This is a genomic window from Kitasatospora sp. NPDC024654, from assembly GCF_055559155.1.
In genome coordinates, this window is record NZ_JBVHLF010000010.1 from 1 (window position 1) to 115343 (window position 115343).

The 115343-nt window shown below is 72.6% G+C and carries 86 protein-coding genes, 3 pseudogenes and 1 riboswitch (1 of these 90 running past the window's edge); of the genes and pseudogenes, 46 read left to right on the plus strand and 43 right to left on the minus strand.

Annotated elements, in window-relative coordinates; translation table 11 throughout:
* Window positions 1-130 precede the first annotated feature (130 nt).
* Entirely contained in the window at window positions 131-4540 is a 4410-nt protein-coding gene (locus ACZ38L_RS08715) for a ricin-type beta-trefoil lectin domain protein (protein ID WP_465690618.1), read from the minus strand.
* Between the two features lie 549 nt (window positions 4541-5089).
* Here ACZ38L_RS08715 and ACZ38L_RS08720 point away from each other — a divergent pair.
* From ACZ38L_RS08720 to ACZ38L_RS08730, 3 genes are all read left to right on the plus strand, one after another.
* Window positions 5090-12349 carry a polymorphic toxin-type HINT domain-containing protein gene (locus ACZ38L_RS08720; RefSeq protein ID WP_465690620.1) on the plus strand — a complete coding sequence of 2420 codons (7260 nt, stop codon included), beginning with the start codon at window positions 5090-5092 and terminating at the stop codon, window positions 12347-12349.
* 8 nt (window positions 12350-12357) lie between these two features.
* The gene (locus ACZ38L_RS08725) at window positions 12358-12825 is read left to right on the plus strand and encodes a hypothetical protein (protein ID WP_465690622.1); all 468 of its coding nucleotides are present in this window, start codon (window positions 12358-12360) and stop codon (window positions 12823-12825) included.
* Window positions 12826-13220: 395 nt separating this feature from the next.
* Window positions 13221-13862, plus strand: coding sequence for a hypothetical protein (locus ACZ38L_RS08730; RefSeq protein ID WP_465690624.1), 642 nt, complete (start codon window positions 13221-13223; stop codon window positions 13860-13862).
* Window positions 13863-13966: 104 nt separating this feature from the next.
* On the opposite strand, the pseudogene ACZ38L_RS08735 reads toward ACZ38L_RS08730, so the two are convergent.
* Window positions 13967-14077 (minus strand): annotated as a pseudogene (locus tag ACZ38L_RS08735) (SGNH/GDSL hydrolase family protein); the annotation flags it as partial.
* Window positions 14078-14160: 83 nt separating this feature from the next.
* Here ACZ38L_RS08735 and ACZ38L_RS08740 point away from each other — a divergent pair.
* The 4 genes from ACZ38L_RS08740 to ACZ38L_RS08755 all read left to right on the plus strand — a co-directional run bounded on the left by ACZ38L_RS08740 (window position 14161) and on the right by ACZ38L_RS08755 (window position 17457).
* Entirely contained in the window at window positions 14161-14262 is a 102-nt protein-coding gene (locus tag ACZ38L_RS08740) for a zinc-binding dehydrogenase (RefSeq protein WP_465690867.1), read from the plus strand.
* 49 nt (window positions 14263-14311) lie between these two features.
* Entirely contained in the window at window positions 14312-14773 is a 462-nt protein-coding gene (locus tag ACZ38L_RS08745; RefSeq protein WP_465690626.1) for a hypothetical protein, read from the plus strand.
* A 174-nt stretch (window positions 14774-14947) separates the two neighbouring features.
* Window positions 14948-16162, plus strand: coding sequence for an NHL repeat-containing protein (locus ACZ38L_RS08750; RefSeq protein WP_465690628.1), 1215 nt, complete (start codon window positions 14948-14950; stop codon window positions 16160-16162).
* Entirely contained in the window at window positions 16159-17457 is a 1299-nt protein-coding gene (locus ACZ38L_RS08755; RefSeq protein ID WP_465690630.1) for a Dyp-type peroxidase, read from the plus strand. The genes ACZ38L_RS08750 and ACZ38L_RS08755 overlap by 4 nt, the downstream gene beginning before the upstream one ends.
* 115 nt (window positions 17458-17572) lie before the next feature.
* Here the strand turns inward: ACZ38L_RS08755 and ACZ38L_RS08760 are convergent, their stop codons facing one another.
* Genes ACZ38L_RS08760 through ACZ38L_RS08770 form a run of 3 tightly spaced genes read right to left on the minus strand, consistent with a single transcriptional unit; the run spans window position 17573 to window position 20341 of the window.
* Window positions 17573-18784, minus strand: a complete 1212-nt coding sequence (locus ACZ38L_RS08760; protein ID WP_465690632.1) for a cytochrome P450 — start codon at window positions 18782-18784, stop codon at window positions 17573-17575.
* A gap of 13 nt (window positions 18785-18797) precedes the next feature.
* Window positions 18798-20096, minus strand: coding sequence for an NAD(P)/FAD-dependent oxidoreductase (locus ACZ38L_RS08765; protein WP_465690634.1), 1299 nt, complete (start codon window positions 20094-20096; stop codon window positions 18798-18800).
* Complete coding sequence (locus tag ACZ38L_RS08770; protein WP_465690636.1) at window positions 20093-20341, minus strand: ferredoxin; 249 nt, start codon at window positions 20339-20341, stop codon at window positions 20093-20095. The genes ACZ38L_RS08765 and ACZ38L_RS08770 overlap by 4 nt, the downstream gene beginning before the upstream one ends.
* A gap of 109 nt (window positions 20342-20450) precedes the next feature.
* Here ACZ38L_RS08770 and ACZ38L_RS08775 point away from each other — a divergent pair, with 109 nt between their 5' ends.
* A complete protein-coding gene (locus ACZ38L_RS08775; RefSeq protein ID WP_465690638.1) occupies window positions 20451-21146 on the plus strand; it encodes a TetR/AcrR family transcriptional regulator in 696 nt (231 codons plus the stop codon).
* A gap of 114 nt (window positions 21147-21260) precedes the next feature.
* Here the strand turns inward: ACZ38L_RS08775 and ACZ38L_RS08780 are convergent, their stop codons facing one another.
* Together ACZ38L_RS08780 and ACZ38L_RS08785 are read right to left on the minus strand one after the other, a co-directional pair.
* On the minus strand, window positions 21261-22310 hold the full coding sequence (locus ACZ38L_RS08780) for a glycosyltransferase family 2 protein (protein WP_465690640.1): 1050 nt from the start codon (window positions 22308-22310) through the stop codon (window positions 21261-21263).
* Between the two features lie 113 nt (window positions 22311-22423).
* Window positions 22424-23722: a hypothetical protein gene (locus tag ACZ38L_RS08785; RefSeq protein WP_465690642.1), complete on the minus strand. Its 1299-nt coding sequence runs from the start codon at window positions 23720-23722 to the stop codon at window positions 22424-22426.
* A gap of 238 nt (window positions 23723-23960) precedes the next feature.
* On the opposite strand from ACZ38L_RS08785, the gene ACZ38L_RS08790 reads away from it, so the two are divergent.
* The 3 genes from ACZ38L_RS08790 (at window position 23961) to ACZ38L_RS08800 (ending at window position 30247) form a co-directional block, all read left to right on the plus strand.
* Window positions 23961-24326 (plus strand): CU044_2847 family protein, encoded by a 366-nt coding sequence (locus ACZ38L_RS08790; RefSeq protein ID WP_465690644.1) that lies wholly within the window; start codon window positions 23961-23963, stop codon window positions 24324-24326.
* Window positions 24323-28795 carry an nSTAND1 domain-containing NTPase gene (locus tag ACZ38L_RS08795; RefSeq protein ID WP_465690646.1) on the plus strand — a complete coding sequence of 1491 codons (4473 nt, stop codon included), beginning with the start codon at window positions 24323-24325 and terminating at the stop codon, window positions 28793-28795. The genes ACZ38L_RS08790 and ACZ38L_RS08795 overlap by 4 nt, the downstream gene beginning before the upstream one ends.
* A 273-nt stretch (window positions 28796-29068) precedes the next feature.
* A complete protein-coding gene (locus ACZ38L_RS08800; RefSeq protein WP_465690648.1) occupies window positions 29069-30247 on the plus strand; it encodes a methyltransferase domain-containing protein in 1179 nt (392 codons plus the stop codon).
* A gap of 116 nt (window positions 30248-30363) precedes the next feature.
* Here the strand turns inward: ACZ38L_RS08800 and ACZ38L_RS08805 are convergent, their stop codons facing one another.
* Window positions 30364-30576, minus strand: coding sequence for a DUF397 domain-containing protein (locus ACZ38L_RS08805; protein ID WP_465690650.1), 213 nt, complete (start codon window positions 30574-30576; stop codon window positions 30364-30366).
* Entirely contained in the window at window positions 30563-31444 is an 882-nt protein-coding gene (locus ACZ38L_RS08810) for a helix-turn-helix domain-containing protein (RefSeq protein ID WP_465690652.1), read from the minus strand. Before ACZ38L_RS08810 ends, ACZ38L_RS08805 begins: the two co-directional genes overlap by 14 nt.
* A gap of 283 nt (window positions 31445-31727) precedes the next feature.
* Here ACZ38L_RS08810 and ACZ38L_RS08815 point away from each other — a divergent pair, with 283 nt between their 5' ends.
* Both ACZ38L_RS08815 and ACZ38L_RS08820 read left to right on the plus strand, forming a co-directional pair.
* Window positions 31728-32198: an ATP-binding protein gene (locus ACZ38L_RS08815; protein WP_465690654.1), complete on the plus strand. Its 471-nt coding sequence runs from the start codon at window positions 31728-31730 to the stop codon at window positions 32196-32198.
* Window positions 32195-32560, plus strand: a complete 366-nt coding sequence (locus ACZ38L_RS08820) for a hypothetical protein (protein ID WP_465690656.1) — start codon at window positions 32195-32197, stop codon at window positions 32558-32560. Before ACZ38L_RS08815 ends, ACZ38L_RS08820 begins: the two co-directional genes overlap by 4 nt.
* Window positions 32561-32699: 139 nt before the next feature.
* Here the strand turns inward: ACZ38L_RS08820 and fumC are convergent, their stop codons facing one another.
* Complete coding sequence (fumC, locus tag ACZ38L_RS08825) at window positions 32700-34181, minus strand: class II fumarate hydratase (RefSeq protein ID WP_465690658.1); 1482 nt, start codon at window positions 34179-34181, stop codon at window positions 32700-32702.
* Window positions 34178-35851 carry an NAD-dependent malic enzyme gene (locus tag ACZ38L_RS08830; protein WP_465690660.1) on the minus strand — a complete coding sequence of 558 codons (1674 nt, stop codon included), beginning with the start codon at window positions 35849-35851 and terminating at the stop codon, window positions 34178-34180. Before ACZ38L_RS08830 ends, fumC begins: the two co-directional genes overlap by 4 nt.
* A gap of 398 nt (window positions 35852-36249) precedes the next feature.
* Between ACZ38L_RS08830 and ACZ38L_RS08835 the strand changes: the two are divergent.
* Window positions 36250-36456 (plus strand): annotated as a pseudogene (locus ACZ38L_RS08835) (hydroxymethylbilane synthase); the annotation flags it as partial.
* A gap of 1255 nt (window positions 36457-37711) precedes the next feature.
* On the opposite strand, the gene ACZ38L_RS08840 reads toward ACZ38L_RS08835, so the two are convergent.
* On the minus strand, window positions 37712-38173 hold the full coding sequence (locus ACZ38L_RS08840; RefSeq protein ID WP_465690662.1) for a MarR family winged helix-turn-helix transcriptional regulator: 462 nt from the start codon (window positions 38171-38173) through the stop codon (window positions 37712-37714).
* Between the two features lie 79 nt (window positions 38174-38252).
* Between ACZ38L_RS08840 and ACZ38L_RS08845 the strand changes: the two genes are divergently transcribed.
* Window positions 38253-38624 carry a VOC family protein gene (locus ACZ38L_RS08845; RefSeq protein ID WP_465690664.1) on the plus strand — a complete coding sequence of 124 codons (372 nt, stop codon included), beginning with the start codon at window positions 38253-38255 and terminating at the stop codon, window positions 38622-38624.
* Here the strand turns inward: ACZ38L_RS08845 and ACZ38L_RS08850 are convergent.
* The 8 genes from ACZ38L_RS08850 to ACZ38L_RS08885 all read right to left on the minus strand — a co-directional run bounded on the left by ACZ38L_RS08850 (window position 38605) and on the right by ACZ38L_RS08885 (window position 46566).
* Entirely contained in the window at window positions 38605-38727 is a 123-nt protein-coding gene (locus ACZ38L_RS08850; RefSeq protein WP_465690666.1) for a hypothetical protein, read from the minus strand. The genes ACZ38L_RS08845 and ACZ38L_RS08850 overlap by 20 nt on opposite strands.
* Before the next feature lie 94 nt (window positions 38728-38821).
* Window positions 38822-40054 (minus strand): styrene monooxygenase/indole monooxygenase family protein, encoded by a 1233-nt coding sequence (locus tag ACZ38L_RS08855; protein WP_465690668.1) that lies wholly within the window; start codon window positions 40052-40054, stop codon window positions 38822-38824.
* Between the two features lie 71 nt (window positions 40055-40125).
* A complete protein-coding gene (locus tag ACZ38L_RS08860; protein ID WP_396562512.1) occupies window positions 40126-40752 on the minus strand; it encodes a GTP-binding protein in 627 nt (208 codons plus the stop codon).
* Window positions 40733-41212 carry a DUF742 domain-containing protein gene (locus ACZ38L_RS08865; RefSeq protein ID WP_465690670.1) on the minus strand — a complete coding sequence of 160 codons (480 nt, stop codon included), beginning with the start codon at window positions 41210-41212 and terminating at the stop codon, window positions 40733-40735. The genes ACZ38L_RS08860 and ACZ38L_RS08865 overlap by 20 nt, the downstream gene beginning before the upstream one ends.
* A gap of 20 nt (window positions 41213-41232) precedes the next feature.
* Window positions 41233-41727: a roadblock/LC7 domain-containing protein gene (locus ACZ38L_RS08870; protein WP_465690672.1), complete on the minus strand. Its 495-nt coding sequence runs from the start codon at window positions 41725-41727 to the stop codon at window positions 41233-41235.
* Window positions 41724-43745 carry a sensor histidine kinase gene (locus ACZ38L_RS08875; RefSeq protein ID WP_465690674.1) on the minus strand — a complete coding sequence of 674 codons (2022 nt, stop codon included), beginning with the start codon at window positions 43743-43745 and terminating at the stop codon, window positions 41724-41726. The genes ACZ38L_RS08870 and ACZ38L_RS08875 overlap by 4 nt, the downstream gene beginning before the upstream one ends.
* A gap of 609 nt (window positions 43746-44354) precedes the next feature.
* Entirely contained in the window at window positions 44355-46121 is a 1767-nt protein-coding gene (locus ACZ38L_RS08880; RefSeq protein ID WP_465690676.1) for a peptide-N4-asparagine amidase, read from the minus strand.
* A gap of 187 nt (window positions 46122-46308) precedes the next feature.
* Window positions 46309-46566, minus strand: coding sequence for a hypothetical protein (locus ACZ38L_RS08885; protein ID WP_465690678.1), 258 nt, complete (start codon window positions 46564-46566; stop codon window positions 46309-46311).
* Window positions 46567-46775: 209 nt separating this feature from the next.
* Here ACZ38L_RS08885 and ACZ38L_RS08890 point away from each other — a divergent pair, with 209 nt between their 5' ends.
* The 4 genes from ACZ38L_RS08890 to ACZ38L_RS08905 all read left to right on the plus strand — a co-directional run bounded on the left by ACZ38L_RS08890 (window position 46776) and on the right by ACZ38L_RS08905 (window position 52513).
* Window positions 46776-47234, plus strand: a complete 459-nt coding sequence (locus ACZ38L_RS08890; protein ID WP_465690680.1) for a gamma-glutamylcyclotransferase family protein — start codon at window positions 46776-46778, stop codon at window positions 47232-47234.
* Window positions 47235-47385: 151 nt separating this feature from the next.
* Complete coding sequence (locus ACZ38L_RS08895; RefSeq protein ID WP_465690682.1) at window positions 47386-48456, plus strand: PP2C family protein-serine/threonine phosphatase; 1071 nt, start codon at window positions 47386-47388, stop codon at window positions 48454-48456.
* Between the two features lie 123 nt (window positions 48457-48579).
* Window positions 48580-51204, plus strand: coding sequence for a SpoIIE family protein phosphatase (locus tag ACZ38L_RS08900; protein ID WP_465690684.1), 2625 nt, complete (start codon window positions 48580-48582; stop codon window positions 51202-51204).
* A 127-nt stretch (window positions 51205-51331) separates the two neighbouring features.
* Window positions 51332-52513, plus strand: coding sequence for a M48 family metalloprotease (locus tag ACZ38L_RS08905; protein WP_465690686.1), 1182 nt, complete (start codon window positions 51332-51334; stop codon window positions 52511-52513).
* Window positions 52514-52531: 18 nt separating this feature from the next.
* Here the strand turns inward: ACZ38L_RS08905 and ACZ38L_RS08910 are convergent, their stop codons facing one another.
* A complete protein-coding gene (locus ACZ38L_RS08910; RefSeq protein ID WP_465690688.1) occupies window positions 52532-53569 on the minus strand; it encodes a glycosyltransferase family 2 protein in 1038 nt (345 codons plus the stop codon).
* A gap of 218 nt (window positions 53570-53787) precedes the next feature.
* On the opposite strand from ACZ38L_RS08910, the gene ACZ38L_RS08915 reads away from it, so the two are divergent.
* From ACZ38L_RS08915 to ACZ38L_RS08925, 3 genes are all read left to right on the plus strand, one after another.
* Window positions 53788-54207: a cupin domain-containing protein gene (locus tag ACZ38L_RS08915; protein ID WP_465690690.1), complete on the plus strand. Its 420-nt coding sequence runs from the start codon at window positions 53788-53790 to the stop codon at window positions 54205-54207.
* A 136-nt stretch (window positions 54208-54343) separates the two neighbouring features.
* A complete protein-coding gene (locus tag ACZ38L_RS08920; protein ID WP_465690693.1) occupies window positions 54344-55150 on the plus strand; it encodes a nucleotidyltransferase domain-containing protein in 807 nt (268 codons plus the stop codon).
* A gap of 326 nt (window positions 55151-55476) precedes the next feature.
* Window positions 55477-55950: an SSI family serine proteinase inhibitor gene (locus ACZ38L_RS08925; protein WP_465690695.1), complete on the plus strand. Its 474-nt coding sequence runs from the start codon at window positions 55477-55479 to the stop codon at window positions 55948-55950.
* 92 nt (window positions 55951-56042) lie between these two features.
* Here the strand turns inward: ACZ38L_RS08925 and ACZ38L_RS08930 are convergent, their stop codons facing one another.
* Together ACZ38L_RS08930 and ACZ38L_RS08935 are read right to left on the minus strand one after the other, a co-directional pair.
* Complete coding sequence (locus ACZ38L_RS08930; protein ID WP_465690697.1) at window positions 56043-56867, minus strand: serine hydrolase domain-containing protein; 825 nt, start codon at window positions 56865-56867, stop codon at window positions 56043-56045.
* Between the two features lie 38 nt (window positions 56868-56905).
* On the minus strand, window positions 56906-57475 hold the full coding sequence (locus ACZ38L_RS08935; RefSeq protein ID WP_465690699.1) for a CGNR zinc finger domain-containing protein: 570 nt from the start codon (window positions 57473-57475) through the stop codon (window positions 56906-56908).
* Window positions 57476-57644: 169 nt separating this feature from the next.
* Here ACZ38L_RS08935 and ACZ38L_RS08940 point away from each other — a divergent pair, with 169 nt between their 5' ends.
* The 3 genes from ACZ38L_RS08940 to ACZ38L_RS08950 all read left to right on the plus strand — a co-directional run bounded on the left by ACZ38L_RS08940 (window position 57645) and on the right by ACZ38L_RS08950 (window position 59580).
* Window positions 57645-58091 (plus strand): VOC family protein, encoded by a 447-nt coding sequence (locus ACZ38L_RS08940; RefSeq protein WP_465690701.1) that lies wholly within the window; start codon window positions 57645-57647, stop codon window positions 58089-58091.
* Between the two features lie 20 nt (window positions 58092-58111).
* Window positions 58112-59008, plus strand: coding sequence for a pyridoxamine 5'-phosphate oxidase family protein (locus tag ACZ38L_RS08945; protein WP_465690703.1), 897 nt, complete (start codon window positions 58112-58114; stop codon window positions 59006-59008).
* A gap of 140 nt (window positions 59009-59148) precedes the next feature.
* The gene (locus ACZ38L_RS08950; protein WP_465690705.1) at window positions 59149-59580 is read left to right on the plus strand and encodes a hypothetical protein; all 432 of its coding nucleotides are present in this window, start codon (window positions 59149-59151) and stop codon (window positions 59578-59580) included.
* Window positions 59581-59860: 280 nt separating this feature from the next.
* Here ACZ38L_RS08950 and ACZ38L_RS08955 read toward each other — a convergent pair whose 3' ends face one another.
* From ACZ38L_RS08955 to ACZ38L_RS08970, 4 genes are all read right to left on the minus strand, one after another.
* Window positions 59861-60769 carry a hypothetical protein gene (locus ACZ38L_RS08955; RefSeq protein WP_465690707.1) on the minus strand — a complete coding sequence of 303 codons (909 nt, stop codon included), beginning with the start codon at window positions 60767-60769 and terminating at the stop codon, window positions 59861-59863.
* 161 nt (window positions 60770-60930) lie between these two features.
* Window positions 60931-62235 (minus strand): iron uptake transporter deferrochelatase/peroxidase subunit, encoded by a 1305-nt coding sequence (gene efeB / locus ACZ38L_RS08960; RefSeq protein ID WP_465690709.1) that lies wholly within the window; start codon window positions 62233-62235, stop codon window positions 60931-60933.
* Window positions 62232-63446: an EfeM/EfeO family lipoprotein gene (locus tag ACZ38L_RS08965; protein WP_465690711.1), complete on the minus strand. Its 1215-nt coding sequence runs from the start codon at window positions 63444-63446 to the stop codon at window positions 62232-62234. Before ACZ38L_RS08965 ends, efeB begins: the two co-directional genes overlap by 4 nt.
* An 82-nt stretch (window positions 63447-63528) precedes the next feature.
* The gene (locus ACZ38L_RS08970; RefSeq protein ID WP_465690712.1) at window positions 63529-64365 is read right to left on the minus strand and encodes an alkaline phosphatase family protein; all 837 of its coding nucleotides are present in this window, start codon (window positions 64363-64365) and stop codon (window positions 63529-63531) included.
* Window positions 64366-64748: 383 nt separating this feature from the next.
* Between ACZ38L_RS08970 and ACZ38L_RS08975 the strand changes: the two genes are divergently transcribed.
* The 3 genes from ACZ38L_RS08975 (at window position 64749) to ACZ38L_RS08985 (ending at window position 68070) form a co-directional block, all read left to right on the plus strand.
* The gene (locus tag ACZ38L_RS08975; RefSeq protein ID WP_465690713.1) at window positions 64749-66242 is read left to right on the plus strand and encodes a carboxyl transferase domain-containing protein; all 1494 of its coding nucleotides are present in this window, start codon (window positions 64749-64751) and stop codon (window positions 66240-66242) included.
* Between the two features lie 166 nt (window positions 66243-66408).
* A complete protein-coding gene (locus ACZ38L_RS08980; protein WP_465690714.1) occupies window positions 66409-67125 on the plus strand; it encodes an RDD family protein in 717 nt (238 codons plus the stop codon).
* Between the two features lie 3 nt (window positions 67126-67128).
* Window positions 67129-68070 (plus strand): 1-phosphofructokinase family hexose kinase, encoded by a 942-nt coding sequence (locus ACZ38L_RS08985; RefSeq protein ID WP_465690716.1) that lies wholly within the window; start codon window positions 67129-67131, stop codon window positions 68068-68070.
* Window positions 68071-68195: 125 nt separating this feature from the next.
* Here the strand turns inward: ACZ38L_RS08985 and ACZ38L_RS08990 are convergent, their stop codons facing one another.
* Window positions 68196-69842: an NRAMP family divalent metal transporter gene (locus ACZ38L_RS08990; RefSeq protein ID WP_465690718.1), complete on the minus strand. Its 1647-nt coding sequence runs from the start codon at window positions 69840-69842 to the stop codon at window positions 68196-68198.
* A 318-nt stretch (window positions 69843-70160) separates the two neighbouring features.
* A riboswitch (M-box (ykoK) riboswitch) is annotated at window positions 70161-70338 on the minus strand.
* A gap of 151 nt (window positions 70339-70489) precedes the next feature.
* Here ACZ38L_RS08990 and ACZ38L_RS08995 point away from each other — a divergent pair.
* The 6 genes from ACZ38L_RS08995 to ACZ38L_RS09020 all read left to right on the plus strand — a co-directional run bounded on the left by ACZ38L_RS08995 (window position 70490) and on the right by ACZ38L_RS09020 (window position 77067).
* Window positions 70490-70921: a DNA-binding protein gene (locus ACZ38L_RS08995; RefSeq protein WP_465690720.1), complete on the plus strand. Its 432-nt coding sequence runs from the start codon at window positions 70490-70492 to the stop codon at window positions 70919-70921.
* Between the two features lie 123 nt (window positions 70922-71044).
* Window positions 71045-71485, plus strand: a complete 441-nt coding sequence (locus ACZ38L_RS09000; protein WP_465690722.1) for a hypothetical protein — start codon at window positions 71045-71047, stop codon at window positions 71483-71485.
* Window positions 71482-73347 carry a GMC family oxidoreductase gene (locus ACZ38L_RS09005; protein WP_465690724.1) on the plus strand — a complete coding sequence of 622 codons (1866 nt, stop codon included), beginning with the start codon at window positions 71482-71484 and terminating at the stop codon, window positions 73345-73347. The genes ACZ38L_RS09000 and ACZ38L_RS09005 overlap by 4 nt, the downstream gene beginning before the upstream one ends.
* On the plus strand, window positions 73344-74237 hold the full coding sequence (locus ACZ38L_RS09010; RefSeq protein ID WP_465690726.1) for a hypothetical protein: 894 nt from the start codon (window positions 73344-73346) through the stop codon (window positions 74235-74237). The genes ACZ38L_RS09005 and ACZ38L_RS09010 overlap by 4 nt, the downstream gene beginning before the upstream one ends.
* Before the next feature lie 65 nt (window positions 74238-74302).
* The gene (paaK, locus tag ACZ38L_RS09015; RefSeq protein WP_465690869.1) at window positions 74303-75562 is read left to right on the plus strand and encodes a phenylacetate--CoA ligase PaaK; all 1260 of its coding nucleotides are present in this window, start codon (window positions 74303-74305) and stop codon (window positions 75560-75562) included.
* 44 nt (window positions 75563-75606) lie between these two features.
* Window positions 75607-77067 carry a hypothetical protein gene (locus tag ACZ38L_RS09020; RefSeq protein ID WP_465690728.1) on the plus strand — a complete coding sequence of 487 codons (1461 nt, stop codon included), beginning with the start codon at window positions 75607-75609 and terminating at the stop codon, window positions 77065-77067.
* Between the two features lie 3 nt (window positions 77068-77070).
* On the opposite strand, the gene ACZ38L_RS09025 is transcribed toward ACZ38L_RS09020, so the two are convergent.
* From ACZ38L_RS09025 to lnt, 3 genes and pseudogenes are all read right to left on the minus strand, one after another.
* Window positions 77071-79245 carry an AMP-binding protein gene (locus ACZ38L_RS09025; RefSeq protein ID WP_465690730.1) on the minus strand — a complete coding sequence of 725 codons (2175 nt, stop codon included), beginning with the start codon at window positions 79243-79245 and terminating at the stop codon, window positions 77071-77073.
* A gap of 621 nt (window positions 79246-79866) precedes the next feature.
* Window positions 79867-81861 (minus strand): annotated as a pseudogene (locus tag ACZ38L_RS09030) (APC family permease); the annotation flags it as partial.
* Between the two features lie 455 nt (window positions 81862-82316).
* Window positions 82317-85127 (minus strand): apolipoprotein N-acyltransferase, encoded by a 2811-nt coding sequence (gene lnt / locus ACZ38L_RS09035; RefSeq protein ID WP_465690732.1) that lies wholly within the window; start codon window positions 85125-85127, stop codon window positions 82317-82319.
* Window positions 85128-85264: 137 nt separating this feature from the next.
* On the opposite strand from lnt, the gene ACZ38L_RS09040 reads away from it, so the two are divergent.
* Window positions 85265-86506 (plus strand): MFS transporter, encoded by a 1242-nt coding sequence (locus ACZ38L_RS09040; protein ID WP_465690734.1) that lies wholly within the window; start codon window positions 85265-85267, stop codon window positions 86504-86506.
* 10 nt (window positions 86507-86516) lie between these two features.
* Here ACZ38L_RS09040 and ACZ38L_RS09045 read toward each other — a convergent pair whose 3' ends face one another.
* Window positions 86517-87905 (minus strand): S53 family peptidase, encoded by a 1389-nt coding sequence (locus ACZ38L_RS09045; RefSeq protein ID WP_465690736.1) that lies wholly within the window; start codon window positions 87903-87905, stop codon window positions 86517-86519.
* Between the two features lie 416 nt (window positions 87906-88321).
* Between ACZ38L_RS09045 and ACZ38L_RS09050 the strand changes: the two genes are divergently transcribed.
* Together ACZ38L_RS09050 and ACZ38L_RS09055 are read left to right on the plus strand one after the other, a co-directional pair.
* A complete protein-coding gene (locus ACZ38L_RS09050) occupies window positions 88322-89974 on the plus strand; it encodes an APC family permease (protein WP_465690738.1) in 1653 nt (550 codons plus the stop codon).
* 129 nt (window positions 89975-90103) lie between these two features.
* Entirely contained in the window at window positions 90104-90544 is a 441-nt protein-coding gene (locus ACZ38L_RS09055; protein WP_465690740.1) for an HIT family protein, read from the plus strand.
* Window positions 90545-90568: 24 nt separating this feature from the next.
* On the opposite strand, the gene ACZ38L_RS09060 is transcribed toward ACZ38L_RS09055, so the two are convergent.
* From ACZ38L_RS09060 to ACZ38L_RS09070, 3 genes are all read right to left on the minus strand, one after another.
* Window positions 90569-91345 (minus strand): TIGR03943 family putative permease subunit, encoded by a 777-nt coding sequence (locus ACZ38L_RS09060; RefSeq protein WP_465690742.1) that lies wholly within the window; start codon window positions 91343-91345, stop codon window positions 90569-90571.
* Window positions 91342-92439: a permease gene (locus tag ACZ38L_RS09065; protein ID WP_465690744.1), complete on the minus strand. Its 1098-nt coding sequence runs from the start codon at window positions 92437-92439 to the stop codon at window positions 91342-91344. Before ACZ38L_RS09065 ends, ACZ38L_RS09060 begins: the two co-directional genes overlap by 4 nt.
* 99 nt (window positions 92440-92538) lie before the next feature.
* Window positions 92539-93495 (minus strand): GlxA family transcriptional regulator, encoded by a 957-nt coding sequence (locus ACZ38L_RS09070; RefSeq protein ID WP_465690746.1) that lies wholly within the window; start codon window positions 93493-93495, stop codon window positions 92539-92541.
* Window positions 93496-93622: 127 nt separating this feature from the next.
* Between ACZ38L_RS09070 and ACZ38L_RS09075 the strand changes: the two genes are divergently transcribed.
* The 5 genes from ACZ38L_RS09075 (at window position 93623) to ACZ38L_RS09095 (ending at window position 99464) form a co-directional block, all read left to right on the plus strand.
* Entirely contained in the window at window positions 93623-93922 is a 300-nt protein-coding gene (locus ACZ38L_RS09075) for a putative quinol monooxygenase (RefSeq protein ID WP_465690748.1), read from the plus strand.
* A 179-nt stretch (window positions 93923-94101) separates the two neighbouring features.
* Complete coding sequence (locus ACZ38L_RS09080; protein ID WP_465690750.1) at window positions 94102-94518, plus strand: DUF3592 domain-containing protein; 417 nt, start codon at window positions 94102-94104, stop codon at window positions 94516-94518.
* 286 nt (window positions 94519-94804) lie between these two features.
* Window positions 94805-96103, plus strand: coding sequence for a helix-turn-helix domain-containing protein (locus tag ACZ38L_RS09085; RefSeq protein WP_465690752.1), 1299 nt, complete (start codon window positions 94805-94807; stop codon window positions 96101-96103).
* Window positions 96104-96223: 120 nt separating this feature from the next.
* On the plus strand, window positions 96224-97231 hold the full coding sequence (locus tag ACZ38L_RS09090; protein WP_465690754.1) for a CHAP domain-containing protein: 1008 nt from the start codon (window positions 96224-96226) through the stop codon (window positions 97229-97231).
* Between the two features lie 274 nt (window positions 97232-97505).
* On the plus strand, window positions 97506-99464 hold the full coding sequence (locus ACZ38L_RS09095) for an AfsR/SARP family transcriptional regulator (RefSeq protein ID WP_465690757.1): 1959 nt from the start codon (window positions 97506-97508) through the stop codon (window positions 99462-99464).
* A 258-nt stretch (window positions 99465-99722) separates the two neighbouring features.
* Here the strand turns inward: ACZ38L_RS09095 and kdpB are convergent, their stop codons facing one another.
* Window positions 99723-101882, minus strand: a complete 2160-nt coding sequence (kdpB, locus tag ACZ38L_RS09100) for a potassium-transporting ATPase subunit KdpB (RefSeq protein WP_465690759.1) — start codon at window positions 101880-101882, stop codon at window positions 99723-99725.
* A gap of 888 nt (window positions 101883-102770) precedes the next feature.
* Here kdpB and ACZ38L_RS09105 point away from each other — a divergent pair.
* The 3 genes from ACZ38L_RS09105 (at window position 102771) to ACZ38L_RS09115 (ending at window position 106398) form a co-directional block, all read left to right on the plus strand.
* Window positions 102771-104882 carry a transglycosylase domain-containing protein gene (locus ACZ38L_RS09105; RefSeq protein WP_465690761.1) on the plus strand — a complete coding sequence of 704 codons (2112 nt, stop codon included), beginning with the start codon at window positions 102771-102773 and terminating at the stop codon, window positions 104880-104882.
* A 147-nt stretch (window positions 104883-105029) separates the two neighbouring features.
* Entirely contained in the window at window positions 105030-105668 is a 639-nt protein-coding gene (locus ACZ38L_RS09110; RefSeq protein WP_465690764.1) for a TNT domain-containing protein, read from the plus strand.
* A gap of 61 nt (window positions 105669-105729) precedes the next feature.
* Window positions 105730-106398 (plus strand): (2Fe-2S)-binding protein, encoded by a 669-nt coding sequence (locus ACZ38L_RS09115; RefSeq protein WP_465690766.1) that lies wholly within the window; start codon window positions 105730-105732, stop codon window positions 106396-106398.
* A gap of 148 nt (window positions 106399-106546) precedes the next feature.
* Here ACZ38L_RS09115 and ACZ38L_RS09120 read toward each other — a convergent pair whose 3' ends face one another.
* The 7 genes from ACZ38L_RS09120 to ACZ38L_RS09150 all read right to left on the minus strand — a co-directional run bounded on the left by ACZ38L_RS09120 (window position 106547) and on the right by ACZ38L_RS09150 (window position 114837).
* Window positions 106547-107809: an MBL fold metallo-hydrolase gene (locus tag ACZ38L_RS09120; RefSeq protein ID WP_465690768.1), complete on the minus strand. Its 1263-nt coding sequence runs from the start codon at window positions 107807-107809 to the stop codon at window positions 106547-106549.
* A gap of 3 nt (window positions 107810-107812) precedes the next feature.
* A complete protein-coding gene (locus ACZ38L_RS09125) occupies window positions 107813-108622 on the minus strand; it encodes an HAD family hydrolase (RefSeq protein ID WP_465690770.1) in 810 nt (269 codons plus the stop codon).
* Window positions 108615-109541: a carbohydrate ABC transporter permease gene (locus ACZ38L_RS09130; protein ID WP_465690772.1), complete on the minus strand. Its 927-nt coding sequence runs from the start codon at window positions 109539-109541 to the stop codon at window positions 108615-108617. Before ACZ38L_RS09130 ends, ACZ38L_RS09125 begins: the two co-directional genes overlap by 8 nt.
* A complete protein-coding gene (locus tag ACZ38L_RS09135) occupies window positions 109538-110845 on the minus strand; it encodes an extracellular solute-binding protein (protein ID WP_465690774.1) in 1308 nt (435 codons plus the stop codon). Before ACZ38L_RS09135 ends, ACZ38L_RS09130 begins: the two co-directional genes overlap by 4 nt.
* Window positions 110846-110988: 143 nt before the next feature.
* On the minus strand, window positions 110989-111963 hold the full coding sequence (locus tag ACZ38L_RS09140; RefSeq protein WP_465690776.1) for a carbohydrate ABC transporter permease: 975 nt from the start codon (window positions 111961-111963) through the stop codon (window positions 110989-110991).
* Between the two features lie 241 nt (window positions 111964-112204).
* Entirely contained in the window at window positions 112205-112987 is a 783-nt protein-coding gene (locus tag ACZ38L_RS09145; protein ID WP_465690778.1) for a serine hydrolase, read from the minus strand.
* A gap of 269 nt (window positions 112988-113256) precedes the next feature.
* Complete coding sequence (locus ACZ38L_RS09150) at window positions 113257-114837, minus strand: MFS transporter (RefSeq protein WP_465690780.1); 1581 nt, start codon at window positions 114835-114837, stop codon at window positions 113257-113259.
* A 180-nt stretch (window positions 114838-115017) separates the two neighbouring features.
* Between ACZ38L_RS09150 and ACZ38L_RS09155 the strand changes: the two genes are divergently transcribed.
* On the plus strand, window positions 115018-115343 hold the 5' portion of the coding sequence (locus tag ACZ38L_RS09155) for a hypothetical protein (RefSeq protein WP_465690782.1). 466 nt of this gene lie beyond the right edge of the window; only the first 326 of its 792 coding nucleotides appear in the window; its start codon is at window positions 115018-115020; the stop codon falls past the right edge of the window.

The following is a 115343-nucleotide window of genomic DNA, read 5'->3' on the forward strand; positions in this document are numbered from 1 at the left end:
CTCTCCCCCCCCCCCCCCCCCCCCCCCCCCCCCCCCCCCCACCCGAACGCCCCCCCCCCCCCCCCCCCCCCCCCCCCCCCCCCCCCCCCCCCCCCCCCGGGCCCCGAACTGTGCTGTTCCAGCCGCCGCGTCAGCTCAGCGGCACGACCGCCCAGCGCTGGGCGTTGGACTGGTTGCAGTCCCACAGCTGCAGCTGGGTGCCGTTGGTGGTGCTGGCCTGCGGGTCGTCCAGGCAGCGGCCGGAGGCCGGGTTGTAGAGCGAGCCGTCGGCCCGCGGCAGCCACTGCTGGTTGCCGCCGCCGTTGCAGGTGGACAGGTCGACCTTGGTGCCGTCGGCGGTGCCGTTGTTGAAAGCGTCCAGGCACTTGCCGACGATCTGCACGGTCCCGTTGTCCTGGACAGTCCAGTTCTGCGCACCGGCGCCGCCGTTGCAGTCCCATATCTGGACCACGTTGCCGTCGGTGGTGTAGCCGTGGTAGTTGTCCACGCACTTGTCGCCGGCGACCTGTCCGAGGGTGATCGAGCTGCCGTTGTCGTTGCCCGGTCCGGCGCTGCCGCCGGGGGTGGTGGCGAACGGGGACACCGAGACGTCGGCGACGGCCCCCTTCCACGGGTTGCTGCCAGCGCCGTTGTTCTTGTAGCGGCCGATCACCAGCGAGCCGGAGGCGGGGATGGTGCTCTTGTGGGTGCCGGTCGCGGCCAGGGCGCCGTTCACGTAGAGGGCCATCTCGCCGGTGGTCGCGTCGTAGCTGACGGTCAGCCTGGTCCAGGCGCCGATCTGCACCCGGTCTGCGGCGTTCATGGTCTGGGTGGTGGTGTCGTAGGGCCAGGTGCCGGCCGCGTCACCGGTGGCCATGCCGAAGCGCCAGTTGGTGCCGTTGCCGTCGGTGGCGGGCCAGAGCATGAAGTTGCTGGTCTGGGCGCCGTCCTGGCTGAGCACCACACCGTCGGTACTCTGGTCCTCACGTGCCCAGGTGGAGACGGTGAACGACTTGGTGGTGTCCACCGACAGGCCCGGGGCGTCCACCTCGCCGTTGTTGGCGCTGTTGGCACTGGCGTTGAAGGTCGCCGCGTTGGACGCCACCGACCCGAGGGTGGTGGGCCCGAAGGAGACGTCGCCGGTCACGGTGCCGGGGTGGGCGCCGGTGACGTCCGGGGTGTGCCCGGTGTCGGTGCTGCTGGTCGGGCCTGCGAGCAGGTAACGGCCCAACGGGGCGCGCGGGTCACCGATCGTGTTGGAGACGCCGAAGCCGGTCACCACGCCCGGGTGGTTGGTCGGGTCGCCGACCACACCGGGCCAGATCACGATCCGACCCGCCGAGTTCTGCGCGTACAGGTCCGGCACGCCGTCGCCGGTGAGGTCACCCACCGAACCGACCACCGGGTAGTCGACCGGGTCGACCGAGGTGCCGATCTGCACGCCCTTGGTCGGATCGGCCAACGCCGAGAAGTCGTCGGCGCAGTTGTTGGCTGGGTTCTTGGTGATCGGATAGGCCAGGATCCGACCGGTGCTGCGCTCACGCGCCCACAGCGTGGTCTGCACCGCGGTGACGGTGGTACCGGTGGTGCTACTCGTGCACGTCGTGGTGCCGTTGGCCGCGCCGGGGCCGATCAGGTCATAGTTCGTCCAGTCCAGGTTGGAGAGCTGGTCGGCGGTACGGGCCAGCAGCCGGACGGTGTTGGTGCCCGGGGCGAAGAGCCACAGCTGCTTGTTGATCACCACCAGCAGCGAGGTCTTGGTCAGCGGGGTGCTGGTCTCGTTGTCGGGCGAACCGACCGCGAGGATCTGGGTGGCGTTTGACCAGGACCAGTTGTTGCCGGCGCCCAGGGCCGCCGGGCAGCCGCCGGGCTGGGTCGGGTCGACCGGCGCGCCGGTGGTGTCGGTGCAGGTCACCTGGCCCGGGTTCGGGGTGCCGTTGAGGTAGAACGAGGTGCGGACGTTGAAGTTGCCCGAACCGTCGTTCTGGTACAGGTACATCTGCGGGTCGCCCGGCGCGTGGACGATCAGGTCGTCGACCGGCAGCTGGCCGCGCAGCGAGCTGTGGTGGGTGATCTGCACGCCGTTCCAGGTGCCGTGCGGGGCGGCCGCCGCCGAGCCGGCCAGCCAGCCGGCGTTCACCGGGTCGCTGGTGTTCTGGACCAGGCGCAGGTTGCCGTTGCCGTCGGGCAGCAGGATGTCGGGCCGCCCGTCGCCCGTGACGTCACCGTAGACCGGCTTGGACTGCGGGTTCCACGGCGCGTAGAAGTTGTACACGGCCGGCTGGCTGTAGTTGCCGGCGTTGTCCTGGGCCTGGACGTAGAGCGTGTTGGTGCCCCACTTGCCCGGGGTGTAGCTGTACGTGGCCGAGCCGGTGGTGGTCGGCAGCACGGTGCCGTCGGCGGTGGTGCCGTCGTTGCAGTGCCAGCCGGTCACCGGGGTGGAGCTGGTGCTGACCTTGAAGCAGGCCACGCCGGAGGCGTCGCCGCCGCCGGGCGGCGTCGGGTCGCTGCCGGCGATGGTGAAGGTGCCCGAGTCGTTGGCGAACTTCGTCGGGTTCGGGTTCGGGGTGCCGGACGGCGGGAAGTCCGAGGAGCTGACGCTCACCGTCGGCGGGGTCTTGTCGACCCGGAAATAGCACCAGCCGGTGGCCGGCGAGGTCAGCTGGCCGTCGTTGGCCCAGGCGTTCCAGCCGTAGGTGTCACCGTCGAGCAGCTGGCTGGAGTTGATCCCGACGCTGGCCGAGCCGTAGGCGGAGGCCGCCGTCGAGTACTGCTGGTTGAAGCTCTTGTTGTCCCAGACGTGGAAGTAGTCGGTCAGGTTGAAGCCGGCCGGTGACCACTGGCTGACGGAGAGGTTCACGTTCTGGTTGGAGCCGATCCAGCCCGGGTTGGTCCACGGGGTGGCGCCGCCGGTGGTGCAGTCGAAGGCACCCTGGTCGCCCTTGCCGTCCCAGTTGGCGAAGCCCGCCTGCGGGCCGACCCGCGGCCACCAGACGTTCGGCTGGACGTCGTAGTTGGTGGTGATGGTCACCGCGCTGGAGATGTGGTGGCGGTAGTAGGTGTTGTTCTCGTCGTCGGGCGTGATGCCGACGGTCCAGGTGGACCACTTGCCCGCGGCGGCCTGCTGCATCATCGAGGTCACGTCGAAGCTGATCGGCCCGGTGCCGGTGATCGGGACGGAGCCACCGATCTTCTGGCAGCCACCGAAGGTGCCGCCGCCGTTGCAGGGCTGGTTGTTCCAGTTGGTGCCGCTGTTGATCATGGGGGTCGAGTACAGCCCCAACGGCGTCTGCGTGCCCGGGCTGGAGGCGCCGTCCACGTTGGCCTGGAAGGTCGAGTTGTAGATCGTCGGTGGGGAGGGCGCGCCGCTCTGCTGAGTGTAGATCGCCGGGTTGATGGCGACCTGGAAGTAGGCGCGTTCACGGCCGGCGGCGGGGCAGTCGGGGTAGGCGCAGTAGCCGACGCCCAGGTCCTGCTGGGCGGTGGAGTAGTACGTGCTGTTCGGCAGGTACTCCTGGACCTGGGTGGCCGCGTTGGAGGTGCTGGCGGCGCTGATGGTGGGGTCCAGGTACCAGGGTCCGGTGCCCTTGCCGAAGGTTGCCGGATCCGGGCTGAGGTCGAAACCGCCGTCGCTCTCGCCGACCCGCATGGGCGCCTGGACGGCCCGGTCGCCCGGCCCGGTCGCGCTCGACAGCTGCGGCTGGGGCTGCGCGGCTGGGTGCTGGGTGGCGAACGGAGAGCTGGGCGTGGCTGCCGTGGCACCGTTGGCGAGCGGCACCGCCGGCGGTGCGGCAGCGTTGCTGGAGTCCCACTGCTGCGGCGTCGGGGCCTGGAGCAGAACCTTGCCGCTGGCGTCCCTGAAGCTGATGTCGCCGGCCGCGTCCTTGGTGAACGTCAGTCCGCTGGCGGCGACCGGGAAGTGCAGGTGGGCCAGGGCGGGGTTGGCCGCGGCCTCGGCGGTCCTGACCACGATGACGTCGCGCCAGCCGCCGTTGCTCAGGGCACTGACCTGGAAGTCCACGTCCGGCAGCACGTCGGCGTAGGTCGCGGTGGAGCCGTTGAGGGTCGGCGCGGGCAGCTTGAACGGCGCGGTGACGGCGAGCTTCTTGCCGTCCGTGGTGGTGATCGTGGCCACGGGGCCGGTGCCGCCGCCGGACAGGCTCAGGCCGTCGGTGGTGACCGCCGGGCTGATCGAGCCGTCCGCGTTGCGGTGCAGCGTCGTGTCGAGGGTGGACCAGGTGTCACCACGCTTGGTGCGCACCGGCTCGGCACTGTCCGTGGTGGTCAGCGTCCCGTTCGGATTGACCGACGTCTGCGAGGTCTCGCTGGTCATCGTGTCGACCACGACCGGCTTGCCGGTCTTCACCGCCTTGGCGCGCGCGGCCACCAGCGCCTGCTGCTGCGGCGTCAGCGGCGGCAGCTTCGCCGGGGCCGCGGCCGCGGGAGCCGTCGGGATGCCGGCAGGGGTGCTGGCCGTCGGGGAGGGCGTGGGAGTCGGGGCGGCCGCCTGGGCGACCGGGGCACCGAACACGGCGAGGGTGAGGGCGCTGGTGGTCGTCAAGGTGAGCAGGCGGGGTATTCGCCGGCGCCGCGGACCTGACAGCGGCGAGACAGCCGTCAGTGGTCTCCGATTGGGCATGAGTCCTACGCAATCTCTACGAGTGTACCCCCGACCCTCCGCAGGTGGGGACGTGCGATCGAAACCCTGGTTCCTGCCGGCTGAGCAGTCAAACCAGCAGTCAACTTCCCGGCAATACTTGACAAACTGGACACCCTGGAATCAGGGTCCTTCGCAACCCCGGGAGGGCATGGCCGCGCGTCAGGCCGGGGTTGTCTCGATCGTGACACTTCGACAGATGATGACAATTCGTCTCTTCTCCTCAGATTCCAGCGAGTTTCCCATGTCGATTTGGTAACGATCCGAGGGAAGCCCACGCATGGCGCCCTTTTCGATACGATCTGGTCCTCTCACGTCTCCTTAAGCTTCTTAAAAGTGGCTAATTAGGAACTTTTTGATGCAGTTTCACTGGTACAGGAGACGAACGTGAGTCCGTGGCGAGCACGAACGCCAGTTGGGCGATGGTTGTGGGGGCGGCACCGAACCTTGGGTTTGGCAACGCTCCTGGCGGTGTTGGCGACGCTGCTGGGCGTGCCGGACGTCGAGGCGATGGCGGCGCACCGCCCGCACGGGAAGGTGTGGACGCCGAAGACGGCGCTGGGCGCGGAGCAGAAGCCCGTCAAGGGTAAGAACCTGGTGCCGGTGAAGCCGAAGGCGCCGCAGTTCCCGGTGCCCGGGAACTGGAACCCCGCCGGGTCGGCCCCGCCGGCCGCGGCCCCGGGCGCCTCGACGGTGACCCTGGGCGACGCGCCGTCGCAGGCCGGGCGGCTGCCGGTGAAGGTGGCGGCGGGCAAGGACGACGCCGGACGGGCCGTCAAGGTACAGGTCACCACCACTGACCAGGGCAGGACCGCGGGGACCAGCGGGCCGGTGGTCGCACTGACCGACAGCGGCAGCACCCCCGGGGCGACGGACCAGAGCGTGAAGGTCGCGCTCGACCTGAAGACCCTGCAGGGCGACGCGTCGGCAGTGACCGCCGACCGGACCCGGCTGGTGGCGCTGCCGGCCTGTGCGCTGAGCACGCCGCAGCTCTCCGAGTGCCAGAAGCAGACCCCGGTGGCGTCGAGCATCGACCCGAAGACCGGGGTGCTCACCGCCGAGGTGTCGCTGCCGGCGGCCCCTTCGGCCGTGAAGAGCGCGCTGCCCGATGCCGCGGGCGGTACGGGCGGGGTGAGCCAGGCGGACTTCGTCCGCTCCTCCGCCGTCCAGGCCTCGGCCGGTGCCGCCGCGCCGATGGTGCTGGCGGCCACCTCGTCGCCGGGCGGGGCCACCGGTACCTACACGGCCTCCCCGCTGTCGCCGTCGATGGCGTGGGCCGCGGGCTCCAACGTGGGCAGCTTCAGCTACTCCTACCCGATCCAGCTCCCCGCCGCGATCGGCGGCGCCGTGCCGCAGGTGGCGCTCTCCTACGACTCGTCGTCGATCGACGGCAAGACGTCCGCGCAGAACGCGCAGGCGTCCTGGGTCGGTGAGGGCTGGGACTACCAGCCGGGCTTCATCGAGCGCGGCTACAAGAGCTGTTCGGCCGACGGGCTCGGCGCCTCCGGCGACGTCTGCTGGGGCGGCCAGAACGCGCAGCTGAGCCTGCCGGGCCACTCCGGCACCCTGGTGCGGGACGACGCCACCGGCGCCTGGCACATCCAGGGTGACGACGGCTCGAAGGTCGAGCAGCTGACCGGTGCGGCCAACGAGGCGCACAACGGCGAGTACTGGCGCGTGACGACCTCGGACGGCACCCAGTACTACTTCGGTCAGAACCACCTGCCGGGCGGCAACCACGGCGACCCGGCGACCAACTCGGTGGAGTACGAGCCGGTCTACTCGCCCAACAGCGGCGACGACTGCTACAACTCCTCCACCGGCAACGGTTCGTGGTGCCAGGAGGGCTGGCGGTGGAACCTCGACTTCGTCGTGGACCCGCACCAGAACCTGACCACGTACAGCTACCAGCAGGACCTGAACTACTACAGTCGTGGCGGCGGCCAGAACCCGAGCAGCGGCACCCTGACCGGCTACGTCCGGTCCAGCGAACTCACCCAGATCGCCTACGGCCAGCGGCTGCCGGACCAGCTCGCCGCGAACGGCACGGCCAAGCCGGCCGCCAAGGTGCTGTTCACCACCACCGAGCGCTGCACTGCCTCGGGCAGCGTCACCTGCACCACGGCGCAGCGCACCACGGCGAACCAGGCCAACTGGCCCGACTCGCCGCTGGACCAGGCCTGCCCCGCCACCGGCAGCTGCCCGAACACCTACCCGACCTACTGGTCGCCACTGATGCTGTCGACGATCAGCACCCAGGTGCTGAACGGCAGTTCCTACACCACGGTCGACTCGTGGGCGCTGAACCACACCTTCCCGGATCCGGGTGACGGCACCAAGCCGTCGTTGTGGCTCTCCTCGATCCAGCGCACCGGGACCGATGGGCAGCCGGCGGTGACGCTGCCGGCGGTCTCGTTCACGGCCCGGGAGCTGCCGAACCGGGTCGACGGCCTGGTGCCCGCGGAGCCGGCGTTCAACCGCCCGCGGATCCAGCAGATCACCACCGAGACCGGTGGCCAGATCATGGTGAACTACTCCACCCCGGAGTGTTCGCGGGTCAACAACCACATGCCGTCCTCGGAGGACGGCAACACCATGGCCTGCATGCCGGTGCACTGGTACCTGCCGGGCTCGTCGTCGCCGGACCCGGTGAACGACTGGTTCAACAAGTACCTGGTCACCTCGGTGTCGGAGCAGGACGCGGTGACCGGCCCGTCGCTGGTCAAGACAACGAACTACAGCTACGGCGGCGGCGCCGCCTGGCACCGCGACGACTCGGAGTTCACCGACCCGAAGACCCGCACCTGGAACGACTTCCGCGGCTACCAGACGGTCACCACGACCACCGGCAGCGGTAACCCGGGTGAGGCGCCGCAGACCCAGCAGGTCTCCACCTTCATGCGCGGCATGAACGGCGACTACCTGGCCAACGGCAGCACCCGCAACGTCACCGTGTCGTTCACCCCGTACCCGGGGGCCACCCCGGTGACCGAGACCGACGACGAGTGGCAGTCCGGGAACGTGCTGGGCAGCCAGAGCTTCGACAAGGCAGGCGGCAACGTCGTCTCGGCGACGGCCACGGTGAACAGCAGTCCGGTCACCACCGCCACGCACAAGCAGACCGCCTCGGGCATGCCCGACCTGGTCGCGCGGTACGGCGACACCACCGAGACCGGGTACAGCTACGGCCAACTGGCCAACGGCTCCTGGCGCACCACCAGCACGGTGACCACCACCGACCCCTCGCACGCCAACCGGGTGAGCTCGGTGGACGACAAGGGCGACGGGACGACCGGAGCTCCAGAGACCTGCTCCACCACGAGCTACGCGACCAGCAGCAACCCGATGATCCTGAACGCGGTCTCGGAGCAGCTGACGGTGGCCGGCTCGTGCGGCACCGCGGCCAACGCGTCCAACGTCCTGCAGGACACCCGGACGCTCTTCGACGGCCAGCCCTTCGGCCAGGCCGGCTCCACCGTCGACCCGACCGGCACGCAGACCGTGGACCACTACGACGGCACAGGCCAGCCGGTCTACACCACGCTGACCACCGCCGGGTTCGACGCCTACGGCCGCACCGTCTCCTCCGCGGGTCCGGACGGCGCCACCACGACGACCGCGTTCACGCCGGCCACCGGCGCGATCCCGACGTCGATCAAGCTCACCGGTCCGATGGGTGCCTCCTGGGCGACCACCCAGACCTTCGACCCGGGACGCAGCGTGCCGCTGGTGTCCACCGACGCCAACGGACGCACCAGCAGCCAGCAGTACGACGGCCTCGGCCGACTGACGGCGGTCTGGCAGGCGGACCGGGCGACCAACCTGTCGCCGAACGACAAGTTCTCCTACGCGGTCAACGGTGTCACCGGCCCCTCGGTCGTGACCTCGCAGACGATCAACGAGGACGGCAGCTACCAGACCAAGAACGAGCTGTACGACGGTCTTGGCCGGTTGCGGCAGACGCAGGTCACCCCCGCGACCGGTGGTGCGGGGCGTCTGATCACCGACACCGTGTACGACTCGCACGGATGGGCGATCAAAACCTCCCAGCCGTACTTCGACAACACCACCTCGCCGAACGGGACGATCTTCGCCCCGCAGGACTCGCAGGTCCCGGCGCAGACCTGGGTCACCTTCGACGGCATGGGCCGCCCGGTGACCAGCGCGTTCATGTCGTACGGGCAGCAGCAGTGGGTGTCCACCACCGCGTACCCGGGCGTGGACCGCACCGACGTGACGCCGCCCCAGGGCACCGCGCCGACCAGCACGTTCACCGACGCGCGCGGCAACATCACGGCGCTGTGGCAGTACCACGGCTCAACGCCGACCGGTAACGCGGCCGACGCCGACGTGACCACGTACACCTACACCCCGGGCGGTGAGAACGCCACCCGCACCGACAGCCAGGGCAACACCTGGTCCTACGGCTACGACGTACGCGGTCGCCAGACCTCGGTGACCGACCCGGACACCGGCACCATCCACACGGCGTACGACGGCAACTCGCGGATCGCCTCGACGACGGACGCCAAGGGCAACACGCTCGCGTACACCTACGACATCCTGGGTCGTAAGACCGGGATGTACCAGGGCAGCGTGGCACCGGCCAACCAGCTGGCGGGCTGGACCTACGACACGCTGGCCAAGGGCCAGTTGACCTCCTCGACCCGTTACGTGGGCGGGGCGTCGGGTCAGGCGTACACCCAGGCGGTGACCGGCTACGACACCATGTACCGGCCGACCGGCACCAGCACGACCGTCCCCTCCAACGAGGGCGCGCTGGCGGGGACCTACACCACCAGCAACTTCTACACCCCGGTGCTCGGTTCGCTGGACCACACCGACCTACCGGCGGTGGGCGGTCTGCCCGCCGAGGAGGTGGACTACCTCTACAGCAACACCGGTCTCTTGATCGGTTCGGCGGGCAACAACTCGCTGGTCACCGACGTCCAGTACGACGCACTGGGCCGTCCGACCCGCACGACCGTGGGCGACTACGGCACGCAGGTCGTCTCCACCCAGCAGTACGACTGGGCCACCGGTCACGTGGTCAAGTCCTTCCTGGACCGCCAGACCGGCACCACCTCGCTCGACCAGACCAGCTACACCTACAACCCGTCCGGCCAGGTCACCTCGGCCACCGACCTGCAGAACGCCTCGGCGAGCGACACCCAGTGCTTCACCTACGACTACCTGGGTCGACTCACCAACGCCTGGACCGACACCGCCGGCACCACCACCAAGGCGGCCCCGTCCGTCCCCGGCATCGGCGGCTGCAACAACGCCAACGGCCCGGCCATGACCGGTTCGCCTGCCAAGCCGTCCGTCGGCGGACCGGCACCGTACTGGCAGTCGTACAGCTACGACGCCACCGGTGACCGCACGGGTCTGGTGCAGCACGACGTCACCGGCAACACCGCCAACGACGTCACCACCACCCAGACCTTCGGCGCGCCGAAGTCCGTGAACACCCCCTCCACCGCACCGAACACGGGCGGCGGCACCGGTGGCCCGCACGCCCTGCTGAGCACGGCGACCACCTCGGCCTCCGGGACGGTCAACTCGACGTACCAGTACGACGCGTCGGGCAACACCACCTCGATCACCGACACCACCGGCACCACCACGCTCACCTGGAACGGCGAGGACAAGCTCGCCTCGATCCAGAAGACCGGCCAGACCGGCACGTCCTACCTGTACGACGCGGACGGCAACCAGCTGATCCGCCGCGACCCGGGCAAGACGACCCTGGAACTGGGCGCCGACGAGCTCACCCTCGACACCGCCTCCGGCTCGATGTCCGACGTCCGGTACTACAGCGCCCCAGGCGGTCTGACGATCACCCGGGTGACCGCCGCAACCGGTGGCGGCCAGCTGGTCTACCAGGCGGCCGACCCGCACGGCACCAACGGCGTGCAGATCGGCACCGACGCAGCCCAGACGGTCATCCGCCGTCCCACCGACCCCTTCGGCAACCCGCGCGGCACCCAGCCCGCGCCGGGCAGCTGGTCCGGCGACAAGGGCTTCGTCGGCGGCACCCTCGACCCCGCCACGGGGCTCACCAACCTGGGAGCACGTGAGTACGACTCGGTCCACGGACGCTTCCTCAACCCCGACCCGCTGCTGACCCCGTCGGACCCACAGCAGTGGAACGGCTACGCCTACAGCGACAACAGCCCCGTCGACAGCAGCGACCCGACCGGGCTGTCGCCGTGGTGGGGCGGCTCCTGCAGCATCTTCTCGGCACCCGGTCAGTGCGGTGGCGCACCGTCGCCGTGCACCGGTGACCCCTGCAGCACCGCCGCGATCGCGGCCTACACCGCAGCCACCACCGGCACCAACGGCACCGGTGGTGGCGGTAACGGCAGCACCAGCACCCCCGGCGGCAACGGCGGCCATGGCAGCACCGGCGGCAGCGGCGGCGGTCACAGCGGCGGCGGCAAGCCGAAGAAGTGCGGCGGCTTCTGGGGCAAGGTCGGCTGCGGCATCAGCAGCATCGGCCACAAAGCCGTCAAGGCGGTGGAGGACCACCCGGTGATCGCGGCCATGGTCGCGACCGCCGTGACAGTGGGCGCCGTCGCCTGCGTCGTGGCAACCGCGGGCAGCTGTGCGGCAGTCCTGGTCGCAGCCGGTGAGGGCGCCCTGGCGGCCTCCGACGCCGGCGTCGGCGCGGCGATCGTCGGAGGCGCGATAGGCGCGACAACCGAAGCCGCGACGGCGATCGGAGCAACGGCACTGGCCACCATGGGCGCGGGCGCCGCGGCGGCCGCGACCGAGGAATCGGCCGGCGCGGAATCGGCAGCAGCCGCACGCACCACCGAGCCGACCGCCAAGGACGCCACCGAACCCGCCAAGGGCGCCAAGCCCAGCGAGAGCGAGAGCCCGTCAGGCTGCAAGAACAGCTTCCTGCCGGGCACCCTGGTCCTGCTCGCGGACGGCTCCACCAAGGCGATCGACCAGCTCACCACGGGTGACACGGTCCTGGCCACCGATCCGCAGACCGGCACCACCAAGGCCGAGCAGATCACGGCGACCATCGTCACGCCGGATGACCAGCAGTTCACCGACCTGAAGCTGACCACCACGGCCAACGGCTCGACCGACTCCGCCAAGACGGTCTCGATCACCTCCACCCAGCACCACCCGTACTGGGACGTCACCACCAACCGCTGGACCGACGCCGCCGACCTCAAGCCCGGCGACCAGGTCCGCCAGGCCGACGGCTCGACGGCCACGGTGGTCGAGGTGCGGAGTTACACCACCGCACCGACGCAGACGTACAACCTGAGCATCGACCAGCTCCACACGTACTATGTGCTCGCAGGAACTACGCCGGTCTTGGTTCACAATTGCGACGGAGGGACTAAGCTCAAGGATGGCGAGCAATATGTTTACCGTGCAGTGAAGGGTGACGAGCTGAAGCAGATCTTGACTACACGGCGCTTCCAAAATGCACCGGGAATCGAATCAAAGTACTTCTCGTCGACCCCGGAAGGCGCTGCCCTCTATGCCAAGTCTGCCTATGCGACATTCCCTCAAGAAGGGCCTTACACGCTAGTGCGTGGCATAATTAGGTCCGATCAGATTCCGGCGGAGAGTAGGATCGAGCACCTGGCTGACGGCGGCGGCGGAATCGACGCATTCGCCCTCTGGGAGGATTCCATGAGTACTATCGGTCGAGTCCGCATTCTGCCCTCCATGCCGATCCCGTAGGTGACTCGATGAAGATCTATGTAACGTCACGCCAGCAGTCAACCCTAGACCTCTGGTCGCGACTCCTGCCTGCGTCGATGGCCATTGAGTTCGTCAATGAGGCTGACCGGTCAGTTCAGGCTGATGTGCTCGTGATGTCGGGCATTTGGGCATTCGACCGCTATGGTGGCAGCCCGAGCAGGGAGGCGGCTCAGGTGTTGTCGAATACCAGGGGTGATGGTCTGCCGGAGTGGATTGTTGTCCCGCCGTTTCGTCCGGTCATCGAGCGGAGTGGTGAATTCGTTATCAGGAGGGACTTTGAGCGTGTCAGTCCGGCGTACTATGCGACTCTCGAAGCCCTTCGGGCAGTAAGGAGAGATTTTGGGGAATCAGCTAGCGTTGCACTCGACCTTCCGATGCTCGGGATGGACGATCCGCGCGATGAATCAACCCCAGCCTCCGTGGCCCGTGCGATAGAGGATTTTTTGAGTGAATGAATCAGAAGCCCCACCGGAATGTCACTCCGGTGGGGCTTCTGGCAGTCTTGACGGCAGTAGTTGACGGCAACGTCAGCGGATGGTGCTGCACAAAGCGGTGGGTCGTCGCCGTCGTCGGACTCGGTTGCCGCTTCGGAGGGCTTGCCGAGTGCGCGGCCGAGGAGGTCGATGGCCTGGCGCTGCCCGGACTAAGTTCCACTGAATCCCGAAGGCCCCACCGGATTTTGCTTCCGGTGGGGCTGCTGGTTTCCGACGGCAGCAGCCGGCCAACAGCGTCGACGAACAGGTCCTACACAGCTGGCTGCCGAATCAACACCTATGATCAGTGGCCGACAGTCAACTGGGCCGGCACGAGCCCGCGGCAGCCCTTCCGGTCCTGACCTCAAGGAACCCCCATGACCCGCCCCCTCACCCTCCTCTACGCCCTCACCCTCGCCGCTCTCGTCGTCTCCACCCTCCTCACCCCCAACGCCTTCGGGCTCGGTGACGGCGCCTGGCTACTGCTCCTCCTCGCCGAGTTCGTCGGCGGGCTGCTCCTGCTCAGCGTGGTCCTCGCCGTGCTCCCGCGCCGGTTCCAGCAGTCGGTTGCCGGTGCCCTCCCCACCTCAGCAATGCTGCGGCGGCGGGTGGACCGAGTCCTGGTCGCGCTGCGGGTGATACCGGCGCGCTCGGCCGAGGCCGACATCGCCGCCCTCGGCGAAGGCGTCAAGCTGTTCGCCCGGGCCGTTCGCACCGACGGGACGCGGCCGCTGCTCGGGGTGTTGTTCCTGGAGGCCCCAGCAGGTGGACAGGCCGCGCTACGCTGGCGCCAGCACGGACAGTCCGCGATTGAGGAGATCCCCGCGCCCCACACGATCTCCGTCCGCGAGAACGTCCCCGTCACTGCCGTCGCCCGGCAACTCAAGGCGACCAGCACCGTGCGGATCGGAGCCTTCGCCACTCTCCAGCTGACCCCGATGGACCTGGCCGTCGTGACCCACGTGGCCGCCGCCTCCCGCTCCTCCCCACGCGACACCGCCCGCTCGGCTGCCAACTGATCTACCCCGCTCGCCACATACGCCCGTCCGCCGCCCCGAGGTTCCCGAGGAGATCGGCGACCTCTGCGAGAGCAACTTCCAGAACGTCACCCGGCCTTCGCAGATCAACCTTCGTAGGGCAGCGGTTCGGGGCGCTTGGGCGGCCGACCGTCGCCGGACGAGCGGCCGGTCAGCCGACGTCCCAGCCAGGGCAACAAGTGGATCCGCAGCCAGCGCGGTCACCGCGCAGCTTCGCACCCCGGCCCACCGGCGCCGCGGGCGGCAGCGGAGCCTTGGTCACCCGGATTCCGATCTCCCGATCAGCGCCGAGTACCCGCTCGCCGAGGCCGCCGAGGCGCACCGGCGGATCGAGAGCCGGACGACCACGGGCAAGCTGGTGCTGCGGGTGACCGGGAACTGACAGGCCGGCGGCCCGGAACCGGACGGCGGCGCCCGGCGATCTCCCCACCATGACCGAGATCGCCGGCACCGCCGTCCTGTTCGTCCTCCCGATCATCACCCCGCCGGTGCTCGCGGTCTGCCTGGTACTCCTGTTCCGCCGCGCCCGGGCCCGCGCCCTGCTCAACCCCGGCCCCCTGCTCCTGCTCGCCCTCGCCGGGGCCTCGGTCGCCCTCGGCGCGTTCGCCATCGGCACCTGGTGCGGTGACTCGCTGACGGGGACGGAGCAGCACTGCGCGTTCTCGGGTTCCGCCCCGGCCGACCGCGTCGTGCACCGCGCCTTCCCGGTCAGCGCCCGCTGCATCGGCGACGGCGGCGCGGGCGAACTCGTCCCGGCCTGGGTCAACCCCGCTGTCATCACGGGCACTTCGATCGCCGCCCTGGCCACGGCGGCCGCCGCCGCACTGGCCACGGGCCCACGGCGATCCTCCGCCGCCCGAGCCCGCCGCCGTGCCAGCCCCGAGGAACCCTGAGCATCCCCTGGGCGAGCGCTGTGAATTGCGTACCAGGGGGACAGGGGTGGTGCTTTCGCTCCCAGGAGTTAGGTATACCTTGCCTAAGCACGGTTTCGCTCAGGCGAGCCTTGCCTACTTTTGTGCACTCTCCGCCCGTGTCCCCCCGCACCGGCGGCTGGAAAGGATCACCAGATGCGGCGTACCAGACCTACCGACTCGTCCGGACCGGGCAGGGCCCTGCAGGCTCTGGGCGTCGGGCTGCTTGCCGTCGCGCTCGCCGGTTGCTCCTCCTCGGGATCCGCCAGCTCCGCCTCGTCGGCTGCCTCGGCCCCCGCCCCCGCTCCCTCCGACAGCGCGCAGTCCTCCACCGACCAGCCGCAGTCGGGCTTCCTCGCGGGCCTGCACACCACCAGCACGGTCGCCTCGACCATCCCGGAGAACCTCGACGTCAACCCGTACGCGGTGACCGTGGCGACGACCACCGCCGGGAAGATCACCAAGGGCAACGTGCTGGTGGACAACTTCAACAGCAAGGCCAACTTCCAGGGCACCGGCACCACCATCGTCCAGATCGACCCGCAGGGGCAGTTGACCACCTTCGCCCAGATCCCCGCGAACCAGCCGGGCTGCCCCGGCGGCATCGGGCTGACCACCGCGATGACCGAGCTCGCCTCCGGTTACGTGATCGTGGGCAGTGCCCCCAGCACCGACGGGACCACCGCGACCCAGGGCGCCGGCTGCCTGCTGGTGCTCAACCCGCAGGGCCAGGTGGCCTCCACCATCCAGGGCGGGGACCTCGACGGCCCCTGGGACCTGACCGCCACGGACCAGGGCAGCACCGCGACCCTCTACGTCACCAACACCCTGCACGGCATCCAGGCGGTCGGCCAGCCCGTCCAGCAGGCCGGCACCGTGGTGCGCGTCCAGCTGAACGAGCCCGCCGACGCGGCACCCACCGTCACCTCCGAGACCGTCATCGGCAGCGGCTTCCCCGAGCAGGCCGACGCCAACACCTTCGTGGACGGCCCGACCGGGGTGGCGCTCGGCGCGGACGGCACCCTCTACGTCGCCGACCGCCTGGGCAACCGGATCGCGGCCATCCCGCAGGCCGCCACCCGGAGCGACAGCGCGGGCACCGGCACCACGCTGACCTCCGGCGGCCGGCTCGACGGTCCGCTGTCGATGGCCCTCGCGCCCAACGGCGACCTGCTGGTCGCCAACGGACTCAACGGCCAGCTGGTCGAGGTCACCACGACGGGCAAGCAGGTCGCCAACACCTGGCTCGACCAGGACCCCGCGCAGACCCCGGCCGGCAGCGGCGACCTGTTCGGCATCGCCGTCACCGCCGACCACAGCGGCGTGTACTTCGCGATGGACGACAACAACGCGCTGGGAGTCATCAAGTGACGGAGGATCAGACAGCTGGGTCGGCCGGCGGGCTCGGCCGGCGCGGCTTCCTGACCGCCCTCGGCGTCGGCGCGGGCGCCGGCGTCGCGCTGGGCGCGGGCGTCGCGGCGGCCGTGGACGGCGGCTCGTCCGCCGGCACCCAGGACGAGGACGGCACCCTGCCGTTCTGGGGCACCCACCAGCAGGGCGTGATCAACGCCCCGCAGGAGCAGACCTACTTCGCCGTCTTCGACCTCACCACGACGAAGCGCTCCGACGTCGCCGACCTGCTGCGCACCTGGACGGAGCAGGCCGCCGCCCTCACCGCCGGCGATCCCGCGGTCGGCACCGCGCAGAGCCCCACCGCACCGCCGGTGGACACCGGCGAGGCGGTGGACCTCGGCCCGTCCCGGCTCACCCTCACCTTCGGGTTCGGTGCCACCCTGTTCAGCAAGGACGGCACCGACCGCTACGGTCTCGCCGCCCACCGCCCGGCCGCCCTGGTGGACCTGCCGGTGTTCCACGGCGACCAGCTGAATCCCGACACAACCGGCGGCGACCTCACCGTCCAGGCGTGCGCCTCGGACCCGCAGGTCGCCTTCCACGCGGTGCGCCAACTCGCCCGCGCGGCAACGGGAGTGGCGCAGATACGGTGGGTCCAGGCCGGCTTCAACCAGGCCGCCAGGACCAAGGGCACGGTACGCAACCTGATGGGTTTCAAGGACGGCACGGCCAACCCGCCCACCAACTCGGCCAGCCAGATGAACCAGTACGTCTGGGCGGGCAGCGAGGGCCCGTCCTGGATGGTCGGCGGCAGCTACCTGGTCGCCCGGTTGATCCGGATCAGCCTGGAGCACTGGGACACCATGCCCCTGCAGACCCAGGAGGCGGTGATCGGCCGGCACAAGGCGTCCGGCGCCCCGCTGGGCGGCACCCGTGAGAACGACCCGATGGACTTCACCGCCAGGAACGGCGACGGGACGCCCACCATCCCGCTCGACTCGCACATCCGGCTGTCCGCGGCCGCGCTGAACGGCGGCTCACAGATCCTGCGCCGCTCGTACAGCTACAACAACGGCGTGAGCCCGTTCGTCGAGCGTTGGCCCCCGTGGAAGCAGGCCCTGGAGTACGACGCGGGCCTGCTGTTCTGCGCCTACCAGAACGACCCGCGCAGCGGCTTCGTCAGGATCTTCAACCAGCTGGCCCTCTCGGACGCGCTCAACCAGTTCACCACCCACACCGGCAGCATCCTGGTCGCGATCCCGCCGGCGGCCTCCGGGCCGGGCCACTGGATCGGCGAGCAGCTCTTCGCCTGACGTCCGGCGACGAGCGACGAGCACCGGGGGCCGAGGCGGCTGCGACATCACCCGCCTCGGCCCCCGTCGTGGTGCTGGCCCCGCAGCCGTGTCCCGGCCGCCGTCCGCTGCCCGCTCAGGACATGACGGCCGCTCGGTCGAGTCGGTCGAAGGCGACCGGCAGGGCTTCCGGGCCGCGCGGGATGGCGTTGGCGCGGTACGGCGGCGGGTCGGCGAGCAGGCGGGGCGCGTGCAGGCGGCGGGCCAGCGCGGTCAGGGCGATCTGCGCCTCGGCGCGGGCCGGGGTGGCACCGACGCAGTAGTGCAGGCCGCCGTCGAAGCCGAGGTGGGCGTTGTCGGCACGGTCGGGGACGAACCGGTCGGGGTCGGCGAAGCGGGCCGCGTCGCGATTGCCGGCGGCGAGCATCAGCCGGACCCGGGAGCCCTTGGGGATGGTGGTGCCCGCGAGGTCGATGTCGGCCAGCGTGCTGCGTCCGGACATCTGCACCGGCAGGTCGTGCCGCAGCACCTCCTCGACCAGTTGGGTGGCCAGGTCGGGGTCGGCGCGCAGCCGGGCGAGGACGTCGGGGTTGCGCAGCAGCGCGAGGGTGCCGTTGGCGATCAGGTTGACGGTGGTCTCGTGGCCGGCGATCAGCAGCAGGCCGAGCGTCGCGCGCAGGTCCAGCAGTCCCATCGCGTCGTCACCGGTCATCAGGCCGGAGAGCAGGTCGGCGCCGGGCTCGGCGCGGCGCTGCTGGATCAGGCCCTCCAGGCACTGGACCAACTCGACCCGGGCCTGCTGGAGTTCGAGCAGCTCCTGCTCGGTCTGGGTGTCGATCGGATCCAGGCCGCGGGTCAACCTGCGGGCCAGGCTGCCGAAGACGGCCTCGTCCTCGCGGGGCACGCCGAGCAGTTCGCAGATCACCGTGACCGGCAGCGGGTAGGCGAGGTCGGCGACCACGTCGAGCTGTCCGGGCCGGTCGGTGGCGTGCGCGTCGAGCAGTTGGTCGACCAACTCCTCGATGTGGTCGCGCATGCCGATGACCCGCGGGACGAACTCCTGGGTGACCAGGTGGCGGAGCCGGTCGTGGTTGGGCGGGTCCTGCACCAGCAGGGTCTTCACCGGCTGGCTCGCGGTCTGCGGGTTGAGCCGGTCGGCGCTGATCCGCGGGTCGTGCAGCAGCTGTCGGATCTCGTGGTAGCCGCTGACCAGCCAGGTCCCGTCGGCCATCCGCGCGACCGGTTGCTGTCGCATCCGCGCGTAGTAGGGGTACGGGTCGGCCCGGTGGTCCAGCCGGACGGCCTGCGCGAACAGGTCGGTGGCCGGGATCGATGTGCTGGTGGTCATGGGACGTTCTTCGTTACTTCTGTCCGGCGGCTATGGTGTTGGCGAACTCGGCGTCCAGCGGCCTGAGTTGGGCCGGACCGTCGGGGGCGTCGAGGACCGGCGGGAACGGCGCGCCGGCCTCGATCAGCGCGGCGTATCCGTCCAGCACCCGCGGGGAGTCCACCGCGACGGCCGCGACCAGCCGCCCGCGACAGCCGTACGCGGCCACGAACTTCCGTTGCTCCGAGGACCCTTGGGTGACCACGAGCTGGTCGGCGATGGCGGGGAGGCCCACGCACTTGAGGTTGATCCCGAACTGGTTGGACCAGAAGGCCGGCAGGGGTTGGTGGGTGCGGTGGTCGCGCGGGTCGTGCATCAGGTTGTGCGCGGCGGTGCGCGCCTGGGCGACGGCGTTGTCCCAGTGGTCCAGGCGCAGCAGCCGCCCGGGGTAGCGCGGGTGCGGCCAGCGGGCGATGTCACCGGCGACGAAGACGCCGGGGACCGCCGTCCCGTCGGTGGCCAGCGCCCGGCAGGCGGCGTCGCAGGTCACCCCGCTCTCGTCGACGGCCAGCCCGGACGCCGCCAGCCACTCGGTGTTCGCGACGGCGCCGGCCGCGACCACGGCGACCTCGACGTCCAGCACGCTGCCGTCCGACAGCCGGGCCCGGCGCAGTCGCCCGCGCTCGTCGCCCTCCCGGGCGTCGACCGTGGTGTCCGGCCGCAGGTCCACCCCGGCCTCGCGGTACGGACCGGCGGCGAACCGGCCGACCACCCCGCCCAGCGCGCTCGCCAGCGGGGCCGGGCCGCGCTGCGTCACGGTCACCGCGAGTCCCAGCTCCCGGCAGGACGAGGCGACCTCGCCGCCGGTGAAGCCCGCGCCGATCACCAGCACCCGGCGCGGGCCGGCGGCCAGCGCCGCGCGCAGCCGGTCGGCGTCGTCACGTCCGCGCAGCATGTGTACGCCGGTCAGGCCGCCACCGGCCGCCTCGGGCCACGGCCGGGCGCGGGTCCCGGTGGCGATCAGCAACCGGTCGAAGCCCGCCTGCCGCCCGTCGGCCAGCGTCACCCGGTGGCCGGGCACGTCCAGGCCCGTCGCCGCGACGCCCAGCAGCCAGCGCGCGCCGATGTCGCGCACCCGGGGCAGCACCGTGTGGTCCGTGGTCAGCCGGCCGGCCAGCACCGCCTTCGACAGCGGCGGCCGGTCGTAGGGCTCGTGGGGCTCGTCGCCGATCAGGGTGAGTTCGCCGGTGAACCCCTCGTCGCGCAGCGCCCCGGCCGCGCGCAGGCCGGCCAGCGAGGCACCGACCACGACGATCCGGCCGGGCCCGGTCACCGGGTCCCGCCCGGCGCGAGGACCTCGCTGGCCGCACCCAGCGTGATCGCCTGTACCGGACACGCCGCGGCGGCCCGTTCCACCTCGCGCCGCACACCGCCGTCCGGCGCGTAGTCGTACTCCAGCGACTCCTCTCCGAGGAACCGGAAGACCGTCGGCGCGGCGTAGACGCACTGCCCGTAGCTCTGGCAACGGTTCAGGTCCACCACGAGCCGCAGGGTCTCCGGCGGGGACTGCATGAGCATGTCTCTCCCCTCTCATATCCCGGTCACTACTCAGATAGTGATCACTATCTCAAAGTCCGCGCGATCCGAGCTTTGACATAGCGATCGCTATCCGAATAGGCTCAGTGACATGGGCATGGGACAGGACGGGCAGCAGGACGGGCGCGGCGGGACGGGCCAGCGGCGGTTGACCCGCGCCGAGACCAAGGCCCGCACCCGGACACTGCTGCTGGACGCGGCGGCCCGGGTCTTCGCCCGGAAGGGCTTCACCGGTGCCTCGGTCGAGGAGATCGCCGAGTCGGCCGGCTTCTCCACCGGCGCGCTGTACTCGAACTTCAGCAGCAAGGAGGCGCTCTTCCTGGAGCTGCTCTCGGCCCGCGCCAGCGACCGCGTCTCGGAGGCCGCGCAGACGCTGGCCACCCACACCGCGGGCACCGGCGAGGCCGTCGCCGGACTGAGCCGGCTGCTGATCGACGTCGCCGACAAGGACATCGACTTCGCGCCGCTGCAGGCGGAGTTCTGGCTGTACGCGGTACGCAACCCCGAGGTGCTGGACACCATGGCGGCCCAACTACGCGGACCGCGCGAGTCGTTGGAGCAGCTGATCGCCGGCGCCCTGGTCCAGCGCGGGGCACCCGCCGGGGTCAGCGCCGAGGCCGTCGCCACGGTGGTGACCGCGCTGTTCACGGGCCTGGTGCGGCAACGGCGGATCGACCCCGCGAGCGTGTCCGAGGAGCTCTTCGGCCAGGCGCTGACCTGGCTCTTCGCCGGCATCAACGCCGGTGGCGGGCAGCCCGGCGGCGCACTGCCCGACGACGCCGGCTGAGGGGTTCACGGCGATCGCCAACCCGGCGCGCCACCCCTCAGGCGTCACTCCCTCCCGCCGGCCGGACCACCTCCGCGGCCGACGCCACGAGCTGATCCGAGACGGTCGCGGGCGCTACGCGGCCGCGCGGTGGGAGAGGCGGGCGAGCTGCCGGCGGCGGTACCGGTAGAAGCGGTGCAGGCGCTGCAGCGCGACGAACTCGTCCATCCGATTCGCCAGCGTCAGGCGGTACTTGAGACGCAGCGGGGCGCGCAGCGCGTCGATCCGCTCGACGCCGATCGCCCGCACCAGCCGGCTGACGTGCTCCTGGTAGACCTCGCGGTACGCCTGGTCGCCGTCCGGCACCCACCAGAAGAACATCGGGATCTCCTCGACCAGGCAGTTGTGGTCGTAGGAGCGCAGGTTCTCGTGGAACTTCGGCTCGGGGCGGGCCAGCAGCCACTCGCGGACCAGCTCCATCGAGCGGACCCGGTCGATCAGGCCGCGCGGGTTGGTACGCCCCTGGGTGATCGAGGGGTCCCCGAGCTCGCGCTCCCGCCAGTGGTAGATGTGCTCGGAGAGCACGTCCACGCTGCTCGCGAGGTAGTGGTGCGGGACGCTGACCGGGGCGTCCTCGTAGAGGATGCCCTCGGGGTACCGGATGCCGGCGCCGTCGAAGAAGCTCCGGCGGTAGACCTTGTTCCACGCGGTGCGGTCGGTGACCAGCGCCGGGAGCTCGGTCACGTGGGTCTTCAGCCGGGTCTCGCGGAACGGCTTCACATGGGCGCCGGACTGGTAGTAACCGCTCGAACGGAACCGCAGCACGTTGCCGGCGGCGAAGTCCGAGCCGGTCCGGTCCAGGGTGTCGATCATCAGCTGGTACGCACCGGGCGGCAGGCTGTCGTCGCTGTCCACGAAGGCCAGGTACTCGGTGCCCTCGCCGAGGTGCCGCCAGCCGGTGTTGCGGGCCGCGCCGAGACCCTTGTTCTCCTGCCGGACCAGCCGGAAGCGCGCGTCCTCGGCCGCGTAACGCTCGGCGATGGCCGCGCTGCCGTCGGTCGAGCCGTCGTCGACCATGACGCACTCGAAGTCGTCGAAGGTCTGCGCGGCGATCGAGTCGAGGCACTCCTCCAGGTAGCGCTCGACGTTGTAGATCGGGACGACGACGGAGAGACGAGGGGCCATCGACTGCGCGGCCTTTCGATCAGGAGCTTGCGACCGGTCCTGCGACCGGTCACCGGTCACCGGGAGCGACCGGCCAGATCCTAACGTCCGGCCCGGTCTGCTCCCAAGCCGGCTCAGGGGGTGGAGGTGGGCAGCGCGGGCGCCGCCTTCGCCACGGCCGCCACGGTGGGGTCGGCCAGCGCCCTGGCGTACTGCTGTTGCAGGAGCGCCGTCACCGCCGCCCGGTCGGCCTTCGCGGGCGTCCAGAAGTTGATGTTGAGGGCGATGTCGCCGACCACGGCATAGCCCTCGGTCCGGATGTCGCCGTCGCTGTCCAGCCCGGCGTGCTCGAAGGCCATGGCATCACCACTGCCGGGAATCGTATACGTACCGCCGGTACCGACGGCGTCCCCCGCCCCGTCCTGGTAGGCGAGGACGAAGCTCTGCGCTCCCGTCGCGGAGGCGAACTGGAGCAGGTCGATGTCCACCTCGGTGCCGTCGGAGGCGTTCCAGTTCTCCCGTACCGCGTACTGGAGCCCGCGATCGGTCTCCTCGGTGGTGACCCGCTGCTGGTCGCTCGGCTCGGCGATACGGGCCACCAGCTGCTGCGGCGTCAGGACACCCGTCGGACCGTCCTGGCTGTCGGCACGCCACGGCTGGGCACCGCTCGGCAGCGGCACCAGGTCGTTCGCCAGGCGGCTCTGATCGGCCGGGGTGGCGGGAGCCGGCGCGGAACTGGCCGGCGCGGGTGCGGTTGCCGAGGACGTGGGGAACGGTGACGGGGTGGTGACGTTCCCGGTCAGCCGTGCGCGCTGGGCCTTGGCGAGTTGGTCCAGCCCGGTGGGGTTGGCCGCGCCGGGGGTGAAGTAGTGCAGGTCGGCGGCGATGTCACCGACGGAGAACCAGGCACTCTGCTGGATGTTCCCGGCCTTGTCCACGGCACCGGCGCTCAACGCCTCACCTCCCGGCACGCCCTGGAGCGAGGACAGCGGTTCGGCGGGCGTCTGACCCCGCGACGTGCCCTCCGAGACGCTGCTGACGTAGTCCTGCGCTCCGCCGGAGCCAATGAACTGGATCAGGAAGAGATCGGCCTGCGTGCCGTCCGGTGCCTGCCAGTTCGTCTCGACGGCGTACTTGAAGCCGTCCCTGGTGGCGTCGCCCTTCTCCGAGGACTGCTGCTGGGCGGCGAACATGCCGTCCACGAACTGGTCGAGCGTGAGGACGCCGCCGGGCGCCAGGGTGCCACGGTCGAACGGCTTCGACCCCGTCGGCGCCGTCAGCAGCTCGCTCTTCAACTGGGCTTCGGGCAGCGTCTTCTGCTGCCAGGGCAGGCCCTGGCAGGCGCTGAGCGTCGTGACGGAGAGGGCCGCGGCGAGGGTGGTGGTGAGCGCGAGGCCCGCCGTACGCCGTCTGTACTTGAACTGCTCGGGCACCGTGAACCATTCGAGAGAGCGGGGATGTCGGACGCGAAAGTCCGTCGAACATCTTTGCGCAGGAAGATCACGTACGCGTCGCGACATGATCAAGGTGTGGACCTGCGGGTCCACCCGCGCGCCCGTGGCCGCGCCCGACTCCCGCGCCCGGCTCCGAGCTTGATGTTGTACATTCATGGGCCAGTTGGCTTGCGGATGCGTACCAAGGGGCTGGGGCAAGGCCCCGGGCGGGGGAAGCATGGCGTACTTGGTGGAAGTACCGGTCAGCGGGACGGACGGTCCGTCCGATGTGGTGAGGGTCGAGATCGAGCGGGCCGGGGACGGCCTGGTGCAGGTCGCCCGCCCCGGCCAGGTGGTCGCGCGGGCCACCCGCTCCATGGGCGACATGCTCGCCGGGATCCGCCCGGTCGCGCAGAACTTCGTCGAGGGGTTCCGCGGCATGGTCCACGCGCCCGACGAGATCTCCGTCGAGTTCGGGCTGTCGCTGTCCGCCGAGGCCGATGTGGTGATCTCCAGCACCGCGGCGCAGGCCAACTTCAAGGTCTCGCTCACCTGGCACCGGCCCGCCGAGGAGTCCGACCCCGAGTCGGAGCCCACGGCATGACGACGGCGCCCGCGGTCGCCGGGGGCACCGGACCGAAGGCCCTGGACGCGGCCGTCCTGCGGATCCGCAATGCCGCGGGCGTCCCCGTCGGCCTGGGCTTCCTGGTCACCGACGAGCTCGCCCTCACCTGCGCGCACGTGGTCTCGGCCGCGCTCGGCACACCGCCGGAGGCCGAGCCCCCCGACGCCGCCGGGCTCACGGTCGACCCGCCCCTCCTGCCCTCCCCCACGCCGAGCACCGCAGCCGTCAGCGTGCGGATCGAACACTGGGCGCCGGCCGAGGACGTGGCCGTCCTGCGGCTGAGCGACCGGCTGCCGGGTGCGCGGCCCGTCCGGCTCCTCGAGACGCGGGAGGTGTGGGGCCACGCCGCGCGGGCCTTCGGCTTCCCGATCGGCCGCTCGGGAGGCGTGTGGCACGCCGGTGTGCTGCGCGAACGTCAGGCCGACGGCCTGCTGCAGCTCGACCAGGCCGACTCGGACGGCTACCGGGTCTCCGGGGGCTTCAGCGGTGGCCCGGTGTGGGACGACGTCCTGGTCGGCGTGATCGGCATGATGGCGTTGGCCGAGACCGGCGAGCCCCCGGTGAGCTACCTGATCCCCACCCAGCGCCTGCTGGAGGCCTGGCTCGAGCTACGCGGTCTCGCCCTGCCGCCGTCGCCCTTCCGCAGCCTGACGGCGTTCGGGGAGTCCGACGCGTCGATCTTCTACGGGCGGCGGACGGAAGCCGACGAGCTCAGCCACCGGTTGCTCCAGAAGCGCTGGGTCGCTGTCGTCGGCGCCTCCGGCTCCGGGAAGTCCTCCCTGGCCATGGCCGGGGTCGTCCCCCGTTTCCGCGAGGCAGGGAACTCCGCCGTGGTCTTCCGGCCGTCCACCGGCGGCAGCCCGCTGTCCGCGCTCGCCGCGGCGCTGTTACCCCTGCTGGAGCCCCGGCTGTCCGAGGTCGAACGGCTGTCCCGGATAGCGGAGTTGACCGGCGCGCTGGCCAACGGCCAAGGGGGGCCGGCCGATGTCGTGGCACGGATACTGAACCGCCACGGGAGCGGGAAACTGCTCGTCGTGGTGGACCAGTTCGAGGAACTGCTCTCGCGCACCCCGGAGGCCGTCGACGCGCTGGCCGGCGTCCTGTTCGACGAGAACCTGCCGAGTACGGTCCGGGTGCTCACCACGCTCCGGGCCGACTTCCTGGAGACGGTGCTGGAACACCCCCGGCTCGGGCCGTTCTTCGCCGGCCAGAACCACGCTCTCGCGCCGATGCGAGCCGAGCAGTTCCGCGAGATCGTCACGGCGCCGGTCGACGCCGTCCCCGGCGTCTCCTACGCGCCCGGCCTGGTCGAACGGATCCTGCACGACACCCGTACCGAGCCCGGTGCCCTGCCGTTGCTGGGCTTCACCCTCGAACTGCTGTGGCGCCGACAGACCGGCGGCCAACTCACGCACCAGGCGTACGAGGAGCTCGGCGGTGTCGCCGGTGCCCTGAGCGCCTACGCCGACCGCGTCTGGGCCGAGTCCGTCCTGCCGGGGGACGAGGCGGCGGCCCGACAGCTCTTCACACGGCTCATCAGGGTGCCCATGGGATCGACGGGTGCGACCCGCCGGACGGTGCGGCGTACGGAGTTGAGCGACGACGAATGGCGGATCGCCCGGCAACTCGCGACCACGCGGCTGCTCGTCACCGGACGCATCGAGGAACGCGCGCCGGCCGCCGGTTCCACCGACACCGCTGACGGCACCGCAACCGCCGAGGCCGCCGCCGAGTCCGTCGAGACCGTCGAGCTGGCGCACGAGGCGCTGATCAACAGCTGGCCCAGACTGGCGGATTGGGCCGTGAAGGACCGCTCCTTCCTGGGCTGGCGCGAATCCCTGCGACACGACCGGGACCGCTGGGAAGCCGCCGGGCGCACCGCCGACCTGCTCCCGACGGCCGTCACACTGGCGGGCGCCCAGCGGTGGCTCGGCGAGTACGGCAGCCACCTGACCGAACCCGAACGCGACTACCTGCACCGCGGACACGTCCGCCGCCGCAGGCAGACCCGACGGCGGCGCGCCGCGGTCGCCCTGGTCGGCGTCCTGGCGCTGGTGGCTGCCACCGTCAGTGCGGTCTCCCTACAGCTGAGCAGGGAGACCGCACGGAAGGACGCGGTCTCCCGCTCGACCACCCTGGCGGCCGACGCGAACGCGCTCAGCGCCACCGATCCGGGCGTCGCCGCTCAGCTCGCGATCGCCGCGTACCGGTCCGCTCCCACCCAGGACGCCGCCAACCAGCTGTACGCCACCCTCATGACACCGCTGGACTCCGTCGTCGCCGACACCGGCCACGAGGTGCTGCGCGTCGCGGCCCAGCCCGACGGGCCCCTCGCGGCGGCCGTCGACACGGACGGATCACTGCGGATCTGGGACCTCACCAAGCCGCTCGCGCCCGTCCTGGACGCCACCCTCCACACGGCCGCGACCGGGATCGCCCTCGCGCCGCACGGCGGGCTGCTCGCCGGCGCCTGCGCCACCCCCGCGAGTCTCTGCCTCTGGAGCCTGGCCGACCCCCGGCACCCCACCGTCGCTGGGCAACTACCGGGAGCCGCTGACGCCTCAGGGGGCAGCGGATCACCCCGGGTCACGTCGATGGCCTTCAGCCCGGACGGCACGCTGCTGGCCGCGGCGTTGACGCAGGGCGTCGCGCTGGTGTGGTCGGTGGCGCAGGCCGCGCACCCCCGTCTGGTCGCGGAACTGCCGACGCCGACCCAGCGGACGGACGCGTCCGGCGTACTCGCCGGCGTCGCGTTCGCCCCGAAGGGCGACCTGCTCGCCACCACCGTCCTGGGCGGCGCGACCCAGCTGTGGAACCTCGCCGATCCGTCCGCCCCGGCCAAGGTGGCCACGATCACCACCGGGTACACCGCCGTGGCGTTCAGTCCCGACGGGAGCAGGCTGGCCGCCGTCGGCGACTACGACGTGGGGCTCTGGAACATCGCCGACCCGGCCGCGCCCGCGCCCATCCCGACCGGCTACTACCCGAGCCCGGTCATGATGGCGGTGGCCTTCAGCCCCGACGGCAGCGAACTGGCCTTCAGCGGAGTCGACGCCGACGACAGCAACAGCCAGCTGTGCCTGCTGGATCTGTCCCCCGCGAACCCGGCCTCGGTTCAACCGGCATGCGCCACGACCGGATTCGGCACCATCGCCATGGCCTACGCGCCCGACGGCGTCCTGCTGAGCGGCGGCCCCGACGGCGTGCTGCGGGCGTGGCGCTCGCCGCTGCGCCCCGCCGACGACGTGTTCGCCTCGGACACCTTCTCGGACTGGGCTTTCAGTCCTGACGGACGCCTGATGGCCGCAGCCCTCGCCTCTGACCTGCCCAATGATCCCCTGTCCCCCTCCCACCTCGCCCTCTGGGACGTCTCCTCACCCCGCACCCCCGAGCGCATCGCCACCATTCCGCTGCCCGCCACAGTGCAGCAAGCCCGGTTCCTCGGCGCGACCACACTGCTGACCGTGACACACGACCAGTCCGTCCAGCTGTGGGACCTGCGCGATCCGCGCCATCCGGTGCGGGCCGCCTCCCTGGGCAAGGCCGACTTTCCCACCATCGACGGCGGAGCGATCACGGGCACGGGCGTTGACGTGGACGCCGCCGGCGATCTGGTCACGGTCCAGGGCGGTGACAAGCTGCTGCACCTGTGGCGCATCACCGACGCGCACAACGCGGCCGAAGTCGGGTCCGTCCCCGTTCCCGATCCCGACACCGACGAGACGGGCCTGCTGGCCGACGGCCGCACCGCGATCGTCATCACGCCCACCGGAATCGACTGGTGGGACACCAGCGACCCACGACACCCGGTGCAGGGCGACACCACCCAGCTCACCAGCGCCAGCCCCGCCGCCGTCTCCGCAGGCGCCGTGGTGGCCGTTGTGACGTCGTCGCCGACCGACTCCGACAACAGCGGTACCGTCCACCTGTTCCACGTCACCGCCGGCAGAGTGCGCTCGGCGACCGTCCTGCCGGGGTCCGTCGGCTCCATGCTGAACATGAGTCCCGACGGTCGACGGCTGGCCGCCACCGGTCCGGGCAACAGCACCGTGACCGTGTGGGACATCAGTGATCCGTCGCACCCGCGCACCGGGGCCGCCGTCAGCACGCTGCACAACCTCCACGGTGTGAGCCTCGATCCCACCGGCCACCTCATGGCCGACTGGAACGGGATGAGCGGCGAGGCCCAGCTGTGGGACATCCACAACCCCGCCGCGCCGGTGCTCGAAGCAACCATCACGCTCGCGGCCGACGCCACGCTCGGGCCGGTCACCTTCCTCCCCTCGGCCCCGACGTTCGCGATCCTGGACGGCCACTCGGCCTTCCTCGCCGACACCGACCCCGGCGGACTCGCCGACCTGCTCTGCTCGTACACCGGCAACTCCATCACCGCCGCCCAGTGGAAGAAGGACGCCCCGGGCACGACCTACCGGAAGGCCTGCCCGTAGCCACCGCCGCAACTCGCGGTCCGGTGCCGGCCCGGCGCACAGCGTCCGGGCGCGCGCCCCGGGCACACCCCAGCGCCGTCTTCCACAGGCTCCGGAAGCCGGGCCACGATGACCCGTGTCTGTCCTACCGCGACGAGGAGCAGCAATGACGCCGACGCCATCCCGGGGCACACACGAGAAGCCACCACCTGAGCCCAGCCAGGGAAATCCGCCGCCGGGAAACGCGGGCGGGCAGGTCCCGCCCCCGCCACCGTCGGACGGGAAGCACAAGAAGTGACCCACGAGGACCTGGTGGCCCGCCGGACGCGCCTGGATCTGGCGATGGCCGAGCGCGGGGCGTGGCCGGCAGACTCACCATGGCTGCGCGAGGCGATGGCCGCGCGGCCACGTGACCTGTTCGCACCCGAGCGGTTGTGGCGCTGGAACGGGAAGGCGTACGCCGCCGTCGACCGGGCGTGCGACCCGGCCGGGTGGACGGCCGAGCTGTACGGCAGCCCGGACGCGGCGGCGGTCACCCAGGTCACCGGCGGACTGCCGTCGTCCAGCCTCTCCGCCCCCGCCGTGGTGGCCGACATGCTGGACAGTCTGCGCGTCGAACCCGGACACCGGGTCTGGGACATCGGCACCGGGCAGGGCTGGACGTGCGCGCTGACCGCCTGGCGGGCGGGTCCCGGCAACGTGGTGTCCACCGAGGTCGACCCAGGGCTGGCGGTCTTCGCGGCGGCCCGGCTGGCGGTCGCCGGTGCCGACGCGGAGGTGGTGGTCGGCGACGGCACCCGCACCCCGCCGCCCGTAAGCGGCCCGGTCGACCGGATCCACGCCACCTACGCGGTGGAGACGGTTCCTTGGGGCTGGGTGGAACACACGCGGCCGGGCGGCCGGATCGTCTACCCGTGGGGGCGGCTGGGGCACGTGGCCCTCACGGTCGACCCGGACGGTCGCGGCGCCCCCGGCTGGGTGCGGGGCCTGGGGCAGTTCATGGCGGACCGAGGCGCTCCCGGGCCGTCGGCCGGCGGCCATGCCGGATACCGGGCGGTGCGCGGTGCCGAAGCCCCGGAAGCCGTGCACACCGTGGAGCGTGACCTGGCGCCGCTCGCCGACGACTGGAACCTGAAGTTCGCACTGCGCGTCGCCGTCCCCGAGGCGGTCATCACCACCGGCACCGACGAGGACGGTGTCTCCGCGTGGGTCCACGACGGCGACCGCTCCTGGGCGGCGCTGTCGGCCGGCGGGGACGGCGGTGTCACCGTCCACCAGGGCGGCCCCCAGCGCCTCGGCGACAGGCTGCTCGCCGCGTGGGACCGGTGGGAGGAACTGGGCCGTCCGGCGCCCTACGACTATGGGATCACCGTCACCCCGTCCGCACAGTGGGCATGGCTCAACGACCCCATCAGCGGCCCACGCTGGCCGGTCGACGGACGCACCGCCCCGGCCGAGCGCCGCGCGGGGTAGCGGGTGCTCGGCAGACGGTGCCTGGTTGGCCCGCCCCGCCGTGGCCGGATCCGCGGCACACCGCCCCCGTGCCACGGGAAACGGCAGCCGGGGGCTGTCGGAGCGTCACGGACGGGTCAGCAGCCCGAGGGAAAGCTCCCCGTCCGCAGGCCGCCGACGAACGCCCGCCAGGCGTCGGCGCCGAAGACCAGCGCGGGGCCCTGGGGGTCCTTCGAGTCACGCACGGGGACGTCCCCGCCGGCCGCGAACGCGACCTCCACGCAGTTCGCCTGGCCGTTGCTGTGGCTGGACTTGAACCAGGCCGCACCCGTCAGATCAAGCCTGTCCATAACTCCCTGCCATTTCAGACATCAGGCGCTTCGACGCCTGTTCGTCGAGCGCTGCATCCCAGATACTCTCGAACGCCCTGTCGTAGCGTTCGACCTCGTTGGGCTTGTCCAGGTAGAGAACGCCTGTATAGCCCTCCGCGTAGACGGTCGGCGGCTCGCTCTCGCTGCCGTCCACGTTGTTCGGAAAGCGCAGGATCGTGAACGGGCCCGACATGACACCGAGGTGCAATCCAGCCGCGAACGGAACCACCCTTATCCGGATCAACTCCGAAACTTCAACCAGCTGGTTGAGTTGCCTCGCCATCACGTCATTCGAGCCGACCGGCCGCCTGAGCACGGACTCGTTCAGGGCCACGCGAAGCCTCGGCGCACCGGCGGCACGGCTCAGAATGACCTGACGAGTGGTTCGCAAACGTGCTCGGCGCTCGATCTCGCCCTCGTCCTCATGAGGGTTGTCCGCTCGGATGATCGTGCGGGCGTAGTCCTCGGTCTGTAGCAGGCCGGGGATCAACTCGCTCTCGTACCAGTCGATCTGTGATGCCGCCTCTTCGAGGCCGATGTAGAGGTCGAAGCCCTCGGGAATCACGTCGCCGTAGGAGTGCCACCAGCCGCGCGCCTTCGTCTCCTTCGCAAGGCCCATCAGCGCCTCGGTGAGATCTGCCGGCGCACCGTAGACCTTGCACATGGCCTCCACGTCAAGACTGCGCAGTGAGGTCTGCCCCGTCTCGATTCGCCACATCTTCGCTTCGGACCACTCCAGTTGACGCGCCGCCGCACGAACCGTGAGTCGCGCCTTGTTCCGCAGATCGCGCAGGTACCGCCCGAGTTGCCTCCGCGGCACGGTCGATCCCGTCGGCCCTTCCGCCATGGGTCATCCCTTCCCCACCTCAGTATGAAGCACTCTCAGCATCCGAAATGAAAGCACTGCCGTGCTCGCTCCGCAATGAGCATCAACTGTTCGAATTACTCGATCTGAGACTTCGCAATGAAGTCTTGCAGATTGCAGTCCCTCAAGAGCAGACTACGGAGAGTAGGGCATCGATCGACAGATCGTGATCAACACGGTGGGTCGCCGGGCATTCCCATGCCCTCGCCCAGGGTGCACAGATCGCCCGCCTGGTACCACGGCCGCACTGCAAGGGAGCTTTGCCATGCCTGAAATCATCAATCAGCCAAAGGAGTTGACCGGCAAGGCGGAGTGCTGGCTGCCACGCAGTGCCCGATCCCCGGGCCGCGCGCGTCAGTTACTCAGGGACCTGCTGGCGCGCGTGATCGACGGTGAGCGGTTCGCGGGCGATGGGCTCATCGTGCTCACCGAGCTGACGCTGAACGCCGTGCGGCACGGGAGTCCTGGGGGATGCCTGATCTGGGTCTACCTGGACGCCAACGCCGACCGGCTGCTGATCGAGGTGCACGACGCCGGTAGCGCCCCTCCCGAACCGCGCGAGCCGGGCCCGGACGACGAGGCCGGGCGTGGGCTCATCCTCGTCAACGCGCTCTCCACCCGGTGGGGTTGGCGCCCGCGCGGCGACCGGGGAATCGGCAAGATCACGTGGGCCGTGGTCAGTCCGGCGGACGGCGGATCGGTGCCGCGCCAGGGCGAGCCGGGTGGTGCGCGATGACCGGGGAGAAGGACGCACCGGGGGTCGGCCCCGTGATGGTGGAGTTGACCGGAATCACGGCGCCCGCGACGTTCGCGCGCCTCACGGATGCCCTCGCGGCGTCCTGGCAGTCGATTCAGGCCCTGCCCCTGGGCAGCCTGGAACGGAACTGGCTCAGGGAAATGCTGACCGGGCCGGGCGCCCAGCACTGCGCCCAGGAGACGTTGCGGCAGGGGCAGCACATGGAGCTGGTGTTCACGCTGGCGGGAGTCTCGCACACGGTGAAGGTGCAGCCGGCCGAACGGGAGGGGGCGCAGTATCACCCGCCTGCGGAGCCGATCGCAGCGGCACCCGCCCCCCGGAGGGGTACGTCTGGTTCCTGATCCGACCGGATCCGCCGAAAGGCACCGCGCACCACGCGGTGCCTTTCGGCGTCGGCGGCTTCCTGGTGACCCACCCAGCAGAGCGGGAGAGCACGACGAAGCTCACGTTCCCCATCCAGTCGGCGTCCGACGGGCGCTGTCATGGCCTCCCGGTCGATCCGACCATGGCAGCCGGGTTCACGATGCGGTCGAACTCGGCAGCATCGACGTATCCGCTGGCCAGGGCGGCCTCACGCAAGGTGGTGCCCTCGTCGTCGGCCTTGTGGGCGATCGCCGAGGCCTTGTCGTAGCCGATCTCCGGCGACAGCGCGGTGACCAGCATCAGGGAACGGTCGACGTAGCTGTCGACCTGCTCGCGGTGCAGCTCGGCGCCGTCGATGCAGTACTCGCGCAGCTTCCGGCAGGCATCGGCCAGGATGGTGGCCGAGTGCAGGAAGTTGTTGATGATCACCGGGCGCATCGCGTTGAGTTCGAAATTGCCCTGGGAGCCGGCGAAGGCGATCGCGGAGTCCTCGGACAGGACCTGGATGCAGACCATCACCATGGCCTCGCACTGGGTCGGGTTGACCTTGCCGGGCATGATCGAGCTGCCCGGCTCGTTGGCCGGCAGGATCAGCTCACCCAGTCCGCAGCGCGGCCCGGAGGCCAGCCACCGGATGTCGTTGGCGATCTTCATCAGCACCACGGCCAGGGCCCGCAGGCCGGCCGAGGCGGCGACCATGGCGTCCAGCCCGCCCTGCGCGGCGAACTTGTTCGCCGCGGTGACGAACGGGTATCCGGTCGCGACGGCGATCTCCCGGGCGATCTGGTCGGCGAAACCCTCGGGCGCGTTCAGTCCGGTGCCCACCGCGGTGCCGCCCGCGGCGAGTTCGAACAGGCCCTGGGTGGACGCCGTGACCAGGGACATGGCGGCCCGCTGGAGCTGGTGGGCGTAGCCGGACCACTCCTGTCCGACGGTGAGCGGGACCGCGTCCTCCAGGTGGGTACGGCCGATCTTGACCACGTCGCGCCACTGCTCGGCCTTGGCCTCGATGGACCGTCGCAGCGCCTGCACGTCCGGCAGCAGGTGCTCGTGGATCTCCTTGACGGCGGCGATGTGCATCGCGGTGGGGAACGTGTCGTTGGAGGACTGCCCCATGTTGACGTGGTCGTTGGGGTGCACCGGTGTCTTGCTGCCGAGCTGGCCGCCGGCCAGCTGGTTGGCACGGTTGCTGATCACCTCGTTGGTGTTCATGTTGGACTGGGTGCCCGATCCGGTCTGCCAGACGTACAGCGGGAAGTGCTCGTCGAGTTTCCCCGCGATCACCTCGTCGCTGACCTGCTCGATCAGGTCCGCCATCCAGTCCGGCAGCCTCCCGGCGCGGCCGTTGACGATCGCGGCGGCCTTCTTGACGTGGCCGTAGGCGTGGTAGACCGCTTTGGGCATGCGGTCGTCACCGATCGAGAAGTGGATCAGTGAGCGCTGGGTCTGGGCCCCCCAGTACCGGTCGGCGGGCACGTCGATGGCGCCCATCGAGTCGCTCTCGCGCCGGGTTCCGGTCGCCGACAGGCCGATCGGCAGGTCGAGGATCTTCGGCCCCCGGTCCCCGGCGCCACCGGGCTGCCCGGTGGCGCCGGTCATGACGCGCCGCCCTCGGGGTAGGAGGGCTGCCACATGGCCTCCTGCACCGCCTGCACCACGTTGTCGATCTTCGCGGTGGCGACGCCGTCCGCCTGGGCGGCTCGCACGACGGCGACCGCCGTCGTGGCGGTGGAGGCCCGCAGGTTCTCGACCGCCGGCAGCAGCGAAGCGCCCGGAGTGGCGACGTCGACCTGGCCGGCCACCGCCTCGGCGGCCGCGATGAGCATGGCAGGGGTCACCCTGTCAGCGCCGGAGACGATCGTGCCGAGCCCCAATCCGGGGTAGACCAGCGCGTTGTTGGCCTGGCCGAAGCGGTAGCTCACGCCGTGGTACTGCAGCGGTCCGAACGGCAGCCCGGTCGCGACCAGTGCCTTGCCGTCGGTCCATGCGATCAGGTCCTGTGGCTCGGCCTCGATCTTCGAGGTGGGGTTGGAGATCGGCAGGATGATCGGCCGCTCGACCCCCCGCGCCATGGCCTTGACGACGGCCTCGGTGAACGCGCCGTGCGCGGTCGAGGTGCCCAGCAGGATCGTCGGGGCTGCTCTGCCAACTGTCTCCAGCAGCGGGACCGCCCCGCCGCCGGCCCAGTCGGCGACCTCCTCGGGCTTGCGGGCGTACGGCTTCTGGAAGTCGCGAAGGTCCGCCATGTCACTGGTCAGCAGTCCCTGCTTGTCCACCAGCCAGATCCGGGAGGTGGCCTGCTCGGCCGTGGCGCCGTCGCGCGTCATCGCGCTGTGGATCTGGTCGGCGATGCCCACGCCGGCGGTTCCCGCACCGAACACCACGAGTCTCTGCTCGCGCATCGGCACGCCGGTGACCTTGACCGCGGACAGCACGGCGGCCAGGGTGATCGCCCCGGTTCCCTGCAGGTCGTCGTTGAATATGCGGTACTGGTGACCGTAGGTCTCCACGATCCGGCGGGCGTTGTCCGGGCCGAAGTCCTCGAAGTGCAGCAGCGCGTTCGGGAACATCTTCGACGCGGCGTCCAGGTACTTCCTGATGAAGGCGTCGTAGGCGGCGCCGCGGACCCGGGCGTGCCGGTTGCCCAGGTACAGCGGGTCGTTGAGCAGGGCCTCGTTGTCGGTGCCGACGTCCAGCGACACCGGGATCACCCGGCGTGGGTCGATGCCGGCGGCGGCGGTGTAGATGGCGAGCTTGCCGATCGCGATCTCGATGCCGCCCACGCCCCAGTCACCGATGCCGAGGATCTCCTCGGCATCGGTACACACCAGCAGGTCGACGTCGTCGGCGCCGAGCCCGAGGGTGCCGAAGGCGGTCTCGATGTCGTCGGGCGCGTCGATCGACAGGAAGATCCCGCGCGGCCGTCGGTACTCCTCGGAATACCTCTCGATGGCGTCGCCGACGGTCGGGTCGTACACCACCGGGAGCAGTTCGGCGAGGTGGTCGGCGAGCACCCGGTAGTACAGGGTCTCGTTGCGGTCGTGCAGTTGCTCCAGGTACACGTACTTGGCCAGGTCGTCGGGCTGGCACTGCAACTGGCCGTACGCGCGCTTCGCCTGCTGGTCCAGTGTCAGAACGGCCGCGGGCAGCCGGCCGGTCAGTCCGTAGCTGTCGCGCTCGGAGGCGCTGAACGCGACTCCGTGATTACTCATCGGATCTTCCAGCACGCCGGGTGTCGCCGGTGTCCTGACCGCGTGCGTGGTACTCATGTCTTCGCTCCTCACGATGGCGTCCGTGCTGTCGGGGACCGGGCGGTGATCGGGTCCGGTACAGCGTTCTCGGCAGGTGGTGTGGTGCCAGTGACGGGTCGGACGTGGGCGGCGAGTCGCGGCCCCTCCCGGGCCGTCGCGCACACTTTCAGGCTAGTCCCGCACCCCGGGATCGACTGGCTGAGCACGAGCCGGCCGGTGGGCGTCGCCGACCGTCGCCGTGCCGACGCCCACCGTCGCGACCTGGTCGGGCGCACGGCCGAGGAGCGAGCGCCGACGCGGATCGCGCGGCGGGGGACGGCATTCGATCCCTCCTGTCATGGTTCCGACATAACGTCGGCAGGTGGCCGGGCCGTGTTCGCGCAGCATGCGGTCAACGTCTCTTCAGACGCCGGGAGTTGTCGGCCAGCCCGGGCGGATCCGCGTTCTCCACCGAGCAGGAGGCCGCACTGGTGCGCGGCGAGGTGGATGTGATCGTGCACTCGCTCAAGGACCTGCCGACCAGCAACCCGCCCGGCCTGGTGCTGCTGCCTCCGCGCGGCCGTGAGGACGTGCGGGACGCGTCGTGCGGTTCGACACTGGCCGGCCTGCCGCAGGGCGGACGGGCACAGGATCGACCAAGACGTTGATGTTGCCGCCGCCCCCGCCGTAGTAGCCGCCTCCACCCCCGCCACCCGTTACGGAAAGGGCCGGACCGCCGCCGTTGCCGCCGGAGCCGAGCGAGCCGGGGGAACCGGCCACGGTGCCGCTGCCCCGGCCCCGCCCTGGGTGGCCGTGCCCGTCCCGCCGCCGGTTCCCCCGTCGCAAGCCCCGTCGGTGGCCGGCTGGCCGGCATCCCCACCCGGGCTTCCCGGACAAGGGATACCGGTGAGCCCGGCTCCACCGCCGCCCGCGGCCACGATGAGGCGGGAGTCGGTGGTGGCGAGGGGTTGGTGCCGGGCTGGGTGCGGACGTCGGAGGCACCGCCACCTCCTCCGCCGAAGCGGCCGGTGCCGCCGCCGTTGAAGCCGCCCGCGCACTGCCGCCCCCGCCACACGAACCGCTGGTGGTGGCGGTGCCGCCGACCTCGACGTAGAGAGTCTGTCCGGCGGACAGTCCGGTGAGCGTGCCCGACACCTGGGCGCCACGGCCGCCGCCGGTACCGGAGGCTCGGCGCCGCCGGCGGCGCCGATCACCGTGGCGGTGACCTGCGTGACACCGCTGGGGACGGTGAAGGTCTGCTCGGCGCCGGTGGAGGCGAAGGTACAGGTGACGGTGGAGTCCGAGGTCGTGCAGGTGCCCTGCGCGTGGGCGGGCCCGGACAGCGCCACCGGGATGACGGCGGCGGCACAGAGCACGCCGGCCACAACGGTCAGCGCCCGTCGACGGCCCGGCGAACCGGCAGGGTATCCGCTCGCACCCGAGCCTGGCCGGCCGGCAGCAACCGGCAGTGAGAAGGTCGTGATCCACTCCCAGAAGGTGGAAGGGAGGTCTCGGCAGGGGACTGTCTTCCGCCGCTCCGGATCAGGTGGCCGGACACACGGCCGGTAGTCGAACCGAAACACCGTCGATTCACCCCGGCGGTTCCCCGTCGACCTCCCGGTCCCGCAACCGCGCGTGACGTGACCTGCTCGGCCTGCCCGTTGGTCCGGCCACAGGTGGGGACGAGATCTTCGTCGGCCTTCCCACGGGCTCGCCGCGGCTCCGCCGCCTCCCGGCTCGGCACCGCCCACGGTCCGGCCGTCAGCCCGACACCCCCATCGACCGCCAGGCCGACCCTTTCAACTCACCACGAGGTCAGACCTATCGAGCGAGAATCGGAGTGGCCACCAGCCTTCTCCGAGGGCCTCACGAGGGGCGCCCCCGCAGGAGGTTGGCGGGTCACTCCTCCAGGGCTGTCGCGATGCGGTCGAGGTCGGCGAGGAGCACCGCCATGCGTTGCGGCGGGATCGCCTCGACCATGCGCTGTTCGATGGCGTAGACGGCGGTCTGGACCGCGGCGAGGCGTGCCTGACCCTCCTCGGTGAGGCAGGCGGGCCGGGCGCGGCCGTGGTCGGCGGTGGCGGGGCGGGTGATCAGTCCCGCTTCCTGCAGGCCCCGCAGGACGACGTTTCCGGACTGCCGGGTGACGAAGGTCGCGCGGGCGAGGTCGGCGTTGGACATGCCGGGGTGCAGGGCCAGGAGTTCGAGAGTGGCGTACTGCGGCACGGTCAGCCCGTGCTCGCGCAGGACCTTGTCCATGGCGCCGCGCAGGGCCGCCTGGGCGCGTTTGAGCAGGTACCCCACGTGCTGGGTGACGTCCTTCGCGGGGCGGGGCGGCTCGGCCGACATGCTCTCCATCATGTCAGCATTTTGACATAGCCATCCCGGCGTCCTAGCCTCAATGATGTCAAAGTTCTGACATAAGGATCGAGGAAGACCCATGTCTGTCACCATCGACGGCCCCGACTTCGTCGCCCTGCAAGTCCGCGACGTGGACGCCGCAGCCGCCTTCTGCGAGCAGCACCTGGGCCTGCGTCGGGCCGCGGTTTCGCCGCCGCACGCGGTCGTGTTCGACACCAGGCCGACCCCGTTCGCCGTCCGCGAGCTCCTCCCGGGCACCGACCTCGCCAGCACGGCACGGCCCGGCCTCGGCGTGGCGCTCTGGTTCAGGACCTCCGACGCTCACAAGCTGCACGATCGGCTCACCGCCGCCGGGATCAAGATCCTCACCCCGATGACGGACAGCCCCTTCGGGCCGATGTTCTCCTTCGAGGGCCCGGAGGGCTACATGCTCACCGCGCACGGCGGCTGACCGTGAACGCCGTCTCCTGCGTCCCGGCCGAGCCCTTCTCGCCCGCCTCCAGCATCCGGTTCCCGGAGGGCTTCACCGCGCCGTCCCGCGCGCGATCGGCCACGTGCCCGGCCTGACCGACGTCAAGCGACCGGTCCGGGAACGCCCGTCCGCTGACGCCGGCCCCCACCGGCGTCAGCGGACGGGCGGTACACCGCCTACTGGGTCAGCGACCCCAGGTAGGCCACGGCCTTCTCCGGGTCGAAGAACCACTCCTCGAAGTCCGCCGCGTTGTTGAACCCGTTGGCGAACCGGTTTGCCACGGCCGGGAGTTGCCCCGCCGCGCCGATCAGGTTGAGAACGTGCTCCGGCGGCGGGGCGAGCATCGCGTTGGTCCACTTGGTGACGTGCTGGGCGGCCTCCCAGTAGCGGTCGAACGCGGACTGCATGAACTCGCGGTCGAAGGGCTTGTCGCCGTGCTGGAGGATCGCGTCCAGGTAGACGGCCGCGCACTTGGCGGCGTTGTTGGAACCCTGGCCGGTGATCGGGTCGTTGGCGACCACGACGTCCGCGACGCCCAACACCAAGCCACCACTGGGCAGTTCGCCGATCGGGTTACGGACCACCGGGGCGTAGCGGCCGGCCAGGGTGGCGCCGGCGTCGGTGAGCTCGACGCCACCGCGGGTGCGGTCGTACTCCCAGGGGGTGAAGGTCTTCATCAGGTCCAGGGTGAGCCGCAGGTGCTCGCCCGGGTCCTTGACGTCGCCGAAGACGTCGAGCGGGCCGCCCGGGATGCCCTCCCAGAAGAGGATGTCGCAGGGACCGGAGGTGGTCAGCGCCGGGATCACGAACAGCTCGCCGACGCCCGGGACCAGGTTGCAGCGGACCGCCTTGAAGTCGTGCTCGGGGCGCGGGCCGAGGCCGTGCACGTACGAGACGGCGAGCGCGCGCTGCGGCGTCTCGTACGGCGAACGGCTCGCGTCGCGGCCGAACATGGTGACCAGCTCGCCCTTGCCCGCCGCGACCAGCACCAGGTCGTAGGTGCGGGAGAAGTAGTCGAGGTCGGAGACCGCCACTCCGTGCACCACGACCTGGCCGCCGCGCTGCGCGAAGGTCTCCAGCCACCCCGCCATCTTGAGGCGTTGGTCGACGGACTGGGCGTAGCCGTCCAGGCGGCCGACCCAGTCGATCACCCGCGCGGACTCCGGACCGGTGACCGAGACACCGAGCCCCTCGACCTTGGGCGCCTCGCCCTCCCAGAAGTTGATGCCCAGGTCGCGTTCGTGCTGCAGCGCGGCGTCGAACATGCACTGGGTGGAGAGCACGCGGCCGTCGCGCACCTCGTCGGCGGTGCGGTTGGTCATCACCGTGACGTCGTAGCCGTTGCTCTGGAGCCCCAGGGCGAGCTGGAGTCCGGCCTGACCGGCTCCGACGATCAATATTCTGCGCATGCGGCTGCCTACCTCTTGTCTTGCTTGGTGTGGAGAAGGGGGGAAGAAGGGGAGAGCGGGAAGGGGGAGGGTCAGACAGCGGTGGGCGCGGTCTCCTCGGCGAGGGCGTGGACCACCAGCTCCGTGAGGACCTGCACCGTCGAGGCCCGCTGCCGCGCGTCGCAGATCAGCACCGGGACGTGCGCCGGCACGGCCAGCGAGTCGCGGACGGCCTCGGCCGAGTAGGCCGGGGCGTCGTCGAACTGGTTGACCGCGACGACGAACGGCAGCCCGCTGCCCTCGAAGTAGTCCAACGCCGGGAAGGAGTCGGCCAGTCGGCGGGTGTCGACGAGCACGACGGCGCCGACCGCGCCACGTACCAGGTCGTCCCACATGAACCAGAAGCGGCCCTGGCCGGGCGTGCCGAAGAGGTAGAGCACCAGGTCCGGCGCCAGACTGATCCGGCCGAAGTCCATCGCCACCGTGGTCGAGGTCTTCTCCGGCACGGCGCTGGCGTCGTCCACGCCGGCGCCGGCCTCGGTCATCACGGCTTCGGTGGTGAGCGGCGGGATCTCCGAGACCGAGCGGACGAAGGTGGTCTTGCCGACGCCGAAGCCGCCCGCCACCACGATCTTGGTGGAGGTGGCGTTGCCCACCAGCGGGATGCCCGGCGGGACCGCGCCCGCCCCGGGCGCGGAATCAGAGCTTGCGAAGTCCACCCAGCACCCTCTCCAGCAGATCCCGCTTCGACGTCCCCGCCATCGCGTCCGTACCGTCCAGCCCCACGCCGAGCGTGTCGGTGCCGTGCACCCGGATCCGGCCCTGGTCGGCGAGGTCGCTGACCAGCACCTTCACCACCCCGAGCGGGATCCGCAGCAGCGCCGAGATCTCCGCGATCGAGCGCATCTGACCGCGGCAGACGTCGCAGATCGCGGCCAGCTCGGGCAGGCTGCGGTCGGCCGGGTCGGCCGGCCGGTTCAACGCCGAGACCAGGGTCTCCACCAGCAGCACCCGGCCGAACCTGGTCCGCCCACGAGTGATCGCGTACGGCCGGACCCGGGACGAACGTCCCTGCCCCGGACGGGCCGTGTCGGTCCGCCGGCCGGGGCCGGGACCGGTGCCGGGACCGGTACTGCCACCAGCGTGGCCGCTGCTGGAACCACCCGCAGTGCCGGGCATGCCACCCACCTCCTCTGGGTTCATCGGACGGCCATCGCCCGGTGGAGTTCGCTACGCACCTGCGGCGTCAGCGCGTGACCGGCGCGCTCGACGAGCAACGCCATCTGGTAGGCCAGCACACCCAGGTCACAGCTGAGCGTGGCGTAGACGCCGAGGCAGGAGCCGTCGCTGATGGCCATCACCACCAGGTGGCCCTGGTCCATCGTCACCATGGTCTGCTTGGCTCCGCCGAACTCCAGCACTCGGGCCACGCCGGCCGCGAGACTGGTCAACGCCGAGACGATGGCGGAGAGTTCGTCACTGCGCACACCGTCCTGCGAGTCGGCGAGCAGCAGGCCGTCGGAGGAGACCACCACGGCGTCGGCGACACCGGCCACCGTGCCGAGGAAGTCGTCGAGCAGCCAGCGGACGTTCTTCGCGGCCTGGCTCACCACCGGGACGGGCCCGGGCGCGGGCGCCAGGGAACGGACCGGGAGCGGGGTGGCGGCGGACGGGGGGTTGGGGAAGTCGGTCATTGGTCCTGTCCCTCGGCGGCGGTCTCACGGGCTGCCTGCCGCAGTCCGTTCTGGAAACCGCCGAGTCTGCGGCGAAGCTCCTCGGGGGTGATCCCGGAGCGGGGCGGTGCGGTGGGCGCGGTGGAAGCGTCCGGTGCGGTGGGGGTGACGGGGGCGGGGCGCGAGGACGGCGCCGCGGTGGTCTCGGGCTCGGCGGCGATCCGGCGCAGGCCGGAGGCCGGGGTCTCGCCGGTGCCCGGCAGGCCGTTGCCACGCGGGACGCGGCGGGGCAGGCCGAGCACGGTCGTCACGCTGCTGTCCTCCGGCTGGTCCGGGCGAGGCGTGGGCGAGACGGCGTGTGCGGGGGACTCAGCGGGCACGGCGGGCTCAGCCGGCGCGGCGGGGCCCCGGCGGGGGATGGCCGGGCCCGCGTAGTCGCGACGGGCCGGCAGGTCCGGCAGGTCCGGCAGCTGCGCCTGCTCGGCCCCACCCGTGGCCGGCGCGGCGGCGTGTCGCCCACGGCCGGTCGGGACGGCCGGGCTCCCGCCTTCGCTCCCGGTTCCGGTACCGGCCTTCGCGGCGCCGCCCTCCGCACCCGCGGGCTTGCGCCGCGGCAGCGCGGGCAGCTCGGCGTCACCGGACACGGGAGCCGGAGCCGGCTTGGGCGAAGGCGCGGAGGTGGGCGCGGTCGCGGTCGTGGGCACGCCGGACGACTCCGTGGCCGCCGCCCGCGCCTGCACCGCCGCCGAGGTCGCGCTGCGCTCCGCGCGCCGCTGCTCGTCGAGGTCCGCCGTGCTGACCGAGTCCTGCTGCAGCGCCTCGCGCGGCAGCACGACCATCGCGGTCACGCCGCCGCCCTCCGCGCTCTCCCGCAGCTGCACCCGGATGTCGTGCCGTCGGGCCAGCCGGGCCACCACGAACAGGCCCATGCTCCGCCCGGTCAACGCCCCCGCGAGCAGCGCGTCCCGCCGCTCGGTGGCCCGCTTCCCGGACTCCGCGCCGACGCCCGGAGCCCCGGCGGGGACCGTCGGCTCGGCGAGCTGCTCGTTGAGCGCCCGCAGCCGCTCGGCGGGCAGGCCGATGCCGTGGTCGATCACCGAGATCATCAGCTCGCCGTTGTCCAGCAGCCAGCCGCCGATCTCCACCTGGTCCTGCGGCGGCGAGAACGCGGTGGCGTTCTCCAGCAGCTCGGCGAGCAGGTGGCTGGTGTCGTCGGCGACCGCGCCGCTGAGCCGGACGGCCGCCAGGAAGCCCAGCTTGACCCGCTCGTACCGTTCGATCTCGGAGACCGCGGCGCGCACCACGTCCAGCAGGGTCACCGTCTTGCGGCTGCGCTGGCTGTTCTCCAGGCCCGCCAGCAGCAGCATGTTCTCGCTGTTGCGGCGCATCCGGGTGGCCAGGTGGTCGAGCCGGAAGAGGCTCTCCAGCTGCGCCGTGTCGGCCTCCCGGCCCTCCAGCGCCTCGATCAGCACCAGCTGCCGCTCGACCAGGGTCAGGGTGCGCATCGCGAGGTTGACGAAGGTGGCGTCCACACTGCCCTGGAGCTCGTCCCGCTCCTGGATCAACGCGTCGCGCTGCCGGCCGAGTTCGTTCCGCTGCTGGCCGAGGGCATCCCGTTCGGCCAGCAACTGGGCCTGCTGCTGGAGCAGTTCGTCGACCCGGGCGGCGGTCTCCCGGTGCACGGCCGCCGCCTCGGTCCACTGCCGGGTCAACTCGTGCTGCTGGCGGTGCAGTTCCTCGCGCTCCTGGAGCAGCAGCTGGCGCTCACCGGTCAGCGCCTGCACCTTGGCCCGCTGCTCGTCGCGCTCGGTGGCCAGGCCGGCCCGCTCGTCGAGCAGTGTGCCGAGGTTCCTGGCGGCCTGGTCGCGGGCCTGCTCCAACGGGCGGGCGGTCGCCCGGCGGACGACCACGGCGGTGCCGCCCACCAGGACCACGGCCACCGCGGCACCGGCCGTCCAGAGGGCCGGGCCGCCACCGCCCGTCGGATCACAGCCGGACAGGGTCGCCAGGGCGGGCAGGACGGCCAGCCGCCTTGCCATCCGGGCCTCGGGGGCGCGTTCCCGCCGGTCACCCGACCTCCGGGCACGGCGGTGCTCCGCAATCCTCTTACGCAACCGGTGCTCTCACTCTCGTCAGACCTCAAGCGCCAAGGCCGTGTCCAGCCCTGGCCGCACTCACAGGAAGACGGCCGCACCCCGTTCCGCCGCTGACACCCGCAAGAGTGAATCGTAGAACAAGCCGGATAAACAAGATCAACTCTACCGCGAACCTTGTCGAATTCTTCACGTTCACAATGGCACATCAGGGGTTTCCGCAGGTCACGGATGCGTCACCGTTCAACTGCCGGAAACCCGGCAGGACGGAATGTGACGGAGATCTCACCACGTCGTCCCGCGACCCGCCCGGATCGGACTGACGTCCAGACAGCGGGCGGGCCGGCGGACCCGCCTGACCTGGCGACGGGTCCGGCCCACGGGATGCCGAATCTCTTTTCCGACGGCCTGTCAGGTAATTCGTGGACGGGGGAAAATGGCCCCGGAAATCCCGGCGACACCGCACGGGGAAATCCACCGGCGGGAAGCGCCGGAAGGCCCGGAGCGTGGTCGGCACCACTCGCCCCGAGCCCTTCCCCGGCGACCGGTCCGCGGCTACCCGCAGTCGCGCACCCGGTCGAGCGTCACGTAGCCGTGGTCGGCAGCCAGTTCGTGGTCGTAGCAGCCCCCGTTCGCGGTCGTCCCGACGTAGTGCTCACGCCCGCTGCCGTCCGCCTGGACGATGGTGCCGGACTCCCGGTCCAGCACGCCCTGGGCGGTCAGCTCGTCGTCGGTCCGGGCCTGGTCCCGCCAGGAGCCGCCGCGCAGGGTCTGCTCGTCCAGGTGGCGGGCCACCGTCACCTGACCGCTGGCCAGGTAGCTGTCGGCGTTCGCGCCCGGCGTGTAGCCGCTGGTCACGTCGATCGGGTAGGACCAGCCGGCGCGGGAGACCTCCGGCCGGTCCCAGCCGCTCCCGGTGCTGGTGGTGGTCCGGGTCCAGCCGCTGTCCCGCTGCGAGGTGACCTGCCGCTGGCCCTGGTCGGCGATGGTGTTGCTGTTGCGGTAGTCGGTGTGCTGGTCGACCCGGGTGGTGATCCGGCCGCGCGAGGTGTCGACGTAGCCCTGCACGGTCCAGTCCCGCCCGGCGGTGGTGGTGATCAGGTCGCTGCCGTCCGGCCGGGTGGACTGCGTGGTGCCGAGCGTCGGCGCGGACCGGATGGTGTCGGCGGTGACCGCACCGGTGGTCTGCTGCCGCAGCCGGTCGGTGGTCAGGAAGAGGCTGCCGTCGATGGTCCACAGGTCGCTGGCGCCGGCCGGCGGCAGCAGGGTGACGGTGTGCGGCCGACCGTCGGTCAGGGTGCCGGCGAACGGGGTGAGGTCGACGTCGTACGGCTGGGTGCGGAACGCGTCGATGCTCGGGATCGGACGCCACATGAGCGGGCTGATCCCGCCGGTGTAGATCGCCGGGAACGGCTGGACGGTGCCGGCGAGCCGGCCGTCCACCAGCACCTGCACCTCGCGGTAGCTGCCGCCGCCGCACAGCCCGTACGAGGGGTGCTGGGCCGCGTAGGCGTCGGGCACGTTGGAGTACCAGAACTCCTCGCAGCCGCCGCCACGGGCGTAGAGCTGGAGCCGGGCGCCGGTGAGGTTGCGCGGGAAGGTCAGCGAGGCCGTGGCGCTCTGCCCCTTGCCGAGGGTCCACCAGCCGGGCGCGGTGGTGGACTGCGAGACCGGGAGCACCTGGTCGGCGGTGGCAGCCGGCGGGTACCGGCGGTCGGCCTGGTAGTAGGTGACCGTCATGGTCATGTGGTAGACGCCGGTGTAGGTGGAGTCGACGATGTTGCCGAGGTCCACCACCACCGGCTGCGGGGTGCGCAGCAGCGGGATGAAGCTGCTGAGGTCCTGGTCGACGTGCCAGTGGATGCCGGACGGGTCCGGCTCCGGGGTGCTGGTGCGGAACACCTCCGCGCCGCCGATCCAGACACCGGCGAGCCGGTCGTACTGGCGGCCCGCGACGCTGCCGGACCAGTCCAGCACCACCTTCGACCACGGGCCGGGGCAGTCCTTGGGCGGGGTGAGGGTGCCGGTGAAGGGCTGGCCGTAGCTGTTGGCGAAGTCGTGCCGCATCGCGGTGACCGTGCAGTACGGGGTGTCCGGGCGACTGACCGGCGGCAGCGCGGTGACCGGGTCGGCGTAGTCGGTCTCGACCTTGCCGGCGCCAGGGGCGGCGGCCCGGGCACCGGCAGCGGCCGGGGACGCGGACGAGGCGGTGGCCGGCGCGGCGGACGCGGTGGCCGCCGGGAGGCAGAGCGCGGCGGCGAGGGCCAGCACCGCGACGGGGGCGGCCAGGGCGCGCCGGCGCCGGTGCGGGAATGTCTTCACGGGGCGTTCGTCGCCTTTCCGGCAGCACGTCGACTTTTGATGCGCTTGGCATGTACTCACGCAGCGTCGATCGGTGTCAAGGCTCCGGCCCGCGCTATTTCCCTCCCTACCCCGCCCGGTTGACCGGCAGTCAGCGGCCGGGCGGGCGGCGGCGCCGGGGCGAGCCGCCCGGGCGCCGTCCAGCCGACTACATCCCGCCGTGCGGCTTCTCGTGCAGTTGGTCGTGCAGCCGGGCCGCGACCCCCCGGCAGAAGCGGGCCAACTCCTCGCGACTCGGTGCCTGCCCCGCCCGGAGCGCGCCGAGCTGCGCGTCGGTGAGGCGGTTCGGGCCCGCCACGGCCATCAGATGGCCCAGCTCGTCCAGCAGCTCGGCGAGCCGATGGGCGTCGGAGTGGTCGAGGGTGGCGGTGGCCTCAAGGTGGCCGATGGTGACGGAACCAGGCATCAGGGACTCCTTCGCTCGCCCCCTTCTCCCCACGGTACGACCGCCGTCCGGCCCCCGCCCGGCCCCGCCCGGGCGCCGAGCACCGGCCGTCACCGGGCACCGCACGCCGGCCGGCGCCCCCTGCCGCCACCCGCCCGGCGCGTGGCAGGATGCGACGCACCCCTGGCGCACGCCGCCCAGGGCCCGCAGGCACCCGCAGGAGGTCCGCCGTGGCCGAGCGACCGACCGGCTCCCCGTCCCAGCTGCCGTTCTTCGTCTACGGCACGCTGCGCCCCGGACTGGTCAACCACGACCGCCACCTCACCGGGCGCTGCACCGAGGCCCGGCCGGCCGTGCTGGCGGGCGCCGCGCTGCACGACGGGCCCGGGTTCCCGTACGCCGTCCCCGCGCCCGGCCGACGGGTCGTCGGCGACCTGCTCACCATCCGGCCGGACGTCTACGCACGGGTGCTGACCGAGCTGGACGAGCTGGAGGAGTGCCGGCCGGACGGCAGCGGCCTGTACGTCCGGGTCCAGCTGCCGGTCCAGGTCACGGACGCCCCGGAGCAGCGCGCCCGGCCGGCCTGGGTCTACCTGGCCGGCCCCGCCCAGGCCGCCCGGCTGCGCGCGGCACCGACGCTGATCCCCTCCGGCGACTGGACCGACCGCCGGACCGCGGGCCCGGTCTGAGGGCGCGCCGGGCTCGCGGTGCATCGGCAACGGGGTGGGTGTAAGGAGGAGGGGTGCCCGTCCGGCAGCGTTCCGAAGCTCTTCACCGGCCCCGGCGGAGCCGCAGTGTCCTGGTGCCCCTGCCCCTTGCGCTGATCCTGGCGTCATCGACGTGCTCTCGCCGCAGGACGTCCACCTCGGGCCGCTGCTGGTGGTCGCGCCCGCGATCACCGCCTCGTTCGCGGGCGCCGGACTCACCGTGCTGGTCGGCCTGGTCTCGCTGGCCGCGCTGCTCATGATCAGTGTGCTGCACGGCGGCGTGAGCACGTCCAACCACGAGACCCGGCTCGCCGCGCTGTTCGTGGTCTCGGCGGTGGTGGTGGTGTACACGGCGCTGCGCGACCGGCGGGCCCGCGAGCTGGTGCAGGTCCGCTCGGTCGCCGAAGCCGCCCAGCGGGTGCTGCTCAGGCCCCTGCCGCCCCGGATGGTTTCGCTGCGGATCGCCTCGGTCTACCTCGCCGCCGAGGAGGAGGCGCAGGTCGGCGGCGACCTCTACGCCGCGGCCCGGACCGCGGGCGGGATCCGGCTGATCGTCGGGGACGTCCGCGGCAAGGGGCTCACCTCCCTCGGCGAGGCCGCCCTTCTGCTGGGCGCCTTCCGGGCCGCCGCGCACCTGCAGGCCGAGCTACCGAAGCTGGCGGCGTACCTGGACGGGAGCGTCAGCCGGGACCTCGCCGCGACGGCGGACGGCGAGGCCGAGGCGGCAGCGACCGGGCAGCTCGAGCGCTCGGTGGGCAGCGGCGGGTCGGCCGAGGCCGGCGAGTCCTTCATCACCGCGGTGGTCCTGGACGTCCCGGACGACGGCGGCACGATCCAGCTGATCAACTGCGGCCACCCGCCGCCCCTGCTGCTGCACGGGGGCCGGGTGGTCCCGCTGAACTCGCCGCGGCCCGGGCCGCCGCTGGGTCCGGGCAGCCTGGGCGGGCCGGTGGAGTCCCGCTACCGTCCGGAGAGCTTCCCGTTCCCACCCGACGGCCGACTGCTGATCTACACCGACGGGGTGATCGAGGCGCGCGACGCGGACCACGTCTGCTATCCCCTCACCGAACGGCTGACCGCCTGGAACACCGACGGCCCGGCCGACCTGCTGCGGCACGTCCGCCGGGATCTGCTCCACCACGCCGGCGGCCACCTCCGCGACGACGCGGCCCTGGTCGCCGTGGAACGCCTCCCCCGCCCCTGACCTGGCGAGTGCGACTTCGACTACCCGCCGGGGAGCCCGATGCGCGGCAACGACCGGCGGCCGGACCTCCGGGCGAGCTGAGCCCGCCTTGACACCCCTGGTGGGCGGGCGTACAGAGAAGAGATGCGCCAGGGTGTGCCGTCGGACCGGGGAGGTCCGCACGTAGCCGGCGGTACCAGGGCGACGCGCGACGGGGACGACCCCGCCGGCGCCCGCCGGCGCCGTGGCGTTCCCGCCGGATCCCCGGCCGGGCCCGATCCGCGCCGCGCCCCGGACGCCCCCGGCCCTCCCGAGTCCCCGCTCGCGGTCGCCGTCCGGAAGTCCGTGCAGAGCACCGACGCGTACGGCTGCGTCGCCTACCTGCGCTCGCCCGACGATCGCTCGCTGCTGCTCAGCGCGGCGGCCGGGGTCCCGGTGTCGCTGTTGAGCGGGTTCCGACGGCTGCCGGTCCGCAGCCCGCTGCCGATCGCCGCCGCCTATCGCAGCGGCCGCACGGTCAGCCTCTCCGGGGCCGAGGAGACCCTGCGACGCTTCCCGCAGCTGCTGGTCGGCCTGCCGTACGCGTTCGCCACCGTGTGCGTCCCGGTGACCGCCGGCGGGGAGCGGCTCGGTGTGCTGTGCGCGTTCTGGCGGGCCGGCACGGACGCCGCCGCCCCGAACGCCCGCCGCCACCTGCGGACCATCGCCAACCGGCTGGGCGCCGCGCTGGCGGCAGGCGGCGGCCCGGCCGCCGCCTGCCCCAACCGCACGCCCACCATCGTCGAGCTGCCCGCCCTCGCGGGGCCGGCCGCCAGCGTCGGTCTCTTCGACTGGGACCTCGCCACCGACACGGTCGCCGCCGACGCCCGGGCCTGCGCGGTGTTCGGGCTGGCCGACCCGGCGGCCTTCGACGGCCGGGCCGAGACCCTGGCGGACCGCCTGCACCCGGACGACCGCCCGGTCTTCCACTCGATCGCCGCGCGGGCCCGCGCGGACGGCGCGGTCCGCGCGGTGCGGCTGCGCGTCCTGCCGGACGAGCCGGGCGGCCCGCCGTGGCCGATCGAGCTGTGGGGCCGGGTGCCCGGTCCGGCCGGCCCGGCGAGCCGGCCCGGCGAGCGGCTGGTCGGCGCCGTACTGGACACCCGGACCGGCGCGGCCGCCGCGGGCGCGGTCGAACGGCTGCGGCACGGCGTCTTCGCGCTCGACCCGGACGGCTGGATCACCCACACCAACCACATCACCGAGACGTTGCTCGGCAGCCGCCGCGAGGACCTGCTGGGCCGCCACCCCTGGGAGGCGCTGCCCTGGCTGGCCGACCCGGCCTACGAGGACCGCTACCGGGCCGCGATGCTCTCCCAGCAGCCGACCTCGTTCCTGGCCTGCCGCCCGCCCGACCGCTGGCTGGCCTTCTCGCTCTACCCGGACGCGCACGGGGTGACCGGCACGGTGGTGCCCGCCCCGCCCCCGGCGCTGGGACCGGTGCGGGTCCGGCCGGACGCCGCCCCGCCCGCGGCGGCCCCCGAGCCGGTGCCGCCGGCCGGCCTGGGCGGGATGTACCACCTGCTGCAGCTGGCCAGCGTGCTGACCCAGGCGGTGACCGTCCGGGAGGTCTGCGAGACGGTCGCCGAGCTGATCCTGCCGGCCTTCGGCGGCCAGCAGCTGGCGGTGTACGTGGCCCGCGACGGCCGACTGCACCTCGCGCTGGAGGTCGGCTACCCGGAGGGCTTCCTGGACCGCTTCGAGGGCATCCCGATGCGCGCCCGGGTGCCCGGGGTGGAGACGCTCAGCTCCGGGACCCCGATCTTCTTCGAGTCACCCGAGGCGCTCGCCGCCGCCTATCCGGGCCTCCCGCTGGACGAGCGGTCCTCCTGGGCGTTCCTGCCGCTGATCGCCTCCGGCCACCCGGTCGGCAGCTGCATCCTGGGCTTCGACGAGCAGCGCCGGTTCACCCCGGAGGACCGCGGGGTGCTGACCGCGCTGGGCGGCCTGATCGCCCAGGCACTGGAGCGGGCCCGGCTCTACGACACCGAGTTCGCGCTGGCCCGCGGCCTGCAACACGCCCTGCTGCCGCACCGGATGCCGCAGGCGCCGGGCCTGGTCATCGCGGCCCGCTACCTGCCCGGAACGGTCGGCATGGAGATCGGCGGCGACTGGTACGACGTGATCCCCACCACCCGCGGGCTCACCCTGGTGATCGGCGACGTCGAGGGGCACAGCGTGGCGGCGGCCGCCACCATGGGGCAACTGCGCAGTGCGGTACGGGCGTTCACCAGCTGCGGACTCTCCCCCGACGAGGTGATGGAGCACACCGACCGACTGCTGGCCGAGCTCGGCCCGGGCCTGCTGGCCAGTTGCCTGCTGGTCGAGCTGGAGTCCGCCGAGCCGGCGCGGCCGAACGGCACCACCCGGGCCGCGCGGGCCGTCCGGGCCGGCCATCTGCCGCCGCTGCTGCGCCACGCGGACGGGCGGGCCGAGGTGCTCGACCTGCCCGGCGGCCCGCTGCTCGGTATCGACACCGGCGGCGAATTCCCGGTCAGCAAGCTGGAGCTGCCACCCGGCTCGGTGCTGGCGCTGTACACCGACGGGTTGGTCGAGGAGCCGGGCATCGAGATCGACCTCGGGGTGGACCGGCTGCGGGTCGCCCTCGCGCACGGCGACGCGGGCTCGCTGGAGGAGCTGGCCGACCGGCTGGTCGGCGACGCCCGCCGCTCGGCGCACCGGGCGGACGACGTCGCGCTGCTGCTCGCCCTGGCGCGGGGCGCGGAGTGAGAGGCCGTACCGTGGCGGTGGCGGCGCGCCGGATGGCTCCGGTGGCTCGGGTGGTCCCGGTGGTTTCGGTGGCCCCGGTGGTTTCGGTGGTTCGGGTGGTTTCGGTGGTTCGGGTGAGAGGTGACGGATGGGCAGCACGGCGGAGAGTGAACCGGAAGTCGGCGGGCCCGACTTCACGCCCGAACAGCTGGCCCGCGGCCGGGCGCTGCGCCGGGCGCAGCTGCCGTGGGCGCTGGGCGGGCGGGTCGCCGGGCTGGCGCTGGCCCTGCTGCTCGGCCTGACCCCGGCCGGCGCACACCTGGTGACCTGGGCCGGCGGGCTGTTCGGCGGCTCGCGCAGCGCCCGGGTACTGGCCGGCGCGGCCGCGCTGGTGCTGCTCGGACAGCTGGTCGCGCTGCCGTTCGGCGCCCGGGTGCGCTCGGTCCGGCAGGCGTACGGGCTGGTCACCCAGGGCTGGCGCGGCTGGACGGTGGACCTGCTGCGCGGGCTGGCGCTGACCCTGCTGATCGCGCTGCCGGTCGCGCTCGGGCTCTACGCGCTGACCGGCCGCTCGCCGGGCCGCTGGTGGCTGCCGGCCGCGGCGGCCGCGGCGCTGCTGACCGTGGGCTTCTCGTTCCTCTTCCCGCTGGTGGTCGAGCCGCTCTTCAACCGGTTCACGCCGCTGCCGGCGGGCGAGCTGCGCGACGCGCTGCTCGGGCTGGCCGAGCGGGACGGGATCCGGGTGCGGGACGTCCTGGTCGCCGACGCCTCGCGGCGCACCACCGCGCTCAACGCGTACGTCTCCGGGCTGGGCGCGACCCGCCGGATCGTCGCCTACGACACGCTGCTGGCCACCGCCGACCCGCGCGAGGTGGAGCTGGTGGTGGCGCACGAGCTGGGGCACGTCAAGCATCGCGACGTGCTGGTCGGGACGGTGCTCGGGGCGCTCGGCGCGGCCGTCGCGGTGGCCGCGCTCGGCGGCCTGACCGGTCTGCCTCCGCTGCTCTCCGCCGCCGGCGTCGCGGTGGGCGGGCCGGGCGGCGGGATCGCCGACCCGCGGTCGCTGCCGCTGCTGGCCGCCTGCGCCACGGTGTTGAGCGCGCTGACCGGGCCGCCGCGCTGCGCGGCGAGCCGCCGGATGGAGACCCGCGCGGACCGGCACGCGCTCGAACTCACCGGCGATCCTGGGCAGTTCATCGCGATGCAGCGCCGGCTCGCGTTGACCAACGTGGCCGACGTGGACCCGCCACGGGCGCTGCAGCTGCTCTTCGCCACCCATCCGAGCACCGCCCGCCGGATCGCCGCCGCCCGCGCCTGGCGGCGGGGCTGAGCGACGACCCGGTGGATGTCAGGCGGCGTCCGAGGGCTCCGGGGCGCCGCCGCGGCGGTTGCGGCCGGTCACCGCGGTGCGGGCGATCTGGGAGAGCTTGGCCACCTCGAACGCGCTGTACGCACCGCCCGCGAGCAGCGAGAACTTGACGCCCGCGCGCCCGGCCGGCCGGCGGTAGCCGTCCGGGACCCGACGCTGGTAGGCCTCGGCGGCGCGGTGGAAGAAGCGCGGCCGCTCCGCCCGGGCGACGCAGCCCGCGAGGTCGAAGACGAACAGGTAGTGCTGGATCATCCGGGTGAACAGGTACGGCCGCAGCGGGTCGAGGGCGGGCTCCCGGTCCAGCAGCTCGAAGCTCTGCTCGTACTGGTCGAAGAGGTCGAACTCGCTGCTGCCCGGCGAACCGGCCGGGTGCACGGTCTGGCGGCGGCGCAGCTGCACCAGCTCGGCGTCGAGCACCGCCAGCCGGCCGGCCGTCAGCATCGCCCGGTGGACCGGCGGGATCTCCTCGTAGCGGCCGTCCGGGAAGGCCAGCGCCTGCTCGTCCCAGTGCCGACGGCTGATCAGCCGGTCCCAGGCCTGGGCCGGGGCGGCGAACAGCTCGGGGTGGTCGAGCGGGCCGAAGGCCCCGTCACCACCGGCCGCGGCCAGCAGTTCGGCCGCGCCGCCCGCCCAGATCCGCCCGGCGTGCAGCCGGGTGTGACCGAAGAGCAGCAGGTCGGGCGGGGTGTCCAGGGCGCGCAGCCGGTCGGCGAGGGCCAGGAACGCGCCCGGCGCCACCAGGTGGTCGCTGTCCAGGAAGAGCAGGTACTGGCCGCCCGCCCGGTCGACGCCCGCGTTGCGGGCACGCCCGACGCCGACCTCCGCGTTCAGCCGCAGCACGGTCACCCGGGGGTCGGCGGCCTGCGGGACCTCGGTCGGAGTGTGCGGCGAGCGGTCGGCCACGACGATCACCTCGAACCCGCCGAAGGACTGGTCGAGGATCGAGTCCAGACACTCGGCGAGTTGTCCTTGCAGGTCATGGGCGGGGAGGACGACGGAGATCAGTGGTTCGGGCACGGGGCAGAAGGTAGGCGGCTGTCAGGGACCCAGCAAGGGCGGGCAACGGGACATATGCCGCAACTCCTATGAATCCTGCGGGATGCTCACCAGATCCTCACGGACCGGTCACTGACCCGCCGCCCGCTGACCGTCCGTCACCGGACGCCACGGGCCGCCATCGTCGACTAGCCTGATCCGGAACCGGTGGGCCACCGTCGACGGAAGGACCGCAGCACGTGGAACACCTCCCCTTCGAGACCTGTGAGCTGGCCGACGCCCCGACCGTCACCGCGCCGGACGGCGCGCTGGTGCGGGTACTCGCCGGACTGCCCGGCGCGGCGAGCTTCGCGCAGTTCGAACTCGCCCCGGGTGCCGTCTCGCATCCCGTCTCACACGCCACGGTGCAGGAGATCTGGTACGTCGCCGAGGGCTCCGGCCAGCTCTGGCGCCGCCAGGACGGGCGCGAGAGCAGCATCCCGCTGCGCCCCGGCACCAGCGCCACCATCCCGCTGGGCACCGCCTTCCAGTTCCGCGCCGACGGCGTGGGCGCCGGTCCGCTGCGGATCGTCGCGGTCACCGTGCCGCCGTGGCCGAACAGCCCCGACGAGGCCCGCCCGGAGGACGGCCCGTGGACCCCGACCGTCCCGGCCGGGTGACCGGACCCGCGGGGAACGCGCAGCACCCCACCCGCCCGGGCCCGACCCGACATCGCTCCCGCCCGCTCCACGACCGGGCCCGGCGCACGCCGTAATCCGATCGACGGCCGCCGCCGCCCCCGGGCAGAGTGAACCCATGACCACTCGCGGACTGCGCCCCGACGGAACGATCGCCCGCGAGGGCTCCCTGAGCCGCGTCTCGCCCGAGTTCGCCCCCGTCGTGGTCGCCGCCCGCACCCGCATCGCGCAGACCTTCACCCCCGACCGCCTGCACAGCGCCTACCTCTACGGCAGCGTCCCGCGCGGCACCGCCCGCCCCGGCAGCTCCGACCTGGACCTGCTGCTGGCCCTGCAGCACCGGCCCACCGCCGCCGACCGGGCCGACGCCGACGCCCTGGAGAGCGCGCTCGACGCCGCGTTCCCGCAGATCGACGGCGCGGGCGTGCTGCTCTTCAGCACCGCCACCCTGCTGAGCGACCTCGAGCGGCACGACCTGGGCTGGTTCGTCAGCTGCCTCTGCACCCCGCTGCTCGGCCCCGACCTCGCCACCCGGCTCCCCCGCTACCGGCCCAGTCCCCTGCTGGCCCGGGAGACCAACGGCGACCTGGCGCTCTGCCTGCCCCGCTGGCAGGCCCGGCGGGCCGCGGCGAGCACGGACGCCGAGCTGCGCGCCCTGGCCCGTGGCGCCGCCCGCAAGCTCGTCCGCACCGGCTTCACCCTGGTGATGCCCCGCTGGGGCGGCTGGACCAGCGACCTCACCGAGTCCGCGGAGATCTTCGGTCGCTACCACCCCGACCGCGCCGCCCAGTTGCGCGCGGCGGCGACGGCCGCCCGCACCCCCACCGCCGACCCCGCCATCCTCGCCCTGCTCCTCGACGACCTCGCCCCCTGGCTGGCCGCCGAGTACACCGCCGTTCACGGCACCAAGGCGCCGCGTCCGTAGCCGGCCCCAGGATCCCGCCACGTCGCCCGCTCCCCTACGCCCCACGCTCTGACTCTCAGCTCCGAATCGGCCACCACGAGTGACCAAATCAGCCGTTCGGCGGTGGCCGAACCCCGCATACCCCACCCCGCCCCCGGTCGACGGCGATCCAGGGGCGGCCAACCAGTGGGACTCCCGCAGCCTCCCGGAGCGGATGTGGTGGCGACTTCCAGCCAATGCGACCTGGCCGGTCATGGCCACCTCCAGGCTGATCAATTATGAGCATGACAATTCCCTGTGGTGATACTGCCGAGCTCTGTCCGTTCAGTCGACCAAGGGAGTTCGACATGCGTACCAGGAACATCCTCGCCACCGCCCTCGCCGCGACCGCCGCACTGGCCCTGGGCACCGCGACCGCCGTCCCCGCGACCGCCGCGACCGCCGCGACCGCCGCCCAGGCCCCGGCGGTTCACGCCGCCGCGGCACCCGCGGCCGACACCCCCGCGCCCGACGCGCTGGTGCTCACCCTGACCGGTGACAGCTCGCAGAACGTCGCGCAGTGGGAGCGCACGGTGCTGCTCAGCTGCCAGCCGAGCGTCGGCGGCGACCACCCCGACGCGGCGGCCGCCTGCGCCGGACTGGCGGGCGTGCAGGGCGACTTCGCCGCCCTGCCGGTCGCTCACACGCTCTGTCCGGAGCTCTACCTGCCGGTCACGGCGGCCGCCGAGGGCTTCTGGAACGGCCAACCGGTCTCCTACCAGCAGACGTTCACCAACCAGTGCGACATGCTCCGGGCGACCGGCCAGGTCTTCGACTTCTGAGACCGTCCCAGGGTCCGTTGATTCCCCAAGGCCCGTGACCGGCTCCTCCGTTGAGCCGGCCACGGGCCACCACCGTTTTCCCGCGCCGGGCTTCAGACCGCCTCGCGCAACGCCCGCATCCCGTCCCGGTCGGTACGCCGGTGCGCACCGAGCCGGTGGAGCAGCACCCACCGGCCGTCGTCGGTCGCGGCGGCCAGCACGCTGGCGTCCCCGGTGGCACCGTTGTGCCAGGTGACCCGGCCGTTCCGCTGCCAACTCGGGGCCGGCGCACCCAGTTCGCGCTCCACCACCAGGCCGGTCAGCAGCGCGGCGGCGGCCCGCGGGGTGGCCCACAGGCCGCCCGCCGGCAGGATCGCGCCGTCCATGGTCCACGGCCGACGATCACGCCCCAGCAGCCCACGGCCGACCAGCCGCTCGGCCGGATCGGGCCGGGAGGTCACCTCGGTCACCCCCAGCGGCCCCAACACCTGCTCCCGCAGCAGCTCTTCGTACCCCTGCCCGGTGGCCGCGACCAGCACCGCGCCGAGCAGCGCGTACCCGAAGTTGGAGTACTCCGCCTCCCCGCCCGCCGGCCGCGCCAACAGCCGGTCCAGCCGCGGCAGTAGCGCGGCGAGCGCCTCGTCGGTGAACGACCGGTACGGGTCACGCAGCGAGATGCCGGGCGGCAGCCGGGGCAGCCCGGAGGTGTGCGTCATCAGCCGCCGCGGCGTGATTCCCGTCCCCGCCGGCACGGTCGGCAGCACCCGCTCCACGGGCTCGTCGGGGTCGAGCACCCCGGCCGCCGCCAACCGCGTCAGCACCGTCCCGGTCAGCGTCTTGGTGAGCGACCCGATCTCGACGTACCGGTCCACCGCGTGCCCGTGCTCGACCCGCGGCTCGGTGAAGCTCCCGAGCAGGCAACTGGCCACCCCACGCATGCGAAACCCGTCTCCCTTCACCACCCCCAGGACGCCCGCTACGCCGACTTGGTTCTGGCGTAGTGCCGGGAGGCCTTCGCGCGGTTTCCGCAGGAGGCCATCGAGCACCAGCGACGGGTGCCGTTCTTCGAGGTGTCGAGGAAGTGCAGCACGCAGTCGGGGTGGGCACAGCGCCGGATCCGGTTCGGGGCCTCGGCGAGCAGTCGCAGGTAGTCGTCGGCCGCGCGCCAGGCGGGCAGCCAGCCGGGCTGGTCGGTCTCGGTGTGCTCGGACGGACGGCCGTCGGGCCCCAGCACGCGCCGGATCCGGCCGTGCGCGAGCACTTCGTTGAGCGCGCCGGCCGCCCGCGGGCCACGGTCGCCCTCGACCAGCCTCCAGAGCGCGGCCCGGACGGCCAGCAGGGCGTCCCGGGTGACCGGGTCGACGGCGACCCGGGCGGCGTCCGCGCCGCCGGCCAGGCCGGTCAGCCGCAGCCACTGGGCCAGCCCGCCCGGGCTGTCGAGCAGGTCGCGCGGGTTGCCGCCGTTGTTCCAGCGGGTGTTGAGCAGGTCGAGGGCGAGCGGCTCGCCGACGAGCGGCCGCGGGTCCGCCGCTTCCTCCTGGGACATCGAACGTCCTCTCCTCGCCGCCTCGGCGGCCTCCGCGGCCAGGAGGCCGCCCTCTGATTCTAACCACCATGAAGCATGACATTGGTTGACTGCCCACTGACTAACTCCCATACTCGATAACAGAGGTTAGCCCGGACAGGCACCCGGACGCCCCGACCGGAGGTATTCGATGACATCCCCGCAAACCGGCCACCTCGGCCTCAACGTCACCGATGTCGACCGCTCAACCCGCTTCTACCAGCAGGTCTTCGGGTTCGAGTTGGTCTCCGAGGGCAGCGACGGCGACCAGCGCTGGGCCTACCTCGGCCGCGCCGGCACGCCGGTGCTCACCCTCTGGCAGCAGAGCAAGGGCGACTTCCCCACCGACGCGCCGGGCCTGCACCACCTCGCGTTCCGGGTCGACTCCGTCGAGGAGGTGCACGCGATCGAGTACGTGCTGCGCGGCCTGGCCGCCGACTTCCAGTACGAGGGCGTGGTGCCGCACCGCGAGGGGGCCGGCTCCGGCGGCGTCTTCTTCACCGACCCGGACGGCATCCGCCTGGAGGTCTACGCACCCGCCGGTGCCGACGGGCGTCCCGCCCCCAGCAGCACCGCTCCGACCTGCGGTTTCTTCTAGCCCATTCGATGGAGCCCGCCATGACCACCCCTTTCCACCCCGGCGAGCGCGCGGTGCAACGGCAGGCCGGCGTGCTCGACCGGGCCGACTCGGTGGGCCGGGTGATCGGCGGCCGGATCCCCGAGGTCGGCGCCCGGTTCCTGGCCGCCCAGCCGATGCTGGTGCTGGGTGCCAGCGCGCCGGACGCCGGGGCCCCGGTCTGGGCCACCCTGCTCACCGGCGAGCCCGGCTTCCTCCGCCCGGACGGGCCGCGGGAGCTGGTCGTCGCCGCCCGTCCCCGCCCGGACGACCCGCTGCACGCCGTCCTCGCCGCCCCGGCCGGAGTCGGTACGATCGCCCTCGACCCCGCCGGCCGGCGCCGGATGCGGATGAACGGGCGGGCCCGTCCGACCGCCACCGGCCTGCGCATCGAGCTCGACCAGGTCTACGCCAACTGCCCCAAGTACATCCAGCAGCGCAGCCACCACCCGGTACCGCCCGGCACCGCTCCAGCGGCCCGGGGTCGTGTGCTCTCCGACGCCCAGCGCGCGGCCGTCGAGAGGGCGGACACCTTCTTCGTCGCCACCACCGACGGCGCCGGCCACTTCGACGCCTCGCACCGCGGCGGCAACCCGGGCTTCGTCCGCGCCCCGGCACCCGACCGGCTGGTCTGGCCGGACTACGCCGGCAACTCGATGTTCAACACGCTCGGCAACCTCGCCGTGGACCCGCGCGCCGGCCTGCTCCTCGTCGACTGGTCCACCGGCACCACCCTGCAGCTCACCGGCACCGCCCGCACCGACTGGGACCCCGCCCACGCCGCCGCCCTCCCGGGTGCGCAGCGGCTCGTGGAGTTCACCGTCACCGGGGTGGTGGAGAGCCCGGGCGCGAGCCCGTTGCGCTGGAGCCAGCCGGACTACTCGCGCTTCAACCCATAGGTGGCGCCTGCCATTTGACTCCTCCTTGGGTCCGGGCGGAGCAGCGACATGCCCCGTTCGGGGGACGGTGCCGGGCGGCCCGGTCCGGCTGGGTCAGGCTGCGGCTGCCCCTCCTCCCCCACCGCGAAGGAACCCACCCCATGCGCAGCCGTACCGCCGCCACCGCCCTCGCCCTCACCGCCTTCCTCGGCCTGTCCGCCTTCGCCCCCGCGACCGCCGCCCACGGTACGGGCCCGCGACACGACGGCCCGGTGTCGCTCACCCAGTTCAGCGCCCGGGTACTGGACAACGACAGCGTGGAGATCAACGGGTCGGGCCACTGCTCCGAGGAGGGGCAGGACGTGCTGATCACCGTCAAGATGCGCCGCCCCGACCAGGACCAGGACGACTTCCCGGTCACCCACCAGACCCGCGCCCGCTGCGAGGACGACGGCTACCACTTCCGCACGGTGGAGCGGGCCGGCCTGGACCGCGACCACCTGCCGCGCCGCGGCGAGGAGATCCACTACCGGGTGACGGTCGACGCCGCCGGGCACGACCACGCCCAGCTGGAGGGCACCCTCCGGCTCTGACCTCGTCCACCGCCACGTGGCCCACCCACCCCACCGGGGGTGGGTGGGCCGGCCAACAGGCCCCGGACCGGCGAGCATCACGACATCGGCCGCTCAACCGCACCGAAGGCCAAAGGTCCCAACGAGGGGGGCATCTGACGCCCACTCCCCCTCGCCGCCGTCCCGCAGTGGCTGGATCGCACCGCGACACCCGGACCGGAGAGCACAGGACGGCTTTCCACAGGGCAAGTTGACGATGAGTCAGCAGCTCACCGGGCGATGGCGGGCTACCCGGCCGGTCTCACGGGACCTCTCCCGCCGTGGAGGGCTGGATGTCGGAGAGCGACGGCGACGGGGGCGCGGCGTCGAGGATCTCCCGACTGTGCGCCACCAGCCGGTTCCAGCTCTGCTCGGCCTTCTGGAAGTCGAGCTTCCGGGCCACCCCGGTGTCGCGGACGGCGGCGGCGAGGCCCATCTTGACCCGGCGGGCCTCGTCGGCCAGCAGGGACCAGGCGCCGTCGAGGTAGGAGATGCCGTTGTGGGCCTCGGCGAGCTGCTCGCCGACTCGACTGAGCTGTCCGTGGAAGTGCAGGACGGCGTCGTAGACGAGACCGTCCTCGTGCAGGACCCTTCCGGCGGCGGCGAGGTCGTTCTCGTCCGAGCAGGAGGCGTACTCGAGGCTGTCGAGCCGGGCCCGGTCGGCGTGCACCTGGGCGTCACGGCACCGAACGTCGTTCAGCAGATCGGCGGTTGCCGCCGTCAGTGCCCGGCCGACCCTCCGCAGCGCCATTCCGAAGGTGACCAGGGACAGGTGCAGGGTCGCGGCCTGTCCCTCCAGCCGGTCGACCCGCCGGGCCAACTCCGCGACCGCCGGCTCGATCTCCGACTTCGCCGCGCGGTCGTCACCCGGGCTGCCGGCGAGCCGACAGCCCGGGTCGATCAGGCTGCGCAGCTGGGTGCCGATCCCCCGGTCCTCGTTGACGACGGCCCGCGAGAGGGCCAGCACCGGCGGGTAGACGACGCCGAACCACTCCACGGCGACCGCCCGCACGTCGTCCAGCGCCTTGGTGGCCGCCGCCGGGTCGGTGTCCGCCGGCAGGTCGGTCGGCGTGGACTGCGTGCCGGCGGCCTTCGCGAAGTCCGCCGCACTCGCCAGGGCGGCAAGGTAGCGCTGCGCGGGCGTGCGGGGGTCCTGTTCCTGAGTGGGCATGCCCGGGCCACCTCCACGGCCGGGGCGCGGGGCGGCTCGCGGGCGGGCGGCGGCCACCCCGCGCTTGGGTTCGGGTTCGAAGCACAGTGTGACCCACCATCAGGTCATCTCGGCGGCAAGGCCGTTCACCGTGCGTGTCGAGCCAGGAGATGGCCGGGGGCTCAGGCGAGCAGGGCCGAGCCGAAGTGGTCGTTCGGCCCGGTGACGCCCGGGAGTGCGAAGAAGTAGCCGCCGCCGGTCGGGGAGATGTAGTCGACCAGCGGCTCGCCGGCCAGGCGCTGCTGGACGGTCTGGAACTGGCGGGCCACGTCCTGCTGGTAGCAGCAGAAGACCAGGCCCACGTCGAGGTTGCCGTCGAGGTCGAGGCCGCGTTCGTAGTTGTAGCCACGGCGGAGGATCTGCTGGTTCGTGGTGGCCGGGGTGCGCGGGTTGGCGAGCCGGATGTGCGCGGTCATCGGGGTCAACAGGCCCTGTGGGTCCGCGTGGTAGTCCGGCGGGTCGGACTCGCGGGTGCCGTCCAGGGGTGCGCCGGTGTCGCGACGGCGGCCGATCATGTTCTCCTGCTCGTGCAGCGAGACCCGGTCCCAGAACTCGACCAGCATCCGGATGATCCGCACCACCTGGTACGAACCGCCCTCCACCCAGGCGGGCTCGCCGGACGTTCCGCCGTGCGTCCACAGCACGGCGTCCGCCACCGTCTGGTCAGCGATGTCGGGATTGGCGGTGCCGTCCTTGAAGCCGAGTTGGTTGCGCGGCGTGCCGCTCGGCCGGGGCGCGGCGTGGAAGCCGTCCACCTTCCAACTCGCTTGCATGCCACCGCGGGTGTGCTTGGCGATGTCGCGCAGCGCGTGCATCACGGTGTCCCGCGAGTCGGCACAGATCTGGAGCATCAGGTCACCGTGCAGTTCGGTGGAGCCCACCAGGTTGTCGTCCGGGAAGGCCGGCATCGGGACCAGTTGGGCCGGCTTGCGCGCGGCCAGCCCGTAGCGACCGTCGAAGAGCGAGGCGCCGACGCCGACCGTGACGGTCAGCCCGTCGGCGGGCAGCACCGGGCCGAGCGTGGCACTGTCGGAGGGCGGGGAGGCGAGGTCGGTGGCGGGCACCGGGCCGCCGGCGGTCAGTGCGCGGATCCGGTCGGTCAGCGTCTGGAGGAGACTCACCAGCCCGGCCCGGTCGGGCGCGATCACGTTGAACGAGACGAACGACGCGGCAGCCTGCTGCGGGGTGGTGATGCCCGCCTGGTGCGGCCCGTGGAACGGGATCCGCCGGCCGGACGGCCCCGGACCGGGCTCGGCGGCCACCGCCACCGCCCCGGCCAGCGCGCCCGCACCGACGGCGGCCCCGACCGTGGCCCCCAGCGTGGCGCCGCGCAGGAAGGCCCGGCGGCGCAGCGACGGTTCGGCGTGACCGGCCTGACCGGCGGCCATCGGGCAGCCGTCAGGGGTGGGAGGCGTGCGGAGGCTCATGCGTGGTTCCTAGCTGCGAGCAGGTTGGGGATGGCGGCCAGCTCCTCCAGGAGGCTGCCGAGGTCCCCGTCGAGACGCTGGCGCTGGGCGGTGGTGAGCTGGGTCACCGGAGTCCACGCGCCGGAGGACGATCGACTCGATGCCACTTCGCCGGACAGGGCGGTCAGTTGGCGGCTCACCTGGTCGAGCAGCGCGGGGTCGCGCGGCTGGAGCACCGGGGTCAGCACGCTCAACACCTCCTGCGTTCCCTGGATGTTGGCGCCGAGGGTGGCCAGCGTGGTGCCGCTGCCGTAGTCGGCGATGCCGTTGAGCTGGAACTGCAGGGCGTTCTCCAGGATCTCGTGCGCGCGCAGCGAGAGGTCGCCGGGGTCGGTGTCCTCGCTCGGGAAGTCCTGCCGCAGGCCGCTGACGTCGGAGACCAACTGCTGGCTGAGCCGGCGCAGTCGGTCGACGCTCGCGCCGTGCCAGAGCCCCCGTTCCAGGGCGAAGAAGCCGGTCCACTGCGGGGTGTCGACGCCCTGCGGCAGCCCGTTCGCCATGCCGTTGATCGCGTCGTCGTAGTCGCCGAAGGAGTTGTAGGCGGCACCGAGGCGCTCGTAGTCCAGGTGCGCGGTGAGCCAGTCGGCCTTGGCGGCGGCCAGGTCGCCACGGGCGAGGTCGGCGTCCAGGCTCTGGGCGGCCGCGAGCAGGCCCGGCAACGCGGCCGTGACGTAGGCGCGGTAGGCGTTGACCGGTCCGGTCATCTCCAGGTCGGAGAGCGGTTTGTAGCCGGCCACGGCGCCGGCGGCGGTGCCGGTGACCGTCACCGTGCGCGAGGTGCGGACCGTCCCGTTCGAGAAGACGCAGCGGACCGCGTACTGGCCACCGGTGAGCGTGGTGGCCAGTGGGAGTGTCTTGTTCGGGCCGATCCAGGGGATCTCCGCGTAGGCCAGGCCGCCGTCGGGCGAGACCAGGTAGATGCTGGCGAAGACGTTGTCGCCGTTGGTGACGCCGAAGGAGAGCGGACCGGCGGGCAGGTGCGCGGGCGGGGTGCCGCAGCTGGCGGCGTCCACCCGCAGCGGGCCGCCGGGCAGGGCGGAACCGCTGCCGGCGCGCGCGGAACCGGTCAGCGCGGCCGCTCCGAGCAGGAGCAGTCCGACCAGCGCCGTACCGCGCCAACGTCTGGCGGGTGCGGCCGACTTGGGCAGCGAGGGTTGCACGGGATCCGGCATGTCGGCGGGACGCCCCCTTCGGTCATCGGGCCGGGGCCGTCCCCGGGCGAGGAGCGCCGGGGGACGGCATGCTGGCGGTGGATCAGCCGAAGATGTCGGTGATCGGGGTGGCGTTGGCACTCTCGCCGACCGGCGCCAGACCGTACATCTGCTCCAGCGTGGCGAGCAGGTTGTAGTGGTTGATCGTCTCGCTGTACTGGCCGGGCTGCACGTTGGCACCGACGATGATGGTGGGGATCTGGTTGTTCTCGGTGTAGTCGTCCTCGTCCCAGGTGACGATGAGCAGGCTGTTGTTCTGCTGCGCCCAGGTGGCGTACGAGGAGAGGTTGTTCTGCAGCCAGGTGTCACCCTGGTTGATGGTCCCGTTGTGCATGTCGTCGTCCAGGTTCGGGATCACGAACGACACGGTGGGCAGCTGGTTGTAGTCGGTGGGGAAGGAGCTGAACGGCTGCGAGTCGGAGCCCGGGATGTTGCTGAAGTTGATCCAGGGCGAGTGCTTGCGCGCGTACGACCCACTGGTGCAGGTGGTCGAGCCGGCCTTGGGCAGGTCCTCCGAGTAGCCCACGAACGTGTCGCCGGCGGCCAGCAGTTCGGAGCCGAGGTTGGCGGTGTTGCCCTCGTTGGTCGGACAGGCGTCGGAGCTGAGCCCGAAGGTGCTGCCGCCGAACAGTGCCATGTAGTTCGGCTCGCTGGGGTGCGTGACGGCGAACGACTGGGTCATCAGCGCGCCCTGCGAGGCGAGGGAGTTGATGTAGGGGGCGTCGCTGGTGTCACCGATGACGTCGTCGTAGGAGTGGTTCTCCTCCATCACGACCACGATGTGCGAGGGAGCGGACACGGTGCTCGACGCCGGTGGGGTGTCGGCGACGGCCGAGCCGTGCGGGTACAGGGCGAGGGACACCGCGGCGGCGGTGGTCATGGCGACGGCGGACAACCCGGCAAGGCGCGACCTCGAACGCATGGACACTGACACTCCAAGGGAAGGCGGCCGGCCTTCGGTAGCCGGCTCACGGCGGAGGTGCGGGGACCCGCCGTACCGGTCCCGTGGTGGGGGCCGCGGACCGGTTCGGGGGCGGGACCGGGCGATGCGCAGCCCGGCTTCGGTGCCGTCCAGAGCATTCCCGTCGGAGGTGCCCTTCAGTTGTCGGTGGACTGGCGAAACTGTGAATTCCACACGGCGATGATCAGGGATCCCGGCCGGTCCGGTCACCGTTTTGTGGACGCCTGTCCGGCTTCTGACGGTTGGTCGACTTCGGCCGGCCGGGGCTTGCCCGATCCGCTCCCGGTCCGGAGACTGACCCCGTGGACCAACCGATCACGCCGATCCCCGCCGCCCTGCGCCTCGCCGAGCAGCTGCTCGACCCGGGCACCTTCCGCAGCTGGGACACCCCGCCCGAGCACCCCGCCACCGGTCCCTACCCCGAGGCGCTGGCCCGCGCCCGGGCCCGCAGCGGCGCCGACGAGGCGGCGCTGACCGGTGAGGGACGGCTGGCCGGGCACCGGGTCGCCGTCCTGCTCAGCGAGTTCGGCTTCCTGGCCGGCTCGATCGGCACCGCCACCGCCGACCGGCTGCTGCGCGCGGTCGAGCGCGCCACCGCCGAGCGGCTCCCGCTGCTCGCCTTCCCCGCCTCGGGCGGCACCAGGATGCAGGAGGGCACCCCGGCCTTCGTCCGGATGGTCGCCATCGCCGGCGCCGTCACCGCGCACAAGGCCGCCGGGCTGCCCTACCTGGTCCACCACCGGCACCCGACCACCGGCGGGGTGCTCGCCTCCTGGGCCTCGCTCGGCCAGCTCACCACCGCCGAGCCCGGCGCGCTGGTCGGTTTCCTCGGCCCGCGGGTGTACGAGGCGCTGTACGGCGAGCCGTTCCCGGCGGGCGTGCAGCGCGCCGAGCACCTGCGGCGGCACGGGACGGTGGACGCCGTGCTGCCGCCGGACCGGCTGCGCCGCCGGCTCGCGGACACCCTGGACGTACTCGCCGCGCGCCCGGCCGTCACCGAGGCCACCGGCGACGCCGAGTCCCCCGTCGAGGCCGCCGGCAGCGCCGACGCGACCTGGCGCTCGGTGCTGCTCACCCGTGAGCCCGGCCGTCCCGGACTGGCCGAGCTGCTCCAGGAGGCCGACGCCCTGGTCCCGCTCGCCGGCACCGGCACCGGCGAGCGGGACGACGCGCTCCGGCTCACCCTCGCCCGGTTCGGCCGCACCGGCTGCGTGGTGATCGGTCACGACCGGGCCGCCGCCGCGCTGCACGGTCCGGTCGGTCCGGCCGGCCTGCGCACCGCCCGCCGCGGCATGCGGCTCGCCGCCGAACTGCGCCTGCCGCTGCTGACCGTGATCGACACTCACGGCGCGGAGCTGAGCGCGCGGGCCGAGGAGCGCGCGCTGGCGGGCGAGATCGCGCGCTGCATCGCCGAGTTGAGCACCCTGCCGGTCCCGGTGGTCAGCCTGCTGCTGGGCGAGGGCACCGGCGGCGCCGCGCTCGCGCTGCTGCCCGCCGACCGGACCGTCGCCGCCGAGCACGCCTGGCTCTCCCCGCTGCCACCCGAGGGCGCCTCGGTGATCCTGCACCGTAACCCGGACCACGCCGCCGAACTCGCCCACCAGCAGCGGATCGGCGCGGCCGCGCTGCTCGCCGACGGGGTGGTGGACCGGGTGCTCCCCGAGCCCGTTCCCGGCTCCGAGGATCCGGACGGCTTCGTCCGGCGCGTCGTCGGCCTACTGGAGAAGGAGCTGGCCCGGGCCGCCGCGCTGAGCCCGGACGCGCGGCTCGACCGGTTCCGGCGACTGGGCCACTGAAGCGGCCCGCCGCTGCGCCCCCGGCGGCCTGCGGAATACCGCACCAACTCCCTCGCGCCCACACACCGCCGCCACCTATGATCGCCCTTCAGGGCGTATCACGCCGCGCGGCGACCGATGCGCGGGGCGGGCGCGATCAGCCGCACACCGTGGGGATGGGCAACAGATGAGTTCCAACGTACCGCCGGGCTACGGGTATCCGGGCGACGGCTCCGGCCAGCAGCCCCCCTACCCGCCGCAGGGCAACCCGTACGGCCAGCCCTACCCGCCGCAGCCCGCGCAGGGCAATCCCTACGGCCAGCAGCCGCCGCAGCCGAACCCCTACGGCTACCCGCAGACCCCACCGCCGGCCGACCAGTACGGCTACCCGCAGACCCCGCCGCCCGCGCCCGGCTACGGCCAGCAGCCCCCCGGCGGCTACGGCCAGCCGCCGTACGGCGCACCGGCCGGGCCCGGCCTGCCCGGCACCCCGGTGCTGGCCAGCGCGGGCGACCGGCTGCTCGCCAGGCTGATCGACGTCGCGGTCCTGCTGATCCCGGTCATCGTGCTCTACGTGGTCGTCGCCTCGGTCAACACCTTCCTCTACTACGTGGTCATGGCGGCCCTGATCACCGCCTACGAGGGCGTGATGCTCTCCACGCAGAACGGCCAGACGGTCGGCAAGAAGGCGATGAAGCTCTACGTGGTGAACCTCGCCGACGGCAAACCGGCGGCCGGCGGTACCGCCTGGAGCCGGGCCGCGGCCTACGGGCTCCCGCAGCTGGTGCCCTGCCTGGGCACGCTGTACTCGCTGCTGGACGTGCTGTGGCAGCTGTGGGACAAGCCCAACCAGCAGTGCCTGCACGACAAGGCGGCGAAGACCGTGGTGATCAAGGCCAGCTGACCGGTGGAGCGAGCCGAGCAACCGACCGGGATCCTCACCGTCACGCTCAACGCCGCGCTCGACGTCACCTACCGGGTCCCGGCGCTGCGCCCGCACGGCAGCCACCGGGTCACCGAGGCCACCGCCCGGGCGGGCGGAAAGGGCGTCAACGTCGCCCGGGTGCTGGCCCGGATGGGGCGGACGACCCTGGTCACCGGGCTGGTCGGGGGCGCCGCGGGCGCGGCCGTACGAGCCGACCTGGCCGCCGCCGGACTGCCGGACGCGCTCCTGCCGATCGCCGGCGAGACCCGCCGGACCGTCGCGGTGGTCGATCGGCTGGCCGCGGACGCCACGATGTTCAACGAGCCCGGGCCAGCCGTCACGGCGGGCGAGTGGTCCTCGTTCACCGACCACTTCGGCGCGCTGCTGGAGCGCGCCGAAGTGGTCGTGCTCGCCGGGAGCCTGCCGCCCGGCCTTCCCGACGACGCCTACGCCACGCTGGTCCGGGCCGCCCGCGGGCGCGGGGTGCCGGTCCTGCTGGACACCTCCGCGCCCTGGCTGCTGCCGGCCCTGGCCGCCGGCCCCGACCTGGTCAAGCCGAACGCCGACGAGCTGCGGGAGGCCACCGGCCTGGCCGAGCCGCACCGGGCCGCCGCCGCCCTGCTGGACCGCGGCGCCGGCGCGGTGATCGCCTCGCTCGGCCCCGACGGCCTGCTCGCGACCACCCCGGACGGCAGCTGGCTGGCCACCCCGCCAGAACGGCTGGCCGGCAACCCCACCGGCGCGGGCGACTCCGCGGTGGCCGCGCTGACCACCGGTCTGCTCGACGCCCTTCCCTGGCCGGCCCGCCTCGCCCGGGCCGTCGCCCTCTCTGCCGCCACCGTCCTCGCTCCGACCGCGGGCGACTACGACCGGGCCGCGTACCACCACCTGCTGCCCCGGGTCACCGTCACCGCGCTCGGCTGAACGCCACCGGCCCGCGCGGCCGGACCGGCCTCGCCCGCCGGCGCACCCCCCGACCGGCCAGCAGCGACGCCGACGGCCCGCCGACCGCCCCTCACGGGGTGGCCGGCGGGCCGTCGGTGGGCTCGTCAGTGGCCGAGCGCGACCTCGACGATCTTGATGACCACCAGGATCATCGCGACCAGCAGGTAGCTGCGCAGCGCGGTCATGCCGATCTTGCGGGTGGTCGACATGGTCGGCTTGGTCAGCGTCTCCAGCGCCGGCATCCGCCACTCGTCACGGCCGGTCCGGTCGATCGGGTCCTCCTTGGTGGCGGTGCGGCGGCGGGTGAAGGAGTACCCGGCGGCCAGCACGCCGATCACGCCGCAGGCGGCCATGATCTGCAGGATCGCGTTGGCGGTGATGTTCGGGAAGAGCACCGAGGCGGTCAGGATGATCGACAGGGTGACCAGCACACCGATCACCGCGGAGGTGAAGGCGTTGGTCCGCGGGCCGTTGACCCAGGGGCCGAGGACGGCCTTGTCGTTGCAGAGCAGCAGCAGGAAGACGGTCGCGGACGGGAGCAGCACGCCGGCCAGCGTCTGCACGCCCTGGGTGAGCAGGCCCAGCGGCGAGCCCGGGATCAGCACGATGGTGGCGGCGACGGCGACCAGGCCGGCGTAGACGGCGTAGAAGCCCTTGGCGCCGCCGATGCCGCGGTGCAGCGAGTGCTTGATGCCGAAGACGTCACCGATCGCGTAGGCGGTGGAGAGCGAGACGGCGAAGGCGCCGATGATCGAGGCGTCCAGCAGGGCGATCGCGAACAGCACACCGGCCAGGTGACCGGAGGACTGGGCCAGGCCCTTGGCGATGCCGGCGGCGTCGGTGAAGTTGCCGAAGCCGTCGGTGCCGGCGAACGCGGCGGCGGAGAAGCCCATCAGCGCCGCACCACCGACGACCACCACGACGATGCCGATCCACAGGTCGGCCTTCTCGTACTTCATGAAGCGCGGGGTGATCCGCTTGTCGATGACGTACGACTGCTGGAAGAAGAGCTGCCACGGGGCGACGGTGGTGCCGACGATGCCGATGATCAGGAGCATCACGGTGGCGAGCTGGCCGCTGCCGCCGGGCATGTTCGGGACCACGAAGTCGTGGGCCATCTGCGAGGTCTTCGGGTGGATCATGAAGTAGATCGGGATCAGCAGCAGCGAGCCGGCGCACAGCGCGATGGCGATCCGCTCGAACCGGCGGAACGAGCCGGTGAAGGCCGAGGCCACGATGATGGCGGCGGCCAGCACGACCGAGGCGACCTTCGGCAGACCGAGGTAGTCGGAGGCCAGCGTGATCCCGATGAACTCGGTGACCAGGGTGAGGGCGTTGAGCAGGAAGAGGTCGATGACCGAGAACGCGCCCCAGAACTTGCCGAAGCGCTCCAGGATCAGCCGGGCGTGCCCGACGCCGGTGACCGCGCCCAGCCGCAGCACCATCTCCTGGTTGACGTACAGCACCGGTATCAGCAGCAGCAGGGTCCACAGCAGGTGGGTGCCGTAGTTCTGGCCGGCCTGGCCGTAGGTGGCGAAGGCACCGGCGTCGTTGTCGCCGACCATGACGATCAGACCGGGGCCGACGATCGCCAGCAGGGTCTTGAGCTTGGCGGACAGGCCCTGGCGCGGGGCGTCGTCGTCCAGCCGGATGGTGCCGAGCGCACCCTTGATGTCGCCGATGTGGGCGTCGTCGAGGACGGCGCCGCGCGGCGCCGTGGCCTGGTCCGTGGTGGTGATGGTGTCGGTCATGACTGAGAGCCTCCCGAGCCCCCCGCGACAGGGGGAGGTTTGGAGGCACGCAGCAGCAATCCCCCCTGCGAGCGGGCAGCCTGAGGCACCGTCACGACACGCGGCCGTGCGGGGACTGAGGTGCGACTCGAGATTCGCGCAGGGAAGGTGGTTACCGCGTGCCGTGAGAAGAAGACGGTGACATGCGGATGCGGGGCCGTTTGTGGCCCGGACTACTACTGCTCGAATCCATGTCTCTCGCCTCCTTCCGGCCGGACGCACCTCGTGGTGCGTGTCATCGACGCGGCAAGGAGCGGACCAGCACACCGAAGCGGCGCCGGTTCACCCCAACTCGTCAGAGCTTTGGCACTTCACGGCGTGATCCGATCCCGTTGAATCGGAAGCCACTTGGGATCAACCCTTAGGTCGGGAAGATCTGTCCTGATCCGGAGCGTCTCTCGACGGGTGGGATCAGTGGCCTGTGTCCGTGAAGACGCCTCACCGAACGAGGTGCCTCCTGCAAAACCTCGACAAGCATAGACCCATGCTTGCGGCGCAAGGCAACCGATTACCAAAGCTTGACCTTCGGGCCGGCATGATCGGGAACTTAAACAGTTCGTTCAACATATTCCGTTGACAACGGAGTGCGCGAATCGCACTCTGAGGGCATGTCAGCAACCGATCCCACCAGCGGTCCCTTCACCGCCCCCGACCCCGGCCAGGTCCGCGCCCAGCGCGAGTACGCCGCGCTGTTCCGGCTCGCCGAGCGGCACGCGGCCACCGAGGAGCAGCGCCGCCGGCAGACCCACCCGACCACCCCCGGCCCGCACGAGGTGGTCCGGCTGGTCGCGCTCCTCATGGTCGGCTCGGCCCTGCTCGACGAGGGTGAGCCGGAGGTCGACCAGGCCGACGTCACGGCCGCGCTCACCCTGCTGCCGCTGGTCCGCGGCGAGCTGGACGAGCTGGAGACCGGCCTGCTCAAGATGGCCCGCGGGCGCGGCATGACCTGGCAGGAGATCGCCTTCGGCCTCGGCCTCGGCACCCCGCAGGCGGCGCGCCAGCGCTACGAGCGGCTGGCCGAACGCACCGGCCCCGAGTAGCCGGAGCCCGCGGGGGCGCGGCCACCGCCCGCTCGGTGCGACGCATGGGACGGCCGGGAGCGAGGAATGCTTCCCGCGGCACCGAGCGTGTCGTGACCACAGCAGTCAACCGAAGGGGTGGCCTTGAGACCGACCACGGAGAGGTTCCTCGCCGTCTCCGCGGAGCTGACCGGCTTCGCCACCGACGAACTCCGGGCGACCGGCCTGGCCGCCGGTCACCTCGCCACCCTGCGGCGGGAGGTCGGACCCGAGCACGCGGACCGGCTCACGGCGCTCCCCGCCGGGGTCGGCCACGCGCCCCAGCTGATCACCGACGAGCCGCTGCGCGAGGTCGCCCGCGCCCTCACCCACCTCTGGTACACCGGCAGTTGGCCCGGCCTGTCGGAGCCGGTGCGGACCGCGCTCGGGCGGGAGTCGGCGGCCGCGGCGCCGTACACGGTGAGCGCCGGCTCGTACGCCGGCGGGCTGCTCTGGCAGACCATCGGTGGTCACGCGCCCGGCACGCGCGCCCCCGGGTTCGGCAGCTGGACCGCTCCCCCGAGCCTCCCGGAGGCCCGCCGGTGACCCCGCACTCCCCCATGGACCAGTCCCGCTGGGACGCGATCGTGGTCGGCGCCGGCTTCGCCGGCTCGCTGATCGCCAAACGCCTGGGCGACCAGGGCTGGCGGGTCCTGGTCCTGGAGGCCGGCCCCGGCGACCGGCGGGAGGATCCGGCCCGGCTCCGGACTGCTGCCGCCGACACGTACCGGGCGGCCGACCGCAAGGTGATCACCTCGCCCTACCGGACCACCCCCGTCGCGCCCTCCCCCGACGGCGGCCTCCGGGACGACGGCTACCTGGTGCAGCAGGGCCCCGACCCGTACGTCAGCGGCTACCTGCGCGGCAACGGCGGCACCGGTCTGGCCTGGACCGGGCTGACCCCGCGGATGCACCCCGAGGACTTCCGGGTCTCCCGGCTCGGCCCCGGCCGTGACTGGCCGCTCGGCTACTCCGAGCTGGAGCCCCACTACCGGGCCGCCGAGGCCGAGTTGGGAGTGGCCGCGGATGTCGAGGAGCAGCGCGCGGCGCTCGGCCTGCCGTTCCCGGACGACTACGCGTTCCCGATGCGCGCCATCCCACGCGGCCACCTGGACCGGCTGGCCGCCACGGCCTGGGACGGCCGGACCGTGCACGAGCCGGGCGCCGCCGCGCCGACCGAGCTGCGGGTGGTCGGCACCCCGCACGCCCGCAACGGCGTCCCCGATCCGGCGCACCACGGCCCGGCCCGCGGACCCGGGGACGAGGTGGGCCAGCCGCGCTGCGTCGGCCACGCGAGCTGCGTGCCGGTCTGCCCGTCCGGCGCCAAGTACACGCCGCTGCGGACCCAGGGCCGGTGGGCGGAGTCGGTGACCCTGCTGACCCGGGCGGTGGTCGGCCGGGTGCTGGCCGCCGGCAACGGCCGGATCACCGGCGTGGAGTACCGCCGGTACGACGAACGCGGCACCCCGGAACCGGACACCCACCACGCCGACGCCGACCTGGTGGTGCTGGCCGCGCACGCGATCGAGAACGCCCGGCTGTTGCTCGCCTCCGACCTGGCCAACCGCAGCGACCAGGTCGGCCGGAACCTGATGGACCACCCGGTGCTGCTCACCTGGGGACTGCTGCCGCGGCCGGCCGGCCCGTACCGGGGGCCCGCGCTGACCGCCGGGGTGGAGGCGTTCCGGTTCGGTCCCGAGCGGGCCCGCCGGGCGCCGTTCCGGGTCGAGATCGGCAACTGGGGCTGGAGTTGGGCGGTCGGTCCGCCGGACCTGCGGGTGGCCGAGCTGCTGCGGTCCGGTGGACCGGACGGCCGGGGGCTGCTCGGTCCGGCGTTGCGGCGCGCGGTCGGTGACCGGGTGGGCCGTGAGTTCGCGCTCTCCTTCGAGTTGGAGCAGGAGGCCGATCCGGCCAACCGGGTCACCATCGACCCGCGCCACCGCGACCTGCTGGGCAACCCCCGCCCGGTGCTGGCGTACCGGCTCTCCGACCACGTCAAGCGCGGGATGGCCGCCGCGCGGGCGGTCTCCGGGCAGCTCTTCGCGCTGCTCGGCGTGCAGGACCGCACCCGCTACGCACCGGGCCCGGACTGGCCCGGCTGCTTCGAGTTCGAGGGGCGGCGGTACGGCTACCGGGCGGCCGGGCACGCGGGCGGCACCCATCTGATGGGCACCTCGCCCGGCAACTCGGTGGTCGACGCGTGGCAGCGCTGCTGGGACCACCCCAACCTGTACGCGGTGGGCTGCGGCAGCATGCCGTCGCTCGGCACCAGCAACCCCTCGCTGACCATGGCGGCGCTCGCGCTGCGCAGCGCCGAGCAGATCGACCGCGACCTGCTGGCCCGCCGCCGCCCGACCACCCTGCACCACCCCGTCGCCGTCCCCTTCCGAGGAGCAACCCCGCGATGACCGACTCCGCGATGACCGAGCGGCTCCCGTTGCCGCCGGTGGCCGAGCCGTACCACCTGCCGTTCCACTACGGTGCCCTGCACCAGCTCGGCGTGGACTACCTGGTGGACCCGGGGCCCGCCCGGGCGTTACTGGCGGATCGTCACCCGGAGCTGGTGCTGGCCGAGTTCGACGGATCGGCCTGCGTCTCGGTCAACTACCAGCTGTACTTCGCGCAGTACCCGAACGGCGCCGGGGTGACCCAGGAGATCGAGATCAACCTGATCGCCCATCCGGCCGCCTGCGCCGCCCTGGTGCCGGCGGTCGACTACCGCGAGTACGCCCGGGGTCACGACCAGACCAGGATGCTCGGCATCGCCCGGCTGCACGTGCTCTGCGACAACCCGCTGGCCATCGACGCCGGTTCGAAGCTCTACGCCGAGCCCAAGTACCCGGGCTGGTTCGAGGTCACCATGCCGTCGCCCAACAGCCCCGTGGTGGGCACCGGTTGGTCGATCAGCTGCCGGGCCGCCGAGTACGCGCCGGACGGCGGTCTGGCCCGCGGGGAGGTCGAGCTGTTCGCGCTGGAGGCCGAACTCGCCGCCCTGGTCGACGAACCGGTCAACAACGCGCCGGTCACCGGCTACGGCACCGACCCGAAGGGCCGCCTGCTGGCCGGCCCGATGAACGTCTACCATCCCTACCGCTACTGGGAGTTGGACGCGGGGCAGGCGGACCGGGTCCGACTCACCGTGACGGACGCGCCCGGCGAGGCGGGCCGGCCGGGACGCGACCTGGTCATGCTGGTCGGCGACGCGCCGGCGGTCGGGGTCTGGAGCCACCAGTCGCCACCGGTGGCGGCCCACAACCGGCCCTACTACCTGCCGTCGTCCGGCGGGCAGCGCCGGTGAGCGGCGGTCCGGCCCGCCGGCTGGGCGAGCCGCTCCCGTCCGAACTGCTGGACGCCGGCGAGCGGATGAGCCCGGACGAGCTCCGGGATCACCAACTCCGCCGACTGCGCGCCACCCTGGAGATCGCCTACCGTCACGTCGAGTTCTACCACCACTCGTTCGAGGCCGCCGGGGTCACCCCCGCCGACTGCCACAGCCTGGCCGACCTGGCCCGGTTCCCCTTCACCAGCAAGGCCGACCTGCGCACCAACTACCCCTTCGGGATGTTCGCGGTCCCGCTCGACCAGGTCCGCCGGTTGCACGCCTCCAGCGGCACCACCGGGCGGCCGACCGTGGTCGGCTACACCGAGCGCGACCTGTCCACCTGGGCCGACCTGGTGGCCCGCTCGATCCGGGCGGCCGGTGGGCGCCCCGGGCACAAGGTGCACATCGCCTACGGCTACGGCCTGTTCACCGGCGGCCTGGGCGCGCACTACGGCGCGGAACGACTCGGCTGCACGGTCGTCCCGGCCTCCGGCGGGATGACCGCCCGGCAGGTGCAGCTGATCCAGGACTTCCAGCCGGAGGTCATCATGGTCACCCCGTCCTACCTGCTCACTCTGCTCGACGAGTTCGAGCGGCAGGGCATCGACCCGCGCGACAGCTCGCTGCGGATCGGCATATTCGGCGCCGAGCCGTGGACCGAGGAGATGCGCCGCGAGCTGGAGGAGCGCTTCGACCTGCACGCGGTGGACATCTACGGGCTGTCCGAGGTGATGGGCCCCGGTGTGGCGCAGGAGTGCGTGGACACCAAGGACGGCCTGCACGTCTGGGAGGACCACTTCTGTCCGGAGATCGTCGACCCGCTCACCGACCGGGTCCTGCCGGACGGGGAGTCGGGCGAGCTGGTCCTCACCACGCTCACCAGGGAGGCGCTGCCAGTCATCCGCTACCGCACCCGCGACCTGACCCGGTTGCTGCCGGGCACCGCGCGACCCGCGTTCCGCCGGATCGAGAAGATCACCGGCCGCTGCGACGACCTGATCATCCTGCGCGGGGTCAACCTCTTCCCCAGCCAGATCGAGGAGATCGTGCTGCGTACCCCGGGCGTGACGGCGCACTTCCAGCTGGAGCTGACCCGGCGCGGCCGGCTGGACCACCTGACGGTGCGGGTCGAGGCCCGACCCGACGCGGGCCCGGAGCTGCGCGCGGCGGCCGGCGCGGCGATCGTCCGGGGCGTCAAGGACGGGGTCGGGGTCAGCGTCGAGGTGGTCGTGGTCGATCCGGAGGCGCTGGAGCGCTCGCTCGGGAAGCTGCGCCGGGTGGTGGACCGGCGCGAGCACTGAGCGTTCCGGGCCCGGGCATCGCACCCGGGCCGTAGGCTCGGCCCATGGACGCGGAGCCGACGAGGTGGGAGACGGCCTGGACGGGCGGGCGCCGGTGCGTGCACGTGGGCAACGTGGCCGACTTCAACGCGCAGTTCCTGGCACCCGAGCTGCTCGACAGGCCGCTCCCCGGCGCCGGGCCGGTCGCCCGGCCCGGCGGCGGCCCCGCCGATCGGCTGCGAGCCGCCGCGCTGCGCCGGTTCGGGCCGCCGGCGACCGCTCGACGGCCGGGCCCGGCGCTGGACTGGCCACGCGAGGGACACCACTACGCGGGCCTGGCGCCGTTCTACAGCCCGCACCCGGCCGCCGTGGTGCTGCCGCAACACCTGGACCGGGCCTGGCTCGACCTGCTGACCACGCGGCTGGAGTGGGACCGGGTCGGGCTGTTCAGTGGCATCGCCGAGGACGACTGGTTCTGGCCGGCGCTCCTCGCCCGTCCCCACCTGCTGGCCGAACTGCGCGGCCTCGGGCTGCCGTTGGTCGCCTGGGGTCGCTCGCCCGGGGACGGCGGGGACGCCCTGGTCCACGCGGCGGTCCGGCGGTTCGAGTCCAAGCGGGTCTCGCTGGCGCTGTTCGCCGAGGTGGCCCGGGCCGGTCATCCGGAGATCCGGGTTCGCCAGCAGCTGCGTCCGGACGGCCCGCGCGCGCTGGCGCGGGCGCTCGCCCGCCGGGCGGCCGCCGGCCAGACCTCGGTGCTCAAGGCGGAGTACGGCGTCGGCGGGCTCGGCACGGTCATCCTGACGCCGGATCAGATCGCTGCGGCGGGCGGCGCGCTGGGCGCGCTCGGGCGGGTGATGGACCAGGACCCGCTGATACGCGAGCACGGCATGTTGCTGGAGCCGTACGTGGAGGGGGCCGACCGACTGCGGGACGTCACCTTCGACGCCGTGGTGGCCACCGACGGCCGGGTGCACCCGGTCGGTGCCGGGGTGATGCACCTGGTCGGCACCGGCTACCAGGGCGCCACCGTCGGCCCCGGCCTGCTTCCACGCCAACTCACGCTGCGGGCAACCAGGTTCGGCGTGGACGTGGGCAAGGCACTCGCCGCGGCAGGCTACCGCGGCTGGTTCGACGTCGACTTCGTCCTCGACCGGCAGCACCGGCTCGCCCCGATGGAGGCCAACCTGCGACTGACCGGTCCGTCCGTCGGCTTCATGATCAAGGCACGGCTGGACCGGGTGCGCGGACCCGGCCACCTGGTCCGTACCCTGGACCATCTCCCGCTCGGCGCCCGGCTCTCCGAGCAGACCCTCTTCGACCACCTGACCGGGCTCGCCCGGCGCTGCGCGGGACACGACGTGTTGCTGCTGCCGACCATGCCCGGCACCGCCTTCGAGCCCTACCCCACGGTGGGGGTGGCACTGGTGGCCCGCTCGCTACCGGCGCTGGACACCGCCGAGGCACTGGTCCGCGCCGGCAACAGTGCACTGGGGCGCCTCTTCGCCGGTCTGTCGCAACCGAGTTGACGCTCAGCGCGGCCGCTCGTCGGGAGCCAGCAGGAAGGCGAGCAGCACCGCCGCCGCGAGCACCAGCGTCACGTTGAACAGGTAGACCAGGGCGGTCTCGGCCGCCCAGTCGTCGGCGCTGGTGGTGCGGTAGCAGTTGTCCTGCGGCCACCAGGCGATCAGCAGCCAGCTGAGCGCGAGGTGGGCGGCGGTGGTCCGGCCCGGTGAACGGCCCAGCCCGGCCAGTCGCGGGCGGCCCAGCAGCAGCACGGCCATGCCCAGCCCGAAGGCGAGGTACTCGGCCAGGTGGAGGCCGCGGTAGCCGGTCGCCCAGGGGTCGGGGACCCCGCCCAACGCGGTCGACCGGGACCACAGCACGCCGGTCAGGAGGAAGGCCGCCAGGGCGAACAGCCCGGCCGTCGCCGCCCAGGCCGGCCGGCCCGGCCCGGGCGGGGTGGTGGCCGACGGCGTGGACTTCGGCGCCACGGTCGTGACCGAGGCCTTCACCGACGCCGACCGGGCCTCCACCGGCGCCGACCGAGCCTTCACCGACGTCGACCGAGCCTTCACCGACGTTGTCCCCGCCTTGGCGGGCAGGGCGTTCGGGTACGCCTCCGGCACGGGCAGCGGCAGGCCCGCCCGGTCCACCTTGCCGGCTCTGGTCCGGGGCAGCGCCGGCAACGGCACCAGGACGTCCGGACCGCGCCCGGCCGGCAGCCGCTCCACCACGAAGGCCCGCAGCTCCGCGACGTCCAGGGGCACCGCCGGGTCGGCCGGGACCACGTAGCCCACCCGTGGCGACCGGCCCCCGCCGGCGGGCAGCTCCGCCGCCCAGCTCTCCGCCACCACCGGGCTGGACCGCAACACCCCGTCGAGCTCGGCCAGTTCGAAGGCGGTGGCGTGACCGGTGGCGGAGTCCACGCCGATCCGACCGAGGTACTCGAGCAGGCCGTGCGATCCCCGGCGGACCAGGTCGCCGGTCCGGTAGCACGGCCGGCGATCGGCGGCGGGGCCCGCGGCCGGGAACCGGGCCGCGGTGAGCTTCGGCTCGCCGAGGTAGCCACGACCCACCGTCGGTCCGGCCAGCCGGAGTTCACCCGGCTCACCCGCACCGACCGGCCGGCCGGCGTGATCGACGACGATCGACTCGGTGCCCGGGAACGGCCGACCGATCAGCGAGACCCGCTCGGGATGCTCCAACTCTCCTGGAAGGTCTTGGAGTTCGAAGTATAGGTTGTCGATGCCGGACTCTGCCGCGCCGTAGATGTTCAGCACCCGGACCGCCTCACCCAGGTACTCCTGAACCTCCGCCTGCCGGTCGAGATACCACTTCTCCGCTCCCACCAGCAGCAGCCGGACCGCGCCCAACCGCAGCCCGAGCCGGCTGATCTGACCGTAAAGCCGTTGGAACAGAAGGTTGTTGATGCCGATGACGGTGATCTCCTCGGCCAGGACGAGCCGGTGCAGCGCGGTCAGGTCGACCGAGCGGTCCAGCGTCGCGTTGGCCTCGGCCAGGACCAGGGTGCCGCCGGTGCCGAGGGCGCGCAGCCAGTCGGCGGTGAAGACGTCGAACTCGAAGGTGGTGGTCTGCAGATGGCGGTCGGCCGGCGTGAGCGGGTAGACCTGCTGCCAACCCCGTAGCGCGCTCAGCAGGTTGCGATGCTCCAGCAGCGCGCCCTTGGGCAGGCCGGTGGAGGCGGAAGTGAAGAAGACACAGGCCAGGTCCTCCTCTCCGGAGAGGGAGTCCGGCGGCGTGCCGGGCTGGTCGGCGATCGCCGCCGCGTCCAGGTCCAGGCAGAGCAGCCGGGCACCGGTGGCGTCGGCCAGCCGCACCCGGTGGGCCTGCTCGGTGAGCACGGCGACCGGCTCGGCGGTGGCGAGCACGTGGCGCAACAACCGGTCCGGCGAGGTGGGCTCCACCGGCACGAAGGCACAGTCGGCCTTCAGGACGGCGAGCAGCGCGACCAGCAGCTGCGTCGAGCGCCCGAGCGCCACCGCCACCAGATCGCCGCGGGCCACCCCGAGTTGCCGCAGGTACCGGGCCAACTGGTTGGCGCGCTCGTCGAGTTCGGCGTAGCCGAGTTGCCTGCCGGCACACCGGACGGCCGGCGCACCGGGGGCCCGGCGCGCCTGCTCCTCGACCAGCCGGTGGACGGTGCGGGCCGCGCCCGGGCCGTCCTGTACCGCTTCCTGTGGCATGCGCCCCGCCTCCCCTGCCCGGCGGCCACTGTTGGACCCAGTGTGCTCCGCCGAGTCCGCGGTGTCCCGGGAGTCCGGAAACCCCGCGCCCCGGGCGGCCACCCCGCAGGGCGGCCCGCCCGGCACAGCACGGCGGGGCCGGCACACCCCCGTGGGTGCCGGCCCCGCCGTCGCGGACTACCGCCGTCAGCTCTCGACGGCCGCCTCCGCCTTCGGGATCAGGGTGTAGGTCGGGTTGGCGATGGTGAGGAACCCGTCGGTGTTGCCCACCATGCCCTCGGCCCGCAGCCTCACCCCGGGCGCGATGCCCGGGACGGCGCGCCGGCCGTAGAAGACCAGGGTGATCCCGCCGGTCTCGTCGAAGACCTCGCACTCCAGCCGCGGCGCCCCGGAGACCGGAGTGACGTTGACCTTGCGCACCTGGCCCTCGACGCTGGCCCGCTGACGCCACACCAGGTTGTTCATGCAGGTGGTGCCGTCCGCCCGGAGCTCGCCGGTGCGCGGCTCGCCGCGGAACTCGGCGCGGTGCGCGGCGTCGAGCCGCGCGGTGCTCCAGTGCGGCGCCGTCCGCTCCGCGACCTCGGTGCCGCCCGGCACCTGGCGCAGACCGTCGGCGGTCTCCTCCAGGTCCTCGATGGCCTGGCTGACGTCGAACGGGACGATGGTCGCGGCGACGTGCGGCAGCCGGCTCGCGGCGCCGGCGATCCGGTCACCGACCCGGGCGTGCAGCAGTCGACCGAAGAGCGGGCCGTAGGCGCGCCGCGGGATCAGCAGGGTGACCTCGGTGCGGCCGTCGGCGGTGGCCCGGGCGGCCAACTCGGCCACCGCGCGGCGCAGCCGGCGGTCGGGGCAGTCGATGATCTCCAGCGGGACGTCGGCCGCCCGGCTCTCCTCCCACGCCTCGCGCAGCCGCTCGGCGTGCCGGTCGTCGACCATGAAGTGCACCGCGCTCAGCTCGGTCGGCCGCAGGCTGCGGGCGTGCTGCAGGGCGCGGATCGCGGACAGGTCGAGCTTGTCGACCAGCACGTAGACCACGCTGCGGGTGCGGGTGGCGACGCTGGCCGAGGCGGGGGCGGCGGCCAGCGCGGCGCTCTCGGCCCGGTAGCGGCTGTTGGTGCGGATCAGCGCCCAGACGCCGATCGGGAAGATCACCACGACCATCCAGGCACCCTCGGTGAACTTCGTGACCGCGAAGATCACCACGACGGCGGCCGAGGCGACGGCCGCCGCGGCGTTGATGACGATCTTGAAGGTGCGGTTCTTCTCCTGGCGCACCCAGTTGTACTTGACCAGGCCGGCCGCGGCCATCACGAAGCCGGTGAAGACGCCGATCGCGTAGAGCGAGACCAGCTTGGTCAGGTTGCCGCCGGTGCCGATCAGCAGGATCAGCGAGATCACGGTCAGCACGATGATGCCGTTGGAGAACGCCAGCCGGTGGCCACGGACGGTCAGCTGGCGGGGCAGGAAGGAGTCCTCGGCGACGAAGCTGGCCAGGAACGGGAAGCCGTTGAACGAGGTGTTGCCGCCGGTGTAGAGGATCAGCGCGGTGGCCACCTGGACGAAGGTGAACATCACGTTGCCGAAGCCGCTCTGGCCGAAGACCAGGTGAGCCTCCTGGGAGATCACCGTCGGGCTGCCGGACTCGTAGGGGATGGCGTGGGTCTTCCAGGCCAGCGTGGAGACGCCGAGCACCAGCGTGCCCAGCGTGGCGCTCATGATCACCAGGGTGCGCCGGGCGTTCGGGCCCTGCGGCTCGCGGAACGCGCTGACACCGTTGGAGATGGCCTCCAGACCGGTGAGCGAGGAACCGCCGTTGGCGAAGGCGCGCATCATGATGAAGAGCGAGGCACCCATCATCAGGCCGCCGCCGGGGTGGCCGAGGCCGACCGCGCCGGGGGCGTGCAGCTCGGCGTCGGAGAGGTGCGGCAGGTCGCCCATGGCCAGCCGGATCAGGCCGACGACCACGGTCAGGCCGATGGCCAGGATGAAGAGGTAGGTCGGCAGCGAGAACGCCTTGCCGGCCTCCCGGATGCCGCGCAGGTTGCCGTAGCAGAGCAGGCAGACCACGCCGATGGTGATCCACAGCTTGTCGGCGTCGATGTTCACGTGGAACAGCAGCTGGAGCATCGACGCGACCGCGTCTGTGCCGGCCGCGGTCTGCACGGCGACGGTGACGATGTAGTCGATCAGCAGCGCGACGGCCGCGACCTGGGCCACCCGCGGGCCGAAGTTCTCCCGCGCCACCACGTACGAGCCGCCGGCCCGGGTGTACGTCATCACGACGTCGCGGTAGGAGATCGTGAGCAGGAAGAGCAGCGCCAGGATGATCCCGGTCACCGGCATCACCAGCGCGAAGCCGGCCACGCCGACCGCGGGTATCAGCTGGAAGAGCATCTGCTCGGTGCCGTACGCGCTGGAGCTGATGCAGTCCGGCGCGAGCACGCCGAGCGCGATCGGCTTGCTGAGCTTCTCGTTGTGCAGTTCGGAGGTCACCAGGGGCGGTCCCAACAGGACCTTCTTGAGCCGGTACCCGAGACTCTCGGGAAGATCGACTTCGCGCGGGAGCACTCCTGGCCCCGCCGACGCGCTGTCGATGCGCTCGGGTGCCGCTGTCATGAACGTCTGTCCCTTCCGTGCCGAAGACGAGGCGTCATCCAGCGGAGGGCGACCTCGGTACCCGTTGCGGACCCGATCCTCCGAGGCCACCCTGTTCCGGGCACGAGAACTAATTAGCGCCTTCTTGACGCCCGAAACCAGCCCGGATCCGACGAAATGCAGTTCTTAACGGCTTTTTATCGCGTAAATGTGGCGGACATCACGCGCCTACACCACTAGCCGGCCGGCCGGTTGGCGAACCTCCCGGCTCGGAGCCCGCCCCGCGGCGTTCGGTCGCCGTTCGAGCGCCGTTCGGACCCGCGGCGGACGCCGTCGGGGCTCCCGGCGGCGCACCGGCCTCGGGCCGACGGCTGGTGGCGGCCGTTCGCCGGCGGCTGCCGGACCGCGGTGCCGGCTCGGATCCCGGTGCCGGCCCGGATCCGTGTCGGGCTCCTCGACCTCCGCCCGGTGGCACCTCACGCCGGCCCAACGGGTCCGACCGGCCCGGCGGTTGTCGTCCCGAGCTCGGACGCCGGCCGCACGGTCGCCCAACTCGCGGTGCCGCCGAGCACGGTGAAGGCCAGGGCGAGCATCCAGTCACCGGCCTGCCGGTACCCGGTGGTACCGGTGGTCAGCGGCACCCGCACCACGTAGGCACCGCTGAAGCCGGCCGAGCTCCAGGCGAGTTGGCGCCCGTCGGCGGCAAAGGCCGCGCTGTCGCCGGTGAGTGCGACCTGGACGGCCGGCCGGCCGGTCTCGACGGCTCGCACGGCGGCCAGCGAGGCGTGCTGCGGCTGCGCCCAACTCCCTTGGAAGGTCGAGTCGGAGCTCTGGTAGACCAGCAGCTGGGCACCGTTCGCGACCTCGGTCCGGGCCAGGTCGGGAAAGGCCGACTCGAAGCAGATCAGCGGCCCGAAGGCGAGGCCCGAGCTGTGCAGCACCACCGTGTGGTCGCCGCGCAGCACGTTCACCGGGGCGGCCTTGGAGAACTCGGTCAGCCAGCCGAGCGCCGAGCGCAGCGGGATATACTCGCCGAACGGGACCAGCCGGATCTTGTCGTAACCGCCCACGATCCCGGCCGGCGAGACCAGCGCGGACTCCTTGTACCTGCCGGGTGTGCCGAGCCTCGGCGCGTCGCCGTTGACCAGCAGGTCGGCGCCGACCCGACGGGAGAGCGCCCGAAGCGGGGCGAGCCCCGCCGGGGAGCCGGTGAGGTCGGCGCCCAGGCTGCTCTCCCCCCACACCACCAGCACCGGGCGCTCGCCCGACGGCAGGGCGGCCAGCCTGGCGGTGGCGGCCTGCTCGTCGGCCTGCCGGACGGCGGGCGAGGCCACCACGCCGGGCTGCACCACGGCGATCGGGACGGTTCCGTCCGGGCGCGGCGCCGGTCCCAGCGCGGCCCAGGCCGGCCCGACCGCCAGACAGCCGGCCGCCGCGACCAGCGCGGTGACGGCGGCTGCCGGGCGCGGGCGGGCCCGCGCACTCAGCACGGCGATCGCCAGCGCGGTGTTCACCGTGGTGATCAGGAAGCCGGTCAGCCAGACCCCGCCGAGCGAGGCGGAGGCGAGCAGGGCGGGCCGGTCCCACTGGGTCGCCCCGAGCAGCGCCCACGGCCCGCCCAGGCTCTGCCAGGACCGGACCGCCTCCGCGCAGGTCCACGCGCTCGGCACGGCCAGCAGGGCGGCCGCGGCGCGCCGGGCGGTGAGCGGCCCGTTCAGCAGCCGGTGCACCGTCCAGCCCCAGGGCAGCCAGAGCGCCGCCAGCAGCGCGCCCAGCAGCGGCAGCGCCGGGCCGATGCTCGGTAGCAGCCAGTACTGCGCGGCCACCTCGAAGCCGCCCAGCCCCCACCAGGCCCGGACCAGTCCCTCCCGCCGGGTCGGCGCGGCCCGGACCAGCAGGGTCAGCGGGACCAGCGCGAACCAGGCCAGCCACCACCAGGCCGGGGCGGGCAGGGCGAGCGCGGGCAGCGCGCCGAACAGGACGGCGGCGCCCCGCCGAGCCCAGCGCACCCGACGTGCCGGATCCCGGTGCGGCCGGTGCGGCCGCCGGCTCCGGTCGGCCGTCAGCAGCACCGTCCAGCCGAGCGCGAACCCGGCGGCCACCCACCAGAGCAACGCGCGCTCGTGCCCCGGGTGCCAGAACGGCACCATGGCCAGCCCGGCCAACACGAACGCGACGTTGTACAGCACGTCGTAGCAGGCGAACACCCGCCCGCGCAGGGCGTCCGGCGCCGTCCCGCCGACCAGCGCGTCAGCGGACACCTTGAGCACCTGGAAGGCGAAGGCCGCCACCCCGACGCAGGGCACCAGCACCCAGAGCGACGGGTAGAGCCCGCCGACGTACGCCCCGGCGCCCGCCACCGGGAAGGCGGCCGGCAACAGCGCCCGGGTCCCGTACCGGGCGGCCAGCGGCGGCGCGGCCAGGCTGCCCGTGAAGGCGGCCACCCCGGTGGCGGCCAGCGCGATCCCGTATCCCGGGGCCCTCAGCCGGTACTCCGAGTCGGCGACCAGGACCAGCACCACGAAGCCCGCACCGAGCAGGAAGCGGTGCGCGGCGACGCTCAGCAGCGCGCGCCGGATCACCGGGGTGCGGGCCGCCGCGCGGATCCCGTCGGCGAGGTCGGCGGCGGTCCGTCGCAGCCGGGGCAGCACCTGCTCGGCACGCCGCCCGCCCAGGGCCGGCAGCGCCCCGAAGACCACCGCCGCCAGCGCGTAGAACACACCGGCGAGCAGCAGCCCGGCCGCCTCCGAGTGGCCGACCAGTTGCGAGCCGCCGACCGCACCGACGAAGGCTGCGGCCGTCCCGGCGACGGCGGAGAGCGCGTTCGCCGGCACCAGCCGCTCCGGCGGCACCGTCCGCGGCAGCGCGGCGCCCTTGGCGGTCAGCACCAGCCGGGACGCCGAGAGCAGCAACAGCACCGCCAGGTAGGCCGCGACGGTGGCCCGCGCCGCCACGATCGCCACGCTCGCCAGCACCAGCGCGAGCCGCAGCAGCGAGACCACGACCAGCAGGCGGCGGCGGTCGAAGCGGTCGATGAGCACGCCGGTGAACGGCCCGGCCACGCTGAACGGCAGCAGGGTGACCGCCAGCACGGCGGCGATCCGGGCCGGCGTGGCGCCGCGCCCGACGTCGAACAGGACGAACTGGGCGAAGGCGATCTGCGCCAGCCCGTCCGCGCACTGGCCCAGGCACTGGCCGGCCAGCAGGCCGCGCAACGGCCCGGCCAGGTCCCGCCGCACCGACCCCGGTGGCGCGCCGCCCGCCACCACGGCCACTCGCTCGCGCATGCCCCCATCGTCCCGCTCGCGCCGGCCGGTCGGAGCCCGCAGGACGGTGGTGACGGAATGCCGGAGTCGATTTACCGGTTCATTCGGCCACGGGACTCTTTCACTGGGACTTTCGACTCCACCGGCCCGGAGGACGGATGACCACGCTCGGCACGACCACCGGCGAGACCCGCTCGCGGCTGCTGCCCCGGCTGCCCCGGCTCCACGGCGGGGCGGCGACCGCGGCCGTGGCCGTCGCCTTCTGGGCCACGATGACCGGCACCACCGTCCCCACCCCGCTCTACCCCGACTACGAACACGCATTCGACTTCTCCTCGCTGATGGTCACCATCGCCTTCGCGGTCTACGCGATCGGCGTGGTCGCGGGGCTGCTGGCGGCGGGGTCGCTCTCCGACCGGTTCGGACGGCGGCCGGTCACCGTCGCCGCGCTGCTGCTGGCACTGGCCGCCGCCGGGGTGTTCCTGGCCGCGGACGACCTGGGGGTGCTGCTGGTCGGCCGGGTGCTCTCCGGCCTGTCCGTGGCCCTGGTCACCGGTGCCGCCACCGCGCACCTCACCGAGCTGGCACCGCCCGGGCACCGGCTCCGGGCCGGCCGGATCGCGCTGGCCGCCAACATGGGCGGACTGGCCACCGGTCCGGTGCTGGCCGGGGTGCTGGCGCAGTTCGCGCCCTCGCCGCTGCGGCTGGTCTGGATCGTGAACGCCGCCGTGCTGCTGGTGGCGCTGGCGCTGCTGGGGGGCGTGCCGGAGACGGTCGCCCGGCGCGGGGCGGGCCGGCTGCGGCCGACGCTGCCGAAGGTCCCGGCCGGGATCCGGGCGCCGTTCGCCCGCAGCGCGCTGACGGCCGGCGCGGGCTTCGCCGTGGTCGGCGTGCTGACCGCGACCACCGGGCTCTTCCTCGCCGGCCCGCTGCACCTGAACTCCCCCGTGCTCTCGGGGGTGACGGTGGCCCTCGCGTTCGTCGGCGCCGCCGGCGGGCAGCTGCTGGCCCGGGTGCTGCGGCCGCGCGCGGTGCTGCCGATCGCCTGCCTGGGGCTGGTCGGGTCCGCCGCGCTGATCGCCACCGCGATGCTGACCGTCACGCTCGCGCCGCTGGTCGCCGCCGCGGTGGTGGACGGCCTGGCGACCGGGCTCGCGATCGGCGACGGGATCGCGCTGATCACCGAGGGCGCCGAACCCGCGGTCCGGGGGCAGGCGTTCTCGGCGCTGTTCGCGGCGGTCTACGGCCTGCTGGCGCTGCCGGCGATCGGGGTCGGGGTGCTGATCGCGCCCACCGGGCTGCGCACCGCCGGGACGGTCTTCGCCGCGGTGGTCGCGGCGCTCGCGCTGGGCGTGCTGGCCAGCCTGCCGCGCCGGCGGACACCGGCGCGGCAGGGCTGACCACTCGGATCTAGCCGAGCGCCGCGATCATCGGGACGAACTTGGCGGCGTCCACCGTGCCCCAGCCGGTCGCCAGGTCGTAGCCCGGGGTGGCCGGCCAGCCGGGCACCCCGCCGTTGGTGTTCGAGCCGCCCACGATGTCGGTCAGCCCGGTCTGCTTGAACCCGGCCTGCTGGAGCGCGCCGAGCGCGTACAGGCCCTGGTTGAGGTTGCCCAGCCGGTGCCCGGCCAGCTGGTCGGCCAGCGCCACCACGCCCGAGAAGATCGGGGTGGCCACGCTGGTGCCGCCCCACAGCTCCCAGCCGTCGTCCTGCGGACCGAAGCTGTTGTACGTCCAGACGCCGGTGTTCGGGTCGCCGAGCATGCTGATGTCCGGCACGCCGCGCGAGTCGCCCACCACGTTGCTGACTCCGGTCTGGAAGAGCGGCCGGCTGAAGACCTTGGACTTGCCACCGCCCGAGGCGCCGCCGTCGGCCGGGTCGTCCCAGACGGTGTCCGGGCTGACCCGGTTGCCGTTGTCGTCCAGGTGGACCGAGGTGCCGCCGACGCCGGTGACCAGCGGGTCGGAGGGCGGCCAGGAGGTCACCGGGTACGGGTAGAGGGTGCTGCCGTCGGACTCGTCGTCGGTGGAGCCGCTGTCGCCGGAGGCGGCCAGCACGGTGACGCCGTGCGCCTGGGCGTCCTTGAAGGCGTACCGCAGGTTGAGCAGGCTGGAGTAGTCGCCCTGGTCGAAGCCCGGGAAGGTGTTCTCGGTGGCGCCGAAGCTCTGCGAGATCACGTCGCCGACGCCCTGCTTGATCAGGGAGTCCTCGGCCGCCATCATCTCCGGGAACCCGGTGGTGCCCTCGTTCTCCGAGACGCCGGTCTCGACCAGCACGATCTTGGCGCCGGGCGCCATCGCGTGGGCCATCTCGACGTCGATCGTGGTCTCCTCGGCCCAGCCGGTCATGTCGCTGTTGGAGGGGTCGAAGGGCGGTACCGTCCCCCACTTCACCACCTGCACGTTGGCGCTGGGGATGCCGTAGTGGGCGCTGTAGACGTCCAGGTCGTGCTGGATGGTGGGGGTGCCGAACGAGTCGACGATCACGATCGTGCGGCCGGTGCCGTTGATCCCCCGGTCGAAGAGGGGCTTCTCGTCGTACGCCTGCTCCAGCTGGAGCGGGCCGTAGCAGGACGCCTTGAGCTGGGTCTGGCACTGGCTGGTGCTGAGTGGGCTGGGGTACTGCCCGGACACCATCCGGTGGCCGATCGCGGCCGGTACCGGTCGGGGGCTGCCGCCGGTGGCGGCTGCCGCCACGGTGGCCGCGCCCGGTACGGCGCCGGTGACCGCGGTGGTCACCAGGAGGGCGGTGGTGCCGAGAACCGACGCGGTGGCACGGCTTCGGGTGGAACGTCGCATGGGTGTCCCTGGGGGATGGTAGGTCCCGTCGACGACGGCGTGGAGGACATCGAACTCCCGTACGCACCGGCGCGTCCTCGGCTTGTCCGAGCCATGGGTATTTCTTTGTCATGCCTGTACCAGGGGTGCCACTGCACCCCAGGCGTGCCACCCCGCCCCAGCCGTCGCGCCCGGCATGGCGTGCCCACCCGCCGAGCTGAGGCGATTATCACAAAGCCGTTTGCCAGCGCCCCCGATTAACGGACACGAGATGGCAACGATCGTTCGATTTGAGCTTTACCTGAGCATTGCGTCCCGGTTCGTCCCATAGTCTGCTCCGCGTTGCCCACGCTCAGGCCCGCCACCCGCGCGACCTGAGCCCGACCACGAGCAGGACCCGCATCCCGGGCCTGGGGAGAACAGGGAGGACTGAGACGTTGAGCGCATCAGAGCCGAAAACGGCGTCCCATCAGCACTACCGCCGCTCACTCGGCACGATCAGCCTCACCGCGGTCGGTCTCGGCTCGATCATCGGCTCCGGCTGGCTCTTCGGTGCCGAGCGCGCGGCCAAGCTGGCCGGGCCCGCCGCGATCCTCGCCTGGGTGATCGGCGCCGCCGTGGCGCTCACCATCGCCCTCACCTACAGCGAGCTCGGCTCGATGTTCCCCAAGGCCGGCGGCATGGTCCGGTACGGGCAGTACTCGCACGGCTCGCTCGCCGGCTACCTGGCGGCCTGGGCCAACTGGATCGCCATCGTCTCGGTGATCCCCGGTGAGGCCACCGCCTCCGTGCAGTACATGAGCTCCTGGCACTTCGGCTGGGCACAGCGCCTGTACAACGGCAGCGAACTCACCACATCCGGTGTCGCACTGGCCTCGGTGCTGCTGATCGGGTACTTCCTGCTCAACTGGTTCGCGATCACCCTGTTCGCCAAGACCAACACCGCGATCACCGTCTTCAAGGTGGTCGTCCCGACGCTGACCGCGGGCAGCCTGCTGCTCGCGCACTTCGACACCCACAACCTCCAGGACCACGGCGGCTTCACGCCCAACGGCTGGAGCTCGGTGTTCACGGCGGTCGCGGTCTCCGGCATCGTCTGGGCCTACAACGGCTTCCAGTCGCCGCTGAACCTGGCCGGCGAGGCCCGCAACCCGGGCAAGTCGCTGCCCAAGGCGGTGATCAGCTCGATCCTGATCGCGCTGGTGATCTACGTCGCGCTGCAGGTCGCCTTCCTGGTGGCCATCCCGTCCGCCGACCTGTCGCACGGCTGGGCGAGCCTGAACTACAACTCGCCGCTCGCCGACCTCGCGACGGCCTGGGGCCTGAACTGGCTCGCGATGCTGCTCTACGCGGACGCCTTCATCTCCCCCACCGGCACCGGCATGATCTACGCCGCGACCACCTCGCGCATGATCCACGGTGTGCAGGAGAACGGCCACCTGCCGTCGATCTTCGGCCGGGTGGACCCCAAGACCGGCATCCCGCGCCCGGCGCTGCTGCTCAACCTGTTCATCGCCTTCCTCTTCCTCGCGGTCTTCCGCGGCTGGGGCTCGCTGGCCGAGATCGTCTCGGTGGCCACCGTGATCTCGTACATCACCGGCCCGGTCGCCGTGATGGCGCTGCGCCGGCTGGCGCCGGACCTGCCGCGCCCGGTCAGGCTGAAGGCGATGCCGGTGATCGCGCCGATCGCGATGGTCTTCGGGTCGCTGGTGCTCTACTGGGCCCGCTGGCCGCTCACCGGCAAGGTCATCCTGCTGATGGCCGCCGGGCTGCCGATCTGGGCCTGGTACGAGCTGCGCAAGCCGTGGGCCGAGCTGAAGCCGCACCTCAAGGCGGGTGCCTGGGTGGTCGGGTACCTGCTGGTGATGGCCGCGGTCTCCTGGGCCGGCGCCAAGGACTTCGGCGGCCACGGCTACCTGCCGCAGGGCGTGGACCTGCTGGTCGTCGCCCTGATCGGCCTGGGCACCTACTTCTGGGGCGTCCGCAGCGCCTGGTCCAACCCGTCGCTGGCGCAGGTCCGCGCCGAGCTGACGGCGCAGGGCACGGACGCGGACCCGACCTCGGCGGCGGCGGAGCCCGCCCGGGCCTGAGCCACCGCGCACCACGCACGGCCGCCGGCCGGGTCGCCCCCGCGGGGGTGGCCCGGCCGGCGGCCGTTCTGCCGCTCCCGGCTCCGCTCCCGGCGCGCGGGGCCGCGGGGCACGGCGTGGAATGGGCGGGTGGAGTGTCTGTTCTGCGCGGCGGTCGCGGGCGAGGCGGCGGTGCACGAGGTGTCCCGGGACGGGGTGGCAGTGGCCTTCCTCGACCACCGGCCGCTCTTCCCCGGCCACGTGCTCGTCGTCCCGGTGCTGCACGCCGCGACGCTGACCGACCTGCCGGACGAGCTGGTCGGCCCCTTCTTCACCCGGGTCCGTGCGGTCACGGCGGCGGTGGAGCAGGCGACGGCCGCCGCCGGCTCGTTCGTCGCGATGAACAACCGGGTCAGCCAGTCCGTCCCGCACCTGCACGTCCACGTGGTCCCGCGCCACCGCGGGGACGGCCTGCGCGGCTTCTTCTGGCCGCGCGGCCACTACCCGAACGAGGCCGGGGCCCTGGAGACCGCCGCCCGGATCCGCACGGCCCTGCGACAGGCGACCGCTGTGCGGGCCTCCGACAGCTGAACTTCGCCCCCCGCCGCCCTCCCGCTACTCGTACGGGTCGGCCGGTTGGGGGATCTCGGTCAGCTGCTGGGCCGTCAGCTGCGGGGTCGGCGGGTCGGTGTCGTCGTCGCTCGGGGTGGGCGTGGCCGGGGGCTGCCAGCTGCCGACCACGCGCACCCAGGTTCCCTCCCGCGGGGCCGCCGCGCCGGTGACGCGCACCTTCGAGGCGCGGGCGTCGGCGGCGCAGCAGGTGATGGTGAGCCGGGTGAGGTCCCAGCCGCCGGCCGGGTCCGGGGTGGCGAAGCCGGTGAGCTGGACCCGGCGCCCCTGGAGGGACTTGGAGGTGTCCCAGAGCGCCCGGATGTCGAAGTAGTTGACCGTCATCACCAGCGGGTCTCCGGCGGCCAGCGCCGGGAAGCCGGTGTCCGCGGTGGCCGGACGGACGGGCGTGGCGGCGGTGCGCTGCGCGGTGTACGCGCCGAGGGCCTGTGGCGCGATCAGGAAGACCGCCGCCACCGGGAGGACCAGCAGCCAGGCGATCCGCGGGCCACCGGGACCGTGCGCGTGACCGTGACCGTCACCGTGCTCGGGATCGGGATCGGGAGCACGGTCGTGCCCGTGATCGTCGTGCCCGGCACGCAGGGCGCGGAGCGCGGCGAGCGCGCTCGCCAGCCCCAGCAGCACCAGCAGCGCGCCCGTCGTCACCAGGTACGGCCGCAGGGTCGCCCGGACGTAGCGCAGGCAGAGGTCGCTGAAGAGTGACAGGTGCAGCAGCGCCGCCCCCACCAGCACCAGCAGCACCGCCCGAGTCTCCCGCCTCACAGCAACCACCCGCCCACCAGGACCGCCGACAGCACCGCGACCACGAAGGTCGCCGCCGAGAACCGCCAGGCGAACGACCGGCCGAAGGTGCCCGCCTGGAGCGCGATCAGCTTGGCGTCCACCATCGGCCCCACCACCATGAACGCCAGCCGCGCCACCAGCGGGAACGCGGTCAGGCCGGAGGCCACGAAGGCGTCCGCCTCCGAGCAGACCGCGAGCAGCACCGCGAGCACGGCCAGCACCAGCACGGACACCCCGGGGATCTGGGCCAGGTCCTTCAGCGCCCCCTGCGGCACGGCGGCGTTGAGCGTGGCGGCGGTGGTCGCGCCGATCACCAGGAAGCCGCCCGCGTGCAGGAAGTCGTGCTCCAGCGAGGAGCGGAAGACGGACCAGCGCCCGGTGCCGTCCGCCGGCTCACGCCAGGGCCGCGGCCGCAGCCACTCCGGGCGGCCGAACCGCGCCCACAGCAGCCCCATCACCACCGCGGTGACCAGCGAGGCGACGAACCGGGCCAGCACCACCTCCGGCCGCCCGGGGAAGGCGACGGCCGTCGCGGTCAGCACCACCGGGTTGATCGCCGGTGAGGAGAGCAGGAAGGCCAGCGCGGCGGCCGGCGCCACCCCGCGGGCGATCAGCCGCCCGGCCACCGGGACCGAGGCGCACTCGCAGCCGGGCAGCACCACGCCCGCCACCCCGGCGATCGGCACGGCGAGCACCGGTCGCGCCGGCAGCGCCCGTTCCAACAGGCCGGCCGGGACGAAGGCCGCGACGGCGGCCGAGAGCACCGTGCCGAGCAGCAGGAACGGCAGTGCCTGGACGCAGAGCGCGACGAAGACCGCGGACCAGGCCTGGAGCCAGGGCGCGCCGAGCAGGCCGGCGGGCAGCAGCCGCGGGACGACCAGCAGGACCGCCATAGTGAGCAGCAGGGCCTCCAGCGATCCGGCCGACCCGGCTCGGGCGCGCCGGTGCCGGGTGCGCCGGCCGGTGCCGGGAGGGACCTCGGGCTCCGGGGTCGGTGGCGCGCCCGGGTGGTCCTGCCGCTCGTCGATGAGCCCGTCCGCGACGAGCCCGTCCGCGATGAGTCCGTCCGTCATGCCGTCCGGTCGCTCCCTCTGGTCCGCCCGTGATCGGAGATCACGCGGTCAAAGAGCCAGACGCCTCGGGAGCGGTGATCGGTCGCACCGCGGTGGCGGTCAGCGCCCGCGCAGCGCGCCCGCGGTGAGGCCGCGTCGGTCGCGCAGCAGCACCCGCAGCGTGCTGCCGTTCTCGTAGCCGACCCGGTGGGCCACCGCCTCCACCGAGAGATCGGTGGTGCGCAGCAGGTGGCAGGCCTGCTCCAGCCGGACGTCCTGGACGAACCGTACCGGCGAGCTGCCCAGCGTGCGGCGAACGGCCCGCTGCAGGGTGCGCTCGCTGACGCCCAGCGCCCGCGCCGCGTCCGGGACGTTCAGCGGCTCGGCGAGCCGGGCCCGGACCCAGGCCTCGAAGGCGGCCACCGTCGGGTCGTGCCGGGCGAGCACGCTGGGCACCACGTAGCTGGCCTGCGAGGGCCGGTCGTCGACCACCAGGTAGCGGGCGACCAACTCGGCCAGCGCGGGGCTGCGCATCCGGACGAGGGCGAGGGCGAGGTCCACGTGCCCGAAGGCCGCGCCGGCCGTGGTGACGCCGTCCGAGTCGACCACCATCCGGGTGTCGTCCAGCTCGACCGCGGGGTAGCGCTGCCGGAACGCCGGCGCCAGCCACCAGCTGGTGGTGGCCCGTCCACCGTCCAGCACGCCGGACTCGGCGAGCAGGAAGGTGCCCGAGCAGGCCGAGGCGAGCGGCAGCCCGCGTTCCCGGGCCTCCCGCAGCAACGCCCGGGCCGGCGCGGTGGCCCGGGCGGCGGCGAACTCGACCAGCTGCTCGGGGGTGCGACCGCTCACCCCGGGCAGCACCAGCAGCTCGGTGCGGTCCGTGAGGGTGGCCGGCTCGACCGGGACCAGGTGGCCGGCGGCCGTGCGGACCGGGCCGTCGAAGCCGACCGTGCACACCTGCCAGTGCGGCGGGTTGGACAGCTCGCCGCGCAGCTCGTTGGCGGTTCGCAGCACGTCCAGCAGGGCGGACAGCCCCGAGTCGAAGACACCGTCGAGGACCAGCACCGTGACATCCATGGCGGGAACCGTACCAATGGTGTCGTTTACGACACTCGTATGCCGTCCGGCCCCACCCTAACGTGATCGTCGTACCGAACACCCGGGCCGAACCGACCCGACAACGACCGATTGCAAGGAGCCCCCCATGACGAAGATCGGCCTGCGCGCCCACCTCGAAGCCAGGCCCGAACGCGCCGAGGAGCTGGCCCAACTGCTGACCGGCGCGCTGGAGCTTGCCCGCGCCGAGCAGGCCACGGTCACCTGGTACGCGTTCCGGGAGGGCCCGACCACCTTCGGGATCTTCGACACCTTCGAGGACGAGGAGGGCCGCGAGGCACACCTGAACGGCGCCATCGCCCAGGCCCTGATGGAGCGGGCACCGGAGCTGCTGGCCACGGCGCCGGAGATCATCAAGGTCGACGTGCTGGCGGCCAAGGCCGGCTGAGCCCGGCACTGCGCCGTTCGGCCCCCGCCCGCACGCCGGACGGGGGCCGAGCCGTGTCGCCGCCCACCGCCCCCGGGTCCTGACGGCGGATCGGATCCGGGCGACCGGGCCGCGCGGCGCGGCGGGGGCGCGCAGACTGGAAGGAGAAGGCGCGAGTGACGGCAGGAGGGTGCGGGGCGATGGGCGGAACGATCTGGGACGGACTGGCACTGTTCGCCGGACTCGGCGGGCTGGTCGCGTACCTGGCGGGCGCGGTGGGTCTGCACGAGATCCGCCGGCTGCGGCAGTCCGGCGCCTCGGCGCAGGCACTGGTCCGCTACCGGGCACTCGGGCCGGAGGACCGCTCGGGCGCGATCCGCCCGCTGCTGCAGTTCGCCACCGAGGACGGCCGGGTGGTGGAGGTGTTCTCGCCCGTGCCGCCCGGCCGGTCCCATCCGCTGGTGGACGGCGCGACGGTCCGGGTCCGGTACGACCCGGCGGACCCGCGGCAGGTGCTGGTCGACGGGCGGGAGCGGCGCGGGCTGGAGTACGCCTTCCTGGCACTCGGCACCGCCGTACTGCTGGCGGCCCTGCTGTTGCTCGTGCTCGGGGTGTGAGCGGCTCGGGCTCGGCCCGGCCTGCCTGACGGGCGGCCGGCCTGACGGGCAGCCGGCCTGACGGTCGCTCTGATCGCCCGGCGGTGCGGAAGGTTGCGTTCCGGGTGCGTGGCCTCCTGGCGGAACTCCCGGAGAAGTGAAGAAGAGTTCGATAAATCCGCCTACCCTGTCCTTTTGACCAACTGCGCGGAGGCGGGCGGGCGGGGCGGGCGGTGACACCTCCGACTTGGCCAGGCTCTAGCATGCCGCGACAGTCCGGTAACCGGCGGCAAGGCTAGGAGAATCGTTGGCCCGCAAACCACGCCCGATCGACCCGACCGAGGGCCCGCTACAGGCGTTCGCATACGACCTGCGCGTGGTGCGCGAGGAGGCGGGCAACCCGACCTACCGAGCGCTCGCCGAGCGGGCCGGCTTCGGCGCCACCACCCTCAGCGACGCTGCCGGCGGCACCCGTCAGCCCAGCCTGGAGGTGACGCTGGCCTACGTCGGGGCCTGCGGCGGCGATGTCGCGCTCTGGGAGGAGCGCTGGCAGCGGCTGGACCGGGAACTGACGGCCGAGCGGGCCGCGGCCCAGTCCGCCAGGGCGGCGGAGTCGATACCCGGGCCGGCGGCCCGACCCTCCGTCACGCCGGCCGCGCCGTCCCACCTGCCCACCGCGGGACCCGCCACGCCGTCCGAGGTGTCCGCCGTGGAGGAGATCAGCGGGCCGGCCGGCGGACCGGCGGAGCACGGAGCCGGCAGCGTCCTGCTCAGCCGCTGGCTGCGCTCCCGCTGGTCCGTGGTGGGCGTCGCCGCGGTGCTGGCCGGCCTGATCACGGCGCTCGTGCTCTGGCTGCCGGAGAAGAGTGGCGGCAGCCACCCGGCGGCGGCCGCCTCCCCCTGCCCGGCCGCGCCGAGCGGCGCCGCCGAGCAGGCGGCCACGGCGTTCACCGGGCTGACCTACCAGCCCAACACCCGGATCCACACCGGTGCCGTGCTGAGTTCCCCGGTGAGCCAGAACGTCCCCAGCGGCTGCGAGCTGCGGTTCATCGGCTACTGCCTCGGGGACACCGTGGTGGACACCACCTCGGGGATGCCGGACATGCGCTGGTTCGAGCTCAGCGGGGGCGGCCTGGTCTCCTCGGCCGTCGTGCACAACAATCCGCCGGCCGGCATGCCGCCGACCCAGTGCGCCGACGACGTCCCGATGCCCGCCCAGCTGACGCTCACCGCGGCACCGCAGAACGGCGCTCCCAGCACCCTCACGCTGCACGCCAGCGGGGCGAACGTGGGGATCGTCGGCTACGCCGGCTACTACGCCAGCGGGAGCGGCTCGACCCCGGGGCCGGCCTGGCACCAACTGGGCTTCAGCTCCGACGCCAGCAACGGGTTCCCGGCGACCCTGCAGACCGGATCGCTGCCCCAGCAGCCCTCGGGCAGCTACGTCCTGGTGGGCGTCGCCTGCCTCGGCGGCTCGGCGCCGACCCAGGTCGCCGACGCCCGGCAGCTGAGCCCCGGCGGCACGGCGGCGCCGGTGACACTGAGCGCGGACCAGCTCACCGACGCCGAGCAGAAGGCCTGTCAGTACATGCAGCACCCGGGCTGACGGACGCCGGGACGACGCGCGACGGGAACGATACGGCGCCTCAGGAGACTGGCGCGGAACACGTGTGGCCCTTCGGTGAACGGCCACGCCTGCCCCCGTCCCCGCTCCGAAAGGACCACGGTGAACCCCGACCGTCTGTGCACGCTGCTGCGCCGGATATCCGGCGCGGCAGCCGCGCTCCTGGTCGCGGGCCTGGTGACGCTCACCCAGGCCCCGACCGCGTCAGCCGCCACCCCCGGTGACGCCGCCTCACTTGCCGCCGCCAACGTCAACAAGACCGCCGGAACCTGCGCCAACACCCCGACCACCAACAGCCTCGGCGGCTCGCAGTTCGAGAACAGCTGCACCGGCGACGCGGGCAGCCCCGAGTACTGGTGCGCCGACTTCGCCGAGTGGGTCTGGCAGCAGTCCGGCCTCCACACCGGCGGCCTGTCCGCCGCCGCCGCGAGCTTCCTCACCTACGGCGCGACCAACGGCACCCTGCACACCAGCGCCTCGTACAGCCCGCAGCCCGGCGACGCGGTGGTCTACGGCAGCCTCCAGGACTCCGAGCTGCACCACGTCGGCATCGTGACCGCGGTGAACGCCGACGGCTCGATCGTCACCGCCAACGGCGACTGGGGCGGCACCAGCGGGCTCGGTGAGTCCGGTTGGGCGGCCAGTTCGCACGTCGCCTCGATCACCATCGCCGCCGGCCAGAAGGCGGTCGGCAGCGAGCCCGGCAACGTGGACACCGCCGACGGCTACTACATCGTGGGCTACAGCAGCCCGGTGAGCAGCGGGAAGACCCCGGCGCCGGTCCAGGCCACCAACTCGTACAACCCGAACGCGCTGTGCGGCAGCGGCTTCGGCCTGGTCGACTACCACGACCTCGGCAACGCGGTGGTCTACCTGGACTACAGCGCCGCCACCGGGCAGAACTGCGTGACCACCCTGGTGGACCAGCCGGGCGGCGCGGTGCCGATGAACGCGACGCTCAGCGTGCAGGGCGGCGGGTCCAGCTCGAACCCGGGCAACTTCAGCTACTACGCGGGCCCGGTCTCCCTGCCCGCGGCCGGCCAGTGCGTGGAGTGGGGCGGCACGTACCAGAGCGCGAGCTGGACCAGTGGCTGGAGCCACTGCGGCTGACCCGTACCGACCCGGCACCCGGTACCGGCCCGACGCGGGCCGGTACCGGATCGTCGGCGCGCACCCGCACCGGCGTGGTGCGCGCCCCGTCGGCGTTGTACGGAATTGATTGACCGACCCCCTCCGGACCCGCCGGACAACGCCGACCAGCACTAGAACTGAACCGGTGATCGGCCCCGTGTCGGGGGCACGACGCGGAGCCCGCGGGTTGGACGGCCGACGTTCGGTCGGCCCTCGATCCGCCCGCGATCAGCATTCCGGGGAGGGCAGGCAGATGAAGTTCGGGATTCTGGGACCGCTGCTGGTGCACGACGGCGCGGCGGTCCAGGCCGTCGCCGCGGCCAAACAGCGGGCCCTGCTGGCGGCGCTGCTGGTGCGGCACGGACAGGTGGTCCCGGTCGACCAGCTGGCGGAGGTCGTCTGGGACGGCCGTCCGCCGCGCAGCGCGCCCACCACGCTGCGCAACTACGTGATGCGGCTGCGGCAGGGGCTCGGGGCGGCCGGCGAACGGATCGAGACCCGGTCCGGCGGATATCTGATCCGGGTGCTGCCCGGCGAGTTCGACGCGCAGCACTTCATCGAGCTGCGCGACCAGGGCGTCGCGGCGCTGCGCGGGGGCGCGGCCGGGCGCGCCGTCGCCCTGCTGGACGAGGCGCTGGCGCTGTGGCGCGGGGCGGCGCTGGTGGACGTGCCGGCGGAGGTGCTGCGCCAGGAGGAGGCCGGGCGGCTGGCGGAGATCCGGCTCGATGCCGTCGAGGCGCGGCTGGAAGCCGCGCTGCGGCTCGGCCGGGCCGCCGCGGTCATCCCCGAGCTGCGCACGCTCACCACCGCCTACCCGGAGCGGGAGCGCTTCTGGGCCCAGCTGATGACGGCGCTCTACCACTGCGGCCGGCAGTCCGAGGCACTCGGCGTCTACCGGCAGGTGCACCGGATCCTGGCCGACGAGGTCGGCGTCGAGCCGGGCGCCGAGCTGCGCGCGGTGCAGCAACGGATCCTCGCGGCCGAGCAGGAGCCGAGCGGGTGGCTCGAGCCGGTACCGGGCGTCCCGGCGGGCGATGAGCCGGACGAGCCGCTCGCCGGCCCGCCGCCGGCCGCCCGGGAGGAGGCCGCCCGGCCCGTCCCCGTCGTCCCGTTCCAGCTGCCGGCGAGCCTGGCCGACTTCACCGGACGGGCCGGCGAGCTGGCCATCCTCACCACCGGGCTGACCGCGCCGAACCACGGCTGCCCGCCGGTCGCGGTGGTCACCGGGCCGCCTGGCGCCGGCAAGAGCGCGCTGGCCGGGCAGGCCGCGCACGCCGCCCGGGCCGCGTTCCCGGACGGCGTCCTCTACGCCGACCTGCGCGGCAGCTCGGCGGACCCGGCCGAGCCCGCCGAGCTGCTGCGGACCTTCCTGCTCACCCTGGGGGTGGCCGCCGGGGCGATACCGGCCGGGCCGGCGGCCCGGGTCGCGCTCTACCGCTCGGTGCTGGCCGGCCGGCGGCTGCTGGTCGTACTGGACGACGCCCGGGACAGCGCGCAGGTCCGGCCGCTGCTGCCGAGCGACACCGCGAACGCGACCGTGATCACCAGCCGCAACCGGCTGGGCGACCTGCTCGGGGCGCTCCGGGTCGAGCTGGGGATGCTGACCACGGACGAGGCGGAGGCCCTGCTGCGCCGGACCGTCGGCCCGGACCGGGTGGCCGCCGATCCGCTGGCCGCGGCCGCGGTGGCGGCGTTGTGCGGACGGCTGCCGCTGGCGCTGCGGATCTGTGCGGCCCGGCTGGTCGCCCGACCGTCCTGGCGGGTGCGCGACCTGGCCGACCGGCTGAGCGACGACCAGCGGCTGCTCAACGAGCTGCGGATCGGTGGGCTGGACGTCCGGACCGAGTTCGCCCGCAGCTACGACGCGCTGGATCCGGCGGCCGCCCGGGCCTTCAGGCTGCTCGCGCTGCTGGACGGCGGGCTGATCCGGCTAGCGGTCGCCGCCGCGCTGCTGGACGAGCCGGTCCGGCGCGTGGAGGAGCTGCTGGAGCAACTGGCCGACGCCCATCTGCTGATCGCCAGGGAACCCGGCCGGTACGGCTGCCACTCGCTGTTGCGGGCCTTCGCCCGGGAGCGCAGCCTGCTGCTGGACCCGGCGCCGCTACGGTCGCAGGCACTGCTGCGGGCGGCGCTGGCCTCGGCTCCCCCGGCCCCCGCCCGCCTGGTGCCAGTACTGGTGGGGCAGGCCCTGGCGGTGAGCGGGCGGGGGTGAGGGGAGTTCCGGGCGGGTCGGGGCGGCAGGACCGGTCCGCCGACGGTCCCGCCGCCCGGGCTCGCCCGGACGGCGACGGGTTACCGGGTCCCCCCGTTCGAGACCCGGTCTCCGTCGCCCCGTCATCGTGCCCGGTGGCAGTATCGGCCCGGTATCGCGGGGCGTAGCGCGACGCCCGGTCGGTCGGGGGACGGGCGGGCCCGAGGCGGGACCAGCGCCCTCCCCGCCCCTCACGGCCCGGTGAGCACAGGCCGGGGGTCACAACCCGGGGATGAACTGCACCACCAGCAGGTCGATCAGCTTGATCCCGAGGAACGGCAGCACCAGCCCGCCCAGACCGAACACCCACAGATTGCGCCGGAGCAGGTCGGAGGCGGACGCGGGCTGGTAGCGCACCCCGCGCAGCGCCAGCGGGATCAGGGCCACGATGATCAGCGCGTTGAAGATGATCGCCGAGGTGATCGCGGACTTCGGGCTGTGCAGCTCCATGACGTTGAGGTCCGCCAGGCCCGGGTACACGCTGGCGAACATCGCCGGGATGATCGCGAAGTACTTCGCGACGTCGTTGGCGATCGAGAAGGTGGTCAACGCCCCTCGGGTGATGAGCAGTTGCTTGCCGGTCTCGACGATCTCGATCAGCTTGGTGGGGTTGGAGTCCAGGTCCACCATGTTGCCCGCCTCCTTGGCGGCCGAGGTGCCGGTGTTCATCGCCACCCCGACGTCGGCCTGGGCCAGCGCGGGAGCGTCGTTCGTCCCGTCGCCGGTCATCGCGACCAGCCGGCCGTCCTGCTGCTCCCGCTTGATCAGCGCCAGCTTGTCCTCCGGCGTCGCTTCGGCCAGGAAGTCGTCCACTCCGGCCTCCGCGGCGATCGCCCGGGCGGTCGTCGGGTTGTCGCCAGTCACCATGACGGTCCGGATGCCCATCCGGCGCAGCTGGGCGAAGCGCTCCCGGATGCCGTCCTTGACCACGTCCTTGAGGTGGACCACGCCGAGCACCCGAGCGCCGTACCGGTCGTCGACCGCGACCAGCAGCGGGGTCCCGCCGTCGGCCGCGATGGCCTCCACCGCCTCCCCGGTCCCGGGCGGGATGCGGCCGCCGCACTCGCGGACCCAGTCGGCCACCGCCGCCGCGGCACCCTTGCGGACCCGGACCAGCGAGCCGTCCGGGCGCCCGACGTCGACCCCGCTCATCCGGGTCTGCGCGCTGAACGGCACGAACGCCAGCCGTCCGAGCTCCCCCTCGGCCCGGGCCCGCAGCCCGTACCGCTCCTCGGCCAGCACCACCACCGAACGGCCCTCCGGGGTCTGGTCGGCCAGGCTGGACAGCTGGGCCGCCTCCGCCAGCGAACCGGCCGTCACTCCCGCGAGCGGGACCAGGCCGACGGCCTGCCGGTTGCCGAAGGTGATGGTGCCCGTCTTGTCCAGCAGCAGGGTGCTGACGTCGCCGGCCGCCTCCACCGCCCGGCCGGACATCGCCAGCACGTTGCGCTGCACCAGCCGGTCCATCCCGGCGATGCCGATCGCCGAGAGCAGCGCCCCGATGGTGGTCGGGATCAGCGCCACCAGCAGGGCGACCAGCACCGCCGTGCTCTGCTCGGCGCCGGCGTAGATCGCCATCGGCTGGAGGGTGACCACGCTGAGGATGAAGACCACGGTGAGCGCGGCCAGCAGCAGGTTGAGCGCGATCTCGTTCGGCGTCTTCTTCCGCTCGGCGCCCTCGACCAGGGCGATCATGCGGTCCAGGAAGGTCAGGCCGGGGCGGGAGGTGATCCGCACCACGATCCGGTCGGAGAGCACCGTGGTGCCACCGGTCACCGCGCACCGGTCGCCGCCGGCCTCACGGATCACCGGGGCCGACTCCCCGGTGATCGCCGACTCGTCGACGGCGGCGATCCCGTCGACCACGTCGCCGTCGCCCGGGATCAGCTCACCGGCCGCGACCACGACGAAGTCGTGCGGCCGCAGTTCCTCGGCCGGCACCTGCTCCTCGGTCCAGTTCGTCAGGCCGACCCGCCAGTGCAGGATCCGCCGGGCCACCGTCCCGGTGCGCGCCCTGCGCAGCGACTCCGCCTGCGCCCGGCCGCGGCCCTCGGCCACCGCCTCGGCCAGGTTGGCGAAGACCACGGTCAACCAGAGCCAACCGCTGATCAGCCAGCTGAAGACGCTGGGCTGCAGGACGGCGGAGAGCGTGGTGAGCGCGGACCCCACCTCGACCACGAACATCACCGGGTTGCGGACCATCAGCCGGGGGTGCAGCTTGCGCAGTGCCTCGGGCACGGCGGTGAACAGCTGTTTCGGGTCGAACAGCCCGGCGGGCGCCCGGTGCCGGGCGGGGTGCGGAGCCTGCGGCGGGGACTGCGCCGGGACTCGCGGGGCCCCGTCGGCGGGGACCTCCCTCATCGGGGACGTGCGGAGCATGGCGAACCTTCCCGGGCGAACGGGTGACAACGAGCAGCGCCCCGAGCCAACCCTCCCGAGCCGGTCGGAAACCCTCCGCTGACGCCGCCCTGACGGTCGGTCGGCCGACCTTGACGCGGGCTTCACGCCCGCTTGACGCCTCGTTGACACCAGTCGCCACTCGGGCCGCTCCACCTACACAACCCCAGGAGTGGAATCACACACTCCACTGGATCTTCACTCGCTAGAGTGATACCTCGTTACGCCCTGATCACCGGCTGCTTACGATCACCCGGTCAGGGTCCACCGAGCTCGGTCGCGGCGACAGGAGGGGGTCGCCGCGCCCGAGCCGGGTGGAGCGGCGTCACTCCTCCGCGCCGACCCCTTCACCCCGTCCGGACGGACATCGAAACGGACCGACGGGAGCACCGTCCCAAAGCGGCCGCTCCGCCACCCCGAAATGGAGCCCCGACGTCGATCACGACATCACGGAGCGGGGCGCACCCAGAGTGGCGAAGCCGACACCAAGGGTCATGACGGGGGTGGGAATTGTAACCGCGATCCGGCAACTGGCAAGCGCGGTCACCCAGAGGGGCCGGACGGCCGCAAACCCCCGCGCACACCCAACTGACCAGCGGCGCAAGGCCAGTGGCACGCCCGGCGGCCCGCAGGCCACTCCCGCAAGGAAGTTCGCAGACGAACTCCATGATCATCGATCGTCCACGGACGACAACTCGCTGGCGCCACACCGGAGTCAACCGGTCGATCCGGAGTGACCCGCCCCCGTTTCTCATCCCGCGCGCCGTGGACCTGACACCCGGCGGACCGGCGAACAGTTGTGGCAGGGCTGTTACACGACAGGGCGGGGGTCGGGGCTTTCGGCAAGGATTGGCTGCATAGGCTTAGGGCATGCCGTCGAACCAGTCCCCCCGCCGCTTCAATCCGTTCAACAAAGCCGCGCTGGCCACCCGCTTCCTGCTGGCCAGCGGGTTGGCGGGGGTGATCCTCGCCGGTCTGATGCTGCCGGCGGTCGGCAGTATCGGCCTGGGGGCCAAGGACGCGGTGACCAGCTTCGACAGCCTCCCGGCCGACTTCACGGCCCCGCAGCCTTCGCAGGCCTCCACCATCTACGACGCCGACGGCGGCGTGATCGCCACCGTCTGGGACCGCGACCGGACCGTGGTGACCCAGGACCAGATGTCCCCGCTGGTGCGCGAGGCGCTGGTGGACATCGAGGACAACCGCTTCTACCAGCACGGCGCGATCGACCTCAAGGGCATCGCGCGCGCGCTCGGCAACAACAGCAGCGGTGGTGGCACCCAGGGCGCCTCCACGCTCACCCAGCAGTACGTGAAGAACGTCTTCGTCGACGAGGCCGGCGACGACCAGCAGAAGGTGCTGGAGGCCCAGCGGCAGACCATGGGTCGCAAGATCCAGGAGATGCGGTACGCGATCCAGGTCGAGCAGACCCTCACCAAGGACCAGATCCTCACCAACTACCTGAACATCACCTTCTTCGGTGAGCAGGCGTACGGCGTCGAGGCGGCCTCCGAGCGGTACTTCAGCGTCCACGCGAACCAGCTCACCCTGCCGCAGGCCGCCATGCTGGCCGGCCTCGAGCAGTCGCCGACCAACTACGACCCGCTCGTGCACCCGGTGCAGGCCAAGGAACGCCGGGACACCGTCCTGAAGAAGATGGCCCAGTACGGTTCGATCACCCAGGACCAGGCCAACGAGGCCATCGCCGTCCCGATCGCCTCGATGCTGAAGCCCACCCCGCCCCACCAGGGCTGCATAACCGCCCAGCAGGGCGAGGGCTTCTTCTGCGACTACGTCAAGCAGACCGTCCTCAGCGACCCCGCGTTCGGCGCCACTGCGGCCGCGCGCCAGGCGCTGTGGAACCGCGGCGGTCTGCAGATCCACACCACGATCGACCCCAAGGCGCAGGGTGCGCTGCAGACGGCGCTGAGCAACAACGCCAACACCTCGGACAAGCCGGCCGCCGTGATGACCGAGGTGCAGCCGGGCACCGGCAAGATCATGGCGATGGGCCAGAGCCGCGAGTACGGCTTCAACAGCAACCAGACCACGATCAACCTCAACGTCGGCAAGTCGATGGGCGGTGGCCTCGGGTTCCAGACCGGCTCGACGTTCAAGCCGATCGTCGCCGCCGCCGCCATGGAGAACGGCATCGGGCCCGACACCACCTACCCCGCGCCGCAGAGCATGCTGTGGCCGGCGATGAAGAACTGCAGCGGCGGCAAGTACCCCTCCGTCGACACCCTGCACAACGACCCGGGCGAGGTGGGTCCGTACAACATGCCGGTCGCCATGGCCGACTCGATCAACACCTACTTCGCCCAGCTCGAGGCCGACACCGGCCTGTGCACGGTGGACCAGATGGCCAACAAGATGGGCATCACCCAGCAGGCCAACGGCGACCCGCTGAGCGTGGTGCCGTCGATGGTGCTCGGCAGCAACGACCTGACCCCGCTGGAGATGGCGGCGGTCTACGCGACCTTCGCCGACCACGGCACCTACTGCACCCCGATCGCCATCTCCTCGGTGACCGACCCCAACGGCAAGCAGCTGGCGGTACCGTCCGCGAACTGCACCGAGGTGATGTCGCAGAACACCGCGGACACCATCTCCGCGATGCTCAAGGGCGTGGTCGAGGACGGTACCGGTACCTCGGCGGGTCTCACCGACCGCGACAACGCGGGCAAGACCGGTACCACCAACGACGGCCGGCAGGTCTGGTTCGTCGGCTACACCCCGGACCTGGCGGGCGCCACGCTGGTCAGTGACACCGCCACCCAGAACCCGCTGCAGGGCCAGATGTTCGGCGGCTCGCCGATCGCCTCGGCCTTCGGTGGCCCGGTCGCCGGCCCGATCTGGAAGGCCGCCATGGAGGGCTCCCTCGCCGGGACCCCGGCCGACTCCTTCCCGTCGGTCTCGCTGCCCTCGCCGGTGGGCGGTGGTGGCGGCAGCACCACTACCACCACCAGCCCCACGCCCTGACACCGAACCCGGTGAACCGCGGCCGCCCGTCCTCCCGACGGGCGGCCGCGGCGGTTCTGCTCGAACTTGGCCGGAATCCGCGGGACGTCCGCGCCGTCTCCCCTAGCCTCTGATCGTCCGTCAGGAAAACGATCACAGGGAGCAGAGATGACCCTCGGCCGAATAGCCCTCGCCCTCACCGCCGCGGCCGGCCTGCTGACCGTCGCCCCCGCCGCCGGGGCCGCCACGCCGCAGCCACTGGACCAGTGCTCGGCCGCCGACTACCAGGGCGACTCGCGGCTCGGCCCGGAGCAGCTCCCACTGCTCGGGCGGGTCGGGCTGGAGCTGATCGGCTACCAGCGCACCGGCGGCGAGTCCGACCAGGCCTTCCTCGCCCGCTACTACGACTCCCGGGCGGGCTCCTGGAACTACCCGCCGGACAACGGCTACGCGCTCACCCCGGACGGGCAGCCGATCGAGATCGAGCAGGAGCTGTTGCCGGGCCAGGACATCGACCGCTACGGCAGCGAGTACGGCTCCTTCCTCGCGCCGGAGGGCCTGCCGTACGCCGAGCGGTCGATCCCGCCGCAGAGCCTGGACAACACCACCGCACCGGCGGGCTGCAACTACCACGACTACCGGGTCGTCAAGCCGTTCGAGGTCCACGCGGGGCCGATCGCGCCATGGTTCGACCAGCCGGGCTGGGGGTGGCAGTACCAGCTGGACGGCACGCTGCTGCCGGGCGCCCCGGCGCAGCTCAACGTCGGCTGGCTGGTGACCAACGGGTATCTGGAGCGGCTGGTCTGACCTCGAGGGGGGTGGTGGTGCTGCGAGAATCGGCCGGCAACCCGACGAAGGAGCCGCCCCGATGTCCGTAGCCGTCACCGAAGTCCTGAGCGAAGTCAACGCACTCGGCGGGTACTTCGCGGTCGGGACCGGTGAACCGCCCGCAGCGGCCCGGCCGTTGCGCGAGCTGTACGCGACCGGGCCCGGAACGGCGCTCGCCCGGCGGGTCGCCACGGTCGCCGGGCAACTGGGCACGGCCGAACCACGGGTGGCCGCCTCGATCGTGCACCTGGGCCTCGCCGCCCGGCTCTGGTCGGTGACGCTGGGCGCGGCGGCACTGGGCGGCGTGGTGCCGGAGCTCCGACCCGACCGGACGTACTGGCACCTCCCCGGGCAGGGGCTGCCGGAGCTCTGGGTCCCCGACCCGATCGGGGCGCCCGCGTCGGCGTCGGCACTGCACCGCCTGGTCGTGGTCGAGCAGCTCACCCCGCTGGCGGCGGCGGTCCGGGCCGCCGTGCCCGTCTCGGAGCGGCTGCTGTGGGGGAACGCCGCCTCCGCCCTGACCGGAGCCTCGCGCATGCTGCCCGGGCCGGCCGCGCGCGGCTACGTACGGGACCTGCTCGCCCGCGCCCCGCTCGCCGGCACGCTCACGCCGGGCCTGCGCCGGCGCTCGTGCTGCCTCTACTACCGGCTGCCGAACGGCGGCCTCTGCGGGGACTGCGTGTTCACCACCCCGCCCGGCTGCGCCTGACCGTGCTCGTCGGAGGGGTCGCCGGGGGTGGGCGCGCTCGGGCGCGCGGTCCTCCTGTGCTGGCGGTCCGGATCACCCGCTGGTACCCGGGTACGTCCGTGCGCGGGCCCGACGGTCCCGGCGAGCGGAACCGTCGGACCCGCCCTCGTCAGCGCGTCCGGCCGGCGAAGTCGTAGCTACTGCCGTACTCGGCGATCACCCGGGAGATGCCCAGCGGCGGGTGCAGCCGGGTCGGCGAGGTGGTGTGGATCGGGAAGACCGCCCCCGGCCGCATCCGTTCGACCATCGCGTGCAGGTCGCCCTGGCTCGCGTGACCCGAGCAGCCGATCTGGCGCAGCGGGATGCCCAGCGCCGACAGCCAGTCGGTGAACGGCTCCCAGCGCGGCTCGAACGGGCCCAGCGGCTCACCGTTGGCGTGCACGAAGACGCTGTCCGGTCCGGCCGGCAGGTCGAGCAGCGAGGGCAGGTCGGCCGGGTCGGGCACGACCACGAACTCGGCGGGCTTGGCCCGGACGTCGGACAGGTCGACGTCCTGCGCGTCCATCACGGACTCGACACCCATCAGCCGCAGGAAGGCGGCCGTGTGCGACGGCCACAGCACGGTCCGGCCGGCGGCGGCCGCGATCTCCAGGAAGGCGTGCACCCGCTCGATGTCCCGCGGGTACATCGACAGCAGTACCAGGCCGGTGGTGCTCTCCAGCAGGGCGGCGAAGTCGCGCTCCACGTCGGCCTCGGTGCGGAAGCGGTTGTCGCGTTGTTCCCAGCCCAGCGTGGTGCCCTCGGTGACCAGCACCTCGCAGCCGGCCGCCCGGGTCACGAAGTCCCAGGCCCGCTGGGCGTTGCGGCCGTGGAAGCGGATGTCGCCGGTGAAGGCGAGCACGCCGTCGGAGGTGTGCACCAGGTAGCCGGAGGCACCGGGGACGTCGTGGTCCACCGCGACGCACTCCACCTCCATCGGTCCCACGGTGGTCCGCTGCCCGTCGGTCAGCCGGTGCCAGTCGGGGTCGCCGCCGCGCAGGCCCTCACCGGTCGCCTCCAGCGCCCGCAGCACGTCCACGGCGTGTGTGTGCGCATGCACGGGAACGTCCGGGCGGACGAAGCCGGCCAGGCCGACGTGGTCGATGTGCGGGTGGCTGACGAAGACCGCGGTCTCCCCGGCGGCCTCGCCGAGCGGGTCACCGGCGTCCAGCGCGGCCGGGTCGAAGAGACCGGGCAGCCGCGGGGCGCCGCCCATCCGCAGCCGGTCGGCGAGTTCGCGCTCCGGCCGGATCCGGACCGGCGGGCGGAAGTAGTCCTTGCCGCCGGGGATGTCCAGGCCGATGTCCAGCAGCACCCGGTGCCCGCCGTCGGAGATCAGGATCTTGCTGGATCCGATGACGCCGACGCCTCCCCAGAACTCGATGGAAACCACAGGTCAGTTCCTTTCAGCAGGTGCGGTGGCGCGGCCGAGCGGCGCCGCGGCCCACGCGCGCAGCGCGGGCAGCAGCTCCTCGATCCGCACGCCCACCGCGGTGGCCGGGCCGTCGGCCCGACCGAAACGGTCGATGTAGGCGCAGGGGGCGCCGAGTTCGGCGGCGGGGGCGACGTCGTTGTGCCAGTGGTCGCCGATCGAGAGGATCCGCTCGGCCGACCCGACCCGGGTGTCCCGCTCCGTCTCCGGGCCCGCGGCCAGGCCGAGTTCGGCTCGCAGCAGCCGGCGCAGGCCGGCTGGTTTGCCGGTGCTGGAGACCACCTCGTCGACCAGCGGCAGCACCTCCAGCCGGGTGAGCAGCTCGGCCAGCCCGGCGGCCGGACTGTTGGTGGCCAGCACCACCCGGACGCCGTGCGCGCGCAACTCGGCCAGCAGCTCGGCGTATCCGGTCGGGACCTCCAACTCACAGGCGGGCGTGGCCATGTGGACGCGGGTCGCGGCGAACGCCGAGTCCAGCTCGGCTGCGCCCAACCCGTGCCGCTGCCGGCCGAGTTGGGCCACCACCTCCCAACCGTCCACCGCCGCACGGAAAGCCGCCGCACGGACCGGGTCCGTCGTGCTCTCGGCGGCCGCGACCCCCTCGGCCAGGTAGTGCTCGACCCCGGCGAGCAGCGCGGCCCGTTCGTCGCGCGGCAGCCCGGCCGCGGCCTGCTCGGCGTAGTAGCGGATCGGCGCGTCACCCCGGTACAGGGTGCCGTCGAAGTCACTTACCAGGACCAGGAGTTCGTCAGGTCCATCGAATTCGTCAGCCACGAACGCCTCCGGCGGTGGACATCGCGCCGGTGATGAAGTGGCGCTGGAGGATCAGGAAGAAGGCCAGCACCGGGGCCGTGGTGAACACCACCGCCGCCGAGAGCGCCGGATAGTCCGTCCCGTTCGCGCCGGCGAAGGCGGCCAGGCCGACCTCCACCGGCTGCACCCCGGGACTGCTGGTCATGATGAACGGCCAGAGGAAGGAGTTCCAGGAGGCCAGGAAGACGTTCAGCGAGATGATCACGATCGCCGGCCGGACCAGCGGGACGCCGATCGACCAGAGCATCCGCCACCGCCCCGCGCCGTCCAACTCCGCCGCGTCGAACAGCTCCTGGGGCAGACCGAGGAAGAACTGCCGGACCAGGAAGATCCCGAAGACGCTGGCGCCCCACGGCACGATCTGGATCCAGTAGGTGTCCAACCAGTGGATGTCGTCGGCGATCAGGTAGTCCGGGATGATCAGCACCGTTCCGGGGATCATCAGCACCGACATCACCACGCCGAAGAGGAAGCCTCGCCCGCGGAACTTCAGCACTCCGAAGGCGAAGCCGGCCAGCAACGAGGTGACCAGCGCCAGCAGCACCGTGCACCCGGCGATCAGCAGGGTGTTCAGGAAGAGCTGCGGCCACGGCGCGGCGGACCAGGCCCGGCTGTAGTTCCCCCACTGGCCGTGCGGCACCAGCAGGTCGCCGAGGGAGGCTGAGGTCGCCTGCGAGTTGAGGGAGGTGACGATCACGTAGTAGAAGGGCAGCAGGAAGACCAGACCGACCAGCACGGCGAGGGTCCGGGCGAGCACGAGGCCGGCCCGCGAACGGCCGACCGGGCGACTCGGGCCGCCGTGGCTCGCCACCCCCGGCGCCCCGGCCCGGCGCCGGGGCAGCAGCCCCCGGCGCCCGGCCTCGGTGGAGACGACACTCACTGTCCGGCACCGGCCTTCTGGTCGGCGAGCGCGTTGGTCTGCGCGGTGTTCAGCGCGGTGGCCGGGTCGGTGCCCTTGTCCAGCGCGGCCTGCAGCGCGACGACCTCCTCGCCCTCCGCCTTGGCGACCCAGCTGTACGGCGGCTCGGCCACCGCGTACTGCAGGGCGGCCACCGCGGTGGGCAGGTAGGGGTTCTTGGCGATGAAGTCGCTCATCAGCGGCAGCGCGGCCGAGGTGACCGGGAGGTAGCCGGTCTGGGTGGCCCACTGCGCCTGGCTGGAGGCCGAGGCGAGGAACTGCATGTACTTCCAACCCGCCGCCTGCTGGGCCTTGCTGGCGCCGGCGAACTCGACCAGGTTGGTGCCGCTCATGATGTTGGTCGGCTGGCCGGTGGAACCGGTCGGCAGCACGCTGGTGCCGAGCGCGAACTTGCCGCCCACCGCCTGGTTCTCGTAGTAGTAGCCGGCCGCGCTGCTCAGGTCGAAGACGCCCTTCTGGGCGCCGAGCGCGGTCTCGCCCGGGTAGTTGGTACCGACCGCCAGCGCACCGGCCTTCTTGAGGTCCACCATGTAGCTCAACGCCTGGATCGCGGCCGGGCTGTTCAGCTGCGGAGTGCCGTCGGGAGCGAAGTCCGGGGTGCCGTCGGCGGCGGCCAGCGCCTGGAACATCAGGGTTCCGCTGGCGGGGGAGGCCGTCGTGCCCGGGTCGATCGCGATGGCGGTGACGCCGTTGCCGGAGACCGCCTTGGCGTCGGTCGCGAACTGGTCCCAAGTCGTCGGCGCGGTGAGGCCCTTGGCCTTCAGCATGTCGTCGTTGGAGTAGATCACCTGGACGCTCTTGTTGAACGGCCACATCCACAGCTTGCCGTCCGGCAGCGTCAGGTCCTTCTGCACGCCCTGGTAGAAGGTGGCGAGCTGGTCCGGCTTGTCGGTGCCCGCGTACTGGCTGACCGGCAGGATGACGTTGCTGTTGGCGAACTGGGCGGCCCAGCTCTCGTAGACCTGGCCGATGGTCGGCGCGTTGTGGGCGGCGATCGCGGCGGTCTCCTTGGCGTGCAGGGTGCCGTAGTCGGGCTGGTACTCCAGGTTGACCTTGATGGTCGGGTTGGCCGCCTCGAAGTCGTCGGTCAGCTTGACCAGGGTGCTCTTCTGGGTCCCGTTGATCATGATCTGCATGAACGAGATGGTGGTGGTACCGGACGCGCTGGAGCTGCTACCGCTGGAGGAGCAGCCGGCCAGAGCGGCGAGCACGGTGGCGGCGGCCAGCGAGGAGACGACGGCCCGGCGACGGCGTGACACGGTCATTGAGGTTCCCTCTGTACGGACGGAGTTGCGAACGGGGTTACGGACGAGGTGCTGACGGGATGCTGACGAGGTGTTGCGTGTACACGCACGGACTGGAGGCACTGCGCGTTGCGTGCACACGCACAGGACGGCGGCCGGCAGGGTCAGTCGCCCCGGCTGATCCGCTCGCTGGTCCGGCGCTGGAGCAGCGTGAACGCGGCGGTCACCACGAACAGCACGACGGCGAGGGCCGCTCCGTAGCCGGTGTCGAAGAAGACGAACGCCTCCTGGTAGAGGAGGTAGCTCAGGGTGGTGGTGGCGTAGACCGGGCCGCCCTGGCTCATCTCGTAGAACTGGGTGAACGCCTGCAGCGAGGTGATACTGGTGACGATCACCACGAAGAGCGTGACCGGCCGCAGCTGGGGCCAGGTGACGTGCCAGAACTCCTGCCAGCCGGTCGCCCCGTCGACCCGCGCGGCCTCGCTCAGCTCGGGCGAGATCACCGCGAGACCGCCGAGGAACAGCACCACGGTGAAGCCGACCTCGTGCCAGAGACTGTAGAGGATCACCGAGGGCATCGCCCAGCTGGTGGACTGCAACCAGGCGGGCTGCGGCAGGTGCACCGCCTTGAGCAGGGCGTCGGCGAGGCCGAACTGCGGGTTGAAGATCCACACCCAGGCCAGCGAGGTGGCCACCACCGGAGTGGCGTGCGGTGAGAAGACCGCCAACCGGGCCGCCCCCAGTAGCCGTCCACCGCGCTGGAGAAGGAGCGCGAGGGCGAGCGAGACGGCGGTGCCGCCGATCACCATCGCGCCACTGAAGTAGAGCGAGTGCCAGGCGCTGCTGAGGAAGCTCGGCGCGGTGGAGTGGAACAGCGCACGGTAGTTGGCGAGTCCGATGTACTTGGACTGCGCCGTGTTGAGCGTGTTCCAGTGGAAGAGGCTGACGTAGAGGGTGTAGGCGGTCGGTCCGATGATGAAGACCGAGAAGATCAGCAGGGCCGGCGCGGAGTAGAGCCACCCCATCGGGCTCTCCCGGACCCGCTTGGTCCGCCGGGCACCCCCGTGGGCACCCCCGAACGACAGTGGCCGTCCGGCGGCCCGCGCGGCCTCCACCGTCACTGCTCCGTGCTGCGACATCGTCCTGCACCCCACACGTGAAGCGACCCCCTGGGCCGTCCCGAGAGCCGGACCGGCGGTGGTGGTCCGACGCCAACTCGCCTTCGAGCGGCTGGGAATGAGTGAAACGCGCGTAGATAGCGCTTACATGTCCATTTCAGAAACACTTGGTGACGATGGTTCTGCATCGGGGCGACCCGTGAAATCCTGAAAGGCTGGCCGCTTTCCACCCGAACGCCGGAATCCGCACTCTCACCGGCCCTCAGCGCGCTCCCGCCGACCCTCGGCGATCGAGCGCGTGACGCCTCGCCCAGGCCCGGGCGGAGATCCGGGCCAGCAACCGGGCGGCCGGATCATCGTGGTCCGCCCCCGAGGCCAACGGGCCGGTGTAGCAGACGGCCAGCAAGTAGGGCGCGGCATCCGCCGGGTGGACCACGGCGACGGCGTGGCGCGCGCCGGGGATCCAACCGTTCTTGCACGCGATCCGGGTGCCCGGTGGCAGCCCGGCCGCCAGGTCCACCCGCCAGCTGTTGCGCTCCAGCAGGGCCAGCAGCTCCGGCTCCAACGACCGCACCAGCCGGGCCAGATCGCGCGCGGTGACCCGGTTGTCGACGCCGGCCGCCCGGGCGGCGTGGTCCTCGATGCCGCGCGGGCTCCCGCTGTGCGTGGCTCCCGCCTGCCGCCAGACCCGGGCCACGGCCTCCTGGCCCACCTGTGCCAGGCAGAGGTTGGTGGCCAGGTTGGACGAGTGCGTGACCATCCGCTCGGCGAGCCAGCGGAGCGACGCGGAGCCACCGTCCAGCAGGCGCCACGGCTCGGGATCGTTGTCCCATTCGAAGGTGCTGACGTAACTTCCTTCACCCACCGCCGACTTGAACCGGTTGACCACCGGCACCTCGGCGTCCAGGGCCAGCCCACTGCGGTACACCGCCGCCAACACCGCCACCTTCATGGTGCTCGCGGCCTCGTGCGGCACGTCCGCGTTCCGCACCACCACCGGCGACTCGCCCCACCGCCCCAGCACCACCGACAGCATCCCCCACATCTACCACTCCCCCACCGCCCCACTCACCCCGCCACGCCCCACCGCCTCCCCGCCGGTTTCACCCGCGACTTCACCCGCAACGCCGCCCCCGCGCCGGCGCCGCCTTGCTGGCAGAGTCCACCCGGCCGACTTCCGTGAACCCTCCGGGGACGACCGGCGAGCGCGAGACCGCCCGTGCGCGGAGGGTCGACCGCGGACGGACGGCCGCCGACGACTGGCCGCCGACGACTGACGGCGGTGGGAACCCGTCAGCCGTCCGCCGTCACCGGTCAGCCGTCGCCGTCGGCCGACTCCGCCAGCGGGAAGCGGCGTGGCGTCACGATCAGCAGAACGAGGACCGCCATGGCCGCGGCGGCCGCGGCGCCCAGGTACACGTGGTTGACCGCGGCGGAGAGGGAGCGGCGGAGGTAGTCGGTCCCGGGACGGCTGAGGGAGGAGCGGTCGAGGAGGGCGCGGGAGACGGCGTCCAGACCGGTGGGCAGGGTGCCGCGGAGCTCGGCGGGCGCGTGGTGCAGACGGTCGGTCAGCGTGCTGTTCGCGATCACCGCGAAGAGCGCCCCGCCCAGGCTCTGGCCGACCTGGCGGCAGAACAGGATCGACGCGGTGGCCGTCCCCCGCTCACCCCACGGCACGGTAGCCTGCACGCCCACGATCAGCGGCAGTTGGAACAGCCCCAGGCCGGCCCCGAGCAGCAGCATCACCAGCATCGGCTGCCAGGCCGGCCCGCGGTACGGCAGCAGCGTGAAGCCCGCCAGGATCACCGTGCCGCACACCGCACCGATCAGCGCCGTGTCGCGGAACCCGATCCGCAGGTACAGCCGGTTGGAGAAGGCCGCCGAGATCGGCCAGCTGATCGTCCACACCGACAGCACGAACCCGGCGGCGACCGGCGGCAGTCCCAGCACGGACTGGGCGTAGATCGGCAGGAAGACCATCGGTGCGATCATCAGCACGCCCAGGCAGCCGAGCGCGAGGTTCACCCCCGCGATCACCCGGCGCCGCCACACCCACCCCGGGATGACCGGCTCGGCCACCCGCCGCTCGATCCGTACCGTCAGCGCGCCCAGCAGCGCGCTCGCGGCGAACAGTGCCAGGCTGGGCGCCGACCCCCAGGCCCAGGCGACCCCGCCCTGCACCAGCGCGAACAGCAGCAGACCCGCCGTCAGGAAGAGGCCCAGCGCGCCGGCCCAGTCGATCCTGGTCCGGGCTCCCCCGGCGCGCTCGGGCAGGTGGCGCTGGAGCAGCACCAGCGCGACCAGCCCGGTCGGCAGGTTGACCAGGAAGATCCAGCGCCAGCCGACCGTCGAGGCGCTCACCCCGCCGATCGCCGGCCCGGCCACCGCGGACACCGCCCAGACCGTGGACATCGCCGCCTGGATCCGGCCGCGCTGCCTGAGCGGGTACAGGTCGGCGGCGATGGTCTGCACGGTGCCCTGGATCGCGCCGCCGCCCAGGCCCTGCACCAGCCGGAAGGCGATCAGCGCGGCCATGCTCCAGGCACTCGCGCAGAGCACCGACCCCAGCAGAAAGATCACCGAGCCCACCAGCAGCACCGGCTTGCGCCCCCGGGCGTCGGCGAGCTTGCCGTAGACCGGGAGGGTGACGGTCACCGCCAGCAGGTAGCCGGAGAAGAGCCACGAGAAGTAGCTGAAGCCGCCCAGCTCGCCGACGATCTGCGGGACCGCGGTGGAGACGCAGGCGGAGTCCATCGCCACCAGCGCCATCGACAGCATCAGCGCCGCGACGACCAGCCGGCGGCGTTGGACGGTGGGAGGGGAGCCGGGTGGCGGGGTGCCCGTGCCGGTTGTCGGGCCCGGCCGCCCGGTGTCGGAAAGCTCGCTGTTGCTCACCGCTCCCCCTTCGTGTTCGGTGACCGCCGTGTTCGGTGACCGCCGCGAGCCAGTCTGGACCAGACCACGCACCGCCGGGGGAAGCGGGGTGCGGGAGGGGCGGCAGGGTGCTGGCGTGGCGGGGAGCGGTCCGCGCGTCGACACTGGAGGGGACTACCGGCGCAGCACTGGAGGACCTCCGTGCGCCTGACCGACACCCGCACCGGCCTGCCCGTCGCGGTCCGTCCCGGCCGCGCGGGGTTGTTGCGGGTGCGTGTGCGGGCCGGGCGGGCCGGGCGGCCGTTCGACCTGGGCGATCTGCGGGCGCTGCTGGTCGCTGACCTGCTGCTCCGGGTGGCCGAGACCGCCGGCCTACAGGTGCTGGTCGGGTGGTGTCTGCCCGAGGTGCCGGTGGCGCAGGCCGAGGCGCTCGCCGAGGCTGCCGGGCGGCTCGGGGTCCACTCGCCGTCCGACGAGGACGTCGGCCCGGCCGACGTCCGGGTGCTCGCGGCGGAGACGGACGGCGG

Excerpts from the sequence above, each read along its gene's own strand:
- ACZ38L_RS08725 (WP_465690622.1), top strand. The coding sequence starts at position 12,358 with ATGAAGATCTATGTAACGTCACGCCAGCAGTCAACCCTAGACCTCTGG.
- ACZ38L_RS08730 (WP_465690624.1), top strand. The coding sequence starts at position 13,221 with ATGACCCGCCCCCTCACCCTCCTCTACGCCCTCACCCTCGCCGCTCTC.
- ACZ38L_RS08745 (WP_465690626.1), top strand. The coding sequence starts at position 14,312 with ATGACCGAGATCGCCGGCACCGCCGTCCTGTTCGTCCTCCCGATCATC.
- ACZ38L_RS08750 (WP_465690628.1), top strand. The coding sequence starts at position 14,948 with ATGCGGCGTACCAGACCTACCGACTCGTCCGGACCGGGCAGGGCCCTG.
- ACZ38L_RS08760 (WP_465690632.1), bottom strand. The coding sequence starts at position 18,784 with ATGACCACCAGCACATCGATCCCGGCCACCGACCTGTTCGCGCAGGCC.
- ACZ38L_RS08770 (WP_465690636.1), bottom strand. The coding sequence starts at position 20,341 with ATGCTCATGCAGTCCCCGCCGGAGACCCTGCGGCTCGTGGTGGACCTG.
- ACZ38L_RS08775 (WP_465690638.1), top strand. The coding sequence starts at position 20,451 with ATGGGCATGGGACAGGACGGGCAGCAGGACGGGCGCGGCGGGACGGGC.
- ACZ38L_RS08780 (WP_465690640.1), bottom strand. The coding sequence starts at position 22,310 with ATGGCCCCTCGTCTCTCCGTCGTCGTCCCGATCTACAACGTCGAGCGC.
- ACZ38L_RS08790 (WP_465690644.1), top strand. The coding sequence starts at position 23,961 with ATGGCGTACTTGGTGGAAGTACCGGTCAGCGGGACGGACGGTCCGTCC.
- ACZ38L_RS08795 (WP_465690646.1), top strand. The coding sequence starts at position 24,323 with ATGACGACGGCGCCCGCGGTCGCCGGGGGCACCGGACCGAAGGCCCTG.
- ACZ38L_RS08805 (WP_465690650.1), bottom strand. The coding sequence starts at position 30,576 with ATGGACAGGCTTGATCTGACGGGTGCGGCCTGGTTCAAGTCCAGCCAC.
- ACZ38L_RS08810 (WP_465690652.1), bottom strand. The coding sequence starts at position 31,444 with ATGGCGGAAGGGCCGACGGGATCGACCGTGCCGCGGAGGCAACTCGGG.
- ACZ38L_RS08815 (WP_465690654.1), top strand. The coding sequence starts at position 31,728 with ATGCCTGAAATCATCAATCAGCCAAAGGAGTTGACCGGCAAGGCGGAG.
- ACZ38L_RS08820 (WP_465690656.1), top strand. The coding sequence starts at position 32,195 with ATGACCGGGGAGAAGGACGCACCGGGGGTCGGCCCCGTGATGGTGGAG.
- fumC (WP_465690658.1), bottom strand. The coding sequence starts at position 34,181 with ATGACCGGCGCCACCGGGCAGCCCGGTGGCGCCGGGGACCGGGGGCCG.
- ACZ38L_RS08830 (WP_465690660.1), bottom strand. The coding sequence starts at position 35,851 with ATGAGTACCACGCACGCGGTCAGGACACCGGCGACACCCGGCGTGCTG.
- ACZ38L_RS08840 (WP_465690662.1), bottom strand. The coding sequence starts at position 38,173 with ATGATGGAGAGCATGTCGGCCGAGCCGCCCCGCCCCGCGAAGGACGTC.
- ACZ38L_RS08845 (WP_465690664.1), top strand. The coding sequence starts at position 38,253 with ATGTCTGTCACCATCGACGGCCCCGACTTCGTCGCCCTGCAAGTCCGC.
- ACZ38L_RS08855 (WP_465690668.1), bottom strand. The coding sequence starts at position 40,054 with ATGCGCAGAATATTGATCGTCGGAGCCGGTCAGGCCGGACTCCAGCTC.
- ACZ38L_RS08865 (WP_465690670.1), bottom strand. The coding sequence starts at position 41,212 with ATGCCCGGCACTGCGGGTGGTTCCAGCAGCGGCCACGCTGGTGGCAGT.
- ACZ38L_RS08870 (WP_465690672.1), bottom strand. The coding sequence starts at position 41,727 with ATGACCGACTTCCCCAACCCCCCGTCCGCCGCCACCCCGCTCCCGGTC.
- ACZ38L_RS08875 (WP_465690674.1), bottom strand. The coding sequence starts at position 43,745 with ATGGCAAGGCGGCTGGCCGTCCTGCCCGCCCTGGCGACCCTGTCCGGC.
- ACZ38L_RS08885 (WP_465690678.1), bottom strand. The coding sequence starts at position 46,566 with ATGCCTGGTTCCGTCACCATCGGCCACCTTGAGGCCACCGCCACCCTC.
- ACZ38L_RS08900 (WP_465690684.1), top strand. The coding sequence starts at position 48,580 with ATGCGCCAGGGTGTGCCGTCGGACCGGGGAGGTCCGCACGTAGCCGGC.
- ACZ38L_RS08905 (WP_465690686.1), top strand. The coding sequence starts at position 51,332 with ATGGGCAGCACGGCGGAGAGTGAACCGGAAGTCGGCGGGCCCGACTTC.
- ACZ38L_RS08920 (WP_465690693.1), top strand. The coding sequence starts at position 54,344 with ATGACCACTCGCGGACTGCGCCCCGACGGAACGATCGCCCGCGAGGGC.
- ACZ38L_RS08925 (WP_465690695.1), top strand. The coding sequence starts at position 55,477 with ATGCGTACCAGGAACATCCTCGCCACCGCCCTCGCCGCGACCGCCGCA.
- ACZ38L_RS08930 (WP_465690697.1), bottom strand. The coding sequence starts at position 56,867 with ATGCGTGGGGTGGCCAGTTGCCTGCTCGGGAGCTTCACCGAGCCGCGG.
- ACZ38L_RS08935 (WP_465690699.1), bottom strand. The coding sequence starts at position 57,475 with ATGTCCCAGGAGGAAGCGGCGGACCCGCGGCCGCTCGTCGGCGAGCCG.
- ACZ38L_RS08940 (WP_465690701.1), top strand. The coding sequence starts at position 57,645 with ATGACATCCCCGCAAACCGGCCACCTCGGCCTCAACGTCACCGATGTC.
- ACZ38L_RS08945 (WP_465690703.1), top strand. The coding sequence starts at position 58,112 with ATGACCACCCCTTTCCACCCCGGCGAGCGCGCGGTGCAACGGCAGGCC.
- ACZ38L_RS08950 (WP_465690705.1), top strand. The coding sequence starts at position 59,149 with ATGCGCAGCCGTACCGCCGCCACCGCCCTCGCCCTCACCGCCTTCCTC.
- ACZ38L_RS08955 (WP_465690707.1), bottom strand. The coding sequence starts at position 60,769 with ATGCCCACTCAGGAACAGGACCCCCGCACGCCCGCGCAGCGCTACCTT.
- efeB (WP_465690709.1), bottom strand. The coding sequence starts at position 62,235 with ATGAGCCTCCGCACGCCTCCCACCCCTGACGGCTGCCCGATGGCCGCC.
- ACZ38L_RS08965 (WP_465690711.1), bottom strand. The coding sequence starts at position 63,446 with ATGCCGGATCCCGTGCAACCCTCGCTGCCCAAGTCGGCCGCACCCGCC.
- ACZ38L_RS08970 (WP_465690712.1), bottom strand. The coding sequence starts at position 64,365 with ATGACCACCGCCGCCGCGGTGTCCCTCGCCCTGTACCCGCACGGCTCG.
- ACZ38L_RS08980 (WP_465690714.1), top strand. The coding sequence starts at position 66,409 with ATGAGTTCCAACGTACCGCCGGGCTACGGGTATCCGGGCGACGGCTCC.
- ACZ38L_RS08990 (WP_465690718.1), bottom strand. The coding sequence starts at position 69,842 with ATGACCGACACCATCACCACCACGGACCAGGCCACGGCGCCGCGCGGC.
- ACZ38L_RS08995 (WP_465690720.1), top strand. The coding sequence starts at position 70,490 with ATGTCAGCAACCGATCCCACCAGCGGTCCCTTCACCGCCCCCGACCCC.
- ACZ38L_RS09010 (WP_465690726.1), top strand. The coding sequence starts at position 73,344 with ATGACCGACTCCGCGATGACCGAGCGGCTCCCGTTGCCGCCGGTGGCC.
- paaK (WP_465690869.1), top strand. The coding sequence starts at position 74,303 with ATGAGCCCGGACGAGCTCCGGGATCACCAACTCCGCCGACTGCGCGCC.
- ACZ38L_RS09020 (WP_465690728.1), top strand. The coding sequence starts at position 75,607 with ATGGACGCGGAGCCGACGAGGTGGGAGACGGCCTGGACGGGCGGGCGC.
- ACZ38L_RS09025 (WP_465690730.1), bottom strand. The coding sequence starts at position 79,245 with ATGCCACAGGAAGCGGTACAGGACGGCCCGGGCGCGGCCCGCACCGTC.
- lnt (WP_465690732.1), bottom strand. The coding sequence starts at position 85,127 with ATGCGCGAGCGAGTGGCCGTGGTGGCGGGCGGCGCGCCACCGGGGTCG.
- ACZ38L_RS09040 (WP_465690734.1), top strand. The coding sequence starts at position 85,265 with ATGACCACGCTCGGCACGACCACCGGCGAGACCCGCTCGCGGCTGCTG.
- ACZ38L_RS09045 (WP_465690736.1), bottom strand. The coding sequence starts at position 87,905 with ATGCGACGTTCCACCCGAAGCCGTGCCACCGCGTCGGTTCTCGGCACC.
- ACZ38L_RS09065 (WP_465690744.1), bottom strand. The coding sequence starts at position 92,439 with ATGACGGACGGACTCATCGCGGACGGGCTCGTCGCGGACGGGCTCATC.
- ACZ38L_RS09070 (WP_465690746.1), bottom strand. The coding sequence starts at position 93,495 with ATGGATGTCACGGTGCTGGTCCTCGACGGTGTCTTCGACTCGGGGCTG.
- ACZ38L_RS09075 (WP_465690748.1), top strand. The coding sequence starts at position 93,623 with ATGACGAAGATCGGCCTGCGCGCCCACCTCGAAGCCAGGCCCGAACGC.
- ACZ38L_RS09080 (WP_465690750.1), top strand. The coding sequence starts at position 94,102 with ATGGGCGGAACGATCTGGGACGGACTGGCACTGTTCGCCGGACTCGGC.
- ACZ38L_RS09095 (WP_465690757.1), top strand. The coding sequence starts at position 97,506 with ATGAAGTTCGGGATTCTGGGACCGCTGCTGGTGCACGACGGCGCGGCG.
- kdpB (WP_465690759.1), bottom strand. The coding sequence starts at position 101,882 with ATGCTCCGCACGTCCCCGATGAGGGAGGTCCCCGCCGACGGGGCCCCG.
- ACZ38L_RS09105 (WP_465690761.1), top strand. The coding sequence starts at position 102,771 with ATGCCGTCGAACCAGTCCCCCCGCCGCTTCAATCCGTTCAACAAAGCC.
- ACZ38L_RS09110 (WP_465690764.1), top strand. The coding sequence starts at position 105,030 with ATGACCCTCGGCCGAATAGCCCTCGCCCTCACCGCCGCGGCCGGCCTG.
- ACZ38L_RS09115 (WP_465690766.1), top strand. The coding sequence starts at position 105,730 with ATGTCCGTAGCCGTCACCGAAGTCCTGAGCGAAGTCAACGCACTCGGC.
- ACZ38L_RS09135 (WP_465690774.1), bottom strand. The coding sequence starts at position 110,845 with ATGACCGTGTCACGCCGTCGCCGGGCCGTCGTCTCCTCGCTGGCCGCC.
- ACZ38L_RS09140 (WP_465690776.1), bottom strand. The coding sequence starts at position 111,963 with ATGTCGCAGCACGGAGCAGTGACGGTGGAGGCCGCGCGGGCCGCCGGA.
- ACZ38L_RS09145 (WP_465690778.1), bottom strand. The coding sequence starts at position 112,987 with ATGTGGGGGATGCTGTCGGTGGTGCTGGGGCGGTGGGGCGAGTCGCCG.